The organism is Arthrobacter horti (assembly GCF_030731045.1).
Taxonomy (GTDB): domain Bacteria; phylum Actinomycetota; class Actinomycetes; order Actinomycetales; family Micrococcaceae; genus Arthrobacter_E; species Arthrobacter_E nanjingensis.
Genome location: NZ_JAVALS010000006.1, coordinates 112,538 through 197,923, shown reverse-complemented (window position 1 = coordinate 197,923; position 85,386 = coordinate 112,538). Strand labels below are relative to the sequence as shown.

Sequence of the window (85,386 nt, the reverse complement as noted above, 5' to 3'; positions counted from 1 at the left end):
TTCCTCGTCACAGCCCTGCGCTCACCCATCGAAAGCTCCACACCATCAGGCGTACCCGCAGCCGGAGATTCCTACATGAGGCAACGACCACCAGCACGCGGAGGTTTCCCATGAGTCAACGCGACCTCTTCCACCGCCGTCCCCCGCGGGGTTATGCTCCAAAGCGGGGGCTTTACACTTGCAGTTTCATCCGGCGTTCGCTCTGGTCAGACCATGTGACTTAAGGAGTCCGTGAGCCCATGAAACGTACCTTCCTGAGCGCTTCGGCCTCGCTCCTGCTGCTGGCGGGGAGCCTGGTGGCCGCAGCGGCTCCCAGTTCGGCCGATCCGGGCAAAGGTCTGGCCCTCGGACACGCCGTCCACGTGTGCGCCGCAGCCCCTGCAGGGCAGGCGTCCTGCGACGCGCTCAAGGCCACGGACCGTTCCGGGCGTCCGGTCGCCGCCAGTCAGCCGCCATCCACGGCGCTGACGCCGGCGAATCTGCAGGACGCCTACAAGCTCACCGGCCTGCTCTCTGGCGGCCGCACCGTCGCGATCGTCGACGCGTACGGCTACCCCAATCTGGAGCGTGACCTGGCCGTCTTCCGCACTCAGTTCAAGCTGGGCGACTGCACCACGGCGAGTGGCTGTCTGAAGATCGTGAATCAGACCGGGGGAAGCTCCCTGCCGCGCTTCAACGTGGGCTGGGCACAGGAGCAGGCGCTCGACGTCGACGCCGTGTCCTCCGCATGCCCGGACTGCAAGATCGTGGTGGTCCAGGCGAAGTCGGCGTCCTTCTCCGATCTGGGCACCGCCGTGCAGACCGCGGCGAAGGTCCCCGGGGTGGTGGCGATCTCCAACAGCTACGGCGGGGGAGACGCCTCCGACGCCACGTACGGCAAGTACTACAACTTCCCCGGTATCGCCGTGACGGCCAGCGCCGGTGACAACGGCTACAAGGGTGCTTCCTACCCGGCCTCCTCCAGCTACGTCACGGCAGTGGGCGGCACCTCGCTGAGCACGGCGTCCAACAGCCGAGGCTGGAGTGAAACGGTGTGGAGCGGCACCGGGTCGGGCTGCTCCACGTACAACGCGGCGCTCCCGGCGGCCTCCGGCGCCGGCACCGGCTGCACCAAACGGGCCATGAACGATGTGGCGGCGGCTTCGGATCCGAACACGGGCGGTCTGGCGGTCTACTATCCGACCAACGGCTCCAACTCCACCTGGGGCCAGTTCGGCGGCACGAGTGAAGCCTCGCCGATCATCGCCTCCGTCTACGCCCTGAGCGGCAACACGGGTTCCGCCGCGTCCGGCGTCTACGCCAACAGCATCCCGTACGGCAACTCCGGCGCCCTGTTCGATGTGACCGGCGGCAGCAACGGCAGCTGCCCCACGAGCGTCTGGTGCACCGCCGGCGCGGGCTGGGACGGCCCCACGGGCCTCGGCACCCCGAACGGAGTGTCCGGCTTCTGAGCAAACCCTGCTGGGGGGTGGCGAAAAGGGAATCCCCCGGGACCGGTGACAGCACCGGACCCGGGGGATTCTCGCGTCCCGGTCCTGGACTCAGATGGTCCGCGGGGCCTTCGCCAGATTGGCCTGCAGTTCCTGCTTGTTCTGCCGCGCCACGTAGGCCGGGCGGTCGCGTTCGACCCGCCAGCTCTCGGACAGCGGCCCGATGTTCACCGTGTCGAAACCGAACTCGTCGTACAGGCGGGTCACCAGGGCGGCGGCCTCGGGGAAGTCGCTCGCCGTGGCCAGGGCACGGCGGTCCTCCGTTCCGGCCGGAGTCCCGTCCGTGGTGATCTGGGCGGCGGCGATGTGGTTGAACCCCTTGGCCACCTTCGCCCCGCTCAGGTGCTCCTGAAGGAGGCCGGATGTGGTGGCCTCACCGCGGTCGAGGGCCTCGATGTGACCGTCGCGCTCCCAGTAGTAGTTGACGGTGTCGATCACCACTTTGCCGTCCAGGGGCGCCGCGGGCACCGTCCGATAGGCCTTCAAAGGGATGGTGACGACGGCGAAGTCGGCCGCCCCGGCGGCCTCCGCCGGTGTCGCCGCACGCGCCCGCGGCCCCAGCTCCCGCACCAGCTCCGCGAGGCTCTCCGGCCCCCGCGAGTTGCTGATGACGACGTCGTATCCCAGCTCCACCGCCTTGCGGGCGAGCTGGCTGCCGATGTTCCCTGCCCCGATGATTCCGATGGTCTCAGTCATGTCCGGGGAACCACCCCGGACGGGCCTTCATTCCGGTGTTGAGAACTGTGACGGTGCCCCGCCGACGCGGACGGCCGCCGTCGTGCCCTCACACAGGAGAGCACGACGGCGGCCGTCGCGGTCAGCGCTTCAGCGCTGAGTGACCAGTGGGCCGATCAGCCCGGCAGCGGAGCGCCGGTGAGCTTGATCTGACGGTTCTGGTCTTTGTAGAGCAGGTAGCGGAACTGGCCGGGGCCGGACGCGTAGCAGGCCTGCGGGCAGAAGGCGCGCAGCCACATGTAGTCGCCGGCCTCCACCTCGACCCAGTCCTTGTTGAGCAGGTACATGGCCTTGCCCTCCAGGACGTACAGACCGTGCTCCATGACGTGGGTCTCCGGGAAGGGGATGACGCCGCCCGGCTGGAAGGTCACGATGTTGACCTGCATGTCGTGGGCCAGGTCGTCCGAGGGGACGAAGCGCTGGGTCTTCCAGACACCGTCGGTGTCCGGCATCGCGGTGCCTTCCACGTCCTTCTCGTTCGTGACGAAGGAGGTGGCCTGGTAGCCTTCCAGGCGGTCGTACGCCTTGCGGATCCAGTGGAAGGTTGCGATGTCGTCGGAGGAGTTGTCCACGCCCCACTCGTCACCGGCGGCGAGGTAGGCGTAGCCGCCCTCTTCCATGACGTGCTTCTCGCCCTTGAGGGTGAGGTTCAGCGTGCCCTTGACCACGAAGATGACACCTTCGACGCCGGACTCGAACTCGGCCTTCGGAGCGCCGCCGCCCGCACCCACCTCGACGATGAGCTGGGAGAAGGTGGTGGCGAAACCGGAGATCGGACGGGCGATGATCCACGAACGGGTGTTCGTGAAGCCCGGCAGGAGGCTGGTGACGATGTCCGTCAGCACACCCTTGGGGATGACCGTGTAGGCCTCGGTGACGATCGCACGCTCGGTGGTGAGGTGGGTCTGCGGCGGCAGCCCACCGGTGGGGTAATACAGATTGCCCATTGAAGGCTCCTTGGGGATCAGTGGGAAGTGGTGGCGAGCCGCGGGTGCGCGAGCACCGTCAGCTCAGGAAGGGCGACGCCGGTCAGGGCCAGGACCTCGTCCTCGCCCACGGCGCCGCACTGGACGCCGCGGAGCACGAAGTTGGCCAGGGCCCGGGCGGTGGCGGGCTCGTCCATGACGCCCGCGTCCGTTTGGGAGAAGTAGTTCTTCAGACGCGTGGTGGCCGCGGCCAGACCCTCGCGGTAGAAGGCGTAGCTGGCGGCGAAACGGCTCGGAAGCTGGTGCGCGTGCAGGTCCCAGCCCTGGTAGTAACCGCGCTCCAGGGAGCGGCGGACCAGACGGCTGTGCAGCTTCCAGGCGTTCTCCACGTTCTCACCCACGGGGATGATGTTGGTGGAGCCGTCGGAGAGGCGGATGCCGGTGCCGGCTACCGCGAGCTGCATGATCTCCTTGGCCACATCGGCCACCGGGTGCTCCATGGACTGGTACTCCGCGGCGATCTGCAGGCTGGCCGAGTAGTCGTAGGTGCCGTAGTGCAGGCTGCTGATGCGGCCCGGGACCACGTGCGGCAGCTGCGCCACCGGGTGGGTGCCCTCGTGGCCGAGGATCAGCTGCGGCGTCTCCACCTGGACCTCGAAGCGCAGACGCCCGGCCGGCAGGCCGTGGATCTCCTCGAGGCGGGACACCACGTGGTCCATGGCCGTGACCTGGTCCACGGTGGTCACCTTCGGCAGGGTCAGGACCAGGCCGTCGGGCAGACCGCCCTGATCCACCAGGGTGGAGACGAACAGGTCCAGCGTCTTCAGGCCGCGAGCGCGGGTGGGCGCCTCGAAGCACTTGAAGCGGATGCCGATGAACGGGGGAGCCGTGCCGGCCTCCACCGCCTGGTGGACAGCCTTGGCGGCCGCCACGACGTCGGCGTCCTCCGCCTCGTCGCCACGGTTGCCGTAGCCGTCCTCGAAGTCCAGTCGAAGGTCCTCGATCGGCTCGCTCGCCAGCTTGGCGGCGACGCGCGGTGCCACCGCGGCGTTCAGCTCCTCGGACTGACCCAGCAGGGCGCCCAGGGCCTCGAAGCCGCCGTGCTGCGCCACGACGTCGTTGGCCGCCTGGCCCCACTCCGCCGCGAAGTCCGGCGTGAAGCGGTCGGCCGGGACGTAGACCGTGTGGATCGGCTGACGGCTGCCGTCATCGCCCGGGTAGTTGCGGTCCAGGAGCGCGTCGGTCGCCGCGAGGCGGCCTTCGACGTCGGCCAGATCGGCAGCGGTGAGGGAGACGCCCGCCATCAGTCGACCAGCTCGTAGGCCGGGGTGGTGAGGAAGTCGGTGAACTCCTCGTTCAGGCACAGGTCCTCGATGAGCTTGGAAGCCGGGGCGTAGAACTTCAGGAAGGCGTCCTCGCCGACCTCGCCGCGCAGCTTCTCGGTCTCTTCGGCCAGGATGGTGCTGACCAGCTCGCGGGTGACGGTGTTGCCGGTGTCGGCCAGCACGGAGCCGGCGTTGACCTGCTGCCACACCTGGGAGCGGGAGATCTCCGCGGTGGCGGCGTCCTCCATGAGGTTGTGGATGGCCACGGCGCCGTTGCCGGAGATCCACACGGCGGTGTAGGCCACGGCCACGTAGAGGTTCAGGCGCAGGCCGGCCTCGGTGACCTCGCCGTTGGCGGCGGCCACGTCCAGGAGCTGGTCAGCGGTGACCTCGACCTCGGGGCGCTGCTTGTCCAGCTGGTTCGGCTTCTCGCCCAGGAACTTGTCGAAGACCTCGACGCAGACCGGGACCAGGTCCGGGTGAGCCACCCAGGAGCCGTCGAAGCCGTCGGTGGCCTCGCGGGTCTTGTCGTTGCGGACCTTCTCGAAGGCGGCGGCGGTGACTTCCGGCTCGCGGCGGTTCGGGATGACGGCGGCCATGCCGCCCATGGCGAAGGCGCCGCGCTTGTGGCAGGTCTTCACGAGCAGCTCGGTGTAGGCGCGCAGGAACGGCGCGGTCATGACCACGGAGGCGCGGTCCGGGAAGAGGAACTTCTCACCGGCGTCGCGGAAGTACTTGACGATGCTGAACATGTAGTCCCAGCGGCCGGCGTTCAGACCGGAGGCGTGCTCGCGCAGCTCGAAGAGGATCTCCTCCATCTCGAACGCGGCGGGGATGGTTTCGATCAGCATGGTGGCACGGATGGTGCCGTGCGGGATGCCGACGTACTCCTGGGCGAAGGTGAAGACGTCGTTCCAGAGGCGGGCCTCCAGGTGGCTCTCCATCTTCGGGAGGTAGTAGTACGGGCCGTGACCGTTCTCGATCAGGAGCTTGGCCACGTGGAAGAAGTGCAGGCCGAAGTCGACGAAGGCGCCGACGGCTTCGCGGCCGTCCACGACCACGTGCTTCTCATTCATGTGCCAGCCACGCGGGCGGGTCACGACGACGGCGAGCGGTGCGTCGGTGCGCAGGCGGTACTCCTTGCCCTCCGGGGAGGTGTAGGAGAGGGTGCCGCGGGCGCCGTCGCGCAGGTTCAGGATGGCGTCGACGACGTTGTGCCACGTGGGGGTGCTGGCGTCCTCAAGGTCGGCGAGCCAGACCTTGGCGCCGGAGTTCAGGGCGTTGATGGCCATCTTGGCCGGCGAGGCCGGACCGGTCATCTCAACACGGCGGTCCTGCAGTGCAGCGGGGGCTTCCGCGACCTTCCAGTCGCCGGAGCGGACCTCTGCGGTCTCCGGCAGGAAGTCCAGGGTGCCGGTCTGTGCGACCTGGTCGCGCTTGGCGACACGGGCGCCCAGCAGCTCATCGCGGCGCGCGGCGAACTTCTGGTGCAGTGCCTCGACGAAGGCGAGGGCTTCCGGGGTGAGGATCTCCTCGGCGCGCTCCACCGGCTGGGGGTTGGTGACGGTGATGGTCATGTGCTGTCCTTACTTCTCCAAGGTGCCGTCCGGCCCCGCGGGGCCGGACGGCGAATGCTGGATTTCCCAGCCGGTCAGAGGGCTGCCACTGCCTCAGCAGCGGCCTTGGCGTTTGCGGCGGCGATCACGGCGTTCGCGACGTCCTTGGTCACCTGCAGATCGAAGATGCTCGGGATGATGTAGCTCGCGTTCAGTTCATCATCCTGCACCCGGTTGGCGATAGCCTCAGCGGCGGCCACCAGCATCTGCGGCGTGATGTCGCTGACCCCGGCGTCCAGGAGACCGCGGAACAGGCCCGGGAAGGCCAGCACGTTGTTGATCTGGTTCGGGAAGTCGCTGCGGCCCGTGGCCACGACGGCGGCGTGCTTGGAGGCGATAGCCGGGTCCACCTCGGGGGTGGGGTTGGCCATGGCGAACACGATGGAGTCCTTGGCCATGGAAGCCACGTGCTCCTCGGCCAGGATGTTCGGAGCGGAGACGCCGATGAAGACGTCCGCGCCCACCAGGGCCTCGTGCAGGCTGCCGGAGAAGCCCTCTTCGTTGGTGTTCTCCGCGATCCAGGTGCGGTGGTGGTCGTTGTAGGTCTCACCGTTGTGGATGGCGCCGGAGCGGCCGGCGGCCACGATGTGCTGAGCACCCTGGGCCTTGAGCAGCTGGATGATGGCGGAGCCGGCGGCGCCGACACCGGAGACGACGATCTTGACGTCGGCGATCTTCTTGCCCACCACGCGCAGGGCGTTGGTCAGGGCGGCCAGGGTCACGATCGCGGTGCCGTGCTGGTCATCGTGGAAGACCGGGATGTCCAGCTCCTCGCGCAGACGGGCCTCGATCTCGAAGCAGCGGGGAGCCGCGATGTCCTCGAGGTTCACGCCGCCGAAGACGGGTGCCAGGAGCTTGACGGTGCGGATGATCTCCTCGGTGTCCTGGGTGTCCAGGCAGACCGGCCAGGCGTCCACGTTGGCGAACTGCTTGAAGAGGGCGGCCTTGCCTTCCATGACCGGGAGGGCGGCGGCGGGGCCGATGTTGCCCAGGCCCAGCACGGCGGAGCCGTCGGTCACGACGGCGACGGTGTTGCGCTTCACGGTCAGGTTGCGGGCCGCGGAGGGATCCTCGGCGATGGCCATGCAGACGCGGGCGACGCCGGGGGTGTAGGCGCGGGACAGGTCGTCACGGTTGCGCAGCGGAACCTTCGGGACCACCTCGAGCTTGCCGCCCAGGTGCATCAGGAAGGTGCGGTCGGAGACGTGCAGGACCTTGACGCCGTCCAGGGCGTTCAGGGCGGCCTCGACGCGCTTGGCGTGCTCGTCATCCGTGGTGTTGCAGGTGACGTCCACGACGATGGTGTTGTGGTGGGACTCCGCCACGTCCAGCGCGGTCACGGCAGCGCCGGCGTTGCCGACGGCAGCGGCCAGCTCGCTCGTTGCGGTGAAGCTCGAGGGGGCCTCGACGCGCAGGGTGATGGAATTTCCGGGGCTGGGATTCGCCATTGAATTCTCCTCCAGGGTAGGACCCGCGGAGCCTCTGCTACCCGCGAGATGTTTTCGTATTATGGATATTATTCTCTACAAAGTGGAAAGACAAGACCAAAAAGGTCTTGCTTCCAGACCGTTTCTAACTGTTGTATGTACCTAGACGGTCCGGCAACTTTCCGCTATGCGGATAAGATTTACCGTTAGAACCGTGCCTCTACTACGCAACGACGCGGGAAGGAGTTGAGATGGCGGAGAAGCCCTCAGGCGGCGTCCAGTCCGTGGAACGTGTCTTTGAACTGCTGGAACTCATCACTGACGCTGGTGGAGACGTGACGCTCAGTGAGCTCTCGTCCTCCACGGATCTGCCCCTGCCCACCATCCACCGGCTCCTGCGCACCCTCGTGTCCCTGGGCTACATCCGCCAGCTCCCCAGCCGGCGGTACGCACTGGGTCCCCGACTGATCCGCCTGGGTGAGGCGGCCTCGATGCAGCTGGGCGCCGTCGCGCGCCCGCAGCTGAAGTCCCTGGTGGAGCGGCTGGGCGAGACGGCCAATATGGCTGTCCTGGACACGGACATGATCGTGTACGTGGCCCAGGTGCCCTCGCCGCACGCCATGCGCATGTTCACCGAGGTGGGCCGCCGTGCGCACATGCACGACACCGGCGTCGGCAAGGCCATTCTGGCGCAGCTCGACGACGACACGGTCCGCAACATCGTCCTGCGTGCCGGCATGCCGACACCGACCGCCAAGAGCCTCGGCACCGTGGACGCCCTGCTGGCGGACCTCGCGGCGATCCGCGAGCGTGGCTACTCGATCGACGAGGAGGAGCAGGAGCTCGGAGTGCGCTGCTTCGCCATGGCCGTGCCGAACGCTCCCACCCCGTGTGCCATCTCCGTCACGGGCCCCACCACCCGCGTGGACCAGGCGTTCTCCGAGCGTGCCCTCCCGATGCTCCGCGACGCCGCCCAGGCCCTGTCCCTGGAGTTCAACCGGGTCTGACCCCCGCTCCACCCCCCACGCGAAGTAGCAGCTGACGCCCCTAAGACCGAGTTTTAGGGGCGTCAGCTGCTACTTCGCGTGGCAGAGGCGCAGGAATCTGTGGATAACCCGTCGCGAGTGGTTGCGGGCTGATCAGAATGAGGCATGCCACGTCACCCCACACCGCTTCCGGACCCGCTCCTTGAGACGTCGTTCTCGCTGATCCGCTCGGATCAACTGGACGTTTCACGCAAGAGGACACTCGGCCGTGACCTCATGGCGCCGTCCCGAGGACTTCGTCTTCCCACCGGGCCTGATCTGCCCGCCTCGGCACTGCTGCGCGGCTACTCCGAGCTGGACGAGCGCTTGGTGCTGGTGGACTACAGCGCCGCGGAGATCTGGAACGCACCTCTTCCTCTGTGGCCGCCGCGCGACGGGGAGGTACGGCTGGCGCGTCCCCGCGGCGACAGTAAGCCACGGCGGAAGCAGGTTGGCGGGCGCAAGCTGAGCTTCGCCGCGGGTGAAGTGCTGATGCACGACGGCGTCCGGGTCACCTCGCCGGCGCGGACTTTTCTCGACTTGGCAGAGTTCCTCCAACTGGAAGACCTGGTGGCCGCCGGGGACCACCTGGTCAACGCGCATGACGAGCACCACCCGCGTCCTCGTCAAGCGCTGTGTACGGTTGCGGAGCTGAGGAGAACGGTCGTGGCGCATCCGGGGAAACGCGGAGTCAGGACGGCCAGGCTGGCGCTTGACCTGGTGCGGGTCGGGGCAGACTCGGCGCAGGAGACTTTCCTCCGCCTGACCCTGGCGGAGCACGGGCTGCCCGATCCCGTGCTCAACCACTCCCTCTCTCTGCCGTGGCGGGGGCGCTGTGTGTGGCCGGATGTCGCTTACCCGGACTGGAAGCTTTCGCTGCAGTATGACGGCGCCGTTCACGACGGCCAATCCCAGTACGTCCGCGACTTCGAGCGGCAGCGGCTGACCGAGGAAGCCGGATGGACGGAGGTGCGGATCGGCAAAGGCGACCTGAAGGGCAGGCGGCCCTTCGCCGTCGTCCGCGTCCGTGAGGCGCTGGCGAAGGCTGGGTGGCCCGGTTCCGGAACCCGAGAGAACAGCTGACGCCCCTAAGACTGGATCTTAGGGGCGTCAGCTGTTACTTGGCGAGTGATGTGGGGAGGTATGGGGCCCTAGTGGGCGCTGTCCTGCTCGATCGGGACTTCCTTGCCGTCGCTGTCGATCAGCTTGCCGTTCTCGAATCGGTCGCCTTCACGCAGGACACGGATCTCCTGCGTGGTGAGGACCCGGTCCGTTCCGGCCACGAACACCGAGGAGTCCTTGGCGTTGCCGGCCTTCAGGTGGTTGAAGAGCACGTTCAGCAGGATGGCCATGATGGCCGCGGAGCTGATGCCGGAGTGGAAGATGGTGATGAACCAGGCCGGGAACTTGTCGTAGATGTTCGGGCTGACGACGGGCAGGAGACCGAAGCCGAGGGAGGAGGCCACCACGATCAGGTTCATGTTGCCCTTGTAGCTCACGGCGGACAGGGTGCGGATGCCGGAGGCGGCCACGGTGGCGAACAGGATCACACCAGCACCACCGAGGACGGGCATCGGCACGGCCTGGACCACACGGCCGACCACGGGGAACAGGCCGAGGAGGATCAGGATGCCACCGCCGGCGGTCACCACGAAGCGGCTCTTGATGCCGGTGATGGCCACCAGGCCGACGTTCTGAGCGAAGGCACTCTGGGTGAAGGAGCCGAACACCGGAGCGACGGCGCTGGAGATCATGTCGGCGCGCAGGCCGTTGGCGACGCGGTGACGGTCCACCTTGGTGCCCACGATCTCACCGACGGCGATGATGTCGGCGCTGGTCTCGGTCAGGGTCACCAGGATCACGATGAACATGGAGATGATCGACGCGATGTTGAAGGTCGGCGGACCGAAGGCGAAGGGGGTCGGCAGGGCGAAGATGGCCCCGGTGCCCACCTTGGAGAAGTCGGCCTGGCCGGTGAAGAGGGCGATCACGGTGCCGATGACCATGGCCAGCAGGATGGACAGGCGGGAGACGGTGCCGCTGCCGACCTTGGACAGGACCAGGGCGATCACGAAGGTCACCGCGGCCAGGCCCAGGTTGGCCACGCTGCCGTAGTTCGGAGCCTTGGCGTTGCCGCCCATGACCCAGTTGGCGGCCACCGGCAGAAGGGTCAGACCGATGGTGGTGATGACGGTGCCGGTCACCACGGGCGGGAAGAACCGCAGGATCTGCGAGAACAACGGTGCGATGACCAGGCCGATGATTGACGCGACGATCACCGAACCGAACACGGCCGGGAGGCCGCCACCCTGGGAGACGATGGCACTCATGGTGGCCACGCCGGCGAACGACACGCCCTGCACCAGCGGCAGCTGCGAGCCGAAGAACTTGACGCCGAGGGTCTGCAGCAGGGTCGCCACACCACCCATGAAGAGACAGCTGGCGATCAGCACGCCGATCTGGTCCGGCTTCAGGCCCGCGGCCTGGCCGATCACCAGCGGCGGGGCGATGATGCCGCCGTACATGGTGAGGACGTGCTGCAGGCCGTACGCGATGGTCGAGCCGATCGGAAGACGTTCGTCCTCGGGCCGGGTGGTGGTCGGTTTGACGGTTGTTGCGCTCATTTCAGACTTCCTGTCTGCCTAATGATGTGGTGATGGGCCGCGGCATTGCGGCGGGGACGGCCGACGTCGGCGGGAAGCCGGGGGCCGAAGAAAGGGGACCGTGCGGGGGCGCCATTGCCGGGCGCACGGTGGACTCAGGGTACGGCGAGGTGCGGTACGGGGCAGCGTTGCTGCGGGAGGGTGCGAGGATGCGGTGAGTGAAGGGGTTCACCCGGGCTGCGCCGGCCGCCGCAGCGGTGCAGAGCAGGCACTTCTGGGCGCCTGACGCGCAGCCCGGGTGAGATCAGTGGGTCAGCAGAAGCCGACGATGCCGTCCCAGGAGTTGCCCGGGTCGGAGATGGTTTCGCGCTCGAAGTTGGCCTCGATCAGGCCGTACGGACGGTCCGCGGCGAAGAAGACCTCGCCCGGGTTGTCCAGACCGAAGGGGGTCAGGTCGACCACGAAGTGGTGCTTGTTCGGGGTGGAGAAGCGCAGCTCGTCGATCTCGGGGTGAGCGTTGAAGACCTTCTGAGCCATCTGGAAGAGGGTCTGCTGCAGCGCGTAGGAGTACTCCTCGGAGAAGCCTTCCAGGAGGAGGGCCTTCACGTCGGCGTAGACGGCGTTGAAGTCGATCGAACCGTTGGCGACGGCCTCGTTGTTGTAGCGCCAGCGGGCGGAGACCTCGGTGGCCAGGATACGGTCCGTGGTCTCCTGCAGGGTGGTGTACTTGTCCTTCGGGTAACCCACGAAGCCGGACTGGGTGGACTTGAGGACCGTGAGGTCGTTCAGGCCGGAGATGACGTAGATGTTGTCGCCATCCTTGGTGACCACGGAGTTGCGGACTTCCTGGCCCTTGCGGACGAAGGAGTGGTTGTGCTCCTCACCGTTGGCGATGATGCGCTCCCAGGCGTACTGCTCGGCTTCCCAACGGCCACCCGTGATCCACTCGAACTCGCCGGTGAAGTGGTTGGCGAGGCGGATGAGGAACTCTTCGGGGGAGCCGATGCCATCACGGGCGAAGGCGAAGACGGTGTTCTTCTGGGTGTCGGTGGGGACCACGTGGGCGTTGTCGCCATCGATGTGGGCCGCGGTGAGGTCGCCGCGGAGCTGGGAAGTGACGTTGAGGTCTTCGATCTCGTGACGGTCGGTGTCGCGGGTGATCTTGACGACGCGGTTCTCGGCCTTGCCGTACTGGTTCTTGCCGAGGACGATGTTGCTGCTGCTCATGGTCTTCTCAACTTTCCTGGTGGACTTCACTGTCCACCGAGTAGTGTCGTGCGCCGCGAGGCGCCTGTTGTGGCGGACCCCGGCTACAAAAAAAGAGCCGACATCCGTGAATGCCAGCTCATTACGACCCTGCCTGCTGCTCTCAGGTGATTCGTGATCTGCATCACGAACTGCATCCATCCTGGCACGCTTCCGCCGTGTTGTAAATCACTTTTTTTGAGTAGTTCAAAAAAACTTTTTGTGACAGTCTGCTCTCGCAAGCTCCGCCGGCGCCGAGGGTTCGCCCCGTTGGGGGTCTTGACGGCCCGGCCCGACCCTCCCTAAACTTTTCGTAGAACAAAAAAGTTCTTCCGTAATGCGAAAACATCAAGGTTCAGCGAGCGGAATGTCAGCTACGGATCGTCCGCCCGACGGCGGACTCCCTGGGCGAGAAGGTAAGGAGAAGATCAATGCAGGATCGCAGCAGCACCACGCGGATTCATGAACTGGCGGCACAGGCACGCACGCAGGAGGTCTACCTGCCTCTCGGTGGGACGGATCCCGATTTCTGCCTGCCGGCGTACCGCCGGGCCCGTGAGGCCGAGGCGGAGAAGAACCGCGGCAACCGCTGGGTGAAGGGCCTCCCCTTCTTCCGCAAGCCCGCCGCCGGTTCCTGAGGAAACGACGACGACGGCGGCATCGGCCGCCGTCGTGAAGACGGTGAAGAGCCCCCGCGCCAGAGTCGGCGCGGGGGCTCTTCGTCGCCTCGGCTCAGGCCATGACGATGCGGCGCGCAGCCGCACTGTGGCGGCGCACCAGATCTTCCAGGTCCAGGCCCGGGATCTCCCCGTCCACCACGCGCCAGGCGCCACCGACCATGACGCGGTCCGCGCGGTCCGCACCGCACAGCAGCAGCGCGGCCAGCGGGTCGTGGCTGCCGGAGAAGCGCAGGCCGTCCAGGCGGAAGAACGCCAGGTCCGCCTGCTTGCCCACCTCGAGGGATCCGAGGTGGGCGTCGCGGCCCAGCACCCGGGCGGAGCCGCGGGTGGCCCAGCCGAGCGCACGCTCCACGGGGATGTCCGCGCCGTAGCGCAGCCGCTGCAGGTACAGCGCCTGGCGGGCCTCCTGGATCATGTTGGATGCGTCGTTGCTCGCGGAACCGTCCACGCCGAGCCCCACCGGGGCGCCGGCGTCCTCGAGCTCCACCACTCGGGCGATGCCGGACGCCAGGCGCATGTTCGACGTCGGGCAGTGCGCGACGCCGGTGCCCGCGGCACCCAGCCGGGCCACCTCGGCGTCGTCGAAGTGGATGCCGTGGCCGAGCCAGCTCTGCGGGCCGAGCCAGCCGACGCTCTCCAGGTAGTCGACCGTGCGCAGGCCGAACATCTCGCGGCAGAAGTCCTCCTCGTCCAGGGTCTCGGCCAGGTGCGTGTGCAGGCGGACCCCGTGCCTGGCCGCGAGTTCCGCGCTCTGTGCCATGATCTCCCGGGTCACGGAGAAGGGGGAACAGGGAGCCAAGGCGATGTGGACATCCGCGTCCGGTGCGGTGGAGTGGTACTTCGCGATGAGCCGCTCCGAGTCGGCCAGGATGGTGTCCGCGTCCTGCACCACGCTCTGCGGCGGCAGACCGCCGTCCTCCTCGCCCAGCGTCATGGAGCCGCGGGTCAGGGTGGCGCGCATGCCGAGGCGGCGCACGGCGCCCACCTCGATGTCGATGGCGTCATCCAGGCCGGCGGGGAAGACGTAGTGGTGATCCGCCGCCGTCGTGCATCCGGAGAGCAGCAGCTCAGCGAGTGCCGCCGTGACCGCGAGGTCCAGGCTCTCCGGGGTCAGGCGCGCCCAGACCGGGTACAGGTTCTGCAGCCAGGGGAACAGCTTGGCGTTCGCGGCAGGGCCCCAGGCGCGTGTGAGCGTCTGGTAGAAGTGGTGGTGCGTGTTGATCAGACCCGGTGTGACGACGTGCGCGGAGGCGTCGAAGGTCTCATCCACGGGGGCGGCGGGGCTCTGGCCCGCGCTCAGCAGTTCGGCGATCACCCCGTCCTGAACCACCAGTCCGCCGGAGACGTCCTGCGTGTCCGCGGAGGCGGTGTAGAGGGCGAGGGGGTTCTTGATCCAGATGCGGCTCATGGCCAGCGTCCTTTCCATGGGAAACGGTAAGCCAGCTCAGTTATCGCCCTGTCTGCTGATCCAGGTGTGGCCAGCGTAGGGCCGGCGGGGGTGGGAGGTCAACGACGACGGCGGGTGCCCGGGGGACGCGCCGGGAATTTTCGGGACATCGCCGCAGATCAGCGCCACTATTCCGTTAGGCGGAAAACTAATTTCGAAAAAACTGTGGCGCTGCTCACATCCGCTTGCTACATTTGTTGGTGCCAAAGGCGGGCACCCCGGATCACGGGACGCTATCTACCAGGCGTACTTACAATCCTTCACAGCACTACGTTGGATACAGGTCGACTGGTCTCCCCGCCTTCAGGGGTTCTTTGCGGTCTGTTCCAGCCCACGCAAGGGAGTCTCTGCAATGAGCACCACCGCCACGCACGAACTGGCCGCAGCCGTCCAGTTGGCAACCAACAATGTCCTGAACCTCGGGGGACCTTTCGGCGCCCTGGTCGTCACCGCCGACGGCCACCGCTTCGAAGGCGTCAATCGCGTCACCGCGAACAACGACCCCACCGCCCACGCCGAAGTCACGGCGATCCGCACCGCCTGTGCGGCCCTGGGCACCTTTGATCTGAGCGGCGCCACGCTGTACACCAGCTGCGAGCCGTGCCCCATGTGCCTCGCCTCCGCACTCTGGGCCCGCGTCTCCCGCGTGGTCTTCGCCGCGGACCGCCATGACGCGGCCTCAGCCGGATTCGACGACGCCGTCTTCTACGACTACTTCGACAAGCCGGAGACGCGGGACCTCATGCCCGTGGTCCGCGAAGAACTGGCCGCCGACGGCCCCCACCGGATGGACCCGTTCTCCACCTGGAACACGCTCGACTCCCGGATCGATTACTGAGGCGGGTGCCACCATGTCCATCACCTCAACCCAGACTGATTCAACCCAGACCGGTATTCAAGGCGGGACGTCCCTGAACGAGCCCCAGGGCGGGAAGGACGCCGGCCCAGGCGGCCTGTCCCCTCTGGACCGCTTCTTCGAAATCACCCGGCGCGGCTCCACGGTGGCCCGTGAGATCCGCGGCGGTGTGGTCACCTTCTTCACGATGGCCTACATCGTGGTCCTCAACCCCCTCATCCTGGGCGGCTTCTCCGCCGACCGCGCGCCACGCGACGTCGTGGGCGGCTGGCTGCCGGCCCTCCAGGTGGGTGCGGTCACCGGCCTCACCGCCGGCATCCTGACCATCATCTTCGGCCTGGTGGCGCGCCTGCCGTTCGGCCTCGCCGCAGGCCTGGGCATCAACTCCTTCCTGGCCGTCTCCGTGATCCACGAGGTCAGCTGGCCCGAGGCCATGGGCCTGGTGGTCATCAACGGCGTCCTGATCGTGCTCTTCGGGATCACCGGCGCCCGGACGGCCATCTTCAAGGCCGTGCCCAAGGAGCTCAAGGCCGCCATCACCGTGGGCATCGGCCTGTTCATCGCCTTCATCGGCTTCGTGGACTCCGGCTTCGTCACCCGCACCCAGGGCGGCCCGCCGGTCCAGCTCGGCACGGACGGCTCCATCGCCACCATCCCCACCCTGATCTTCATCATCGGCCTGCTGCTCATGGGCATCATGGTGGCCCGCAAGGTCCAGGGCGGTCTGCTCATCGGCATCGTCGCCACCACCATTCTGGCCGTGGTCGCCGAGCAGGTCTTCCACATCGGAGCCTCCAGCCCCACCAACCCCGGCGGCTGGCACCTGAACACCCCCGTCATCTCGGGGCAGCTCGTCTCCCTGCCGGACCTGTCCCTGGTGGGCAAGGTGGACCTCTTCGGATCCTTCAGCCGGATCGGCGGCCTGGCCGCCATCATGCTGGTCTTCACCCTGGTGTTCACCAACTTCTTCGACGCCATGGGCGCCATGACCGGCCTGGCCAAGAGCGCGGACCTGTCCTACAAGGACGGAACCTTCCCCCGCCTGAAGAGCGCCTTCATCATCGAGGGCTTCGGTGCGGTGCTGGGCGGCGTGAACAGCGGATCGTCCAACACGGTGTACATCGACTCGGCCGCCGGCATCGGTGAGGGCGCCCGCACGGGCCTGGCCTCCGTGGTCACCGGCGCCCTGTTCATCGGGTCCATGTTCCTGACGCCCCTGACCTCCGTGGTCCCGCTCGAGGTCGCTTCCGGCGCACTCGTGGTGGTCGGCGCCCTCATGATGGCCCAGATCCGGGAGATCCGGATGGACAAGTTCTCCGTGGCACTGCCCGCGTTCCTGACGATCGTGACCATGCCGCTGACCTACTCCATCGCCAACGGCATCGGCGCCGGGTTCATCTCCTGGTCCGTCATCGCCACGGCGTCCGGCAAGGCCAAGAAGGTCCACTGGCTCATGTGGGTGGTGACCGCGGGCTTCCTGGTCTACTTCGCCCGCGGGCCCATCAACGCCCTCATGGGCGCCTGATCGACGGAACGACGGAAAGGAAGGAGGAGCGCGGTGCTGGAACTCGGCAGACACCTCGGCGCCTGGGCACCCGCCCTGGCCGGTGAGGAACTGGTGGTGGCCACCATCGTGGCCGCGAGCGGTTCCACACCGCGCCCCACCGGAACCTCCATGCTGGTCGCCGCGGGCGGCCAGATCCTCGGCAGCCTCTCCGGAGGCTGCGTGGAGGGCGCCGTCGTCGCCGCGGCCCAGGACGTCCTGGCCTGCGGCGGCGTCCGGCGTGAACGCTTCGGCTACAGCGCCGAGGACGCGTTCGCCGTCGGGCTCAGCTGCGGCGGCGAGCTGGAAGTGCACCTCAGCCGCCTGGACGCCCAGGCGCGGGAGGCGCTTGAGTCGGCGCCCGTCGCACTCGTGCGCCGCTTGGACGGGAACGACGACGACGCCGTCGCCACCCTCGCGGTCTCCGCGCCGTCCGTGGTGCGCACCCTGCCCCGGGTTGCCTGGGTGACGCTGCTCGGCCTGGGTGCCGAGGCCTCGCTCGTGCAGGACGAGGTCCTGGAGAGGGCCTTCGCCTCGGTGGAGGCCCTCATCCGGCAGGGCGTGTCCGGCCTGGTCCGGGTGGCGCCGCCGCTCGGCTGCCACGGCACCGACGCCCAGCCCGTGGAGCTCTTCGTGGAGAGCCGCCTCCCGGCGCCGCGCGCCGTCGTCGTGGGCGCCAACGACTTCTCCGAGGCGCTGATCCCGGCCCTGAAACTCCTGGGGTATGACGTCACGCTCTGTGACGCGCGGCAGAGCTTCGCGGCGCAGGAGCGTTTCGCCGCGGCGGACGCCGTGGAGCGCTCCTGGCCGCACCGCTACCTGGCGGAGCAGGCCGCACAGGGACTTCTGGACGAGCGCAGCATTCTGTGCGTCCTGTCCCACGACCCCAAATTCGATGTGCCGCTCCTGACGGAGGGGCTCCGCCTGGACCTCGCTTACGTAGGGGCGCTCGGTTCCCGGCGGAGCGACCGGCACCGGCGTGCCGCCCTGTTGGAGCAGGGGCTGGAACCCGGTCTGCTGGACCGGCTCCACTCGCCGATCGGCCTGGACCTGGGGGCCGTGACCCCGGGCGAAGTGGCCGTGTCCATCGCCGCCGAGCTCGTGGCGGTGATCCGGCGTGGCCCGGTGGACGGAGCGTTCCCGTCCGGGATCTCCTTGTCCCGCGGTGCGGGGCCCATCCACCACTGACTTCACACCGACGAACAACAGCATTGACGAGAGCCGGTTCCCCGGGGTGCGATGAGGCACAGGGAACCGGCGCAGCACCTTGAGGAGGATGCCATGGACATGAACACCATCGAGCAGGTGGTGGCCACCGACGACCCCGCGCAGTGGCGCGACGGGGACGCCTGGCTGGCAGGCGGCACGGTCCTCTACTCGTACGGCAGCAGCACGCTCAAGCGCCTGCTCAGCCTGCATGAGGCCGGCTGGGAGCCCGTGACTGCAAGCGAAGACGGACTGGACCTCGCCGCCACCTGCACCGTGGCCCGCGTCTACGCGCTCCCGGAGGAGCTGGGCGGCACGTCTCCTGAGGGGGTCGCGTGGCCGGGGCTGTCCCTGTTTCGCGCCTGCGCCGACTCCTTCGTGGCGTCCTTCAAGATCTGGAACATGTCCACCCTGGGCGGCAACATCTGCACCTCCCTGCCCGCCGGGCCCATGATCTCCCTGGCCGCCGGACTCGACGGCGTGGCCCTGATCCTGTCCCCGGACGGTTCCTCCCGCCGGGTCCCCGTGGCCGATTTCGTCACGGGCGAGATGGAGAATGTCTTGGCCCCCGGTGAGCTGCTGCGCAGCGTGTTCCTTCCGGCGGCCGCGCTCCGGGCACGCGTGGCCTTCCGGCGCCTGTCCCTGAGCAAGCTCGGCCGCTCCGGCGTGCTCCTGATCGGACGGCTGGATGAGGATGGGACGTTCGTCCTGACCGTCACGGCCTCCACCAAGCGGCCGGTGCAGCTGCGGTCCGCCGGCCTGCCCGACGCCGCGGCACTCGCCGTCGCCGTCAAGGAGGCGGTCCCGGACACGCTCTGGCACGACGACATCCACGGCCTCCGCGCCTGGCGCCGCGACATGACTCACCGCCTGGCCCGCGAGATCCTGGCCGAGCTGGGCGGCGAGCCGCTCACGGATGGCGACGGCGACGTCGTCGTCTCCGGGGACTTCTGGCCCCCCGCGCCGCTCTCCGCACCCGCCACCCTCGCTGAAACAGTGGATTTCCCATCAGACAGTGGTTTAAACCCACTGTTTCAGCGGAAAAACACTGTTTCAGCGGAGGGGCAGGGCACGGAGAGGGCGGGTGCCATCATCATCAACGGCGCCCCGGCCACCGTGGAGCCCCGCGCCGGGCAGTGCCTGCGGACCTTCCTGCGGGAGCAGGGCAACACCGGGGTGAAGAAGGGCTGCGACGGCGGTGACTGCGGCGCCTGCACCGTCCACGTGGACGGAAAGCCCGTGCACTCCTGCATCTACCCCGCCGCCGTCGCCGGTGGGCATGAGGTCACCACCATCGAAGGGCTGGCCGCCACCTGCTCGCACGGGGACGACGACGACGCCGCACCGGCCGCCGCGGACGCCCTCCACCCGATGCAGCGGCAGTTCCTTCAGACTCAGGGCTTCCAGTGCGGCTTCTGCACGGCCGGCATGATCATGACAGCGGCCACTTTCAGCGAGGAGCAGAAGGAGAACCTGCCCCGGAACCTCAAGGGCAACCTCTGCCGCTGCACGGGCTACCGGGCCATCGCGGACTCGATCGCCGGGGACTCCCTGAGCGAGGAGGCCCGGCGGGACAACGAAGGCCGCAGCGGCGGCATGGGGGACAACGTCCCGGCCCCGGCCGGCCCCGGCGTGGTGACAGGGCAGGTCAAGTACACGCTGGACGTGGATCCGGAGGACTTCCCGGGCCTGCTCCACATGAAGCTGCTGCGCTCGCCGCACGCTCATGCGCGCGTCCTGTCGATCGACACCGCGGCGGCCCTGGCCGTGCCCGGTGTGGTGCGCGTCTTCACCTCGGAGGACGTCCCGGACCTGTACTACTCCACGGCCCAGCACGAACTGGTGGAGGACGACCCGGACGATATGCGGATGCTGGACACCGTGGTGCGGTTCATCGGGCAGCGGGTGGCCGCCGTGGTCGCCGATTCCGTCCAGGCCGCCGAGGCCGGCGTCCGCGCGCTCGCCGTCGAGTATGAGGTGCTGCCCGCCGTCTTCACGCCGGAGGAGGCCATTCTGCCCGGCGCTCCTCTGGTGCACGGTGAGAAAGACGGCGAAGTGGCCCGGATCTCGCGTCCGGCGGAGAACGTCCTGGCCGAGCTGCACTCCGAACTGGGCGACGTGGAATCGGCCTTCGCCGCCGCCGACTTCGTCCACGAGAAGGAGTACCGCACCCACCGCGTGCAGCACGTGGCCCTGGAGACCCACTGCTCCATCGCGTGGGTGGAGGACGGAGTGCTCACGGTCCGTTCGTCCACGCAGGTGCCGTTCCTGTCGCAGCGCACCCTGGCGCGCGTCTTCGACCGCCCCCGCGACTCCGTCCGCGTCTTCACCGGCCGCGTGGGTGGCGGGTTCGGCGGCAAGCAGGAGGTCATCACCGAAGACCTGGCCTCGCTCGCCGCCCTGGAACTCGGCGTCCCCGTCCAGCTCGAATTCACCCGGACCGAGCAGTTCACCGCCACCACCACGCGCCACCCCTTCCACATGAAAGTCAAGGCCGCCGCGACGAAGGACGGCACCCTGACGGCCCTGCAGCTGGACGTCCTGACCAACACGGGCGCCTACGGCAACCACGGCCCGGGCGTCATGTTCCACGGCTGCGGGGAGTCCGTGGCCGTCTACAACTGCGCCAACAAGAAACTGGACGCCCGCGCCGTCTACACGCACACCGTCCCCGCCGGTGCGTTCCGTGGCTACGGTCTGAGCCAGATGATCTTCGCGGTGGAATCCGCCATGGACGAGGTGGCGCACGGCATCGGCATGGACCCCTGGGAGTTCCGCCGCAGGAACATGGTCCGCAAGGGAGACCCCATGCTCTCCTCCCACAGCGAGCCGGAGGAGGATGTGCTGTACGGCAGCTACGGCCTGGACCAGTGCATCGAACTGGCCGAGGACGCGCTGCGCCGCGGCGCCGAGCGGGAGGCCTCCTTCGGCGAGACGCTCGGCGATGACTGGCTGGTGGGGGAGGGCAGCGCGCTCTCCATGATCGACACGGTCCCGCCGCGCGGCCACTTCTCCCACAGCCGCGTCTCGCTGACGGACGCCGGCCGCTACCTGGTGGAGTTCGGCACCGCCGAGTTCGGCAACGGCACCACCACGGTGCACACCCAGCTGGCTGCCGAGGCCCTCGGCACCAGCACCACCGCCGTCGACTTCCGGCAGTCGGACACGGCCATCGTCGGCCATGACACGGGTGCCTTCGGATCCACCGGCACCGTGGTGGCCGGCAAGGCCACCCTGATCGCGGCCACCGCGCTCGCCGAGCGGCTGCGCGGACTGGGCGCGGAGCTGCTGGGCGCCCCGGTGACGGACTGCACCCTGGGGCCCGACGGCGTGACTCACCACAGCGGGACGGTGAGCCTTGAGGCGCTGCACACGGCCGCCGTCGAGCGCGGGATCTCCCTGGTGTCCGACGGCGAGTGGGGTGGCACGCCGCGCTCCGTGGCGTTCAATGTGCACGGCTTCCGGGTGGCCGTGAGCCGGGTGACGGGCGAGATCCGCATCCTGCAGAGCGTCCAGGCCGCCGACGCCGGCAAGGTGGTCAACCCTCGCCAGTGCCGCGGCCAGGTGGAGGGCGGCATCGCCCAGGCGCTCGGCGCGGCGCTGTACGAGGCCGTGCGGATCGACCAGACCGGCAAGGTGTTCACGGACATCCTGCGCCAGTACCACATCCCCACGTTCGCGGACACGCCCCGCAGCGAGGTCTACTTCGCTCAGACGGCTGACGCCACGGGTCCGCTGGGTGCCAAGTCCATGAGTGAGAGCCCCTTCAACCCGGTGGCGCCGGCGCTGGCGAACGCGCTCCGGAACGCCACAGGGCTGCGGTTCAGCACGCTGCCGCTGACGCAGGACTCGGTGTACCTGGCGCTCAAGGATGCGGGACTGGCGATCGCCTGAGCGACGGTCCGGGACTGAGAGAAGAGCGCCGCCGGGTGAAGCCCGGTGGCGCTTTTCGGCGTCCGGAGGGCCCGTGGGGAAAAACAGGTCACGCGACGAAATATCCTCTGGTCAGGTCTTCATACATCTGCATAGAATAAGTCCGTGATGCGGCCCACAGTGCTGTGCGTCACCGTCCAGGAGGACGCCTCGGACCCACAAGGTCAATGGATCAGGCTCAACGCACAGCGGAGGTGATCTCTGTGACCGAACCACGCAAACCGAGCGGCATGAAGTCCATCGCGCGACGGACCCTGGTCGAGGAGGCCACGGAGCAGCTCCTGGCCCAGATCACGGCGGGCACCTGGCAGATCGGGGACCGTCTCCCCACCGCGATCGAACTCGCCGATGAACTGGGCGTCAGCCGCTCACCCATCCGCGAGGCGACCCGTGCGCTGGTGCACGCAGGACTCCTCGAATCCCGGCAGGGTGACGGCACCTACGTCATCGCGGTCAACGAAGCGAGTGGCGTCCTCGCCCGGCGCGGCCAGCAGGCCAACGGACAGGAGGTCATCGACGTCCGCAAGGGACTCGACGTGGCGGCCGCCCGGGCGGCGGCGCTGGCCAGGACCACGGAGGACCTCGACGAACTGGAGGACATCCTCGCCCGGCGACGGGTCGCAGCGGCCCAGGCCGCCGAAGAGGAATTCGTCTCCCTGGACCTCGACTTCCACCTCGGCGTCGCCAAAGCCGCGCACAACGGCATCCTGCACGACATCTACTACGGACTGCTCGGAGCCATCCGCACCAGCATGGAGGTCCGTACCTACCTGGGACCGGACCACCTGGCCCACGATCACGAGGACCTCCTCGACGCCATCCGGGACCGGGATCCGGGCCTCGCGGCCACCATCGCCACCGGGATCATCAACGAACAAGACGAACTCGTCCGCAAACACCCTTCCTGAGCCGGGCCGCCGGGCCCAGCCGTCCGTCAGCACTCCCAGCCATCCTGCGAGCCCTCGCCCACCCCGTCCGGGCCCGCTCGCCCGTTCACCAGCCGCCCCGTGCGGCAGAGCCGGAGCACCTGTATGCGTACCCGATTGCACGCCCGATACGTCCTGGGGCATCACGAGGGCGACCACGTCATCCACCGGGACGCCTCGGTGGTCTACGAGGATGACCGCATCGTCCACGTGGGCCCGTCCTATGACGGCCAGGTCGATGAGTCCATCGACCTGGGGAACTCCTTCATCGTCCCCGGCCTCATCGACCTGGACGCCGTGGCGGACCTGGACCACATCATCCTGGACTGCTGGGGCGACCCGGAGCTGCGCAAGGGCCACCAGTGGTCGGAGGATTACTTCACCAACCGCCGCCAGGACGTCTTCACCCAGGAGGAACGCCGGCTAATCCGCAAGTTCGCCATGGCGGAACTCATCCTGCACGGCGTCACCACGGCCATGCCGATCGCCTCCGAGGTGCACAGCTCCTGGGCGGAGACCTACCAGGACTTCGTCGACATGAGCGAGGAGGCCCTGGAACTCGGCCTGCGCGTCTACCTCGGCCCCAGCTACCGCGGCGGCGTTCACGTCACCCGCCAGGACGGCACCCCGGACGTCATGTGGTCCGCCGCCGAAGGGGAGGAGGGCCTGGACGGCGCCCGCCGCTTCGCCGAGCACGCCGCCGGGCTGCCCGATCTGATCCAGCCCGTCTTCGCGCCCTGCCGCATCGAGACCATGACGCGGGAGCTCCTGGAGAAGACCCACGAGCTGGCCACCGCCCTGGACGTCCGCGTGCGGCTGCACTGCATGCAGAGCATGCGGGAGCTGCAGCTCATCGATGCCGCCCACGGCATGACGCCCATGGATCTCCTGGAGGAGATCGGCATGATGAACGAGCGTCTCCTGGTGCCCCATGCCAAGTACATGAGCCTGGAGTCGGCCGGCCGCCCCACGGACGACGAACTCCGCCGCTTCGCCTCCTCCGGGGCCTCCGTGGTGCACACCCCGCTCACCGAGGCCCGGCTGGGCTACGTCATCGACAGCTTCGACCGCTATGTGGACGCCGGTGTCCCCATGGCCTTCGGCTCCGACTGTTTCCCCCCGGACCTGATCCGCGGCATGGAGCTCTCCAGCAACCTGGCCAAGATCATGGAATCCAGCTTCGACGCCGGTTCCCCCGCCGATCTGCTCCGCTCGGCGACCACGGGCGGCGCCGACGCCCTCGGCCGCCCCGATCTCGGCCGCCTGCAGCCGGGAGCCCAGGCGGACCTGACGGTGTTCTCCTTCGACCACCCCGCCGTCGGGCTCATCGAGGACCCCGTCCGCACCCTCCTCATGCACGCCACCGCGCGCGACGTCACCATGACCGTCGTCGCCGGCCGCACGGTGATGCGCGACGGCGTGATCCCCGGCCTGGATCTGGACGCTCTGCGCCGCGAGGCGCAGGAGCTCTTCGACCGCATGAAGAGCCGCTATCCCGAGCGCGACGTCCACGGACGCGACGTCGACACCCTCTTCCCTCCCACGTTCCCATCAGCCCCTCTTTCTTAGGAGTCACGGTGCCCAAGTTCCTCAAGACCGCCACGGTCCTCGCACTCTCCCTCAGTACCATGGCCGCCATGAGCGCCTGCTCCGGCGGATCCCAGAACGCCGGCGGCTCCGCGGATGCCTCCAAGACGTCCTTGGTGGTGGCGTACTTCGGCCAGCTCGACACGCTGGACCCGGTGGCCACCCGCACCCAGACCGGGTACGTCATCCAGAACATGTACGACACGCTGGTGGCCTATGACGACACCAACAAGCTCAGCGGCCAGCTCGCGGAGACCTACACCGTGGCGCCGGACGCCAAGTCCATCACCTTCACCCTGCGCAAGGGGGTCAAGTTCCACGACGGCTCCCCGCTGACCTCGGAGGACGTGAAGTACTCGATCGAGCGTTACCGCGCTGTGGGCAGCGGTGTGGCCGGCTACCTCGGCTCCTACAAGTCGGTGGACATCAAGGACGACAGCACCTTCACGGTCAACCTCACCAAGCCGGACGCCATCTTCCTCGACTGGCTCTCCCTCGTTTACATCGTCTCTGAGAAGACGGTCAAGCCCAACGAGGCCGCGGACCACGCCCAGGCCTGGCTGCAGAGCCACGACGCCGGCACCGGCCCCTTCTCCCTGGACAAGAAGCAGACCTCCGGGGACATCGTCCTCAAGCGCTTCCCGGACTACTGGCAGTTCGACGCCAAGCGCGCCGGCGGCATCACCTTCAAGCGCATCGACCAGAGCGCCACGGAGAAGCAGTCCCTCCTGGACGGCAGCATCGACGTCGCCTTCGGCCTCAACGCGGCCGATGCGGACGCCCTCAAGGGCACCAAGGTCAAGGTGGACAGCCTGACCGCGCCGAGCTCCGATTACATCTACCTGAACTACCAGAACGGCCCCACCGCCGACCCCCGGGTCCGCGAGGCACTGCAGCTGGCCTTCGACTACAAGGGCGCCCTGCAGAACATCCGCAAGGGCCACGGCCAGGTCTCCAAGGGCCTGCTGCCCAACACCCTGCCGTGCATGCCCGACGGCGGCGAGCACCAGCAGGACCTGGCCAAGGCCAAGCAGCTCATGTCGGAGGCCGGCGTCACCAAGCTGACGCTGAACTTCCAGCCCGTGGTGCCCCTGGACCAGGACATCGCCACCCTCATGCAATCGAACCTGCGTGAGATCGGCGTCCAGCTGGATCTGGTTCCCATCGGCTTCCCGGACTACCTGGCCAAGCTGAGCGATCCCAAGACGGTCCCGCAGATGATGCTCGCCCTGGAAGGCGTCCCGATGCCGGAGCCCGGCGCCGCGCTGCTCCAGCAGTACACGACGTCCAAGATCGGCACCACCAACCGCAGCGCCTACAGCAACCCGACGGTGGACACCACGCTGGACCAGGCCTCCAAGACCGCGGACGCCACGGCACGCTGCGCCCTCTACACGAAGGCCGAGACGCAGATCCTCCAGGACCGTCCCGTGCTCAACCTGCTGACCGTGGACGCGATCGTCGGCTACCGTGACGGCCTCACCGGCGTCCGCCTCAACCCGGACGCCCGCCCGATCCGTGTCGCCGATCTGCGCGTCGGATAACGGCTGAGCGCCATGTGGATCGTACGCCTGGTGTCGCGGCGGGTCGCGTTGGGTGTCATCACCCTGATCGCGCTGGCCGCCGCCGTCTTCTTCATCAGCACCCTCGTACCCGGCGACCCGGCACGCGTGGCGGCCGGGGAGAACGCGACGGCGGACCAGATCGCCGCGGCCAGGGAGAACCTGGGGCTGGACAAGCCCGTCATCATCCAATTCTTCCTGTACCTGGGGCGTCTGCTCCACGGTGACCTGGGCATGTCGATCTCCACGCACTCGCCGGTGACGGAAGGGCTGTTCGACGCCCTGCCCACCACCTTCGAGCTGGTCCTGATGTCCATCATCCTCATGCTGGTGGTGGCCCTGCCCGCCGCGACGATCGCAGCATTGCGTCGCGGCGGTGCGGGGGACCAGGCCCTGAGGACCAGTGCGGTCTTCACGGCCGGCATCCCCACGTTCTGGCTGGCCCTGCTGGTCCAGTTCTTCATCGGCGGGAAACTGCAGATCCTGCCGCTCTCCGGAGCGGTGTCCCGGCAGTACAGCGTGGACCGGGTGACCGGATTCATGCTGATCGACGCCACGATCTCCGGCGGCGCCGAGGCAGGCTGGGACGCGTTCCTGCACCTGCTCATGCCATCCGCCGTCCTGGCGGTCCTGTTCGGGGCGCAGCTGTTCCGCGCCCTCCGCACGGAGATCATCCGGGTCCTGGCCCGGGAGCACATCGCGGTGGCGCGCTCCAAGGGCGTGCCACCCCTGACCCTGGTCATGCACCACGTGCTGCCGAACTCCATCGGCCCGGCCATCACCATCCTGGGCGTCCAGTTCGGCATGATGGTCGGCTCCGCGGTCCTGGTGGAATCGATCTTCGCCCTCCCGGGCCTGGGCTCCTATCTGACCAACGCCGTGGGCTCCGCTGATGTGAACGCCCTCCTGGGCGCGGTCCTGGTGACCGGCCTGGTGGTGGTGACGGCCAGCCTGGTGGTGGACCTGCTGCAAGCCGTCCGCGATCCGCGCGTGCGGGCCGCTCAGAATGGAGGAGGACGATGACCCAGACCCTGCCGACGTCCGCGCCCACGGTCTCCCGCTGGCGGCGGCCGCTCACGGCGCTGGCCCAGATCCGGGGCATGGACCGGGTGGTGGCCATCGTGGCCGTCTGCCTGGTGATCCTGGCCGTGATCGGCCCGTACATCACCCCGCATGACATCCTGGACGCCAATATCGCCCAGGCCTCCAAAGCCCCGGACGCCTCCCACTGGATGGGCACCGACGAACAGGGCCGGGACGTGTTCTCCCGGGTCCTGGCCGGTGCGCGGTACAGCATCCTGGGGTCCATCGGCGTCGTGATCGGCTTCTCCCTCATCGGCGTCCTGGTGGCGGCCATCGCCACCGTCGGCGGACCCGTGGTGGACGAGGTCCTCATGCGCATCACGGACGCCGGCCTGGCCGTGCCGTCCATGGTGCTCAGCCTGGCCCTGTCCGCCGCCATGGGCCCCAGCCTCAACTCGGCCATGATCGCCATGATCGTGACCGGCTGGCCGTACACGGCACGGCTGCTGCGGACCATCATGCGGGAGACCATGGTGCTCCCGTTCGTGGAGGGCGCCCTGATCATGGGCGTCACCCGTCGGCGCCTCATGATCAAACACGTCATCCCGAACTCGCTGGACGTCCTGATCGTCAAGTGGGCCGGGGACATCGGCAACACCATCCTGGTCCTGGGGGCGCTCTCCTTCCTGGGCGTCGGCGCCCAGCCGCCGAGCGCCGAATGGGGGGCCATGATCGCCTCCTCCCAGGCCTACATGTCCACCGCCTGGTGGGCGGCCTTCGCCCCCGGCATGGCGATCACCATCACGGCCGTCACCTTCGGCCTGCTGGGTGAATCCCTGCAGGTGCGGCTCAACCCTGAAGTGAGCGGTCAGTTCACGCGAGTGGGAGGAAAGTCATGACGCCGGACCCCGGCACCCCCGGCCAGACGGCACCCGGACAGCCGGCCCAGGCTGCGCCCGCGCTGGACGTCGCCGGCCTCTGCGTCGACGTCGACACTCCCGCGGGCCGCATCCGCCTGCTCGACGATGTCTCCCTCACCGTCCGCCCCGGCGAGCGCCTCGCGGTGGTCGGCGAGTCGGGGTCCGGCAAGTCGGTCATGGCGCGTTCCATCCTGCGGCTCGGCGACACGTACCGCACCACGGGCAGCATCAAGGTGGCCGGCACGGAGGTGACCCGCCTGAGCGAGCGGCAGATGTCCCGCCTGCGTGGCTCCACGGTGGCGATGGTGTTCCAGGACCCGCTCGGTGCCCTGAACCCGCTGCAGACCATCGGCGAGCAGGTCGCGGAGCCGCTCCGCGTCCGGGGGACCGGCCGCCAGGAGGCGGAACGCGCGGCGGCGGCCATCCTGGAAGAGCTGGGCGTCGCCAGGGCGGCCGAGCGGATGAAGGCCTACCCGCACGAGTTCTCCGGCGGCATGCGCCAGAGGGTGGTGCTGGCCATGGCTCTGATCGCGGAGCCTCAACTCCTGATCGCGGACGAGCCCACCACGGCCCTGGACGTCCGCGTGCAGGAGCAGGTCATCGACCTCCTCCACGAGGTGTCCACCGAGCGGAACCTCGCCGTCATCCTCATCACCCACGACCTGGGCATCGTGGCGGGCTTCGCGGACCGCGTCGCCGTCATGTACGCCGGCCGCAAGATCCAGGACGACGACGCCGGGCGGCTCTTCCGGGAGCCCGCCCATCCGTACGCGAGGGGCCTGATCGAGGCGGTCCCGCGGATCGATCACCGCATCGAGCACCTGGTGGGCATCCCCGGCGTGCCGCCGCACCCGGGCGCACGCCCCAGCGGCTGCGCCTACCACCCCCGCTGCCCGTTCCGCATGGACATCTGCGAGGTGGAGGTGCCCGCGGAGCGCCCGCTGCCGTCCGGCGGCACCGTGGCCTGTCACCTGTTCGCCCTGGAAGGGAACGCGTCATGAGCAGCATTCTGGAGGTCAGGTCCCTCTCCAAGTCCTTCGGCCGCGGCCGCCGCCGCTCCCAGGCCCTGGACGATGTGAGCTTCACCGTGGAGCCCGGCACCATTACGGGCCTGGTGGGCGAGTCCGGTTCCGGCAAGACCACCATCATCCGCTGCATCATGGGCCTGGAGAGCGCGGACTCCGGCGAGATCCTCTTCGAGGGCGAGTCCCTGGCGAAGTCCGGCTTCAACCACCGCAGGCGCCTGGCCAAGGACGTCCAGCTCGTGTTCCAGGACCCCACCGCGAGCCTGAACCCGCGCATGAGGGTGGAGGACATCATCTGTGAGGGGATGATCGTCCACGAGCTCTACGGCGACGCCGCCCGGCGGCGTGAGGAGGCCGGGCGCCTCCTCGAGATGGTCGGCCTGGCCGAGCGCGATCTGCCGCGCTACCCGGCGTCGTTCTCCGGCGGCCAGCGGCAGCGCATCGCCATCGCCCGCGCCCTGGCGGTGCAGCCGAAGCTGCTGGTCTGCGACGAACCCGTGTCCGCCCTGGACGTCTCCGTCCAGGCGCAGGTCCTCGGTCTCCTGGTGGACATGCAGCGTGATCTGAATCTGTCCCTGCTGTTCGTGGCCCACAATCTGGCCGTGGTCAAGCAGGTGTGTTCGGTGGTCCACGTCCTGAACCGCGGTCGCATCGTGGAGTCCGGGGACGCCGGCACCGTGCTGTCCCAACCGGCGGACCCGTACACGCAGTCGCTGCTGGAGGCGGTCCCGGTCCCGGACCCGGAGGTGGCCAAGGAGCGCCTCGCGGTCCGGCTCGCCGCCCGTGCGGCCCGGCGAGCGGCCGCGGAAGGGACGACGGCGTGAGCGCGGCTCAGGAGGCCGGCTCACCGGAGCAGCGGCATCCGCTGCTCTCGCTGGACACGGCGGCCCTGTCCCGCCGGCGCAGCGTCAAATGGCGCGCCTACCCGCCGGACGTCCTGCCGCTCTGGGTGGCTGAGATGGACGCCGCACCGCCGGCGTGCGTGCTGGACGAGCTGCGCGCCGTCGTCGACGCCGGTGACCTGGGGTACGCCTGGTCCGAACCGTACGAGCAGGCCGTGGCCGCGTACGCGGCGGACGTCTGGGGCGTGCCCGTGGCCCGCGAGCAGGTCAGGACCTTCGCCAATGTGGTGGCCGGCCTGACCGAGATCCTCCGTGGCGGGGTCCAGGGCGAGGTCATGATGAGCACCCCGGTGTACGGCCCGCTCGCACAGTCCGCCGTGGAGGCCGGGCGCACGGTGCGGCCCGTCCCGCTCGGTGCGGACTGGCGCCTGGACCTCACGGCGATCGAGGACGCGTTCGCGGACGCCACCGCGCGCTCGGCGGGTTGCGTGTACGTCCTGTGCAACCCCCACAACCCAACCGGCGTGGCCCACACCCGCGCGGAGCTCGAAGCGCTCGCGGCCCTCGCCGCACGGTTCGGGGTGCAGGTCATCTCGGATGAGGTGCACAGCCCCATGGCGCTCGCCGGGGCGACGCACGTGCCGTATCTGGAGGTAGCGGCTGGCTCGGACGCCGTCATCCTGTTCTCCGCCTCCAAGGCCTGGAACCTGGCCGGGGCCAAGATCGCCGCGGCGATCGCCGCCACGGGCGGCGTGAGCACCTTGGAGCGGCTGCCGCTCTCCCTGTCCCGCGGGGCCAGCCAGCTGGGCGTCCTGGCCCAGGTGAGCGCCCTGAACGACGGGCGCGAGTGGCTGCTGGGGCTCCGGGAGGACCTGTCCGTCGCCCGGGACCGTCTCCTGGAGGCCGTGGCCACACACCTTCCCGAGGCGCGGATCGTCCGGCCGGAGGCGTCCTTCCTGGCGTGGATCGACTGCCGCCCACTGGGCCTCGGCCCGGACCCGGCCGCGCACTTCCTGGAACACGCCCGCGTGGCCCTGAGCGGCGGACTCGAATTCGTCGCCGGGGGAGAGGGCTTCGTGCGCCTCAACTTCGGAACCCACCCCGATCTGGTGGAGGAGGCGGTCCGGCGGATGGCCGGCTCCCTCAGCTGAACCCGCTGCACGCCGCTCTCGGCGGCACGACCTGAAAGGACTCACCATGCGACTTGGAAGCGACGCCGTGAAGCTGCCCGGAGCCGGGCGCCTCACCCCCGTGGAGCAGCTCCAGCAGGCCTCGGAGAGAGGCCTGCACGGCCTCTACTTCCGCTCCACCCTCCACCTGAGCCCCACCCTGGACCCGGGGTACCTGCGGGAGATCCGTGACTGCGCGGATGATCTGGGGCTGTACCTCGAGTCCGGCCTGGGCAAGACGAACCCGTACGCCCTGGCCGAGAGCCCGGAGCTCCGTGCCCTCGGCGACGGCGACACCTTGCTCGGCTTCCGGAAGATCATCGAGGCGTGCTCCCGGATCGGCGTGTACGAGCTGTGGTCCGCCACCGGCGGGATCAAGAACTTCCCCGGCTATCACATGTACGACCGCTTCCGGACGGACGTGCCGTGGGACGAGCAGCTGGAAGGCATCGAGCGCCTCCTCAAGCGCCTGGCTCCCATCGCCCGGGACAATGGCGTGCACATCAACCTGGAGACGCACGAGGAGATCACCTCCTTCGAGCTGGTGCACCTCATCGAAGAGGTGGGCCCCGACGTCGTCGGCATCACCTACGACACCGCCAACCCGCTGCAGCGCGGCGAGGTCCCGGAGGAGACGGCGCGCCGCGTGGCCCCGTACGTCCGCCAGACCCACATCAAGGACGCCGTCCTGATCCGTGCGCATGACGGCTTCAAGTACCAGTCCCGGCCCAACGGCCAGGGCGTGGTGGACCTGAACCCGATCATCCCGCTGCTCGCCGAGCACAACCCGGACCTCAACCTCTCCCTGGAGGTCGCCTTCGTCCGTGCCGAGGGCGTGACGTTCCCCGACCTCGCCAGCCAGGACGTCCGCAGCCGACTGGAGCTCAACGACCCCGTCTGGCGCGCGGGCCACCCGGACCTCAGCGATGAGGAACTGGCGGAGTTCGTCCGCCTGGGCAACGCGTTCAGCGACCGCGTCGATGCGGGCGAGGTCCCCGGTTTCGACGAGTTCGACCGGCGCGTCTGGGGCGAGAAGGAATGCTGGGAATGGGTGTCCGACTCCCACGCTTACGTCCTGGACGTGTGCCGCCGCCATGGCATCGCCCTGGAGGGCCCGGAGGAGGCCAAGGCGCGGCTGGCGGCGGCGCGTGGCTGAGCACTCCGTCACTGAGCCGGACCCCGTGGGCGGGCGGGCGCCCGGCACAGAGCGGCGGCCCATGCGGCTGCTGCTGGTCAACTGCAACACCTCCACGGCCACGAGTGAGCGGATCCGCGCCGTCGCGCAGTCCGTGGCGGCGTCCTCCACCACGGTGGAGGTGGCCACGCCCGAGTTCGGTGCGGAGCGCGTGGTCGGCTTCTACGACAGCTTCATCAGCGCCGCCGCCAGCCTGCAGGTGATGGCGCGCTGGCGCGGACGGTGCGACGGCGTGGTCATGGTGGGTTTCGGCGAGCACGGCCGCGAGGGCGCCCGGCAGCTCATGGACGTGCCGGTGGTGGACATCACCGAGGCCGGCATGATGGCCGCCTGCCTGCTGGGGAGCGAGGTGGGCATCCTGGCCACCTCGGACCTGGTGGTGGGCCCCGTACGGGAGAGCGTGGCGGCCATGGGCCTGTCCTCGCGCCTGCGGGGCATCCACGTGGCCGTGGGGGCGGACCCTGCGGATCCTGCGACGTTCGTGCCGGCCGCGCAGGCCCTGCTCGCCGGCGGTGCGGACGTGATCGTCCTGGCCGGCGCCGGCCTGCTGGGTGTGCAGGAGCACCTGTCACGTGAGTGCGGCGTCCCCGTGGTGGATCCACTGACGACGGCGGTCACCTGGTGCGAATCGCTCGCGCACCTCTCGCTCACCACGAGCAAACACCGGGACTTCCGCTGGGAGCCCGGCAAGGCCGCAAGCCTCGGCTGACGCCCGTTCCACCGGTGCCGTCTCGTCAGCACCGTTCCGTCGACGCAGGAGGTCCCGCCCCTTGGGGCGGGACCTCCTGCGTTCCAGGCCCGTCCGCGGGTCGGTGGCGGCCTCCGGAGCCATGAGCTTCCTGGTATACCTTCTCTGAAAGAATGCTGAGCGAGGTCTCGAAGAAATGCTTCAGATTCCGGAGAAAATCGGATATTCCCGCTCATTCCCAGTGGCCGGCGGAGACTCTCAGGACCCCGGATCCGGCTCCAGGAGGCGCAGGTCCTCGGGGGTGTCCACGTCCCGCCCGTCGCCCCAGGCCCCGCAGTCGACCAGTGCCACCAGGCCTGCGTGGGTCTGCAGGAAGCGGCGGGCGCCCTCGTCCCCGGAGGCGGAAGCGGCCACCCGGGCCAGCAGTGAGGCATCGAACAGGACGGGGTGCCCGCGGCGCAGTGCGCCGTCAGGATCCGGATAGGCGGCCGCGGTGACCTGTCCGGGCCGGTGAGCGCCCAGAACGGCCCGTACGGCCTCCACGGCCAGCGCAGGCTGGTCCACCAGCGCCACCAGGGCGTTCTCGCCTGCGGGGACGGCTCCGAGGCCTGCGCGGAGCGACGTTCCCATGCCCTCCTCCCATGCCGGATTGACCACCACGGTGCAGCCGTCCAACGACGCTTCGCGCCGCACGCGCTCCGCCTGGGCGCCGAGCACGACGACGACGCGTGAGCAGCCGCCGTCGTGCAATACCGCGGCGAGATGCTCCACGAGGGCCGTCCCGCGCCGCTTCAGCAGCGCCTTGGGGCCTAGGCCGAGGCGGGTTCCGGCGCCGGCGGCGAGAAGGACGGCGGTGGTGCGCGAGGTGTCGTTCATGGGGCCACTCTAGGCGTGGCTGGGCGGGGGAGAAGGCGTCCCCGATGGGCTGGAATCGTATACAGAAACATGGCTGCGAGGCGTGGATGTCGCTGAGAGGCCCGTCGCAACCGCCCCCTAGAGGGGCTATTCGGTATCCCAAGAGCTTGGGATCCCGTAACAATCGCCCCGGGACCGCGTGTGCGGCGAGACTCGGAAGTGGTGTGATGGAGGTCTCAGGCCCTGCGATCCGGGAGTTTCTGCCTTCCTTGGAATACCAAGCCATAAGGAATGGAAAAAATTCATCCCACAATTTCCACTTCTTCTCTTGCAGAAGAATGTGACGAAGCTTACATTTATTTCATCCCCACCCCCCGGGGCTTCACCCAAGACAGATTGGCTCTGAACCATGAACCACACAGACGCTGCAGTGCCGAAGGCGAGTTCGGCACGGCGGAAGACGGAAGCCGCGCTGCCGCGGCCCACTGTCTCCCCAGCACTGGTCGCCAGAAATGGCATCGAATCCCCCCGCACCGGCAACCCCCAGGATGGCGTCCAATGACCACTCAGAGCAGCGCCACCGCAATGCTGGAGCGCTACACGGCCCGGATTCCCGATTCCGTCCTCCAGGCCCGCGTTGCCCGGATCCGCGCAGCACTCCTCGAGCAGGGCATCGACGCCCTGGTGGCCTTCGCCAGCCCCCGGATGCTGGGCTCCCGCACCCGCACCGCCGGCTACGTCCAGTACCTGGCCGGCTACGCCGCCAAGCCGACCCCGTCCACCGTGGTGCTCACCGCTTCCGGCCCGGCCGCGATCCTCACCTTCGGGGCTCACGAGACCCGCGAGTTCGGTGTCCGCGCCGGCTGGTTCGGTGAGGTCATCCAGACCGGCGAACAGCGGCTCCACCCCGCCGCCGCTGCCAAGTTCCTGGCCCAGGCCGGCATCGCCGCAGGCTCCCGGATCGGTCTGGTCGGCACCGAGGAACTGACCCACGCGGCCTTCGCCGGTGTGGAGCAGGAACTCGGTGGCTTCGAGACCGTGGCCGCGGAGGACGTCCTCGACCGTCTGCGTCTGACCCGCACCCCGGAGGAGGTCGAGATGTTCCGCATCTCCGCCCGTATCTCCGACGCCATGGTCGCAGCGGCCTTCGCCGAATCGACCCGGCCCGGCGCCTCGGGCCCGTCGATCGTGGCGGAGATCGAACACACCGGGCGTCTCCTCGGCGCGGACCTGGCCAATTGCTGGCTGTCCGTCGGTGAGGAGCCCCCCACCACGTACTTCGAGTTCATGGAACTGCCCGCCGAGGTCACCGACCGTGACCGTGTGCAGATGGGCACCACCACGTCCTACGAAGGCTACTTCGGCCAGTGCCTCAGGATGGGAGTCCGGGGAACCCCGAGCGCAGAGCTCGTCAAGTACTCCGAGATCCTCCTGAACATCCAGGACGCGGCCCTTGCGGCCATGCGTCCCGGCGAGCCCCTGCACCGCGTCATCGATGTCATCGAGGACATGTACGCCGAGCACGCCCCCTTCACCCGGGAGACGGATCCCTTCCGTTTCCAGAGCTGCCACGGGCTCGGCCTCAGCTATGTCGAGCCCGGCATGGCCCGGGACCTCAACCCTCTCAGGGACAAGTCCCTCGACTCTGACGGTGTTCTGATCGAACCCGGCATGGTCATCGAAGTCCACCCCAACTTCACCGTTCCCGGACTGGGCTGCATCGTCGCAGGCGACATGGCTCTCGTCACGGCGGACGGCGCCGAATGGATCACCGAGTCTCCACGCGGGATCTGGCAGCTCTGATCTCCTCGCCCCGCCCGGCGCCGCAGGCGCCGTCCCATCCCGCCTGCTGCGCCCACGCTCAGCGGCCCACCCGCTGACCGCACAGCACTCCAAAGGAAACTTGATCCGCCCAGCGGCCCTTGACCCAAGGTTCCGTCCGCCCGGCGACACCGGAAACAGCGCAGGCGCTGTCCGTCCCCCCGAAACACCTCTTCACTGACAGGACTCCAGGAGCCCCCCATGTCTTTCAACATCCGTCACTTCCGGCCCACCACGCGTGCGGCCATCCTGACCGTTCCGCTTGTCGCCTCGATGCTGACCGCTTGCACCGCCGGTGGCGCGGGCGGCGGTGGCGGCAACGCCAGCGGCGGCTCGAACGCGATCGTCGTGGCCTTCAAGCACGAGTTCAACACCATGGACCCGCTGCGCGCCGACTACGCACAGACGAACATGGTGGACAACATCGTCTACGAACCCCTCATCAAGTTCGATGCCCAGAACAAGATGGTCGGCGCGCTGGCCACCGAGTTCAAGGTGGCCCCGGATGCCAAGTCCATCGCTTTCACCCTGCGTGACGGCGTCACCTTCCACGACGGCACCACCATGACCGCCAAGGACGTCAAGTTCAGCCTGGACCGCTACGTCCGACTGGGCCAGGGCATCGCCTCCCAGCTCCAGGGCTACGACTCCACCACCGTGGTGGATGACAAGCACGTGGTGATCAATCTGAAGGCCCCCAACGCCTTCTTCATCAACGGCCTCGCCAACGTTTACGTCATGGAGGCCGACCTGGTCACCAAGAACGCCGGCAAGGATGACGGCCAGGGCTGGCTGCAGTCCCACGAAGCCGGCACCGGCCCATTCGTCGGCACCGGCACCTCCACCGCGGACGGCACCGCCGTCACCCGGTACGACAAGTACTGGGGTTTCGACGACAAGCGGCCCACGCAGATGACCTTCCGCCGCATCGATGAGAGCGCCACCGAGCGTGACGAGCTCAAGGCCGGCAACGTCGACATCGCCCTGGGCATCTCCGCGATCGACGCCGCCGCCATCAAGGGCCAGCCGGGCGTGGACGTCGCCTTCCTCAAGACCTCCGGTCTGACCCAGGTGTTCTTCAACACGTCCACGGGAGCCACTGCGGATCCCAAGATCCGTCAGGGCCTCAAGCTCGCCTTCGACTACGCCGGCGGCTACGCCAAGATCGAGAACGGCAACGGATCGATCGCCTCCGGCGTCATCTCCGACTCGTTCACCTGCCGTCCTGACGGGTCCGCCCCCTCGGCCCAGGACACCGCCCAGGCCAAGCAGCTGCTCGCCGGCCTCGGCAACCAGACCCTGGAGCTCCGCTACCAGTCCGTGGATTCCGTCCAGACCCAGCTGGCCACGCTCTTCCAGTCCAACCTCAAGGACCTGGGAGTCAACGTCAACCTGGTGCCCATCGCTTTCCCGGACTACCTGAAGACGCTCTCCAGCCCGTCCACCATCCCGTCGATGATGCTGCTGAACGACTACATCATGAGCCCGGACCCCGGTGCCGCCCTGGACAAGCTGTACAACTCCAAGAGCATCGGCATCACCAACAAGGGTGCCTACACCAACCCGAAGGTCGACTCCCTCCTGGCCCAGGCCCGCACTCAGCCCGATGAAGCCAAGCGCTGCGATCTGTACAAGCAGGTCGAGAGCGACGTCGCCGCCGACTCCGTGACCGCGAACATGTACCAGGTGTCCTTCCCGGTCGGGTACCGCAAGGACCTGAAGGGCATCACCTTCGACTGGGCTGCCACTCCGATGTCCTTCTTCAACGTCCGGGTGGGCTGATCGTCATGGCCAACAACCCGAAGCAGCAGACAGCCGTCTTCCTCCTGAGAAAATTCGCCACCTCGGTGGTGACGCTGGTCGGCCTGACCGCGTTCGTGTTCTTCATGGTCAAGCTCATCCCGGGTGACGAGGCCCGTGTGGCCGCCGGTGAGAACGCCACCCCCGAACAGGTGGAGGCCATCCGTAAGAGCCTCGGCTTCGACCAGCCGCTCCCCGTGCAGTTCGTGACCTTCATCGGGCGCCTCCTGCACGGTGACCTGGGAACGTCGATCTCCACCCACATGTCCGTGGCCCAGGGCATCCAGCAGGTGCTGCCCCAGACCATCGAGCTCGTGGTCCTCGCCGTGATCATCGTGATCACGGTGGTCACCCCGCTGGCCACGCTGGCCGCACTGCACCGTGACGGCCGCACCGACTACACCATCAAGATCCTCGTGGTCATCAGCGCCGGTCTGCCGACCTTCTGGCTCGCCCTGCTCCTGCAGTACGGCCTCGGCACCAAGGCGGAGATCTTCCCCATCTCAGGACGTCTCTCCCGCGGCATCAGCGTCCCCAACCGGACCGGTTCCGTGGTCCTGGACTCCCTCCTGGCCGGCAACCCCATGGCCGCCTGGGACGGCTTCCAGCACCTCATTCTCCCGGCCATCGTCCTGGCGCTCCCCTTTGGAGCTCAGCTCTTCAGGATGCTCCGTGCCGAGCTGGTGCAGGTCCTGGCCCGTGAACACCTCACGGTGGCCCGTGCCAAGGGCATCCCGCAGCGCCAGCTCGTCACGCAGCACGTCCTGCCGAACTCCATCGGCCCTTCGATCACCCTGGTCGGTATCCAGTTCGGAGCCATGGTCGGTGCCGCGGTCCTCGTGGAGTCGGTGTTCGGTCTGGTGGGAATCGGTTCCTACCTCACCAACGCCGTGGCCCAGAAAGACACCTTCGCAGTCCTCGGCGGCGTGCTGGTGATCGGCGTCCTGGTGGTCGCCTCCAACTTCGTCGTCGACGTCCTGCAATTGATCCGAGACCCGCGCCTCCGCGCCGGGCAGCTGGGCTAGGAGCCTGAATCCCATGGCTACAACTCTCACCAAGTTCTCCCCGGAACGCCGCAACTGGCTCCGTTCCATCAGCGGGATCCCGGGAACGCAGATCGTCATCCCCATCGTGGTGGTGCTTCTGCTGATCCTGGCCCTCGTCGGGCCCCTCATCGCTCCCGAGTCCCAGGTCTACCGCTCGGACATCCTGAGCGCACTGGCACCGCCCAGCTCCCAGCACTGGCTGGGCACCGACGAACAGGGCCGTGACGTCTTCTGGCGCATCATCGCAGGCGCCCAGGCCTCGCTGCTCTCGGCGGTCGCCATCGTCACCGGTTTCTCCATCGTGGGCATCCTGGTGGCCACCATCGCCACCCTCGGCGGCAAGTGGGTCGACGAAGTCGTCATGCGCGTCGTGGACGCAGCACTGGCCTTCCCCCCGATCATCTTCGCCCTCGGTGTGGCAGCGGCCCTCGGCCCGAGCCTCAACTCGGCCATCATCGCCATGATCCTCACCGGCTGGCCCGTCACGGCACGCGTGCTCCGCGGCGTCATGCGCGAGACCATGAGCCAGGCCTACGTCGAGAACGCCCGCGTGCTGGGCGTCTCCCGGACCCGCCTCATGCTTCGTCACGTCCTGCCGAACTCCATGGACGTCCTCCTGGTCAAGTGGGCCGGTGACATCGGCAACACCATCCTGATCCTCGGCGGCCTCTCCTTCGTGGGTGTCGGTGCTCAGCCGCCGAGCGCCGAATGGGGCGCCATGGTCACCAGCGCCAAGGGCATCATCGCCACCGCTCCGTGGGCCGCTTTCGCCCCCGGCGTCGCCATCGCCATCACGGCAGTCGCGTTCGGTCTCCTGGGCGACATCCTCCAGGTCCGCTTCAACCCCGCACTTCGTAAGCGCTGAGGTCAGCCACCATGAACACAACACTCATCCACAGTCCGAAGCAGGAGACCACCGTGTCCCGTCCCGACGCAACCACCCTGCTGTCCGTCCGCAACCTCACCATCGAAGCCGGCAGCAAGAACAGCCCGCTTCGCCTGGTGGACCGTTTCAGCCTGGACATGTCCCCGGGCGACCGGGTCGCCCTGGTGGGCGAATCCGGCTCCGGCAAGTCCGTCACGGCCCGCAGCATCATGCGCCTGGACCCGGACTTCCGGCTCACCGGCAGTATCGACTTCGACGGCCAGGATCTGCTCAAGCTCAGCGAGAAGCAGATGGTCGGAATCCGCGGCCACAAGATCGGCATGGTCTTCCAGGACCCCATGGGCGCGCTCAACCCGCTCATGACCATCGGTGACCAGGTGATGGAACCGCTCCGCGTCGCAGGCGTCGACCGGGCGGAGGCGGAACGCCGTGCCAAGTCCGTCCTGGAGGAGCTGGGCGTCGCGAACGCCGCGGTCCGCATGAAGGCCTACCCGCACGAGTTCTCCGGCGGTATGCGCCAGCGCGTCGTGCTCGCCATGGCCCTCATCTCCGATCCGTCCCTCATCATCGCGGACGAGCCGACCACCGCCCTGGACGTCCGCGTCCAGGAACAGGTGCTCACCCTGATGGACAAGGTGTCCAAGGAACGCGGCCTGGCCGTCCTCCTGATCACCCACGACCTCGGCACGGTGGCCGGCTTCACGGACCGCGTGGCGGTCATGTACTCCGGCCGCAAGGTGGACGAGGCGTCCGTGGACACCTTGTTCAACAACCCGGCCCACCCGTACACCCAGGGCCTGCTGCAGGCCGTGCCCCGCATCGATCAGACGGTTCCCCGTCTGCTCACCATCGCCGGCGCCCCGCCGCACCCGGGCAACCGCCCCACCGGCTGCGCCTTCAACCCGCGCTGCTCCCAGGCCTTCGACCTGTGCCGGGAACAGATCCCCGAGCTGCGGCCCGCCCCCGAGGGCGGCATGGTCGCCTGCCACCTCTACCCCGCCGCCGGAAAGGAGCAGTGACGTGAGCCTGCTTGAACTGCGTGATGTGTGCAAGACGTTCCATTCGCTGGGCCGCGAGCCCGTCAAGGCGCTCCGGGATGTCAATCTCACCGTCGAGGCCGGCACCATCACCGGCCTGGTGGGGGAGTCCGGCTCCGGCAAAACCACCATCATCAAGAGCATCATGGGCCTTGAGAAGCCCACCAGCGGCACGGTGAGCTATGACGGCATCAACATCCCGGAGGCCAAGGGCGAGACCCTCAAGCGCATCCGGCGTGAAGTCCAGTTCGTCTTCCAGGACCCCACCGCCAGCCTCAACCCGCGCATGACCGTGGAGCAGCTGGTGGGGGAGGGACTCCAGGTCCACAAGCTCGTGCCGGGCCGCGCCCGGCGCCGCGAACGTGTGGCCGAGCTGCTGAACATGGTGGGCCTGAGCGAGCGTGACCTGGAGCGTTACCCGCGCTCCTTCTCCGGCGGCCAGCGTCAGCGCATCGCCATCGCCCGGGCACTCGCCGTCGGGCCCAAGCTCCTGATCTGTGACGAGCCGGTCTCCGCCTTGGACGTCTCCGTCCAGGCGCAGGTCCTCAACCTCCTGCAGGACATGCAGGAGGAACTGGGCTTCACCGTCCTGTTCATCGCACACGACCTGGCCGTGGTCCGCCAGATCTGCTCCCAGGTGGCCGTCATCCAGACGGGCCAGATCGTGGAGGAGGGCCCGTCCGAGACGGTGCTCGCCAACCCGACCCACCCGTACACCAAGGCGCTGCTGGCCGCCGTCCCGAACCCCAACCCGACCATCGCCCGTCAGCGGGCGCTGGAGCGGCTCAACGAAAAGGTTGCCTGATGACCGCCATCGCCACCGGTCCCGCAGGGACCGCCTCGACCCACCGCATCCGCGTGGGCGTCGACGGGAAGAAGATCCCGGAGGCCGCCAAGCGCGGCGCACTCGCCACCATCGACCACGCCCACGAGCTGGGCATGGACGGCCTGTTCTTCCGCACCATCCTGGACATGAGCCCCACCCTGGACGCCGGGGAACTGAAGGAGCTCCGCCAGCGGGCGGATGACCTGGACCTCTACCTGGAGACCGGCCTCGGCAAGGTCAACCCCTTCGCCAACCCGGAGGCGCCCGAGCTGCGATCCATCGGTGACGGCGACATCGTGCTGGGCTTCCGCCGCATGATGGAGGCCGCGGCGGCCATCGGCTGCCGCGAGCTGTGGGTGGCCACCGCCAACTTCAAGGGCTCCTATTTCGGCCGCTTCGCCTATGACCGCTTCCGCACGGACGTGGACTGGAGCGATCAGCTGGCCGCGACGGAGAAGTTCCTGCACCGCCTGGCCCCGATCGCCCGTGACCTGGGCATCCACATGAACCTGGAGACCCACGAGGAGATCACCAGCTTCGAGCTGGTCCGCCTGGTGGAGGCCGTGGGCCCGGACGTCACCGGCATCGTCTACGACACCGCCAACGTCCTGCAGCGCATGGAGCATCCCGTCTACGCGGCACGGCGCGTGGCGCTGTACGTCCGTCAGACGCACCTGAAGGACGCCTACGTGGCGCACGACGACGGCGGGCTGGTCCACCAGCTGCGGCCGTACGGTGAGGGTGTGGTGGACTTCGCCGGCGTCCTGCCGATCATCGTCGCCGCCAACCCGACCATGAACGTGACCATCGAGAACCCGCAGTCCTATCTGGACAAGACCCCGGCCCAGCGGCCGCGTGTGATCGAGGCCTTCAACCCGGAGTTCCTGGTGGGGCACCCCGACCTGAGCGTGGAGGAACTCGCCGCGTACCTGGACATGGTCCACCACTACGAGCAGCGCGTCACCTCGGGCGAGGTTGCGGACTGGCGCAACTATCTGACCCAGCCGTACGAGTACGCCGAGGCCGTGGAGTGCATCAAGACCGGTGCCCGCATGGCCCGGCAGATCATCGGCGACGCGGGCTACCCCCTGCACACGCCGCTGGTGCAGCACGCCGCCGCGGGCCACTGAGCGGCGTCGTCACCGAACCGCGCGGTCACCGGACAGCGCGACCCTGAACTGAAGCAAAGGACGAGACATGATCAACCCCAACCGTGAATTCCGGGTGGAGGGGAGCCACTGGGTCAGCCCGGTCAACTTCGACGAGGAGGTCACCCGTGACTTCGACTTCCCCAGCCCGCTGGGCCTGATCGACAGCACCCTCCGCAAGACGAATTACACGGCCGGCGCCCAGACCACCCTGGACGGCTTCCTCCGGATCGCGCAGGGGCTGGAGGACATCGGCATCAAGGATGAGAGCCTGAACCTGGACTGGTGGGGCGACGACGTCCCCAACGCCCGGGAACTGGCCATGGTGCGTGAGATCCTCGCCGGAGGCTTCAAGTTCACCTGCAACGTCTACGCCGACACGCTGCTCGGCAACGGCGAGGGCACCCCGCGGATCGATCCGAAGTCCACCGTGGACCTCCTGCTCTCCCTGGGCGCCAAGGTCATCGCCCCGGGCATCGTGGAGGCCTCCTCCCCGGAGGCCGAGGCCCGTCAGTTCCGCCAGCTCGCCGAGGTGACGGAGTACGCCACCTCAAGCGGGCTCGAGTGGACGGTGACCCTGGCCCAGGCCGGGCGGCGCGGCTTCGACAGCATGATGCGCGCGGCCAATGAGGCCGTGGCCCTCGGAGCCAAGCGCATCGACCTCATGGACTCCACCAGCAGCCTGAGCCCGGAGGCCATGCGGGTGTTCATCCGCCGCTTCCGGGCCGGGCTGGTCAAGGAGGTCCCGCTGACCATGCACGTGCACGACGACTTCGGTCTCGGCACGGCGGGCGCCATTGCGGCCGCGGCGGCGGGCGCCGGCCCGGACGTGTCCGTCAACGGCGTCTCCTACCGCTGCGGCTTCCCACCGCTGGAGGAGGTGGCCACCAGCCTGGAGGTCCTCTACGGCGTGGACACGGGCATCAAGCTGGAGGGCCTGCAGGCGCTGTCCGATCTGGTGTACCGGGAGACCGGCCTCCCGAACCCCGCGCTCAAGCCGGTCACGGGCGAATACGCCTACCTCAAGAGCACCACGGCGGACGTTCTGAACTCCCTGCGCGACGGCGTGCGGACGTTCCCGCCGATCTCCGGCTGCCTGCACGCCGACGTGGTCGGCGCGGACATCCGCTGGGTCTGGGACCGCCTGAGCACCCGCGGCATGGTGCGCCAGCTGGCCACCAACCTGGGGCTGGAACTGAACGAGGTGGAGGTCGAGGCCGTGTACAAGGCCCTCAACGACGCCATCGACGAGATCCCGGCCTACCCGCGGTGGCTCACCCCGGAGCAGGCCGGCGCACTGGTCCGCCAGACGGTGGATTCCTCCCGCCAGGTCAGCACGCGCTGAGGCGGCGCACAAGGACGACGACGGCGGTGCGCAGCCCGCTCCGGTGAGCGGCCGACGTCGTACACGGTCAGGCAGAGACCGGCACTGAGGCTCCGCCCCCACGGGGGCGGGGCCTCGGCTGTGAGCACACTCATACCCGCGCGTGGCCTGGATACCGAATGTGACTGTCCGGAGGCTCCCGCCCGGGTGTCCGGCACGGTACGGTTGAGCGGAATTCACTCTCAGAGGAGGAAAAACATGCCGGACATCATCGTCGTCGGAGTCGACGGAAGCAAGACCGCCGCGCGGGCGGCAGAGAAGGCCAAGTCCCTGGCCAAGGCCTTCGGGGCCCAGTTGCACGTGGTCACGGCCTACGACAGCCCCCAGGTGTCGCTGCACGGTGCCGGCTATGAGCGTGCCGTGGTTCTGCCGGATGCGCAGGCCAAGGCCGAGGCGACGGTGAGCGCGGTGGCCGGGAACCTCGCGGCGGACGGAACGGACGTCCAGGCGTTCATCGTGGGAGGTTCTCCGGCCGAGGCGTTGATCGCCCACGCGGAGAAGCATGGCGCTGACCTGATCGTGGTGGGCAACCGCCGGATGAAGGGCCTGGCCCGGGTTCTCGGCAGCGTGGCGAATTCCGTGGCGCATGAGGCGTCCTGCAACGTCTACATCGCCGAGACCTCGGAGTGATCCGCTCCTGAACGAACAAGGCCCTCTCCGTCCGGAGAGGGCCTTCTTCGTTGTGGCGGTGGATCAGGCGTCGCCGCCCGCGCCGCCGGTGGTGCCGGCGTTGACGTCCAGCAGGCGGTACTTCTCGATGGCCTGGGCCGGGGCCTGGGCATTGACCTTGCCCTCGCGGGCCAGCATCTGCAGGGTCTTCACAACGACGGAGTGGGTGTCGTTCTTGAAGAAGCGGCGGGCGGCCTGGCGGGTGTCGGAGAAGCCGAAGCCGTCCGCACCGAGCACGGCGTACTCGTTCGGGATGAACTGGCGGATCTGGTCCGGCACGGCCTTCATGTAGTCGGACACGGCCACCACGGGGCCCTCGGCACCGGCCAGCTGGCTGGTCACGAACGGCACGCGGGCCTCGGCGCCCGGGTTCAGGAACTCGTGCTCCTCGGCGGCCAGGCCGTCGCGGCGCAGTTCGTTCCAGCTGGTGACGCTCCAGACGTCGGCGGCCACGCCCCAGTCCTCGGCCAGGATGCGCTGGGCATCCAGCGCCCACGGCACGGAGACGCCGGAGGCCAGGACCTGAGCACGCGGCTTGCCGTCCGGGTTCTCGGCCGCGGAGACCTTGTAGATGCCCTTGAGGACGCCCTGGACATCCAGGTTCTCCGGCTCGGCCGGCTGGTGGATCGGCTCGTTGTACACCGTGAGGTAGTACATGAGGTTGCGGTCCGCGGAGTCCGGGCCGTACATGCGCTCCAGACCGTCACGGAAGATGTGCGCGATCTCGTAGCCGTAGGCCGGGTCGTAGGTGACGACGGCGGGGTTGGTGCTCGCGAGCAGCGGCGAGTGGCCGTCGGCGTGCTGCAGGCCTTCACCGGTCAGGGTGGTGCGGCCGGCGGTGGCGCCGATGATGAAGCCACGGGTCATCTGGTCCGCGGCGGCCCAGAAGGAGTCGCCGGTGCGCTGGAAGCCGAACATCGAGTAGAACACGTAGATCGGCACGAGCGGCTGGCCGTGGGTGGCGTAGGCGGTGCCGGCGGCGGTGAACGCGGCGACGGCGCCGGCCTCGTTGATGCCGGGGTGGATCAGCTGCCCGAGCGGGGACTCCTTGTACGCCAGGACGAGCTCGCGGTCCACGGACAGGTAGTTCTGTCCCTTGGGGTTGTAGATCTTCGCGGTCGGGAAGAACGCGTCCATGCCGAAGGTGCGGGACTCATCCGGCACCACGGGGACCAGGCGCTTGCCGAAGTCCTTGTCACGCAGGAGGTCCTTGAGCATGCGGACGAACGCCATGGTGGTGGCGGCCTTCTGCTTGCCGGAACCCTTCTTGGCCACCTCGTAGGACTTGGCGTCCGGCAGCTTGACCTCGACGTGCTCCGGGCGGCGCTCCGGGACGGAACCGCCCAGGACCGCGCGGCGGCCCATCATGTACTGGATCTCCGGTGCGTCCATGCCCGGGTGGTAGTACGGCGGGCGGTAAAGGTCCTTCTCCAGGACCTCGTCGCTGATGGGGATGCGGAGCAGATCGCGGAAGGCCTTCAGGTCCTCCATGGTCAGCTTCTTCATCTGGTGGGTGGCGTTGCGGGCCTCGAAGTGAGCACCCAGGCCGTAGCCCTTGACCGTCTTGGCCAGGATGACCGTCGGCTTGCCCTTGAACTCGGTGGCGGCCTTGTAGGCGGCGTAGACCTTGCGGTAGTCGTGACCACCGCGCTTGAGGTTCCAGATCTGGTCATCGGTCAGATCCGCCACCAGGTCCTTGGTCTGGGCGCTGCGGCCGAAGAAGTGCTCGCGGATGAACCCGCCGTTCTCCGCCTTGAAGGTCTGGTAGTCGCCGTCCACCGTGTCATTCATGATGTTGACGAGCGAACCGTCGGTGTCCTTGGCCAGGAGCTCGTCCCACTCGCGGCCCCAGACGACCTTGATGACGTTCCAGCCGGCGCCGCGGAAGAACGCCTCGAGTTCCTGCATGATCTTGCCGTTGCCGCGGACGGGGCCGTCCAGGCGCTGGAGGTTGCAGTTGATGACGAAGTTCAGGTTGTCCAGGCCCTCGTTGGCGGCCAGCTGCAGCAGGCCGCGGCTTTCCGGCTCGTCCATTTCACCGTCGCCCAGGAACGCCCAGACCTGCTGGTCACTGGTGTCTTTCAGGCCGCGGTTGTGCAGGTAACGGTTGGACTGGGCCTGGTAGATGGCGTTCATGGGGCCGATGCCCATGGACACGGTGGGGAACTCCCAGAAGTGGGGCATCAGGCGCGGATGCGGATAGGAGGAAAGGGCGTGGCCTTCCTTCGACTTCTCCTGGCGGAAGCCGTCCAGGTCCTCTTCGGACAGGCGGCCTTCCATGAAGGCGCGGGCGTACATGCCGGGGGAGGCATGGCCCTGGAAGAAGACCTGGTCGCCGCCGCCGGCGTGGTCCTTGCCGCGGAAGAAGTGGTTGAAGCCGACTTCGTAGAGGGTCGCGGCACCGGCGTAGGTGGAGATGTGGCCGCCGACGCCGATGTCGGCGCGCTGGGCGCGGTGCACCATGATCGCCGCGTTCCAGCGCATGGCGCGGCGGTAGGCGCGCTCGTACTCTTCGTTGCCCGGGTACGCGGGCTCCTGGTCTGCCGGGATGGTGTTCACGTAGTCGGTGGTGGTCACCATCGGCACGCCCACGGACTGGGCACCCGCGCGCTGCAGCAGGGAGCGCATCACGTACTGGGCGCGGCCGGTTCCCTGCTCACGCACCAGCGCGTCGAAGGATTCGACCCACTCGCCGGTCTCCTCCGGATCGGAATCCGGCAGGGCGTTGGTGAGTGTGCTCAGGATCGAGGGCGTGATTTCATCAGCAGCCACAGGTGACCTCTCTTCATTGAACGGTTGGGCTGGCGCCGGGTTCCGGCGTCTTTCCGACATACGAAAAAATAATTCTGTATATCGAGATTATCGGGCACCGAGCCCTCAGTCAACGCTGTTCCCAGGAAGTTCCTAGCGTGACGCGGCTCATGCCGGAGTGACCAGGGGAGACGTGGCTCACAGTGCCTCAAGGCCCTCCCTTTGGTATCCCGGATGTGACGGAGGACGCTCGGTTCGCGTTGACCGCCTGTGATCCCGGCCATATCCTGTATTCCATTCTTCAATAAAAGAGTTTCGCATTATGGAAGCCGATCCACCGGGGGATGGGCGCGGCGGATGCGAGCCGTCAGCATCTGAAACAGGAGACACCATGCAGACGAACCCCAGTGTCGCGGACGTCATGCCGGTCATGACAGCCGAACCGGGTATCGACTCAGCCGTCCACCACGATTTCACCGGCGATCTTCCGAAGCTTTCGGAGGCGGCCGGTGTTGAGCTCAGTGAGCATCTGTACAACAAGGATCTGGCCCCGACGCGTAGGGCCGGGCGCACCTGGAGTGCGTACAGCATTTTCACTTTGTGGGCCAATGATGTGCATTCGCTGGGTAACTACGCCTTCGCGGTGGGCCTGTTCGCCCTGGGGATGGGGGCGTGGCAGATCCTGTTGGCCCTCGGGGTCGGTGCGGTGCTGTTGTTCTTGTTGCTGAACTTCTCCGGGTTCATGGGCCAGAAGACGGGTCTGCCGTTCCCGGTGATGAGCCGGATCAGTTTCGGTATCCGGGGGGCTCAGATCTCCAGTCTGATCCGTGGCGCGGTCGCGGTGGCCTGGTTCGGCATCCAGACCTACCTGGCCAGTGTGATCCTGCGGATCATGCTGATCAAGCTCATCCCGGGCCTGGCCCCGATGGACCAGAACTCCATCCTGGGCCTGTCCTCCCTGGGCTGGATCGCGTTCGGTGCGTTGTGGATCATCCAGCTGATCATCGTCAGCTACGGGATGGAGATGATCCGCAAGTACGAGGCCTTCGCCGGTCCCGTGATCCTGGTGACCATGGCGGCCCTGGCGATCTGGGTGTTCGTCCAGGCCGGGGGCAGCATCCAGGTTCAGGGCATCAAACCCATGGACACCGGGGAGATGTGGCGCAACGTCTTCGCCGGCGGGGCCCTGTGGGTGTCCATCTACGGCACGTTCGTGCTGAACTTCTGTGACTTCACCCGGAACGCCACCACCCGTAAGTCGATCGTGAAGGGCAATTTCTGGGGCATCCCGATCAACATGCTCCTCTTCGGTGCCATCACCGTGGTCCTGGCCGGGGGCCAGTTCAAGATCAACGGCAAGCTGATCTCCTCGCCCTCGGATGTGGTGCAGCTGATCCCCAACACCGTCCTGCTCGTGGCCGCCTGCCTGGCCCTGCTGGTCCTGACGGTCGCGGTGAACCTGATGGCGAACTTCGTCGCCCCGGTCTACGCCCTGACGAACCTGTTCCCCAAGCACCTGGACTTCCGCCGGGCCGCCTGGGTGTCCGGGACCATCGGGCTGATCATCCTGCCCTGGAACCTGTACAACAACCCGATCGTGATCGTGTACTTCCTCGGCGGCCTGGGCGCCCTCCTCGGCCCCCTGTTCGGGGTCATCATGGCCGATTACTGGCTGGTGCGCCGCGGCCGGGTCGAGGTGACCAAGCTCTACACCCAGGACCCGGCCGCCCCGTACTTCTACCGCAAGGGCTTCAACCCCAAGGCCGTCACGGCCCTGCTCATCGCCGCCGCCGTGGCCCTGACCATCGCCTTCGTCCCCGCCCTGGAAGAAGTCGCCCCGTTCGCCTGGTTCTTCGGCGCCGGCGTCGCGGCCCTGGTCTACTACCTCATCGCCGAACGCGGCACCCGCTACACCGACACCGACGGCGAAACCATCGCCATCGCAAGCACCCACTGACGCATTCCCGGCACTGATTCCAGTGCGTCAGAATTAGCAGCAGAGCAACCGGCGGGACGCCAACATCGAGCCCCGCCACATCGCACGGAGGAACACATGAAGATCCTGGTCGCCAACGTCAACACCACGCAGACCATGACGGACTCCATCGCGGCGCAGGCACGCGCCGCGGCCGGCCCGGACACGGAGATCGTGGGCATCACGCCGCGCTTCGGCGCGGACTCCTGTGAGGGCAACTTCGAAAGCTACCTCGCAGCGATCGCCGTCATGGACTCGATCGTCAACTACGAGGGCGAGTACGACGCCGTCGTCCAGGCCGGCTACGGCGAGCACGGCCGCGAGGGCCTGCAGGAACTGCTGGACGTCCCCGTCGTGGACATCACCGAGGCCGCCGCGAGCACCGCCATGTTCCTGGGCCACAAGTACTCCGTGGTCACCACCCTGGACCGCGCCGTGCCGCTCATCGAGGACCGCCTGAAGCTGGCCGGCCTGGATGACCGCTGCGCGTCCGTCCGTGCCAGCGGCATGGCCGTGCTGGAGCTCGAGGAGAACCCGGAACTGGCCGTGGAGGCCATCGTCCGTCAGGCCGAGCTGGCCGTGACCGAGGACAAGGCCGAGGTGATCGTGCTCGGCTGCGGTGGCATGGCCAACCTGGAGGAGAAGATCAAGGAACGCTGCGGCGTCCCCGTGGTGGACGGCGTCGCCGCCGCCGTGACCATCGCCGAGTCCCTGGTCCGCCTGGGCCTGACCACGTCCAAGGTGCGCACCTACGGGACCCCGCGCCCCAAGAAGGTCATCGGCTGGCCGATCACGCAGGGCTGAGGCCATCACGATGACTGACGCAGCACAGAAGGTCGCCGTCGTCACCGGCGCCGGCTCCGGCATCGGGCGCGCCGTCGCACGTCTCTTCCTCGCCGACGGCTGGCGGGTGGCCCTGGCCGGCCGCCGGGCGGACGCGCTCGAGGAGACCGCGGCGGGGGCGGGGAACGCCCTCGTGGTGCCCACCGACGTGACCGACGCCGACGACGTCGCGCGCCTCTTCGCCGCGGCGCGCGAGCGTTTCGGCCGGGTGGACGTGCTGTTCAACAACGCGGGCATCTTCGGGCCGAGCGGGGCGGTGGACACCATCGACGCCGCGGGCTTCGAGGACACGCTGCGTGTGAACGTCACGGGTTCCTTCCTGTGCGCGGCCGAGGCCGTGCGCACCATGAAGGCGCAGGAGCCGCAGGGCGGCCGGATCATCAACAACGGCTCGATCTCCGCGCATTCCCCGCGCCCGCTTTCGGTGGCCTACACCGTGAGCAAGCACGCCATGAGCGGGCTGACCAAGAGCATTGAACTGGACGGGCGGCCGTACGGCATCACGTGCGGCCAGATCGACATCGGCAACACCCGCACCGAGATCATGGACGTGATCGGCGTGGGCGACGGCGCTCTCCAGGCGGACGGCTCCCGCAAGGTGGAGCCCATGTTCCCCGTGGAGGACGCCGCGCGTGCCGTGCTGCTCATGGCTTCGATGCCTGCCAGCGCCAGCGTGGGCAACCTCCTGGTCACGGCGGCGGGCATGCCGTTCGTGGGCCGCGGCTGACAGGCGCGCCCCACATCCGAAACGCCGGGTGAGCACGGTTCCAGGCTTCTGGACCGCGCTCACCTGGCGTTTCGCGTTAACGGGAGTGTTCTCACGCCCCGGGGAACGCGGGTCAAATGGTCGCTTTCAGCGCCGGAAATGAGTCACTGAGGAGTAGTTATTCGAGTAATCGGGTCATCTGATGAATTCAGAGCGAGAGAAGCCTCCCGGAATTTTGAGTGATTCCAAATAAAGCAGATATTACTGTTTCCGTCAGGCGAGAACAGGTTTTCTCCTTGTGGAATTAGTGTGATGCGGATTACATTGATTCGACCGGAAATCGGGACTGCCTTCCCGGATTTCCACGCATCGGGAGTTGCGACATTGCAAAGGAGCAAAATGTCTGACGACACAACGGCCACATCGGGAAGTGCTGCCACGGCGCCCACAAGGGGGAACGCGGCCAGCCGGGCGGGGAAGATCGGTTGGGTACGCTGGTCGATCGGCTTCCTGCTGTTCTTCGCCGTGCTGATCAACTACATCGACCGCAGCTCGATGTCGGTCGCCGAGCATGACATGCGCATGGAGTTCGGCATGACCGAGGGCCAGATCGGCATCATCCTCGGCAGCTTCGGATGGTCCTACGCCCTCATGCAGATCCCCATGGGAATGCTGCTGGACAAGATCGGCATCAAGTGGGTGATGCGGGTCGCCACGACGCTCTGGGCGATCTCCTGCTTCCTCACCGCCGCGATCAGCGGCATGGGTCTGCTCCTCGTCGCCCGCCTGATCCTCGGCCTCGCGGAGGCTCCGATCTTCCCGGGCGCCATGAAGGTCACCAGCTACTGGTTCCCGCGCAATGAGCGCGGCATGGCCACCGTGATCTTCGACAGTGGCCAGCGGCTGTCCAATGTGATCGGCTTCCCGATCGTCGGTGCCGCGGTCGCCGTGTTCGGATGGCGCGGCGCGTTCATCACCATCGGTGTGCTCAGCCTCATCTACACGGCAGTCTTCTTCTTCCGCTACCGCGACCCGAAGGCGATGAACCGTGCGGGCAAGCTGAGCGACGGCGAGCTGGACCACATCCTCTCCGGCGGCGCGCAGCATGAGGACGCCCCGCGGCCGAACCCGCTCGCCAACCTCGGCTACATCCTGCGCCAGCGCAAGGTCTGGGGCATGTCGCTCGGCCTGGGCTGTGCCGGCTATGTGCAGTGGATGCTGCTGACCTGGCTGCCGGGCTTCCTGCAGTCCCAGATGCACATGGACGTCGCCAAGTCCGGACTGGTCACGGCCGTCCCGTGGCTGGTCGCCGTGGTGGTCCAGTACCTGCTGCCGGGATTCTGGCTGGACCGCATGATCAAGAACGGCAAGTCCAGCACGGCGGTCCGCCGGGTGTTCATCATCGGCGGCATGGTGCTCGCCATCACGATCGTGGGAACCGCGTTCACTCACGACCTCTTCTGGTCGCTCGTCTGGATCACGCTGGGGACCACCGGCATCACCATCGCCTTCAGCGTGACGAACTCCCTCCCGGCCCTGATCGCCCCGGAGGGCGCCGTCGGTGCGACCGGAGCCGTCATGAACACGGTGAACAACCTCATCGGCACCACTGCCCCGATCGTGACCGGCTTCATCGTGCAGCTCACCGGAAGCTTCGCCTGGGCGTTCATCGTGGCCGGCATCATGCTGGTGATCGGCGTGTTCTTCTACGTCGTGGTGCTCGGCCGGATCGAGCAGATCCCCACCAGGGAGGAGCGGGAAGCGGCGCCGCAGGCCGCCGCCTAGGCGCAGCCCCTTCACCGAGAAGGCACGTGATCGCAGTGTTCCCGCAGGGGACTGCGATCACGTGCCTTCTCGCGTCTGGTCAGAGGGCGCAGCCGGCGCCGGGCACGGCGCCCGAGCAGTCCATCGGGTGTTCGGTGCACCACGGAGTGGCACCCGGCAGGCGGTAGCGGTGGGCCGCCACCCAGCGGTAGGCCGCCTCCAGGACGGGCCCGACGCCGGGGATCCGGTAGACGCCGCCGAAGAACCGGCCGCCGACGGCGGTGTCCAGGACGGCGGCGATCGCCGCGGCGCCGCTGAGGCGCACGCCGGCCGGGCCGGCGTCGTCGTGCCGCTGCGGGGTGCCGATCGCCCAGACGGAGGACCGGGCCTGCTCGAGGTCCAGCCGGAAGGCGTCCAGGGTGAGCGGGTCCTGGAAGGGGTGGAACGCGAGGCGGCCATTGCGGTCCAGCCGGCGCAGCCAGCCGACGCAACGGGTGCAGAACCCGCATTGCCCGTCGAAGATCACGTCCATGATTCCTCCTGCCCGGTGTTCCTTTGATCCTAATCCTGCTTTCGCAAGTGTGTGACTGAGGGGTCTTCGCCGCCAGAAGTGATCAAAAGCACACATCAATGATTTATTATGATCAATATCGCCATAAATGATGCGACATCAATCACACTGGGATTAGACTGCTCGTAACGAATTCCAGACCGTGAAGGAGACAGCAGTGTCGCTTATCCAGGACATCAAGAGGACGCCCCGCGCGGGCCTCCTGGCGGGCATCACCGCCGCAGCAGTCGGCATCATCTACGGATACGACTCCTCCAACATCGGCGGGGCACTGCTCTTCCTGAAGGATGAGTTCCGGCTCGACGACGCCGGGCTGGGCCTGGTGACCACCACGGTGGTCATCGGCGAGGTGGTCGGCGCCCTGATCGGCGGCATGCTCGCCAACCGGCTCGGACGCAAGATGTCCATGGTGCTGGTGGCCGCGGGCTATGCGCTCTTCGCTCTGCTCAGCGGCGTGACGCCCAATCTGGAGATCCTGGTGATCGCCCGCCTCTTCCTCGGCCTGACGGTGGGCGTGTCCATCGTGGTGGTCCCGGTCTTCGTGGCGGAAAGCTCTCCGGCGAAGATCCGTGGCGCCATGCTGGTGGCCTACCAGGTGGCCACGGTGTTCGGCATCATCCTCGGCTACCTCGTGGCCTGGGCGCTCTCCGGTTCCGGCGCCTGGCGCTGGATGCTCGGCCTCGCGGCCATCCCGTCCCTGGTGGTGTTCCTGCTGGTCCTGCGCATCCCGGACACGTCCCGCTGGTATGTGATGAAAGGCCGTGTCGAGGAGGCCCGCGCCACCCTGGCGAACATCGAGCCGGACGCCGACGTGGACCGCGAGATCGCGGACATGCAGGCCGCCCTGGCCGAGGAGAAGCGCGGCGCCTTCGGCGAGATGCTCCGCAAGCCGTACCTGCGGGCCACCGTGTTCGTGGTGATCCTGGGCTTCTTCATCCAGATCACCGGTATCAACGCGATCGTGTACTACAGCCCCATCCTCTTCAAGTCCATGGGCTTCGAAGGCAACGCCGCCATCCTGGGCCTGCCCGCCCTGGTCCAGGCCGTGGCCCTGGTGGCCGTGTTCATCTCCCTGTCTCTGGTGGACCGTGTGGGCCGCCGCCCGATCCTGCTGGGCGGCATCGCGATGATGATCGCCGCGAACGTCCTGCTGGTGGCCGTGTTCATCGCCGGCGGCGACAAGTTCGGTGGCATCCTGACCGCACTCGGCTTCATCGGTGTCCTGCTCTTCACGGTCGGCTTCACCTTCGGTTTCGGCGCCCTGGTGTGGGTGTACGCCGGCGAGAGCTTCCCGGCGCGGCTGCGCTCGATCGGATCCTCCGTCATGCTCACCAGCGACCTGGTGGCGAACGTGATCGTGGGCTTCCTGTTCCTGCCGATGCTCAGCGGCCTGGGCGGCGTGGGCACCTTCCTGGTCTTCGGTGTCCTGGCTCTGCTGGCCTTCGGCTTCGTCTACAAGTTCGCCCCGGAGACCAAGGGCAAGCACCTGGAGGACATCCGCCAGTTCTGGGAGAACGGCGGCCGCTGGGAGGCCAAGGAAGACGCCCGCTGAGCTGAGCGACGACGACGGCGACGCACCCCGCGCGGGGTGCGTCGCCGTCGTCGTTGTCTCCTGAGCCGCCTAGACTCACCTCATGACCAGCATCGATGTCACTCGCCGGGGAGCGTCCGTCAACCGGGGCCTGGCCCTCTTTCGCGCGTTCTTCGCGCTGCTCGGGCTGGCCGCCCTGACCGCACAGCTCGTGGAACTCGTGGGCCGCGCGGGGGCGGACAAGGTGGGCAACTTCTTCAGTTACTTCACCATCCAGTCCAACATCATCGTGGTGCTGGCCCTGGCCCTCGCGGCTGCGGCGGCCTGGCGTGGGGAGACCTCGCGCCGGCTGGACTTCCTGCGCGGGGCGTCCACCGTCTACATCTCCATCACCGGGGTGGTCTACAGCCTCCTGCTGACGGACATCGACGTGAACGTGCCGTTGCCCTGGGTCAACGTGGCTCTGCATTACACGCTCCCGACCATCGCCGCGATCGACTGGCTGGTGGACCTGCCCCGGCCCTGCATCCGCCTGCGCGGCGCGCTCCTGTGGCTCATCTACCCGGCGCTGTACCTGGTCTACAGCCTCGTCCGCGGGCCGATCGTGGACTGGTACCCCTATCCGTTCCTGGACCCGCGCACCTCCGGCTACGGACCCGTGCTGGTGATGAGCCTGGTGATCGCGGTGGCGGCGTTCGTCTTCGTGGCCGTCGCGGCGCTGTCGACGAAGCTGGCGGAGCCGCGCCGGCGGCGCGTGGACGCCTGAAAGGGGCCGGCCACCTTCCGCGTCATGTGAATCTGATATGAGTGGGGCGTGACCGACCATCTCACCGAACCGCCCCTGGGCGGGATGCGCGCCTATCTTCAGTCCCTGATGCCCTCGCTGGTGCCCAGTGAACAGCGCGTGGTGCGGCTCTGCATCGACAATCCCCAGCTCGTGTCCGAGTCGTCCGTGGCCGAGCTGGCCGGCCATGCGCAGACCTCGCCGGCCACGGTGGTGCGGGCGTGCAAGAGCCTGGGCCTGGAGGGCTTTCAGCATCTGCGGCAGATCCTCCTGAGGGACCTTGGCGCGGCCGCCTGGGACGCGGCCCGGGACACGGAACTGGAGGGGCTGGGCCCCGGCGACGCCAGGCATCCGGTGACCACGCTGTTCGCGCGGGCCGCTCATGAGATCCGCAACGCGCTCGGCGCGCTGGACTACGCGGCCTTCGACGCCGCCGTCGCGTCCATCCGTTCGGCAGGCCGTCTGCTGGTGGTGGGAAACGGCGCCTCGTTGCCGCCGGCGCAGTCGATCGCGCTGCGGTTCCTGGGCAGCGGACGGGTGTGCGAGGCCCCGGCCGATGTGGTGTCCCAGCATGTCGCGGCCGCTCTCCTCGGCCCCGGGGATGTCTGCCTGGCCGTGAGTGACAGCGGCATGAACCTGTTCACGCTGGAGGCGGCCCGCGCCGCTGCCCGGAACGGGGCCACCCTCATCGGGGTGACCAGCTACGGCAAGTCCGCCCTGGCGGAGATCTCGACGCATGCGCTCGTGGCCGGAGCGGAGTTCCACAGCTTCAACGATGAGACCGTGGTGGGGAACATCGTCCAGATGCTGCTGCTCTCCGCCCTCCACACGGCGTTCGGCGCGTCCTCCGCGGAAGCCGCGGCGGCCAAGGCCGATGTGCTGCGGGTGGTCTACGGCATGGTGGAGCGTGCCGAGCCGCCCGTCCACGAATAGTTCCCTGGCCCGGTCCGGGCCGTTCCCCGGGGCGTTGCCGTGAGTTAACACACCGCCCCCACCCTGGAAGTCAGAACGTTTCCTACTTTCGAAATGTAGGAAACAAGATTTCCGGAGGTTTCCATGGGCCGTCTCGTGCTCAATCAGCTGTCCCGCTCCTTCAAAGACGTCAAGGCCGTGGACGGCATCTCCCTCGAGGTCCAGGACGGCGACTTCCTGGTCCTCCTGGGCCCCAGCGGCTGCGGCAAGACCACCCTCCTGCGCATGATCGCAGGGCTCCTGGAGCCCACCTCGGGCACCCTGGAGCTCGACGGCGCGGACATCACGACGGCGCCCTCCCGCCGTCGTGACCTGGCCATGGTGTTCCAGAGCTACGCGCTCTACCCCCACCTGAGTGTGGCGAAGAACCTCGCCTTCCCGCTGACCATCCGCGGCATGCCGCGCAAGGACATCGCGGCCCGCGTGGCCCAGGTGGCCGAGATGGTGGAGATCGGGCACCTCCTGGACCGCAAGCCGAAGGAACTCTCCGGCGGCCAGCGCCAGCGCGTGGCCGTGGCCCGGGCCCTGGTCCGGGAGCCCAAGGCGTTCCTCATGGACGAACCGCTGTCCAACCTGGACGCCAAGCTCCGGACCGCCACCCGCCAGGAACTTGCCGCGCTGCACCGCCGGCTCGGGGCCACCTTCATCTACGTCACCCACGACCAGGTGGAGGCCATGACCATGGCCACCCGGATCGCCCTCCTGAAGGACGGCCGCCTGGAACAGTACGGCACACCCGCCGAGCTCTACGACGCCCCCGCCTCGGTCTTCGCCGCCGGATTCATGGGCTCACCCGCCATGAACCTGATGGACGCCCGGCTGGCCTCCAGCAACGGCTCCGTCACGGTCATGGCGCCTCAGCTCGAAGCGGTCCTCTGGCCCGGAGCCACCCCGGAGCGGGACGTCGTGCTGGGCATCCGCCCCGAACACCTCGTCCTGCACGCGGCAGGGTCGGTCGCCGCCGCGCCCACCACGGGTGCCGCCCTGCGCGGAACCGTCGAACTCACCGAGAACCTCGGCCGCGAGCAGCTCATCCACTGCCGCGTGGGAGAGCACCGCCTCACCGCCACCTGCCCCCGCGAGCAGCGCTGGGAGGAGGGCGCCGCCGTCGTGCTCAGCGCCCCGGCCTCCCGCCTGCACCTCTTCGACCGCGAGAGCGGACGCCGCCTCGAGTGGCTCGAGGAGACCGCCGGCCTTCCCCTGTCCACCCATCAGAACCTCCCCGCCTGACGGGCCTTCCGGCCCCCATTTCCTAAGGACTGCCATGCTTTCCCGTCGCAAAACCCTGCTGGGCACCCTCGCCGCCCTGACCGCCCTGGGCATCAGTGCCTGCGGCACCGGCGCCGGCACCGGCCAGAACCAGGCCGCCAGCCTCATCCCCGAACTCGGCAAGGACCAGAAGGTGGAGATCACCTTCGAGAGTTACAACCTGGCCCAGGCCGGCGTCTGGACGGACACCATCAAGGGCCTGATCGGTGATTTCGAGACAGCGCACCCCAACATCACGGTGCACGCCCAGGCCCCTCAGGGCGGCGGTGCCGTCGGCAGCAACACCGTCAGCAGCGTCCAGACGCAGCTGCTGGCCGGCCACGCGCCGGACGTCTCTCAGCTGACCTTCGACTCGCTCGACTTCGCCGCCACCCAGCTCGGAGCTCAGCCCATCAGCGACCTGGTGGGGGCCAAGGCCGTGGAGGACCACCTGGACGGCGCCCACCCCTTCCACCCCAACGCCAAGCACCTGGGCGACTGGAACGGGAAGACCTACGGAGTCCCGTACGTCTTCTCCACCCCCGTGCTCTTCTACAACGCGAGCCTGTTGGCGAAGGCCGGTGTCACCGACCCGGACCTGTCCACCTGGGACAAGGTGGCCGACGTCGCCAAGAAGGTCAGCGCCGTCACCGGCAAGCCGGCCCTGGACCTCAACTGCACCAGCAAGGGCGGCAGCTGGTGCATGCAGGGCATCTTCAAGTCCAATGGCGCACAGGTGCTCTCCGATGACCGGAAGACCATCGGTTTCGGCTCCGACGCCGCGGTGGACACTGTGAGCAAGCTCGCAGCCCTGAGCAAGGAAGGGGTGCTGCGCAACGCGGACATCAACGCCCAGTACGAGGGCGTCATCAAGGGTGACACGGCCATGGTGGTGACCAGCTCGGCCCTCCAGGGCATGCTCATGCAGGCCTCCAAGAAGGCCGGATGGCAGCTGAAGGACGCCGCGATGCCCGGGTTCGCCGGTAAGCAGGCGGTCCCCACCAACTCCGGCTCCGCCCTCTTCATCCTCTCCTCCGACCCGGCCAAGCAGCGCGCGGCCTGGGAGTTCATCAAGTGGATGACCAGCGACAAGGCCTACACGGAGATCTCCAGCAAGATCGGCTACCTCCCGCTGCGCACCGGCCTGACTGAGAAGGGCGGCTCGCTGTACGAGTGGGCGCAGAAGAACCCGCTGCTGGCCCCGAACCTGGCCCAGCTGGACCGGCTGCAGCCGTGGGTCTCCTACCCGGGCAACAGCTACGTCCAGGTGGACGACATCCTGGCCACCGCCGTGGAGAACGCCGTCTACTACGGCAAGGACCCCAAGCAGACCATGACCGACGCCGCCAAGCGCGCCCAGGACCTCATCCACTGAGCGTCCCCACCCACCCCGGAGCCTTCACCATGACCACCATCTCCACCGAACCCTCCGCGAACCCGGCCCTCCCGGTGGCCGGAACGCACAACTTCCGCAGCACGGCCGGCTACCCGGCCGCCGGCGGTGTGATCCGCGACGGCGCCCTGTTCCGCTCCGACGCCCTGCACCGACTCGGCCAGGACGGCCGGGAGTCCTTCGCGGCCCACGGCATCGTGCGGATCATCGATCTGCGGGACGCCACGGAGCTCGCCTCCTCACCCAGCGACGTCGACGGCCTGGGCGCCGAAGTGATCCACCACCCGGTGTTCACGGACGCCGCCGTACCGGGCGCCGGAGCGCCCATCAGCCTCGAAGCGGTGTACCGGATCATCGTCGAACGCCACGCGGACCGGCTCGCCCAGGCGCTGCTGCTGATCGCCGACGCGCCCGACGGCGGCGTGCTGGTGCACTGCACCGCCGGCAAGGACCGCACGGGCATGGTCATCGCAGCAGCCCTGCTGACCGTCGGGGTGCCGCGCGAGCAGGTGCTCGCCGACTACGCCACGAGCGGGCCCAATCTGGCCGGCGAGTGGGCGGAGACCATGCTCGCCGCCGTCGAACGCCACTACCCGGGGCCGCTGGCGCCGGAACTGAGGGAACTGATCCTCGCCAGCCCCGCCGGAACGCTGGCGGCCACCCTGGACCTCGTGGACCGTGAGCACGGCGGCATCACCGCCCTGCTGGCGGCCCACGGACTGGACCAGGCCGCCGTCGAACGCCTGAGAACCCGGCTCGTCACCACCGTCTGAACCCCTGAGACCCCCCAAGGAGAAACCCATGAACGCCTCCCAGCACCCCGCCCCCGAGCATTTCATCCTGCACATCAGTGACACCCACTTCGTAGGCGGCAACGGGCTGCTCTACAACCTCGTGGACACCGAGGCCAACCTCCGCCGCCTCTTCGAGGACTTCGCCCGGACCACGGCCCGTCCCGAGGCCATCGTCTTCACCGGAGACCTGGCCGACACGGGCGAGGAGGAGGCCTACCAGCGCCTGCGCGCCGTGGTGGAGCCGGCCGCCGCCGCGATCGGGGCCCAGGTCATCTGGGTCATGGGTAACCACGACACCCGCACCCCGTTCCGCCGTTTCCTCCTGGACTCCGAGGCCGGGGAGGAGAGCGTGGACATGGTGTACGACGTGAACGGACTGCGGATCATCGCCCTGGACTCCACCGTCCCCGGTGAGCACCACGGCGAGATCTCGGACGAGCAGCTCGCCTGGCTCAAGGACGTCCTGTCCACCCCGGCCGCGCACGGCACCATGATCGCCCTGCACCACCCGCCGGTCCCGTCCCTTCTGGACCCCATCCGCATGGTGGAGCTCCGGGACCAGCACCGCCTGGCCGAGGTCATCGAAGGCACGGACGTGACGGCCATCCTGGGCGGTCACCTGCACTTCAACACCTTCAGCACCTTCGCCGGGGTCCCGGTCTCCGTGGCCTCCGCCACCTGCTACACCCAGGACCTCAACGTGGCACCCGGCGGCATGCGGGGCCAGGACGGCGCGCAGGGCTTCAACCTGGTGCACAGCTACGGCGACCGGGTCATGCACACCGTCGTCCCCATCGGCGAGTACGCCACCACCTACGAGCTCTCGGCTGTGCAGCTGCAGGCGTACATCGAGCAGGCCAAGGCTCAGCGTGAGGCCGCCGAGCGTGAAGCCGGCGAGCTCGACGCCGACGGCCTCGTGGCGGCACGGTAGGACCCTTCCGATGTTCGTTGAAGTCCTCCCCGGCGGTGGTCCGGCCGCATCGCCTGTGCAGGCGGTCGCGGGCCGGGCCGCCGCCGCGCGGCATCCGCTGGCCCGCCGCCTGGTGCCGTACCTGTACATCCTGCCGGCGGTCGTCCTCCTGGTCCTCTGGACCTACTGGCCGCTGCTGCAGAACGTGGGCCTGTCCTTCCAGGACTGGAACCTGATCCCCACCCGGCCCAGGGTGTTCGTGGGAACGGAGAAGTACGCCAAGGTCCTGAGCCTGCCGGAGCTGCGGCAGGCCCTGATGAACACCGTGGTGTACATCGGGGCGTTCCTCCTGATCTCTGTGGCGCTGCCGCTGGTGTTCGCGCTGCTGTCCCGGTCCGTTCAGGGCCGTGCCCGTACGTTCTACCAAGCGCTGATCTTCGTCCCGTTCCTGGTCACCCCGGTGGCGTCGAGCGCGGTGTGGCGCTGGCTGTTCGCGCCGGACTCCGGCACCATCCCCGCCATCGCCGCAGCCCTCGGGCACCCGATGGGGGACGTGTTCCGTGACCCGGACGGCTCCATGACGTCCGTGATCGTGATCGTCGGCTGGCAGATGCTCGGCTTCGGGGTCCTGGTGATCGCGGCCGGCCTGGCCGGTATCAACCCGGACTACGCTGCTGCGGCCGCCCTGGACGGCGCCCGGCGCCGCCAGATCCTGTGGCGGATCACAGTGCCGCTGCTCTCGCCGTCGCTGGTGTTCCTCTCGCTCATGACCATCCTGCTCTCCGCCCAGTGGACGTACCCGATCATCGACCTGGTCACGCAGGGCGGGCCGGGGAACTCGTCCACCAACATCTACTACCTGCTCTATCAGTTCGGCTTCCGCAACTTCGACGCCGGCCTGTCCGCCGCCGCGGGGGTGCTCTTCTTCGTGGGGTTCGGTCTGGTGGCATTGCTCTTCGTGGAGCTTTCCGAGCGCCTGAGCTTCCACGACAACTGAGAACCGTCATGACCATTGAGGACTTCCCGTCTGCCGGGGAATTCCTGACCACAGAGGAAGGAGGCCGTCATGGCCTTCGTCATCGTTGAACCCCACGCCCCGCTGAAGACCGTCAGCGTGGGGGAAGGGACGTCCGCCCTCCGCCGGGCCGCGGCCCGTGGCCGCTTGGGGCGGGTGCCCGCCCACCTGCTGCTGATCCTGCTGGCCGTGGTGTCCATCTACCCCGTGTACTGGATGTTCGTCACGGCGTTCCGGCCCGGGGACGAAGCCCTGTCCACTTCGCCCTTGCCGGGGCCGGTGACCCTGGACAACTTCGCCTACGTCTGGAAGACCATCCCCATGGGCGGCATGCTCCTGAACACCTTCGGGATGGCGTCCCTGCTGGCCGTGGCCCAGCTGCTGGTGGCGGTGCTGGCATCCTACGGATTCGCCCGCTGGAGCTTCGCCGGGAAAAAGGCCCTGTACCTGTTGTTCGTGGGCTCCTGGCTGGTGCCGTTCCAGGTGACCATGATCCCCAACTACCTCATGGTGTCCCAGATGGGGCTTCTGAACACGGTGGCCGGTGTGGTTCTGCCGCAGCTCTGCTCGGCCTTCGCAGTCATGATGCTGCGCCAGCACCTGGAGTCCTTCCCGCGGGAACTCATGGACGCCGCGCAGATGGACGGCCGCAATGCCTGGCAGACGCTCTGGCAGGTGGTGATCCCCAATCTGCGCCCCGCGCTCGCGGCACTGGCGATCATGCTGTTCATCAGCGCCTGGAACGAGTACCTCTGGCCGACCCTGATCATGCAGAAGTCGCAGGACCTGGTGCAGGTGGGGGTCCGGGCCTTCCTGGGCGCCGAGGGCAACAACTGGGGCGCCGTGATGGCGGCCAGCGCCATGGCCTGCCTGCCGGTCTTCCTGATCTACGTGTTCCTGCAGCGCTACGTGGTGGACGCCTTCGTCCGGTCCGGGTTGAAGTAGGGCCGAACCCCCCGTTCCCCGCCCTCCCCGCGAAACGGCACTTAATCGCAATGCCAGTCCGAAACACTGCGATCAAGTGCCCAGTCGGTGTCAGCGCAAGGGCAACCACTCGCTGAGGTCGGCGCGGGTGCCGGAGGCGATCACACGTCCGGCCGCGACGGCGTCGTCCCAGCTCAGCGAGCCGGTGGCGAGCTCCAGCCAGGTCTGGGCGTCCGTCTCGATGACGTTCGGAGGGGTCCCGCGTGTGTGGCGGGGCCCCTCGATGCACTGGGTCACGCCGAACGGCGGGACCCGCACCTCCACGGAGTTCCCGGGTGCCCGGGCGGTCAGTTCCTCCAGCGCGTAACGCACCGCCATCGCGATCATGGGGCGCGACGCCGGCGCAGCACCTTCCGTTGTCGCTGCGCCTTCTGTTGTCGCAGTGCCTTCCGCCGGCGCTGAGGCCGCGTGGGCCCTCTCCCAGGCGGCGAGGGCCGCGCGGCCTTCGGTGAGGTCGATGCGGCGTCGTGCCACTGCCATGCTGCCGTCTCCTTCGTTCGTCCGGCCTGTGTTCGTCCGGTCAGTCCAGCAGCGCCATGACGGGAGTGCCGAGGCGCAGCCGGCCCACGGGCCGTCCGCCGCCGAGCACCGGCTCCACGATTCGGTCCAGGACCGCCGCCACCTTCCCGACCTCCAGGGCTCCGGCCGCCGTCAGCAGGGTGAGGGCCACCAGGGACGCGGCGCGGGCGTTGCCGTCCAGCATCTTCAGGGCCACGGATGCGCCCGAGGGCGCCGCCATGACCAGGACGCCCTCAGCCCCGCCCTTGGCCAGGACGTCCAGCTCCTCCATGACCACGGTGTTGGGCTGTCCTTGGCCCTGGACGGCCCACGGGTAGTCGAGCATCGAGGTGGCGATGGTCGCCGCGCGGGCGTCGGCGTGCCGGTCGCCCGGGGCCTTGGCCAGCCGCGAATAGGCGCGTGCCAGTCCCGTGAGGGAGACGGCGGCCACCGGGGCGCCGCAGCCGTCCGTGCCCAGATGGGCCACGCGCTCGCCGGTGAACTCCTCCACCACATGGACCACCAGACGCTGAAGAGGGTGGTTGGGCTCCAGGTAACCGGCCTTGTTCCACTCGTTCTCCGTGCACGCCCAGAGGAAGCCGGCGTGCTTGCCGGAGCAGTTGAAGGCCGCGCGGCGTTTGCCCTGATCGGTCCGGACCAGCCAGTTCCGGGCGGTCTCGTCCTGCGGCCAGTCCGCCGGGCACTGCAACTGGGCTTCGGTGCTCCCGCCCGCGCGGAGCATGCCCTCCACCACGTCCAGATGTTCCAGGGAGCCCACGTGGCTGGCGCATGCCAGTGCCACCTGGGCGCCGCGCAGCGGAACCCCGGAGCGCATCGTGGCCAGGGCCTGGAAGGGCTTGAGGGTGGAGCGGGCGAAGACCGGCGCCGTCACGTCGCCCAGTGCGGTCACCACGTGCCCGTCACCGGAGAGGACGACGGCGGAGCCGATGTGCCGGGATTCGATGAAACCGCTGCGCTCCAGGACGGCGAGTTCCACGGCGGACTCGGCGGCGAACGTCGCCTGTGAGGTGTGGGGCATGCTGCCAGTTTATGGCCCACATGCCCCCGCCCGGCCGTTGAGTGCTCAGTAGTGGCGGGTGTTGCGGCCGGGAACCCGCCACTACTGAGCACTCAACGGCCGCCGTCACGCGAGCCGCCCGGCTGGGCGGCTGTCACGGCCGCCCAGTACCCTTGATGACTGTGAAGGTTCTCGTCCTTGGCCCGGGTGGCCGCGAACACGCCATTGTCCGTTCCCTCCTCTCCGACCCCCAGGTGACCGAGGTCCACGCGGCCCCGGGCAACGCCGGGATCGCCCAGCTGGTGCCCTGCCACGCGGTGGATGCCAACAGCCCCGCGGCCGCCACGGCCCTCGCGGTGAAGCTGGAGGCAGACCTCGTCGTCGTCGGTCCCGAAGCCCCCCTGGCCGCAGGTGTCTCCGACGCCCTGCGGGAGGCCGGCTTCCCGGTCTTCGGCCCCGGAAAGGAGGCCGCGCAGCTCGAGGCCTCCAAGGCGTTCGCCAAGCAGATCATGGCGGAGGCCGGCGTGCCGACCGCCCTGGCCAAGGTGGCCGTCAACGCCTCCGAGGCCGCCGATGCGCTGGACACCTTCGGCGCCCCCTACGTGGTGAAGGACGACGGCCTGGCCGCCGGCAAGGGCGTGGTGGTCACCTCCGACCGGGACGAGGCCCTGGCTCACGCGCAGAGCTGCTTCGAGGCCGGCGGTACCGTGGTGATCGAGGAGTACCTGGACGGTCCTGAGGTCTCCCTGTTCGTCCTCTGCGACGGCAAGACCACCGTTCCCCTCGCCCCGGCGCAGGACTTCAAGCGCATCTTCGACAATGACGAGGGCCCCAACACGGGCGGGATGGGTGCGTACAGCCCTCTCGACTGGGCCCCGGAGGACCTCGTGGCCGAGGTCATCGAGCGCGTCGCACAGCCCACCGTGGATGAGATGGCGCACCGCGGCACGCCCTTCATCGGTGTGCTCTTCTGCGGGCTGGCGCTCACCTCGCGCGGTCTGCGCGTCATCGAATTCAACGCACGCTTCGGCGACCCGGAGACGCAGGCCGTGCTGGCACGCCTCAAGACCCCGCTCGGCGGTCTTCTGATGGCCGCGGCCAAGGGCGAGCTGGATAAGGCCGAGGAGCTCCGCTGGGCCCGTGAGAGCGCCGTCTGCGTGGTCCTGGCGGCCGAGAACTACCCGGACACCCCGCGCAAGGGCGACCGGATCCGCGGCCTGAAGAAGGCCAATGCGGTCCAGAACGTCCACGTCATCCACGCCGGGACCTCGCTGGACGAGGACGGCAAGGTGATCGCCACGGGCGGCCGCGTGCTGGCCGTCGTCGCGCTCGGCGACGATCTGGTGGAGGCGCGGGAGCGCGCCTATGAGGGCATGGAACTGATCGAGCTCGACGGCGGCCAGTACCGCAGCGACATCGCCGCCAAGGCGGCGCGCGGCGAGATCGTGGTGGAGTCCCGCCGCACGCCTGCCCGTCCCGCGGCAGCAGAGGAGGCACAGGCATGAGCGGGCTGAAGACCGAGGTCCTGGACCTTCCGGGATACCGTCACATCTACTCCGGCAAGGTGCGTGATCTCTACGAGCCCACCGGCCCGGATGCCGCCACGGACCGCGTTCTGGTGGTGGCGAGCGACCGCATCAGCGCCTACGACCACGTTCTGGAGTCCACCATCCCGGACAAGGGCGCCGTTCTCACACAGCTGAGCCTGTGGTGGTTCGAGCAGCTCGGCGTGGAGCACCACGTGCTGGGCTCCACGGTGGCCGAGGGTGTCCCCGCCGAGGTGGAGGGCCGGGCCATGCTGTGCAAGCGCCTGGAGATGTTCCCGGTGGAGTGCATCGCGCGCGGCTATCTGACCGGTTCCGGCCTGGCCGAGTACCGCGAGTCCCGCACCGTCTGTTCGCTGCCGCTGCCGGAGGGCCTGGTGGACGGCTCCCGCCTGGAGCCCGCCATCTTCACCCCGTCCGCCAAGGCCGAGGTGGGCGAGCACGACGAGAACATCACCTTCGAGGCCGTCGTCGCCACGGTGGGCCCCGATGTGGCGGACCGCCTCCGCGAGCTGACGCTGCAGGTGTACACCCGCGCCGAGGAGATCGCCCGTGAACGCGGCATCATCCTGGCGGACACCAAGGTGGAGTTCGGCACCGATCCCGCCACGGGTGTCATCACCCTGGGTGACGAGGTCCTGACCCCGGACTCCTCCCGTTTCTGGGACGCCCTGGAGTATGAGCCGGGCAAGGCCCAGGACAGCTTCGACAAGCAGTTCGTGCGCGACTGGCTGACCTCCGCCGAGTCCGGCTGGGACAAGAACTCCGACGTCCCGCCGCCGGCCCTGCCGGCCGAGGTCATCGAGAAGACCCGGTCCCGGTACGTGGAGGCCTACGAGCGGCTGACCGGCCGCAGCTTTGGCGCCTAGCCTTTCGGCCTGCGTCCACAGCGCGCCAAGGGGCCCGACGGCGGTACGTGCGTACCGCCGTCGGGCCCCTTTGTATGTCCTAGGTGCTGCCGGCCTTGGCGCGACGTTCGGCGAGGCGGATCTCCAGCATGGCGTCCATGGCCTGCTGGATGCCTTCGGAGGCCCCGGCCGAGGCGAAGAGGTGCTGGGCCCGGGACAGGAAGGCCATGGCCTCCTGCAGCTCGTCAGTGGCCTTGAGGGCTTTGCCGAGGAGCAGGTGGACTTCCGCGGCGACGTGCATGCCGAGTTCGTCCTCCTGGGCGATCACCTCGCGGAGCATGGCGATCGCGGCGGGGAGTTCGTCGTTGAGGTAGAGCCACTTGGCGCGGATGAAGCGCAGCTCCAGGCCGTCACGGACGGTGCCGTTGACGATCGTATGGGCCAGCTCGGCCCGTTCCAGGGCGGCCAGGGTGGAGTCCTCCACGATCCCGGAGTTCAGGCGCATGGCGGCGGAGGCCTTATTGAAGTTGGCCCACTGCTCGATGTCATTGCCGGGGGAGAGGAGTTTGGCGGCCCGTTCGTGCTGGGCCACACCCTCCTCGTAGTCGTGGCGCATGAAGGCCACGTTGCCGATCACCCAGGCCACGATGCCGGCCAGGTGGTCCACGGAGCTGGAGCCGACCTCCTTCTGCAGGATCTTGCAGGCCTCCCAGGCCTCCTCGACACGGCCCGTCTCGGCGAGGGCGCCGATGTAGATGCGCAGTGCGCTGGAGTAAATGGGGGAGTCCTTGGGCAGCTGCGCGCCAAGGGCCACGGCTTCACGGGCGTGTTCGACGGCGTCGGCCAGGCGGCCCTGGCCGTGGCACACGGCAGCCAGCATCTGGCGGGCCCGGACGCCCAGCCCGGCGCTCTCCACGGCCAGGCGGTGTTCCACCAGCTGCTCCACGACCCCCTGGCATTCGGAGTACTTGCCCTGCTTGAGCAGGCACTCGGCCTGCATGTACCGCATGTTCCACCAGGCGCTGATGTTCTTGGCGTCCAGGGCGATCCGGGCGGCCTCCGCGGCGTGCTGGGCGGCCAGGTCGTAGTCACGGAGATCCCACGCCTGGCGGGCGTACAGGGCGGCGAGGACGTAATCTGCGTCGTTCTGTGTGACTCGGTTATTCCATTCCTCCAACGCCTTGGGGGCCAGTTCAAGGCGTCGCGCGAGCTCCTGGATGACATCCCGGGTGGGTTCCCGGCGGCCCGTCTCCAGAAGGGAGATATAACTGGGTGAATACAGGTCCTTTCCCAGTTCAGCCTGTGTCATCCCACGTTCCAGGCGTTCAGCCCGGAGTCGCTCCCCGAATCCGCTGCCCATTGCCCCTCCTCAAGCTTTGGCGGTTTGTGAATGCCAAAACCTTGACATTCTCGCTTGTGCCTACTTTACAATGTCTGTCAATACGGGGTTTCATTCCCCGTGTCCTGAAATTCGATGACAGTTCGCTGTTGAAGCGGTGGCGGCCTCGCCGCCGTCGTGCATCACCCACCACCGGACGGAAGAGCAGAACATGTTTAAGAAACTCGCAGCAGGCGCCGCGCTGATCGCGGCCTTGGGCCTGGGTGCTCTGAGTGCTCCGGCAGTCAGCGCTGTCGGCAACTGGCCCGACCCTTCCTCGAGCCACACCCTGCAGGCGGTGGGCAACTGGCCTGACCCCAGCAGCGTTCACACCGCCAGCATCCAGGCCGTCGGCAACTGGCCTGACCCCTCCTGAATCCCAGCGGATCCATTCCATCCTGAAGGCCGGCGCCCCTGTGGCGCCGGCCTTCAGTCGTCTCCGGGCCTGGAGGGTCCTCGTGACGGTGGGTTAGGATTTCATCCCGGGAAACCGGATGTTGCTCAGTCGTAAACCGGCCGGACGGTTTGGTACGTGCATTAATGGCCAGCTTTGGCATACCATATCTTCACTCGCGCTCCCAGTATGTTAACCGCCACTTTCGGATCCACCCTGGATCCGTGGCCAGAGCCGACAAGGATTGACGATTGAACGCCAGTGACACCCTGACCGCACCCCAGACCCTTCCCGCGACCCCGGATTTCGCATGGAGCGACGCCGACGGCGACTCCGCCTTCATGGTCCGCCTGACGGCCGGGGACGCTGACTCGCTCCAGGACGGCATCAGCCGCGCCGTGGAGGAGGCCATCTTCGTCGCCACCTCCACCAGCCGGTTCTGCGGCGTGCTGGTCACCCGGCTCGACCACGACACCGTGGTGGTGGAGCTCTCCGAGGACGTGCCGTTCGGCACCACCTGGGAGTCCGATCTGCGCTGACCCGCCGCTGACGCAGGAAGCCCCGGAGATCCATTGGTCTCCGGGGCTTCCGCATATCCGGGCAAAGCAAAAGCCCTGATGAGAAGCGAATTCTCATCAGGGCTTTCATTGGTCGGGATGACAGGATTTGAACCTGCGACCTCTTCGTCCCGAACGAAGCGCGCTACCAAGCTGCGCTACATCCCGATCCGTTGTCCTCGGGTTTCCCCGGAGCAACCCTACAAGAATAGCGGATCCCGGCCGAATGATGAAATCGGGGAACGTCGGCTCAGACCAGCGAGTCCTTCCACGCCCCGTGCAGGGCCGCGAAGCGCCCGCCGCCCTGGATCAGCTCCTCCGGCGTGCCGTCCTCCACCACCCGGCCGTCGTGCACCACCAGCACACGGTCCGCGATCTCCACCGTGGACAGCCGGTGGGCGATGATCAAGGCGGTGCGCCGCTCAGCCTGCCGCGCGCCGTCGTCGTGCGCATCAGCGGCGCCGCCGCCCAGCAGGCGCGCCAGGCCTTCCTGCACCAGGCGTTCGCTCGGGATGTCGAGCGAGGACGTCGCCTCGTCCAGGATGAGTACGGCCGGGTTGGCCAGGAAGGCGCGGGCGAAGCTGATGAGCTGCCGCTGACCTGCGGAGACACGGCCGCCGCGCTTGTTCACATCCGTGTCGTAGCCGTCCGGCAGGGCGCGGATGAACGCGTCGGCGCCGACGGCACGGGCCGCCGCCTCGATCTCCTCCCGGCTGGCTCCGGGGCGGCCGAGCGCGATGTTGTCCGCCACGCTGCCGCTGAACAGGAACGCCTCCTGGGTGACCATGACGACGGCGCGCCGCAGCTCGGGCGTGGCGATGCGGGAGAGTTCCACGCCGTCGAGCGTGAGGGAACCGGAGCTGACGTCGTAGAAGCGGGCGATGAGCTTGGCCAGTGTGGACTTGCCGGCGCCGGTCTGCCCCACCAGGGCCACCGTCTGGCCGGCCGGGATGGTCAGGTTGAGCTCGGGCACCACCACGGGGCCGTCGCCGTATTGGAACTCGACGTCCCGGAACTCGATCCTGCCGTGTGCCTCGGGCAGGGGGACGGGTTCCTTGGGCGGCCGGACGGTCGGCACCTCCTCAAGGAGTCCGGACACCTTCTCCAGCGCGGCCTGGGCGCTCTGGAACGAGTTGTAGAACATGGCCATCTGGTCCACCGGCTGGAAGAAGCGCTTCACGGACAGGACCAGTGCCAGCAGCACGCCGACGGGCAGTTCGCCATGCAGCACCCGGAACCCGGCCACGGCCAGGACCACGGCCACGGTCACATTGCCCAGCAGGACGAGCGCAGGCAGGTAGATGCCGTTGAGATTGATGGACCGGACCGTGACGCGACGATACTTCTCGGACAGATCCGTGTATTCGCGCGTGTTCCGGGCCTCCTTGCGGAACGCTTTCACGGCCCGGATGCCGGTCATGGTCTCCACGAAGTGGACGATGATCCTGGCGGAAACCACGCGGGACTCGCGGTACGCCACCTGGGAACGGATCTGGTACCAGCGGGTCAGGAACGCGGCGGGGACGGCGGCGCCCAGCATGATGAGGCCACTCTGCCAGTCGAGGCCGAACACGGTCACGGCGGTGAACAGCATGAACATCAGGCCCGCGGCGAGCGAGCTCACGCCGGAGTCCAGCAGTTCGCGCAGCGCCTCCAGATCCGAGGTCTGACGTGCGATGATGCGGCCGGACGTGTACTTCTCATGGAACTCCAGGCTCAGTCGCTGGGTGTGCCGGAAGACACGCAGCCGCAGGTCCAGGAGCATGGCCTGGCTCAGCTTGGCGGTGCTGGTCACGTACATCGCGGTCAGCCACGCGGTCACGACGGCGGCAAGCAGGTACCCGATGCCGGCCAGGACCAGCGGCGCGGAGTCGCCGTGGCTCAGGGCGGGAAGCGCACGGTCGATGCCGAAGGCGATGAGCGCGGGACCCGCGGCGTGGGCGGCCTGGGATACCACCACCATGGCCACGGTCAGCCAGAAGCGCACCCGGATGGGGTGGATGAGGGAGCCCAGGAGACGCAGTGAGCGCGCCCGGACGGCGCGGCTTTCGGCTTTGGCCAGGCGGGAGTCGTCCTCGTTGGAGGTGCCGAAGCCGGGGGTGGTGGGTCGTGCGGTGGCCGGCTGGGGTGTCTTCCGGGCGCTCATGCGTTCACCTCGTCCTCGAGTTCGTTCCCCAGCTCGCGTTCCTCTTCCAGCTCGCTGTCCAGGTCCACCGGCCCGGTGTCCAGGCTGGCGATGACGTAGCGGTAGTGCTCGTTGCGGGCCAGCAGTTCGCTGTGGGTCCCGACGTCGGCGATCCGGCCGTCCTGCAGCAGCGCCACGCGGTCGGCGAGGGCCACGGTGGAGGGACGGTGGGCCACGATCAGGGTGGTGGTGTCCCGCAGGACCTCCCGCAGCCGGGTCTCCACGAGTTCCTCGGTGGCCACGTCCAGGGCGGACAGGGGATCGTCCAGGACCAGCACCTTGGGCCGGGCCGCGATGGCGCGGGCCAGTGCGATGCGCTGACGCTGTCCGCCGGACAGGCTCAGACCCTCCTCGCCGATCCGGGTGTCCAGACCGTCCGGGAGGGAGTGCGCGAAGTGAGCCTGCGCGACGTCGAGCGCTTCCGCGAGTGCCGCCGTCGCGCGTTCCTCATCGGCCAGGACGTCCGCGGGGGCGCCGAGGAGGACGTTGTCCCGCACCGAGTTGGAGAAGAGGGTGGTGTCCTCGAAGGCCACCGAGACGATGCGGCGCAGCTCCTCGAGGCCGAATCCGCGCAGGTCCTGGCCGTCGATGGTGATGGAGCCCTCGGTGACCTCGTAGAGGCGGGGGACCAGCTGGAGGAGGGCGGACTTGCCGGAGCCGGTGACGCCCACCAGGGCCATGGTCTCGCCGGGGTGAAGGTCCAGGTCGAGGCCGCGCAGGAGGAAGTGGGGGGTGTCCTTGTCCAACTCGTCGGCGAAGGCGAAACTGACGTTCCGGAAGGACAGGGCGCCGCGGAGGTGCGCCGGACGTTCCGGGCGCTCCGGGCGCTCCGGGCTCGCGATGGTCACCGGGGTGTCCATGACCTCGAAGTGGCGGTCGATGGCGGACTTGGCGGTCAGGGCCATGGAGAGCAGCATGCCGATGGCCTCCACCGGGCCGGCGACGACGGCGGCCGTGGCGAAGAACGCCACGAGCGCGCCGATGCTGAGCTGGCCGCTCGCGGTGAGCGCGATGCCCAGGACCAGCCCGACGCCGAGAGCCAGTTCCGGCAGCAGCGTGGAGATGAGCGAGAAGAAGGCGAGCTGGCGGGCCTTGAGGATCTCCGTTTCGCGGAGCTCCTCGGCCTGGGCGTTGAAACTCTCCAGGGCCTCGCGGCCGCGGCCGAAGGCCTTCAGGACGCGGATGCCGTGGACGGACTCCTCGACGGCGGTGGCCAGGTCGCCGGCCTGGTCCTGGCTGCGGCGGGCCACCTTCAGGAAGTTGCGGCGGAAGCGCGTACCGGTGGCGACGATGGGGACGGCGGCGGCCAGGAAGACGAGGGCCAGCTGCCAGCTCATGCTGAACATGAGGGCGACGCCGATGATCACCGTCAAGGTGGTGACCATCAGCATGATGGCGCCGAAGGCCATCCAGCGGCGTAGGAAGTTCAGATCCGCCATGGCGCGGGAGAGCAGCTGGCCGGAGCCCCAGCGGTCGTGGAAGTCGACGGCCAGGTCCTGCAGGTGCCGGTAGAGGGAGACGCGGAGCCCGTTCTCCACCGTGGTGGCGGGGCTGATGACGAACTGCCGGCGGAGGGCGATCAGGCCGGCCTCCAGGATGCCGAGGCCCAGGACGGCGAGGACCGCGATCCACACCTCGCTGGACGGGCCGCCGGGGTGGAGCGAGTCGTTGATGAGGACCTTGAGCACCTGGGGGACGGCCAAGGCCACGATGCTGGCACCGAGAGCTGAGAAGAACCCCATGATCAGCCGGGGCATGATCGGCTTGAGATGGGGATAGAGGCGTGTGAGTGCGTGGAGGAAGGTGCTCTGTGTCTGCGCCATTGTCGGGTGTTCGCTTCGCTTCCGGGTCAGCTGTGCCGTGCGTGTCGTTACCTGTGGCAACCAGCCTACGCCGCGGGTTTATGCCCGGATGTGCGAATGAACGTGAGTGGGCAGCAGGAGCGCTCTCGGCCCGTGTGCGACAGCCACAGCGGATCGGCGCCCTAATTGACTCTGGGTGCCCCAATTGTGGCGCCCAGAGTCAAGAAGGGCGCCGGAACGGCTCAGGCCTTCGCCACCAGGTCCAGGATCACGGCTTCCGGACGGCAGGCGACACGGTAGGGCGCGAAGCGTGAGGTGCCGATGCCCGCGGAGACGTTGACCGGCGTCGTGCTCCCGTTGCTCTCCCAGTCATGCAGCCCGCGCGCCCGCCAGGTGGGCAGATCGCAATTGGACACCAGCGCGCCGAAGCCCGGGATGCAGACCTGACCGCCATGCGTGTGGCCCGCCAGGATGAGCTGGGAGCCCGCCTCGGTCAGGGCGTCCAGCGCCCGCTGATACGGCGCATGCACGACGCCGATGCGCACCGACGGTGCCGTGGTGCTGGCGCTGCCCTGCGGCCAGCCGGCGAAACGCTCACGCTTCAAGTGAGGGTCATCCATGCCCGTGAAGTCGAACCGCATGCGGTTGAAGACCAGTGACTGGTTGCGGTTGTTCAGATCCACCCAGCCGGCCATGCCGAAGCCGGAGCGGAGCTTGGGCCAGTCCAGTTCCACCGGCTTCGGCTTCTGGCGGGACGGGCCGGAGAAGTAGCTCAGCGGGCTCTTCATCCGCGGGCCGTAGTAGTCGTTGGAGCCGGCCACGAATACCCCGGGACGCTCCAGCAGGGGGCGGAGTGCGTCCAGCAGCGGATCGATCGCATCCTTGTGGCTGAGGTTGTCCCCCGTATTGACCACCAGATCCGGTTCGTGCGCGTCCAGGGAGCGGAGCCACTCGGCCTTCTTCGTCTGACCCGGCACGAAGTGGATGTCACTGAGGTGCAGGATGCGGAACGGTGCGGAGCTTTCGGGCAGGATGGCCAGCTTCTCCCGGCGGACGCCGAACTGGTCTTTCTCCCAGCTCCCGTAGGCCAGCCCCGCGGCACCGGCGGCACCGAGGAGGAGCGCCGTCTTGGCGGCACCTGCGGCAAAGCCGCGCCCGGTGTCCCGGACGCGGCTTGCCATGGCTGCGAAGTCACTCATGCTCAGGGCTTCTTTCCCTTGCCTTGGTTGCCACCGCCACCGGTGTTCCCGTCGGTGGGACCGGTGGATGGCTGCGAACCGGAGTTCTTGTCATCCTTCTTGGGGTTCTGCACCGGCGGAGGGGTGTAAGAGCTGCCCAGCAGGTTCGACGGTGCCGGATCGAACGCCCCGGTGTCGTAGAAGCCCACCACTTGCTGCATGTACTGAGCCATCTGCGGGCCGGCGATGTATGCGCCGTCGATGCGCGGGTAGTACTGGCCGTTCACCCACTTGCCCTGTCCGGAGAATTCAGTGGCCTTGTCGAAGACCGCGCCGAAGTAGGAGGCCGTGACCAGGCCCTTGGTGTAGGCGACCACCCAGGTCTGACCATTGGTGTTGTTGGTTCCGGTCTTACCGGCCAGGGGAGCGGGGACCTTGTCCGGGATCAGCTTGCCGGAGCCCTGGGTGATGACGTCCTGGAGAACGCTGGTGACGGCCTTGGCCACGTCCGGCTTCAGCGTCTCCTTGCACGTGGAGGTCTGTCCCGGGTACGTCTTTCCCTGGGCGTCCACCACGGAGTCGATGGCGATCGGCGAGCAGTAGGTGCCGTTGTTGGCGAAGGTGGCGAAAGCGCTGGCCATGGTCATCGGCGCCACCTGGGTGCTGCCGAGCAGATTGCCCAGGATATGCATGTCCAGCTTCTGGGGAGTCTTCTGTGTGGTGTCCTGCGTGGTGTGGAGCTGCAGTGCGTCTGCCATGCGCTGGATATCGCAGAAGTCGTCCAGCGCGGCGGCCGTGGCGAAGGTGGCCGTGTTCACGGAGAGGGTGATGCCGCGGCGGACCGTCATCCGTTCGTACAGATTGCCTTCGGAGTTCTGAAGCGCGATGGAACCAGGGTAAGACGGGTCGTAGACACCGTCCACGGGCTGACACGTGGTCTTCCACGGATACCCTGCCGGGTACACGGTGCGGGTCGCATCCACTACATCATCCGTGCGCTTGCCCTCGTTGAGCCAGGCGGACAGCGTCACGGGCTTCATGGTGGATCCCGGCTGGAAGCCGTCCATGCCGCCCAGGGCATTGCCGTTGGTGTCGATGCGGTCCACGTTGTAGTTGTAGTCGGTCACGATCGGGGAGCCCTGGCCGCTCACCTTGCGGGAGTTCTGGGCCATGGAGAGGATCTTGCCCGTGCCCGGCTGGACGGTGATGAGCGCTGCGCCCCAGCGGTCCTCATTGGAACCGGCGGTCCTGTCCACCTGCTTCTGGGCCGGGGCCTGCAGGCGCGGGTCCAGGGTGGTCTTGATGGTCAGGCCGCCGCGGGCCAGGAGGGCCTCGCGGTCCGGCTCGGTGGCGCCGTAGGCGGGATCGTTGAGGATCAGGTGTTCCACGTAGTCGCAGAAGTACGGTGCCGTCTCCGAGTACTGGCAGCCCTGGCGGGGCTTGGTGACCTTGGTGACCATGGGGGTCTTCACGGCGTCGTCATGCTGCTTCTGGGTGATCTTGCCCATCTTCAGCATGGCGTCCAGAACCAGGTTCCGGCGCATCGTGGAGTTCTCCGGCTGCGTGATGGGGTTGTACCCGGCCGGGCTGTTCACCACGCCGGCCAGGGTGGCCGCCTGGGGCAGCGTGAGGTCCTTGGCCGAGGTGGAGAAGAAGTAGCGGGACGCCGCCTCGATGCCGTAGGCCTGGCTGTTGAAGAAGACGATGTTCAGGTAGCCCTCAAGGATCTGGTCCTTGCTCATCTTCTTTTCCAGCGCGATGGAGAGCTTCATCTCGCGCAGCTTCATGCCGACGGTCTTGTCCGCGCCGTTGTTCACGACCTCGTTGGAGCGGTTCTCCGCCACGAGCGATTCATTGATGACGTTGTTCACGTACTGCTGCGTGATGGTGGAGGCGCCCTGACGGGAGCCCTTGGCCGTGGCCACCAGAGCACGGGCGATGCCCGTGGGGTCCACACCGCCGTGCTCGTAGAAGCGGTTGTCCTCGATGGCCACGATGCCGTCCTTGATGAAGGGCGACATGTCGTTCAGTGACACGCGGGTCCGGTTCTCCGAATAGATGGTGGCGATGGTGGAACCGTCCGCCGCGACCACCTTGGTGGCCTGCCCCGGAGGGTTCACCGTCAGCTCGCCTGGCAGGTCGTCGAAGAACTGCACGGAGCCGCTGGCAGCACTGCCGGTGACTGCCGCCGCGGGGACCAGAAGCCCTGCCACCAGCACCCCACAGAGGGCACTGACGCCAAGAAACGCCACGATCTTCCCCAAGACCGTGGCCGTGTCGAACAGCGGGTTCTTCGCTTGAGCCATGCTTTCCAGTCTACCGGGAGCCGTCGGAAGCCATCTCAGCCACTACCCTTGCGGTATGAGCAAATGGGAGTACGCGACCGTACCGCTGATCATCCACGCCACCAAGCAGATCCTCGACACCTGGGGTGACGACGGCTGGGAACTCGTCCAGGTGGTCCCCGGACCGGACGGCAACGGTCTGGTCGCGTACCTGAAGAGGGAGAAAGCCTGAACATGTCTACCCAGGTCAACACCGGAACCAGCGCCATTGAGGCGCGCCTGGCCGAACTCGGCCTGAGCCTTCCCGAGGTTGCGGCCCCCGTGGCCGCCTACGTTCCCGCCATGGTCAGCGGGAACCACGTCTACACCTCGGGCCAGCTGCCCTTCATTGACGGCAAACTCTCAGCCACGGGCAAGGTCTCCGCGTCCGGGGCCGACGGGACCGTCAGCCCCGAGCGCGCCAAGGAGCTCGCCGCCACGAGCATCATCAATGCCCTGGCCGCCGTCAAGAGCGTCATCGGCGATCTGGACCGCGTCACCCGCATCGTCAAGGTGGTCGGCTTCGTCTCTTCCACCCCCGACTTCACGGGCCAGCCCGTGGTCATCAACGGTGCGTCCGAGCTCCTCGGTGAGATCTTCGGTGAGAAGGGCGCTCACGCCCGCTCCGCCGTCGGCGTCGCCGCCCTGCCGCTGGACGCGCCCGTCGAGGTTGAACTCATCGCCGAGTTCGCCTGATCCTTCGGCCACCCGGCCCCTAGCTGTCAAAGGTCACATCCCCGTGCCACAAGCACCCACGCGGCTCTTCGAGTTGCCCGTCCAGTTCGAGAACGCCGCACGCAGCTGGCTCGAACATGGGGAACGCACACCCGCTGCTCCCCGCTTCGCGTCCAGCGTGGTCCTCATCAAGGACACGCGGGACGGCATGTCCGCCTGGCTCGGCTACCGGGGGGAGAGCTCGCCGCTGGGCGCGGCCTCCTTCCCGGGCGGCTCGGTGGACGTGCACGACGACGACGCGATGCCGTGGCTGGGCCCGTCACCGGCGCAGTGGGCCGCGGCCCTCGGCACGCCGGACGTGGCGCTGGCCCGCCGGCATGTGGTGGCGGCCATCCGGGAACTCTTCGAGGAGACCGGGGTGCTCCTGGCCGGTCCGGACGCCGGCTCCACGGTGAGCGTGACCAATCAGCACGAGTGGATGGCCGCCCGGGAGGCCGTGGCGGCGCGGGAGAAGACCCTGGCCGAGGTCCTGCAGCGCCGGGGCCTGTCACTGCGCACGGACCTTCTCAAGCCGCTGGTCCACTGGGTGAGCCCGGACTTCGCCCACCGCCGTTTCGACACCCGCTACTTCGCGGCCACGCTGCCGATCGGCCAGGAGCCCCGGCTCTTGGGGAGCAAGGGCATGTGGGGCCGTTGGGTCTGCATCCCGGCACTCCTGGCGGACCGGGAGGACTCGGCCCTGGGGGACGAGATCGACCGGGACAACACCCGCGGGCGGGTCCTGGGGCAGCTTCTGGTCCCCGGCTCGGAGATCATCCTGGAGAAGCTGGGCAAGGCCAAGGGATGCGTGGCCTATCTCAGCCACAAGCGGACCACCCACGCCTACCAGCCCCGGCTGGTGGAGGTGGACGGCAGGCTCCGTCTCGAGGTCGAACCGGCCGCGCCGCCGGCCACCACGGCACTCCCGGTCATTCCGCCGGCGTCCTGAGCTTCCAGCAGGCTTAACGCCGAACGGCCCGTCACCTTCGCAGGTGACGGGCCGTTCCGCGTTCCGGAGCGTGTCAGCGGGAGCGCTGTTCTACCGGGAACGCGTCCTACCGGGAACGCTGGCGCAGGCGCTGCATGTCCAGGATCACGACGGCGCGCGCCTCCAGGCGCAGCCAGCCGCGCTGGACGAACTCGGCCAGGGCCTTGTTGACGGTCTCGCGGGAGGCGCCCACCAGCTGGGCCAGCTCCTCCTGAGTGAGCTCATGAGCCACCAGGACGCCGTCCGTGGCCGGGCGGCCGAAGCGGTCCGCCAGATCCAGCAGAGCCTTGGCCACGCGGCCGGGGACGTCGGAGAAGACCAGGTCGGAGAGGGAGTCGTTGGTACGGCGCAGACGGCGGGCCAGCGCCTGGAGCAGCTGGGCGGAGGCCTCCGGGCGGGAACGGAGCAGGCCCACCAGGGACTCGTTCTTCAGGCCGGCCAGGCGCGTCTCCGAGACGGCCGTGGCGGTGGCATTGCGGGGTGCGGGGTCGAAGAGGGCCATCTCGCCGAACAGCTCACCCGGGCCGAGGATGGCCAGCAGGGACTCGCGGCCGTCCGCGGAGGTGCGCCCGAGCTTCACCTTGCCGGAGACGATGAAGTAGAGCTGGTCGCCCTGGTCGCCCTCGCGGAAGACGGAGGCTCCGCGGGAGAGGTCCACCTCGCTCAGCTCGTCCGTCAGCAGACGGAACGCGTCGTCATCCAGCGTGGAAAAAAGGGGCGCCCGGCGCAGTACCTCGATGTCCATGTGATCTCCTTATGAATTGGCCCTGAGCACATTGTTTCAGAAAATGCCGCGTGATGCGCGGGCCCGTGCGGTCGGAGGCCTGTTCAGAGGCCGGATCACCGGTTTTCACGGGAAACGGTCAGGCGGTCTCAGTACGATGGCGCTGGCAGGAAGCCGAGGCAGAGTGCCCGGCGGATCCTGTCTCCGGCGGCACCGCGGCCGGTGGAAGTGGAGGATTCAACACGTGTTCGGCCTGACCGTCCTGGACCTGGTTCTGCTCGCGACACTGGTCTCCTATGCCTTCTACGGCTTCCGGAACGGGTTCCTCGTCACGATGGGCGGCATCATCGGCTTCGCCCTCGGCGCCGTGGCCGCCTTCCTCGCCATGCCGCTGGTCAGCTCCCTGGTCCCCGACCCCCGCTGGCGCCTGACCGCGGTGGTGACCGCCGCCGTCGTACTCGTGGTGCTCGGCAACAGCCTGGGTGCCTCCCTGGGGCACCGGCTGCGCTCCGCCCGGCCCGTGCGCGCCCTGCGTGGGGTGGACCGCCTGGCCGGCGCGGCCGTGAGTTTGGTGATGACGGCCCTGGTCATGTCGCTGCTGGCCTTCGGCCTGAACTCGATGGGTGTGCCGGTCATCTCCCAGCAGGTGGCCGATTCCCGCGTGATCCGCTTCATCGACGGCGCCACCCCGGCCCCGGTGCAGGGCGCCATGGCGCAGCTGCGGTCCGGCCTCATGGGGGAAGGCATCCCCAAGATCATCGACGGCGCCGCGCCCCTGCTGACCGGTCCCGGCCCCGTCGGCTCCGCGGACACTCCTCAGCTGCAGGCCGCGGCCCAGTCCGTCCTGAAGATCACCGGCACCGCGTACCAGTGCGGTCAGAACCAGACCGGCACCGGCTTCGTGGTCTCCTCGGAGCGCGTGGTGACCAACGCGCACGTGGTGGCCGGCGTGACGGAACCCGTGGTGGAGACGCCCAGCGGCGCCGCGCTCGCCGCGCGCGTCGTGTACTTCGACCCGCAGCGGGACCTGGCGGTCCTGGCCGTGAACGGCCTGAACTCCAAGCCGTTGCCGCTGCGGGGCAATCTGCCCACGGGCAGCGAGGCCGCCTTCGAGGGGTACCCGCATGGCGGCCCGTACCAGGCCAAGCCGGCTCGCGTGCAGGGCATCTCGCAGGTGGACATCCCGGACATCTACGGCAGCACTCAGGTCATGGGTGACGTCTACCAGATCGCCGGCGACGTGGAGCCGGGCAACTCGGGCGGCCCGTTGCTCAGCACGGACGGCAAGGTGGCCGGCGTCGTGTTCGCCAAGGCCAGCGCGTCCCAGGGCATCGGTTTCGCCCTCACCATGGACAGCCTGCAGCCGGTGGCCAACCGCGCCGCGAGCCTGGACACGCCGGTCTCGTCCGGCCAGTGCACTCGAAAGTAGAGCGCCCCCGGAAGTAGAGCGCACGCGTCAGTGCCTCCCGGGCCTCAGCCCAGGCGGGCCAGCACGCCGTCCAGCCGCTCGCGGAAGCCGTTCACCACGCCGTCGGGCAGGGCATTGACCGGGAACCAGCGCACGGCCTCGGACTCGTCGCTGACGGTGGGCGCGGGCGTTCCGTCCGTGAAGACGACGACGCCGATGTCCAGGTGGGAGCGGCAGTGGCCGAAGGCGCCCGCCAGGGCGTGGTGGTCCAGGTCCACGACGCGCGCACCGTGCAGGAGGTCTCCGGCCAGGCCGGTCTCCTCCCGCGCCTCGCGGAGCGCGGCGCTCTCCACCGACGCGTCGTCGTCCTCCAGATGCCCGCCCGGCTGAACCCAGAACCGCCCCTTGCGGTGGAAGACCAGCAGGACGAACTCCCGCCCGCGGTCCAGCACGAAGGCGCTGGCGGTCAGGTGCGTGGGGAGCGGGTGGCGGGACAGGACGGCCTCGCCGTGGTCCAGGGCCGACACGAAATCCGCCTTGGCCTTTTCCTCCGCGCCATTGCGCGGATCCCAGGACGTGATGGCGTGGATGGCTGAGTCGAGGAGCGTCACGAGGGGAATAATAGCCGCATGGCGAAGCTCATCTATTCCATGATCACGTCCGTCGACGGCTATGTGAGTGACAGCGACGGGAACTTCAACTGGGGCACTCCGGACCAGGAGTCCCACGATTTCATCAACGGCCTCATGGGCTCGGTGGGGACCTACCTTTACGGGCGGAGCATGTACCAGACCATGGTGTTCTGGGAGACGGCCCACCAGATGCCGGACGCGCCGCAGTTCGTGGTGGACTACGCCCGGACCTGGCAGGCCGCGGACAAAGTGGTGTTCTCCCGGACGCTGGAGGAGGTGTCCAGTGAACGGACACACCTGGTGCGGGAGTTCGACCCCGCCGCCGTCAAGGCGCTCAAGGACTCCCGGGAGAAGGACCTGACCGTGGACGGTCCCGGCCTGGCCGAGAGCGCTCTGCGCGCCGGCCTGGTCGATGAGGTGCAGCTGTTCGTGGCGCCCGTCGCGGTGGGCGGCGGGAAGCGGTTCCTCCCGGACGGGCTCACGCTGAATCTCGGGCTCCTGGAGGAGCGGCGTTTCGACAGCGGGCTGATGTACCTGAGGTACGCGGTGCGCTGAGATTTCCGGGGCGGCCCCGGAAGGCCGGCTCAGGCGTCCCGTTCAGCCAGGTAGTCGATCGCGAAGCGGTAGCCCAGAACGCCGGCCCCGGCGATGACGGCCTCGCACACTCCGGAAAGGTAGGAGTGGTGGCGGAACTCCTCGCGCCGGTGCACGTTGGTGATGTGGACCTCGACGGCGGGCAGGGCCACCGCGGCGATGGCGTCACGGAGCGCCACGGAGGTGTGCGTGTAGGCGCCGGCGTTGATCACGATGCCGAGTGCGTCGTGGCGGGCTTCGTGGATCGCGTCCACCAGGGCGCCCTCATGGTTGGACTGGACGGTGCGGACGCTCAGGCCGTGGCGTTGGGCCGCGGTCTCGCAGAGGTACTCGATGTCCGCCAGCGTGGCCCGGCCGTATTTCTCCGGCTCGCGCACGCCCAGGAGGTTCAGATTGGGCCCGTTGAGCACCAGGATGGTCGTGCGTGCGGTGGTGTCGGTCATGGTTTCACAGTACTCCCCGGCCCCTGCCCGCGAAGTAACAGATGACGCCCCTATCCGTCGGATTTAGGGGCGTGATCTGCGACTTCGCGGCGGACCCCCGAGGGTCAGAGGGGCGCGATGGTGAGCCGCCGGACGTGCTCAGCCAGGACGGTGCGGCCGTTCTGCCCGAGTCCCGGGTCCGTGATCAGCTCATCCGCGGCGTCGAGCGCTGCGATGCTGCTGATGCCCTGCACACCCCACTTCGAATGGTCGGCGACCACCACGAGTGTGCGGCTGGAGGCCAGGAAAGCGCGGTCCGTCTCCGCCTCCTGGACATTCGGGGTGCTGAACCCGGCCTGGGCGTCCATGCCATGCACGCCCAGGAACGTCACGTCCAGGTTGATGGTCTTCAGGGCCTGGGTGGAAAGCGGACCCACCAGGGCGTCCGAGGCGGTGCGCTGTCCGCCGATCAGGATGACGTCCGTCCGCGGATGCACGCTGGTGGAACGGTAGAAGATCTCCGCGGTGCGGATGGAATTGGTGACCACGGTGATCGCCGGGCCTTTGACGAGTTCTTGCGCCAGAGCCCACGTGGTGGTGCCGGCGCTCAGCCCGACGGCCATGCCCTCGCTGACCCGCGCCGCGGCGGCCCGGGCGATGGCTTGTTTCTCCGCCGTGTTCTGCGTGGACTTCAGCTCGAAACCCGGCTCGTGCGTGCCCGTCTCCCCCAGGACCTTGGCCCCGCCGTGGATGCGCTCCAGAAGACCGGAATCGCTCAGGGACTCGATGTCACGCCGGACCGTCATGGCGGACACCTTCAGGGCATCGGCCAGGTCGGACACCTTGACGATGCGCTCCTTCTGGACCATCTCCAGGATGGCCTGGTGCCGGGCGGCTTGCAGCATGTGACCTGCCTTCGCGGGGTTCCGTTCGTGGTGGTTCCCAGTGTAGGGCCGGGGGTTCGTTGCCGTAACGAACTACCGGGTACCGCCCGGGCTGTGCCACGCTCGAGCGGGAGCCACGGAACGGAGGACGCATGAGCAGCGGGTACACCCACATCGTCATCGGCGCCGGCGCGATCGGGGCGGCCACCGCCTATTGGCTCGCCAGGACCCCCGGAACCCGCGTCCTGGTGCTGGAACAGTACGAACTGGTCAACGCCCGGAATTCCTCCGGTGACGTCTCCCGCATCATCCGGCACGCCTATCACAGCACCGCCTACACGGCACTCACCCCGGCCATGTTCCAAAGCTGGGCCGAAGTGGAGAAGGACGCCGGGCTCCGGCTGTACCTCAAGACCGGCGGCCTGGACCTGGCCACCGCCGAGCCCGCGGCCCTCGCGTCGCTGGACGGTTACCGGTCGGCGCTCGCGGCACAGGGCATCCCGTACCAGGACCTCTCGGCGAAGGACATCCGCCGGGCCTGGCCGCAGTGGTCCATCGGGGACGACGTGACCGGCATGTACCAGGAGGACGGCGGCCTCATCGACATCCGCGCCTCCGTAGCCGCCCACACCTCCCTCGCCCAGGCGCGAGGGGTGACCTTCCTGCCGCACACCCCCGTGACCGGCGTCGTCGTCCAGCCCGGAAGCGTCACCGTGCGCACCACCGCCGGCGACTTCCACGGCGGCCACCTCGTGGCCGCGGCCGGTTCCTGGCTCGGCACCCTCATGCCGGACCTCGGCCTGAACTACCGCCTGACTCTGTCCCAGGAACAGGTCAGCTACTTCTCCACCCCGCAGCTGCGCGACTTCACCCCGGACCGCTTCCCCATCTGGATCTTCCACGGCGAGCAGGACCACTACGGCTTCCCGGTCTACGGCGAGCCCGCCGTGAAGATCGCACGTGACATGCGCGGCCGCTTCATCACCAGCGAGGAAAGAGTCTTCGAGGGCGACGCCGCGGAGGCGGCCCTGCTGGAGGGCTTCCTGCGGAGGTGGCTGCCGGGCGCCGTCGGCCCCGTCTGGGCGAACAAGACGTGCGTCTACGACATGCCGCCGGACCGCGACTTCGTGCTGGACACCGTCCCGGGGGCGCCGCACGTGGCCGTCTTCAACGGCGCCGGGCACGCGGGCAAGTTCGCGTCCTTGGTGGGGCGGATTCTCGGCGAACTCGTCACGGATGGCACCACGGCTCACCCCATCGACGCTTTCTCCCTCCGCCGTCCGGCCATCACGGACCCGGACTTCATCCCCCTCTTCCACCTCCACCACTGACAGACCAGGAGTCCCATGACCCAGCCGCAAGGCGCCCACCTGGTGGGCAGCATCAACGTCGACGACGCCGAATCCACCATCCGCCTGGTGGCGCAGCACCTCGGCACTCACCTGAAGAGGATCCCGGACGGCGAGGTGGGCGAGCGATTCCACTGGATCGCCTTCCAGCCGGACCGCCTGGCCGCGGCGGAGGGCCTGGAGCGGGTGGGCGATGAGCCGATCCGCCTCCGCGAACTGGACGTCCGCCCGGTGAAGCTGGCGCCCGGCGTGCGCGCCGAGGACCTCGTCCTGCCGCCGCTCGGATATGCCGACGCCGCCCTGGAGTCCTGGGAGGTCTTCTCCCGGCTGCAGCGCGAGGGCGTGGTGGCCGACGGCGTGCGCTTCCAGGTGTCCCTGCCGACGCCGGTGGGCGTGGTGGGCAGTTTCGTGGCCGCGGAGGACCGTGATGCGTTCGAGCCCGTCTACCAGGCGGCCCTGCTGGGTGAACTGGAGCGGATCCTGGACGGCATCCCGCACGAGTCGCTGGCCATCCAGTGGGACGCCGCCCTGGAGTTCGCCATCATCGAGGCCGCCGGGTACCGGCAGCAGTCCCGGGCCTGGTTCGAGGACGTCTGGGCGTACCAGGTGGGCCGTGTCGCCGGGCTGGTGGAGAGCGTCCCGGAGGACGTGGAGGTGGGCATCCACCTCTGCTACGGCGATGCCGGGGAGAAGCACTTCGTGGAGCCCACGGACACCGCGAACCTGGTGCGCTTCGCCAATGAGCTCTCCGCCGCGACGCTGGCGCTGCCCACCTCACGGGCGCTGGACTGGATCCACATCCCGGTCCCGATCGAGCGGGACGACGACGCCTACTACGCTCCGCTGGCCGGGCTGCGTCTGCCGGATCAGACCGAGTTCTACCTGGGTCTGGTGCACCGCGAGGACGGTGTGGAGGGGGCGCAACGACGGATTTCCACGGCTCTGAGGTTCCTGGACCGCTTCGGCGTGGCCACCGAATGCGGTTTCGGCCGTGCCCCGGAGGGCACCACGGTGCCGCTCTTCGAGACGCACCGGGCCGTGGCCGCCGCCTGGTGACAACTCGCTGACCATCGACTGCTGCGTAAACGTCCGTTTGAGCGCTCTAATGGACGGTTACGCAGCAATGGATGGATGAACGACGACGGCCGGTCACCTTCACGTGGAAGGTGACCGGCCGCATCTGCCGGGGCGATGTCGCGTACGGAACTACTTCCGCAGGTCCGCCGCGATCTGCTGCA

Annotated in this window: 74 protein-coding genes, 1 tRNA gene and 1 pseudogene (1 of these 76 running past the window's edge); 52 read left to right on the top strand and 24 right to left on the bottom strand. The window is 68.3% G+C overall.

Annotation, left to right across the window (positions count from 1 at the left end):
- Nucleotides 1-239: 239 nt before the first annotated feature.
- Nucleotides 240-1,451 carry a S53 family peptidase gene (locus tag Q9R02_RS10865; protein WP_305996705.1) on the top strand — a complete coding sequence of 404 codons (1,212 nt, stop codon included), beginning with the start codon at nt 240-242 and terminating at the stop codon, nt 1,449-1,451.
- A 90-nt stretch (nt 1,452-1,541) separates the two neighbouring features.
- Here Q9R02_RS10865 and Q9R02_RS10860 read toward each other — a convergent pair whose 3' ends face one another.
- From Q9R02_RS10860 to Q9R02_RS10840, 5 genes are all read right to left on the bottom strand, one after another.
- Nucleotides 1,542-2,186, bottom strand: coding sequence for an NADPH-dependent F420 reductase (locus Q9R02_RS10860; RefSeq protein ID WP_305996704.1), 645 nt, complete (start codon nt 2,184-2,186; stop codon nt 1,542-1,544).
- Between the two features lie 155 nt (nt 2,187-2,341).
- Nucleotides 2,342-3,172 (bottom strand): bifunctional allantoicase/(S)-ureidoglycine aminohydrolase, encoded by an 831-nt coding sequence (locus Q9R02_RS10855; RefSeq protein ID WP_305996703.1) that lies wholly within the window; start codon nt 3,170-3,172, stop codon nt 2,342-2,344.
- A 17-nt stretch (nt 3,173-3,189) separates the two neighbouring features.
- A complete protein-coding gene (locus Q9R02_RS10850; RefSeq protein ID WP_305996702.1) occupies nt 3,190-4,455 on the bottom strand; it encodes a DUF6986 family protein in 1,266 nt (421 codons plus the stop codon).
- Nucleotides 4,455-6,053, bottom strand: coding sequence for a malate synthase A (aceB, locus tag Q9R02_RS10845; RefSeq protein WP_305996701.1), 1,599 nt, complete (start codon nt 6,051-6,053; stop codon nt 4,455-4,457). Before aceB ends, Q9R02_RS10850 begins: the two co-directional genes overlap by 1 nt.
- Before the next feature lie 74 nt (nt 6,054-6,127).
- Complete coding sequence (locus Q9R02_RS10840) at nt 6,128-7,540, bottom strand: NAD-dependent malic enzyme (RefSeq protein WP_305996700.1); 1,413 nt, start codon at nt 7,538-7,540, stop codon at nt 6,128-6,130.
- Nucleotides 7,541-7,770: 230 nt separating this feature from the next.
- On the opposite strand from Q9R02_RS10840, the gene Q9R02_RS10835 reads away from it, so the two are divergent.
- Entirely contained in the window at nt 7,771-8,526 is a 756-nt protein-coding gene (locus Q9R02_RS10835; RefSeq protein WP_305996699.1) for an IclR family transcriptional regulator, read from the top strand.
- Between the two features lie 144 nt (nt 8,527-8,670).
- Nucleotides 8,671-9,627: a type IV toxin-antitoxin system AbiEi family antitoxin gene (locus tag Q9R02_RS10830; protein WP_305996698.1), complete on the top strand. Its 957-nt coding sequence runs from the start codon at nt 8,671-8,673 to the stop codon at nt 9,625-9,627.
- Between the two features lie 68 nt (nt 9,628-9,695).
- Here the strand turns inward: Q9R02_RS10830 and Q9R02_RS10825 are convergent, their stop codons facing one another.
- Nucleotides 9,696-11,168 (bottom strand): nucleobase:cation symporter-2 family protein, encoded by a 1,473-nt coding sequence (locus Q9R02_RS10825; protein WP_305996697.1) that lies wholly within the window; start codon nt 11,166-11,168, stop codon nt 9,696-9,698.
- Nucleotides 11,169-11,459: 291 nt separating this feature from the next.
- The gene (gene pucL / locus Q9R02_RS10820; protein ID WP_305996696.1) at nt 11,460-12,374 is read right to left on the bottom strand and encodes a factor-independent urate hydroxylase; all 915 of its coding nucleotides are present in this window, start codon (nt 12,372-12,374) and stop codon (nt 11,460-11,462) included.
- A 449-nt stretch (nt 12,375-12,823) separates the two neighbouring features.
- Here pucL and Q9R02_RS10815 point away from each other — a divergent pair, with 449 nt between their 5' ends.
- On the top strand, nt 12,824-13,030 hold the full coding sequence (locus tag Q9R02_RS10815; protein WP_305996695.1) for a hypothetical protein: 207 nt from the start codon (nt 12,824-12,826) through the stop codon (nt 13,028-13,030).
- Nucleotides 13,031-13,124: 94 nt separating this feature from the next.
- Here Q9R02_RS10815 and Q9R02_RS10810 read toward each other — a convergent pair whose 3' ends face one another.
- Nucleotides 13,125-14,480, bottom strand: a complete 1,356-nt coding sequence (locus tag Q9R02_RS10810) for an 8-oxoguanine deaminase (RefSeq protein WP_305996694.1) — start codon at nt 14,478-14,480, stop codon at nt 13,125-13,127.
- Between the two features lie 391 nt (nt 14,481-14,871).
- Here Q9R02_RS10810 and Q9R02_RS10805 point away from each other — a divergent pair, with 391 nt between their 5' ends.
- The 15 genes and pseudogenes from Q9R02_RS10805 to Q9R02_RS10735 all read left to right on the top strand — a co-directional run bounded on the left by Q9R02_RS10805 (nt 14,872) and on the right by Q9R02_RS10735 (nt 33,015).
- Nucleotides 14,872-15,357, top strand: a complete 486-nt coding sequence (locus tag Q9R02_RS10805; protein ID WP_305996693.1) for a nucleoside deaminase — start codon at nt 14,872-14,874, stop codon at nt 15,355-15,357.
- Between the two features lie 13 nt (nt 15,358-15,370).
- Nucleotides 15,371-16,900, top strand: coding sequence for an NCS2 family permease (locus tag Q9R02_RS10800; RefSeq protein ID WP_305996692.1), 1,530 nt, complete (start codon nt 15,371-15,373; stop codon nt 16,898-16,900).
- Nucleotides 16,901-16,933: 33 nt separating this feature from the next.
- The gene (locus Q9R02_RS10795) at nt 16,934-18,106 is read left to right on the top strand and encodes an XdhC family protein (RefSeq protein ID WP_305996691.1); all 1,173 of its coding nucleotides are present in this window, start codon (nt 16,934-16,936) and stop codon (nt 18,104-18,106) included.
- A gap of 51 nt (nt 18,107-18,157) precedes the next feature.
- Nucleotides 18,158-18,715, top strand: a pseudogene (locus Q9R02_RS16560) (FAD binding domain-containing protein); the annotation flags it as partial.
- A gap of 438 nt (nt 18,716-19,153) precedes the next feature.
- A complete protein-coding gene (locus tag Q9R02_RS10785; RefSeq protein ID WP_425279261.1) occupies nt 19,154-22,018 on the top strand; it encodes a molybdopterin-dependent oxidoreductase in 2,865 nt (954 codons plus the stop codon).
- A gap of 242 nt (nt 22,019-22,260) precedes the next feature.
- A complete protein-coding gene (locus tag Q9R02_RS10780) occupies nt 22,261-22,965 on the top strand; it encodes a FadR/GntR family transcriptional regulator (RefSeq protein ID WP_305996690.1) in 705 nt (234 codons plus the stop codon).
- A gap of 123 nt (nt 22,966-23,088) precedes the next feature.
- Nucleotides 23,089-24,552 carry a chlorohydrolase family protein gene (locus Q9R02_RS10775; protein ID WP_305996689.1) on the top strand — a complete coding sequence of 488 codons (1,464 nt, stop codon included), beginning with the start codon at nt 23,089-23,091 and terminating at the stop codon, nt 24,550-24,552.
- An 8-nt stretch (nt 24,553-24,560) separates the two neighbouring features.
- On the top strand, nt 24,561-26,114 hold the full coding sequence (locus Q9R02_RS10770; RefSeq protein WP_305996688.1) for an ABC transporter substrate-binding protein: 1,554 nt from the start codon (nt 24,561-24,563) through the stop codon (nt 26,112-26,114).
- Between the two features lie 12 nt (nt 26,115-26,126).
- Entirely contained in the window at nt 26,127-27,155 is a 1,029-nt protein-coding gene (locus tag Q9R02_RS10765; RefSeq protein WP_305996687.1) for an ABC transporter permease, read from the top strand.
- Entirely contained in the window at nt 27,152-28,054 is a 903-nt protein-coding gene (locus Q9R02_RS10760) for an ABC transporter permease (RefSeq protein ID WP_305996686.1), read from the top strand. Before Q9R02_RS10765 ends, Q9R02_RS10760 begins: the two co-directional genes overlap by 4 nt.
- Complete coding sequence (locus Q9R02_RS10755) at nt 28,051-29,076, top strand: ABC transporter ATP-binding protein (protein ID WP_305996685.1); 1,026 nt, start codon at nt 28,051-28,053, stop codon at nt 29,074-29,076. The genes Q9R02_RS10760 and Q9R02_RS10755 overlap by 4 nt, the downstream gene beginning before the upstream one ends.
- Complete coding sequence (locus Q9R02_RS10750) at nt 29,073-29,924, top strand: ATP-binding cassette domain-containing protein (RefSeq protein ID WP_305996684.1); 852 nt, start codon at nt 29,073-29,075, stop codon at nt 29,922-29,924. Before Q9R02_RS10755 ends, Q9R02_RS10750 begins: the two co-directional genes overlap by 4 nt.
- On the top strand, nt 29,921-31,093 hold the full coding sequence (locus tag Q9R02_RS10745) for an aminotransferase class I/II-fold pyridoxal phosphate-dependent enzyme (protein ID WP_305996683.1): 1,173 nt from the start codon (nt 29,921-29,923) through the stop codon (nt 31,091-31,093). Before Q9R02_RS10750 ends, Q9R02_RS10745 begins: the two co-directional genes overlap by 4 nt.
- Nucleotides 31,094-31,139: 46 nt before the next feature.
- A complete protein-coding gene (locus Q9R02_RS10740; RefSeq protein WP_305996682.1) occupies nt 31,140-32,267 on the top strand; it encodes a sugar phosphate isomerase/epimerase family protein in 1,128 nt (375 codons plus the stop codon).
- On the top strand, nt 32,260-33,015 hold the full coding sequence (locus Q9R02_RS10735; RefSeq protein ID WP_305996681.1) for an aspartate/glutamate racemase family protein: 756 nt from the start codon (nt 32,260-32,262) through the stop codon (nt 33,013-33,015). Before Q9R02_RS10740 ends, Q9R02_RS10735 begins: the two co-directional genes overlap by 8 nt.
- Before the next feature lie 237 nt (nt 33,016-33,252).
- Here Q9R02_RS10735 and Q9R02_RS10730 read toward each other — a convergent pair whose 3' ends face one another.
- Nucleotides 33,253-33,870 (bottom strand): nucleotidyltransferase family protein, encoded by a 618-nt coding sequence (locus Q9R02_RS10730; RefSeq protein WP_305996680.1) that lies wholly within the window; start codon nt 33,868-33,870, stop codon nt 33,253-33,255.
- 537 nt (nt 33,871-34,407) lie between these two features.
- Between Q9R02_RS10730 and Q9R02_RS10725 the strand changes: the two genes are divergently transcribed.
- The 9 genes from Q9R02_RS10725 (at nt 34,408) to Q9R02_RS10685 (ending at nt 44,427) form a co-directional block, all read left to right on the top strand.
- Nucleotides 34,408-35,652: a M24 family metallopeptidase gene (locus Q9R02_RS10725; RefSeq protein ID WP_305996679.1), complete on the top strand. Its 1,245-nt coding sequence runs from the start codon at nt 34,408-34,410 to the stop codon at nt 35,650-35,652.
- 219 nt (nt 35,653-35,871) lie between these two features.
- Nucleotides 35,872-37,452 (top strand): ABC transporter substrate-binding protein, encoded by a 1,581-nt coding sequence (locus tag Q9R02_RS10720; protein ID WP_305996678.1) that lies wholly within the window; start codon nt 35,872-35,874, stop codon nt 37,450-37,452.
- A gap of 5 nt (nt 37,453-37,457) precedes the next feature.
- Complete coding sequence (locus Q9R02_RS10715; protein WP_305996677.1) at nt 37,458-38,495, top strand: ABC transporter permease; 1,038 nt, start codon at nt 37,458-37,460, stop codon at nt 38,493-38,495.
- A 13-nt stretch (nt 38,496-38,508) separates the two neighbouring features.
- A complete protein-coding gene (locus Q9R02_RS10710) occupies nt 38,509-39,381 on the top strand; it encodes an ABC transporter permease (RefSeq protein ID WP_305996676.1) in 873 nt (290 codons plus the stop codon).
- A gap of 11 nt (nt 39,382-39,392) precedes the next feature.
- Nucleotides 39,393-40,421, top strand: coding sequence for an ABC transporter ATP-binding protein (locus Q9R02_RS10705; protein WP_305996674.1), 1,029 nt, complete (start codon nt 39,393-39,395; stop codon nt 40,419-40,421).
- 1 nt (nt 40,422) lies between these two features.
- A complete protein-coding gene (locus Q9R02_RS10700) occupies nt 40,423-41,244 on the top strand; it encodes an ATP-binding cassette domain-containing protein (protein WP_305996672.1) in 822 nt (273 codons plus the stop codon).
- A complete protein-coding gene (locus tag Q9R02_RS10695; protein ID WP_305996671.1) occupies nt 41,244-42,395 on the top strand; it encodes a sugar phosphate isomerase/epimerase family protein in 1,152 nt (383 codons plus the stop codon). The genes Q9R02_RS10700 and Q9R02_RS10695 overlap by 1 nt, the downstream gene beginning before the upstream one ends.
- Before the next feature lie 67 nt (nt 42,396-42,462).
- Nucleotides 42,463-43,758 carry a hydroxymethylglutaryl-CoA lyase-like TIM-barrel protein gene (locus tag Q9R02_RS10690; RefSeq protein ID WP_305996670.1) on the top strand — a complete coding sequence of 432 codons (1,296 nt, stop codon included), beginning with the start codon at nt 42,463-42,465 and terminating at the stop codon, nt 43,756-43,758.
- Between the two features lie 237 nt (nt 43,759-43,995).
- Nucleotides 43,996-44,427 carry a universal stress protein gene (locus Q9R02_RS10685; RefSeq protein WP_305996669.1) on the top strand — a complete coding sequence of 144 codons (432 nt, stop codon included), beginning with the start codon at nt 43,996-43,998 and terminating at the stop codon, nt 44,425-44,427.
- A gap of 63 nt (nt 44,428-44,490) precedes the next feature.
- On the opposite strand, the gene aceE is transcribed toward Q9R02_RS10685, so the two are convergent.
- Nucleotides 44,491-47,238: a pyruvate dehydrogenase (acetyl-transferring), homodimeric type gene (gene aceE / locus Q9R02_RS10680; RefSeq protein ID WP_305996668.1), complete on the bottom strand. Its 2,748-nt coding sequence runs from the start codon at nt 47,236-47,238 to the stop codon at nt 44,491-44,493.
- A gap of 370 nt (nt 47,239-47,608) precedes the next feature.
- Here aceE and Q9R02_RS10675 point away from each other — a divergent pair, with 370 nt between their 5' ends.
- From Q9R02_RS10675 to Q9R02_RS10660, 4 genes are all read left to right on the top strand, one after another.
- Nucleotides 47,609-49,174, top strand: coding sequence for an NCS1 family nucleobase:cation symporter-1 (locus tag Q9R02_RS10675; RefSeq protein WP_425279259.1), 1,566 nt, complete (start codon nt 47,609-47,611; stop codon nt 49,172-49,174).
- A gap of 96 nt (nt 49,175-49,270) precedes the next feature.
- On the top strand, nt 49,271-49,996 hold the full coding sequence (locus tag Q9R02_RS10670) for an aspartate/glutamate racemase family protein (RefSeq protein ID WP_305996667.1): 726 nt from the start codon (nt 49,271-49,273) through the stop codon (nt 49,994-49,996).
- Nucleotides 49,997-50,006: 10 nt separating this feature from the next.
- Nucleotides 50,007-50,762: an SDR family oxidoreductase gene (locus Q9R02_RS10665; protein WP_305996666.1), complete on the top strand. Its 756-nt coding sequence runs from the start codon at nt 50,007-50,009 to the stop codon at nt 50,760-50,762.
- A gap of 378 nt (nt 50,763-51,140) precedes the next feature.
- On the top strand, nt 51,141-52,526 hold the full coding sequence (locus Q9R02_RS10660) for an MFS transporter (RefSeq protein WP_305996665.1): 1,386 nt from the start codon (nt 51,141-51,143) through the stop codon (nt 52,524-52,526).
- 79 nt (nt 52,527-52,605) lie between these two features.
- On the opposite strand, the gene Q9R02_RS10655 is transcribed toward Q9R02_RS10660, so the two are convergent.
- Nucleotides 52,606-53,037 carry a thiol-disulfide oxidoreductase DCC family protein gene (locus tag Q9R02_RS10655; protein WP_305996664.1) on the bottom strand — a complete coding sequence of 144 codons (432 nt, stop codon included), beginning with the start codon at nt 53,035-53,037 and terminating at the stop codon, nt 52,606-52,608.
- A 196-nt stretch (nt 53,038-53,233) separates the two neighbouring features.
- On the opposite strand from Q9R02_RS10655, the gene Q9R02_RS10650 reads away from it, so the two are divergent.
- The 9 genes from Q9R02_RS10650 (at nt 53,234) to Q9R02_RS10610 (ending at nt 62,668) form a co-directional block, all read left to right on the top strand.
- Nucleotides 53,234-54,628 (top strand): sugar porter family MFS transporter, encoded by a 1,395-nt coding sequence (locus tag Q9R02_RS10650; protein ID WP_305996663.1) that lies wholly within the window; start codon nt 53,234-53,236, stop codon nt 54,626-54,628.
- An 82-nt stretch (nt 54,629-54,710) separates the two neighbouring features.
- The gene (locus Q9R02_RS10645) at nt 54,711-55,373 is read left to right on the top strand and encodes a Pr6Pr family membrane protein (RefSeq protein WP_305996662.1); all 663 of its coding nucleotides are present in this window, start codon (nt 54,711-54,713) and stop codon (nt 55,371-55,373) included.
- A 48-nt stretch (nt 55,374-55,421) separates the two neighbouring features.
- Entirely contained in the window at nt 55,422-56,324 is a 903-nt protein-coding gene (locus tag Q9R02_RS10640) for a MurR/RpiR family transcriptional regulator (RefSeq protein WP_305996661.1), read from the top strand.
- Between the two features lie 123 nt (nt 56,325-56,447).
- On the top strand, nt 56,448-57,593 hold the full coding sequence (locus Q9R02_RS10635; protein ID WP_305996660.1) for an ABC transporter ATP-binding protein: 1,146 nt from the start codon (nt 56,448-56,450) through the stop codon (nt 57,591-57,593).
- 34 nt (nt 57,594-57,627) lie between these two features.
- Nucleotides 57,628-58,986 carry an ABC transporter substrate-binding protein gene (locus Q9R02_RS10630; RefSeq protein WP_305996659.1) on the top strand — a complete coding sequence of 453 codons (1,359 nt, stop codon included), beginning with the start codon at nt 57,628-57,630 and terminating at the stop codon, nt 58,984-58,986.
- Nucleotides 58,987-59,015: 29 nt separating this feature from the next.
- Nucleotides 59,016-59,777: a tyrosine-protein phosphatase gene (locus Q9R02_RS10625; protein ID WP_305996658.1), complete on the top strand. Its 762-nt coding sequence runs from the start codon at nt 59,016-59,018 to the stop codon at nt 59,775-59,777.
- A 28-nt stretch (nt 59,778-59,805) separates the two neighbouring features.
- A complete protein-coding gene (locus Q9R02_RS10620; RefSeq protein ID WP_305996657.1) occupies nt 59,806-60,729 on the top strand; it encodes a phosphodiesterase in 924 nt (307 codons plus the stop codon).
- Between the two features lie 10 nt (nt 60,730-60,739).
- The gene (locus Q9R02_RS10615; protein WP_305996656.1) at nt 60,740-61,705 is read left to right on the top strand and encodes a carbohydrate ABC transporter permease; all 966 of its coding nucleotides are present in this window, start codon (nt 60,740-60,742) and stop codon (nt 61,703-61,705) included.
- Nucleotides 61,706-61,774: 69 nt separating this feature from the next.
- Nucleotides 61,775-62,668: a carbohydrate ABC transporter permease gene (locus Q9R02_RS10610; protein ID WP_305996655.1), complete on the top strand. Its 894-nt coding sequence runs from the start codon at nt 61,775-61,777 to the stop codon at nt 62,666-62,668.
- A gap of 90 nt (nt 62,669-62,758) precedes the next feature.
- On the opposite strand, the gene Q9R02_RS10605 is transcribed toward Q9R02_RS10610, so the two are convergent.
- Both Q9R02_RS10605 and Q9R02_RS10600 read right to left on the bottom strand, forming a co-directional pair.
- The gene (locus Q9R02_RS10605; protein WP_305996654.1) at nt 62,759-63,187 is read right to left on the bottom strand and encodes a sterol carrier family protein; all 429 of its coding nucleotides are present in this window, start codon (nt 63,185-63,187) and stop codon (nt 62,759-62,761) included.
- Nucleotides 63,188-63,227: 40 nt separating this feature from the next.
- Complete coding sequence (locus tag Q9R02_RS10600) at nt 63,228-64,244, bottom strand: asparaginase (RefSeq protein WP_305996653.1); 1,017 nt, start codon at nt 64,242-64,244, stop codon at nt 63,228-63,230.
- A 161-nt stretch (nt 64,245-64,405) separates the two neighbouring features.
- On the opposite strand from Q9R02_RS10600, the gene purD reads away from it, so the two are divergent.
- Together purD and Q9R02_RS10590 are read left to right on the top strand one after the other, a co-directional pair.
- The gene (gene purD / locus Q9R02_RS10595) at nt 64,406-65,728 is read left to right on the top strand and encodes a phosphoribosylamine--glycine ligase (protein ID WP_305996652.1); all 1,323 of its coding nucleotides are present in this window, start codon (nt 64,406-64,408) and stop codon (nt 65,726-65,728) included.
- Complete coding sequence (locus Q9R02_RS10590; RefSeq protein WP_305996651.1) at nt 65,725-66,636, top strand: phosphoribosylaminoimidazolesuccinocarboxamide synthase; 912 nt, start codon at nt 65,725-65,727, stop codon at nt 66,634-66,636. The genes purD and Q9R02_RS10590 overlap by 4 nt, the downstream gene beginning before the upstream one ends.
- Before the next feature lie 79 nt (nt 66,637-66,715).
- Here Q9R02_RS10590 and Q9R02_RS10585 read toward each other — a convergent pair whose 3' ends face one another.
- Complete coding sequence (locus Q9R02_RS10585; RefSeq protein WP_305996650.1) at nt 66,716-67,975, bottom strand: helix-turn-helix domain-containing protein; 1,260 nt, start codon at nt 67,973-67,975, stop codon at nt 66,716-66,718.
- A gap of 190 nt (nt 67,976-68,165) precedes the next feature.
- On the opposite strand from Q9R02_RS10585, the gene Q9R02_RS10580 reads away from it, so the two are divergent.
- A complete protein-coding gene (locus Q9R02_RS10580; RefSeq protein WP_305996649.1) occupies nt 68,166-68,369 on the top strand; it encodes a hypothetical protein in 204 nt (67 codons plus the stop codon).
- A 269-nt stretch (nt 68,370-68,638) separates the two neighbouring features.
- Nucleotides 68,639-68,926 (top strand): hypothetical protein, encoded by a 288-nt coding sequence (locus Q9R02_RS10575; RefSeq protein WP_305996648.1) that lies wholly within the window; start codon nt 68,639-68,641, stop codon nt 68,924-68,926.
- Nucleotides 68,927-69,035: 109 nt separating this feature from the next.
- Here the strand turns inward: Q9R02_RS10575 and Q9R02_RS10570 are convergent.
- From Q9R02_RS10570 to Q9R02_RS10550, 5 genes are all read right to left on the bottom strand, one after another.
- A tRNA-Pro gene (locus Q9R02_RS10570) sits at nt 69,036-69,112 on the bottom strand.
- Nucleotides 69,113-69,194: 82 nt separating this feature from the next.
- On the bottom strand, nt 69,195-71,090 hold the full coding sequence (locus tag Q9R02_RS10565; protein WP_305996647.1) for an ABC transporter ATP-binding protein: 1,896 nt from the start codon (nt 71,088-71,090) through the stop codon (nt 69,195-69,197).
- Complete coding sequence (locus Q9R02_RS10560) at nt 71,087-72,952, bottom strand: ABC transporter ATP-binding protein (protein ID WP_305996646.1); 1,866 nt, start codon at nt 72,950-72,952, stop codon at nt 71,087-71,089. The genes Q9R02_RS10565 and Q9R02_RS10560 overlap by 4 nt, the downstream gene beginning before the upstream one ends.
- A 221-nt stretch (nt 72,953-73,173) precedes the next feature.
- Complete coding sequence (locus Q9R02_RS10555) at nt 73,174-74,130, bottom strand: metallophosphoesterase (protein WP_305996645.1); 957 nt, start codon at nt 74,128-74,130, stop codon at nt 73,174-73,176.
- Nucleotides 74,131-74,132: 2 nt separating this feature from the next.
- Nucleotides 74,133-76,415 (bottom strand): transglycosylase domain-containing protein, encoded by a 2,283-nt coding sequence (locus Q9R02_RS10550; RefSeq protein ID WP_305996644.1) that lies wholly within the window; start codon nt 76,413-76,415, stop codon nt 74,133-74,135.
- Between the two features lie 55 nt (nt 76,416-76,470).
- Between Q9R02_RS10550 and sp36 the strand changes: the two genes are divergently transcribed.
- From sp36 to Q9R02_RS10535, 3 genes are read left to right on the top strand one after another with little or no spacing between them, the layout of a single operon-like run.
- Entirely contained in the window at nt 76,471-76,626 is a 156-nt protein-coding gene (sp36, locus tag Q9R02_RS10545; protein WP_169795532.1) for a Sp36 family protein, read from the top strand.
- A 2-nt stretch (nt 76,627-76,628) separates the two neighbouring features.
- A complete protein-coding gene (locus Q9R02_RS10540) occupies nt 76,629-77,129 on the top strand; it encodes a RidA family protein (RefSeq protein ID WP_305996643.1) in 501 nt (166 codons plus the stop codon).
- A gap of 43 nt (nt 77,130-77,172) precedes the next feature.
- Complete coding sequence (locus tag Q9R02_RS10535; RefSeq protein WP_305996642.1) at nt 77,173-78,096, top strand: NUDIX hydrolase; 924 nt, start codon at nt 77,173-77,175, stop codon at nt 78,094-78,096.
- Nucleotides 78,097-78,202: 106 nt separating this feature from the next.
- On the opposite strand, the gene Q9R02_RS10530 is transcribed toward Q9R02_RS10535, so the two are convergent.
- Nucleotides 78,203-78,880 (bottom strand): Crp/Fnr family transcriptional regulator, encoded by a 678-nt coding sequence (locus tag Q9R02_RS10530; RefSeq protein ID WP_305996641.1) that lies wholly within the window; start codon nt 78,878-78,880, stop codon nt 78,203-78,205.
- A gap of 223 nt (nt 78,881-79,103) precedes the next feature.
- Here Q9R02_RS10530 and Q9R02_RS10525 point away from each other — a divergent pair, with 223 nt between their 5' ends.
- Nucleotides 79,104-80,288 carry a MarP family serine protease gene (locus tag Q9R02_RS10525; protein ID WP_305996640.1) on the top strand — a complete coding sequence of 395 codons (1,185 nt, stop codon included), beginning with the start codon at nt 79,104-79,106 and terminating at the stop codon, nt 80,286-80,288.
- 44 nt (nt 80,289-80,332) lie between these two features.
- Here Q9R02_RS10525 and Q9R02_RS10520 read toward each other — a convergent pair whose 3' ends face one another.
- The gene (locus Q9R02_RS10520; protein WP_305996639.1) at nt 80,333-80,878 is read right to left on the bottom strand and encodes an NUDIX hydrolase; all 546 of its coding nucleotides are present in this window, start codon (nt 80,876-80,878) and stop codon (nt 80,333-80,335) included.
- An 18-nt stretch (nt 80,879-80,896) separates the two neighbouring features.
- Between Q9R02_RS10520 and Q9R02_RS10515 the strand changes: the two genes are divergently transcribed.
- Nucleotides 80,897-81,454 carry a dihydrofolate reductase family protein gene (locus Q9R02_RS10515; RefSeq protein WP_305996638.1) on the top strand — a complete coding sequence of 186 codons (558 nt, stop codon included), beginning with the start codon at nt 80,897-80,899 and terminating at the stop codon, nt 81,452-81,454.
- 29 nt (nt 81,455-81,483) lie between these two features.
- On the opposite strand, the gene aroQ is transcribed toward Q9R02_RS10515, so the two are convergent.
- Nucleotides 81,484-81,936 carry a type II 3-dehydroquinate dehydratase gene (gene aroQ, locus Q9R02_RS10510; protein WP_305996637.1) on the bottom strand — a complete coding sequence of 151 codons (453 nt, stop codon included), beginning with the start codon at nt 81,934-81,936 and terminating at the stop codon, nt 81,484-81,486.
- A gap of 104 nt (nt 81,937-82,040) precedes the next feature.
- Nucleotides 82,041-82,820, bottom strand: coding sequence for a DeoR/GlpR family DNA-binding transcription regulator (locus tag Q9R02_RS10505; protein ID WP_305996636.1), 780 nt, complete (start codon nt 82,818-82,820; stop codon nt 82,041-82,043).
- Nucleotides 82,821-82,951: 131 nt separating this feature from the next.
- On the opposite strand from Q9R02_RS10505, the gene solA reads away from it, so the two are divergent.
- Together solA and Q9R02_RS10495 are read left to right on the top strand one after the other, a co-directional pair.
- Nucleotides 82,952-84,130 carry an N-methyl-L-tryptophan oxidase gene (solA, locus tag Q9R02_RS10500; protein WP_305996635.1) on the top strand — a complete coding sequence of 393 codons (1,179 nt, stop codon included), beginning with the start codon at nt 82,952-82,954 and terminating at the stop codon, nt 84,128-84,130.
- Nucleotides 84,131-84,145: 15 nt separating this feature from the next.
- Nucleotides 84,146-85,204, top strand: a complete 1,059-nt coding sequence (locus tag Q9R02_RS10495) for a hypothetical protein (RefSeq protein ID WP_305996634.1) — start codon at nt 84,146-84,148, stop codon at nt 85,202-85,204.
- 150 nt (nt 85,205-85,354) lie between these two features.
- Here Q9R02_RS10495 and acs read toward each other — a convergent pair whose 3' ends face one another.
- Nucleotides 85,355-85,386: the end of an acetate--CoA ligase gene (gene acs, locus Q9R02_RS10490; RefSeq protein WP_305996633.1), read on the bottom strand. It continues 1,939 nt past the right edge of the window; only the last 32 of its 1,971 coding nucleotides appear in the window; its start codon lies off the right edge, out of view — the gene reads right to left on this strand; the stop codon is at nt 85,355-85,357.

Coding starts and splice junctions, on each gene's coding strand:
- Q9R02_RS10590 (WP_305996651.1), top strand. CDS start 65,725: ATGAGCGGGCTGAAGACCGAGGTCCTGGACCTTCCGGGATACCGTCAC.
- Q9R02_RS10505 (WP_305996636.1), bottom strand. CDS start 82,820: ATGCTGCAAGCCGCCCGGCACCAGGCCATCCTGGAGATGGTCCAGAAG.
- Q9R02_RS10825 (WP_305996697.1), bottom strand. CDS start 11,168: ATGAGCGCAACAACCGTCAAACCGACCACCACCCGGCCCGAGGACGAA.
- Q9R02_RS10660 (WP_305996665.1), top strand. CDS start 51,141: ATGTCTGACGACACAACGGCCACATCGGGAAGTGCTGCCACGGCGCCC.
- Q9R02_RS10550 (WP_305996644.1), bottom strand. CDS start 76,415: ATGGCTCAAGCGAAGAACCCGCTGTTCGACACGGCCACGGTCTTGGGG.
- Q9R02_RS10740 (WP_305996682.1), top strand. CDS start 31,140: ATGCGACTTGGAAGCGACGCCGTGAAGCTGCCCGGAGCCGGGCGCCTC.
- Q9R02_RS10670 (WP_305996667.1), top strand. CDS start 49,271: ATGAAGATCCTGGTCGCCAACGTCAACACCACGCAGACCATGACGGAC.
- Q9R02_RS10705 (WP_305996674.1), top strand. CDS start 39,393: ATGAACACAACACTCATCCACAGTCCGAAGCAGGAGACCACCGTGTCC.
- Q9R02_RS10830 (WP_305996698.1), top strand. CDS start 8,671: ATGCCACGTCACCCCACACCGCTTCCGGACCCGCTCCTTGAGACGTCG.
- Q9R02_RS10665 (WP_305996666.1), top strand. CDS start 50,007: ATGACTGACGCAGCACAGAAGGTCGCCGTCGTCACCGGCGCCGGCTCC.
- pucL (WP_305996696.1), bottom strand. CDS start 12,374: ATGAGCAGCAGCAACATCGTCCTCGGCAAGAACCAGTACGGCAAGGCC.
- Q9R02_RS10685 (WP_305996669.1), top strand. CDS start 43,996: ATGCCGGACATCATCGTCGTCGGAGTCGACGGAAGCAAGACCGCCGCG.
- Q9R02_RS10645 (WP_305996662.1), top strand. CDS start 54,711: ATGACCAGCATCGATGTCACTCGCCGGGGAGCGTCCGTCAACCGGGGC.
- Q9R02_RS10850 (WP_305996702.1), bottom strand. CDS start 4,455: ATGGCGGGCGTCTCCCTCACCGCTGCCGATCTGGCCGACGTCGAAGGC.
- aroQ (WP_305996637.1), bottom strand. CDS start 81,936: ATGACCGACACCACCGCACGCACGACCATCCTGGTGCTCAACGGGCCC.
- Q9R02_RS10810 (WP_305996694.1), bottom strand. CDS start 14,480: ATGAGCCGCATCTGGATCAAGAACCCCCTCGCCCTCTACACCGCCTCC.
- Q9R02_RS10755 (WP_305996685.1), top strand. CDS start 28,051: ATGACGCCGGACCCCGGCACCCCCGGCCAGACGGCACCCGGACAGCCG.
- Q9R02_RS10855 (WP_305996703.1), bottom strand. CDS start 3,172: ATGGGCAATCTGTATTACCCCACCGGTGGGCTGCCGCCGCAGACCCAC.
- Q9R02_RS10840 (WP_305996700.1), bottom strand. CDS start 7,540: ATGGCGAATCCCAGCCCCGGAAATTCCATCACCCTGCGCGTCGAGGCC.
- Q9R02_RS10710 (WP_305996676.1), top strand. CDS start 38,509: ATGGCTACAACTCTCACCAAGTTCTCCCCGGAACGCCGCAACTGGCTC.
- Q9R02_RS10730 (WP_305996680.1), bottom strand. CDS start 33,870: ATGAACGACACCTCGCGCACCACCGCCGTCCTTCTCGCCGCCGGCGCC.
- Q9R02_RS10860 (WP_305996704.1), bottom strand. CDS start 2,186: ATGACTGAGACCATCGGAATCATCGGGGCAGGGAACATCGGCAGCCAG.
- Q9R02_RS10800 (WP_305996692.1), top strand. CDS start 15,371: ATGTCCATCACCTCAACCCAGACTGATTCAACCCAGACCGGTATTCAA.
- Q9R02_RS10585 (WP_305996650.1), bottom strand. CDS start 67,975: ATGGGCAGCGGATTCGGGGAGCGACTCCGGGCTGAACGCCTGGAACGT.
- Q9R02_RS10615 (WP_305996656.1), top strand. CDS start 60,740: ATGTTCGTTGAAGTCCTCCCCGGCGGTGGTCCGGCCGCATCGCCTGTG.
- Q9R02_RS10725 (WP_305996679.1), top strand. CDS start 34,408: ATGACCACTCAGAGCAGCGCCACCGCAATGCTGGAGCGCTACACGGCC.
- Q9R02_RS10775 (WP_305996689.1), top strand. CDS start 23,089: ATGCGTACCCGATTGCACGCCCGATACGTCCTGGGGCATCACGAGGGC.
- Q9R02_RS10675 (WP_425279259.1), top strand. CDS start 47,609: ATGCAGACGAACCCCAGTGTCGCGGACGTCATGCCGGTCATGACAGCC.
- Q9R02_RS10530 (WP_305996641.1), bottom strand. CDS start 78,880: ATGGACATCGAGGTACTGCGCCGGGCGCCCCTTTTTTCCACGCTGGAT.
- Q9R02_RS10515 (WP_305996638.1), top strand. CDS start 80,897: ATGGCGAAGCTCATCTATTCCATGATCACGTCCGTCGACGGCTATGTG.
- Q9R02_RS10600 (WP_305996653.1), bottom strand. CDS start 64,244: ATGCCCCACACCTCACAGGCGACGTTCGCCGCCGAGTCCGCCGTGGAA.
- Q9R02_RS10620 (WP_305996657.1), top strand. CDS start 59,806: ATGAACGCCTCCCAGCACCCCGCCCCCGAGCATTTCATCCTGCACATC.
- Q9R02_RS10540 (WP_305996643.1), top strand. CDS start 76,629: ATGTCTACCCAGGTCAACACCGGAACCAGCGCCATTGAGGCGCGCCTG.
- Q9R02_RS10580 (WP_305996649.1), top strand. CDS start 68,166: ATGTTTAAGAAACTCGCAGCAGGCGCCGCGCTGATCGCGGCCTTGGGC.
- Q9R02_RS10760 (WP_305996686.1), top strand. CDS start 27,152: ATGACCCAGACCCTGCCGACGTCCGCGCCCACGGTCTCCCGCTGGCGG.
- Q9R02_RS10555 (WP_305996645.1), bottom strand. CDS start 74,130: ATGAGTGACTTCGCAGCCATGGCAAGCCGCGTCCGGGACACCGGGCGC.
- Q9R02_RS10495 (WP_305996634.1), top strand. CDS start 84,146: ATGACCCAGCCGCAAGGCGCCCACCTGGTGGGCAGCATCAACGTCGAC.
- Q9R02_RS10655 (WP_305996664.1), bottom strand. CDS start 53,037: ATGGACGTGATCTTCGACGGGCAATGCGGGTTCTGCACCCGTTGCGTC.
- aceB (WP_305996701.1), bottom strand. CDS start 6,053: ATGACCATCACCGTCACCAACCCCCAGCCGGTGGAGCGCGCCGAGGAG.
- Q9R02_RS10565 (WP_305996647.1), bottom strand. CDS start 71,090: ATGAGCGCCCGGAAGACACCCCAGCCGGCCACCGCACGACCCACCACC.
- Q9R02_RS10560 (WP_305996646.1), bottom strand. CDS start 72,952: ATGGCGCAGACACAGAGCACCTTCCTCCACGCACTCACACGCCTCTAT.
- Q9R02_RS10690 (WP_305996670.1), top strand. CDS start 42,463: ATGATCAACCCCAACCGTGAATTCCGGGTGGAGGGGAGCCACTGGGTC.
- Q9R02_RS10625 (WP_305996658.1), top strand. CDS start 59,016: ATGACCACCATCTCCACCGAACCCTCCGCGAACCCGGCCCTCCCGGTG.
- Q9R02_RS10635 (WP_305996660.1), top strand. CDS start 56,448: ATGGGCCGTCTCGTGCTCAATCAGCTGTCCCGCTCCTTCAAAGACGTC.
- Q9R02_RS10835 (WP_305996699.1), top strand. CDS start 7,771: ATGGCGGAGAAGCCCTCAGGCGGCGTCCAGTCCGTGGAACGTGTCTTT.
- Q9R02_RS10805 (WP_305996693.1), top strand. CDS start 14,872: ATGAGCACCACCGCCACGCACGAACTGGCCGCAGCCGTCCAGTTGGCA.
- solA (WP_305996635.1), top strand. CDS start 82,952: ATGAGCAGCGGGTACACCCACATCGTCATCGGCGCCGGCGCGATCGGG.
- Q9R02_RS10630 (WP_305996659.1), top strand. CDS start 57,628: ATGCTTTCCCGTCGCAAAACCCTGCTGGGCACCCTCGCCGCCCTGACC.
- Q9R02_RS10605 (WP_305996654.1), bottom strand. CDS start 63,187: ATGGCAGTGGCACGACGCCGCATCGACCTCACCGAAGGCCGCGCGGCC.
- Q9R02_RS10610 (WP_305996655.1), top strand. CDS start 61,775: ATGGCCTTCGTCATCGTTGAACCCCACGCCCCGCTGAAGACCGTCAGC.
- Q9R02_RS10765 (WP_305996687.1), top strand. CDS start 26,127: ATGTGGATCGTACGCCTGGTGTCGCGGCGGGTCGCGTTGGGTGTCATC.
- Q9R02_RS10750 (WP_305996684.1), top strand. CDS start 29,073: ATGAGCAGCATTCTGGAGGTCAGGTCCCTCTCCAAGTCCTTCGGCCGC.
- Q9R02_RS10815 (WP_305996695.1), top strand. CDS start 12,824: ATGCAGGATCGCAGCAGCACCACGCGGATTCATGAACTGGCGGCACAG.
- Q9R02_RS10720 (WP_305996678.1), top strand. CDS start 35,872: ATGTCTTTCAACATCCGTCACTTCCGGCCCACCACGCGTGCGGCCATC.
- Q9R02_RS10865 (WP_305996705.1), top strand. CDS start 240: ATGAAACGTACCTTCCTGAGCGCTTCGGCCTCGCTCCTGCTGCTGGCG.
- Q9R02_RS10695 (WP_305996671.1), top strand. CDS start 41,244: ATGACCGCCATCGCCACCGGTCCCGCAGGGACCGCCTCGACCCACCGC.
- sp36 (WP_169795532.1), top strand. CDS start 76,471: ATGAGCAAATGGGAGTACGCGACCGTACCGCTGATCATCCACGCCACC.
- Q9R02_RS10715 (WP_305996677.1), top strand. CDS start 37,458: ATGGCCAACAACCCGAAGCAGCAGACAGCCGTCTTCCTCCTGAGAAAA.